111 protein-coding genes, 5 tRNA genes and 3 pseudogenes (2 of these 119 cut by a window edge) are annotated in these 112322 nt (G+C 59.7%); 58 read left to right on the top strand and 61 right to left on the bottom strand.

Annotation, left to right across the window (positions count from 1 at the left end; translation table 11 throughout):
• Positions 1–212: the end of an aspartate/glutamate racemase family protein gene (locus WHX55_RS08700; protein WP_353742409.1), read on the top strand. It extends 517 nt beyond the left edge of the window; only the last 212 of its 729 coding nucleotides appear in the window; its start codon lies off the left edge, out of view; it ends in the stop codon at positions 210–212.
• Positions 213–345: 133 nt separating this feature from the next.
• Here WHX55_RS08700 and WHX55_RS08695 read toward each other — a convergent pair whose 3' ends face one another.
• Positions 346–1269 (bottom strand): LysR family transcriptional regulator, encoded by a 924-nt coding sequence (locus WHX55_RS08695; protein ID WP_353743028.1) that lies wholly within the window; start codon positions 1267–1269, stop codon positions 346–348.
• A 124-nt stretch (positions 1270–1393) separates the two neighbouring features.
• Between WHX55_RS08695 and WHX55_RS08690 the strand changes: the two genes are divergently transcribed.
• Positions 1394–2140, top strand: coding sequence for a 3-oxoacyl-ACP reductase family protein (locus tag WHX55_RS08690; protein ID WP_151213299.1), 747 nt, complete (start codon positions 1394–1396; stop codon positions 2138–2140).
• Positions 2141–2280: 140 nt separating this feature from the next.
• Here WHX55_RS08690 and WHX55_RS08685 read toward each other — a convergent pair whose 3' ends face one another.
• Positions 2281–2976, bottom strand: coding sequence for an HAD-IA family hydrolase (locus WHX55_RS08685; protein WP_150724636.1), 696 nt, complete (start codon positions 2974–2976; stop codon positions 2281–2283).
• Between the two features lie 311 nt (positions 2977–3287).
• Here WHX55_RS08685 and WHX55_RS08680 point away from each other — a divergent pair.
• Positions 3288–6500 (top strand): annotated as a pseudogene (locus WHX55_RS08680) (RHS repeat-associated core domain-containing protein); the annotation flags it as partial.
• Positions 6501–6615: 115 nt separating this feature from the next.
• Here WHX55_RS08680 and WHX55_RS08675 read toward each other — a convergent pair.
• The 9 genes from WHX55_RS08675 to WHX55_RS08635 form a co-directional block, all read right to left on the bottom strand.
• Positions 6616–6822: a hypothetical protein gene (locus WHX55_RS08675; protein ID WP_353742408.1), complete on the bottom strand. Its 207-nt coding sequence runs from the start codon at positions 6820–6822 to the stop codon at positions 6616–6618.
• A gap of 82 nt (positions 6823–6904) precedes the next feature.
• Complete coding sequence (locus WHX55_RS08670; protein WP_150724634.1) at positions 6905–7087, bottom strand: hypothetical protein; 183 nt, start codon at positions 7085–7087, stop codon at positions 6905–6907.
• 16 nt (positions 7088–7103) lie between these two features.
• The gene (locus tag WHX55_RS08665) at positions 7104–7517 is read right to left on the bottom strand and encodes a YMGG-like glycine zipper-containing protein (RefSeq protein WP_150724800.1); all 414 of its coding nucleotides are present in this window, start codon (positions 7515–7517) and stop codon (positions 7104–7106) included.
• 167 nt (positions 7518–7684) lie between these two features.
• Positions 7685–8053, bottom strand: a complete 369-nt coding sequence (locus WHX55_RS08660; RefSeq protein ID WP_007988063.1) for a hypothetical protein — start codon at positions 8051–8053, stop codon at positions 7685–7687.
• A 312-nt stretch (positions 8054–8365) separates the two neighbouring features.
• The gene (locus tag WHX55_RS08655) at positions 8366–8554 is read right to left on the bottom strand and encodes a hypothetical protein (protein ID WP_032829518.1); all 189 of its coding nucleotides are present in this window, start codon (positions 8552–8554) and stop codon (positions 8366–8368) included.
• A 146-nt stretch (positions 8555–8700) separates the two neighbouring features.
• The gene (locus WHX55_RS08650) at positions 8701–9021 is read right to left on the bottom strand and encodes a YbjQ family protein (protein WP_151213304.1); all 321 of its coding nucleotides are present in this window, start codon (positions 9019–9021) and stop codon (positions 8701–8703) included.
• Entirely contained in the window at positions 9018–10361 is a 1344-nt protein-coding gene (locus tag WHX55_RS08645; protein ID WP_353742407.1) for a serine hydrolase, read from the bottom strand. Before WHX55_RS08645 ends, WHX55_RS08650 begins: the two co-directional genes overlap by 4 nt.
• 59 nt (positions 10362–10420) lie before the next feature.
• Complete coding sequence (locus tag WHX55_RS08640) at positions 10421–10753, bottom strand: type II toxin-antitoxin system HicB family antitoxin (protein ID WP_150724629.1); 333 nt, start codon at positions 10751–10753, stop codon at positions 10421–10423.
• A complete protein-coding gene (locus WHX55_RS08635; protein ID WP_150753318.1) occupies positions 10750–11004 on the bottom strand; it encodes a type II toxin-antitoxin system HicA family toxin in 255 nt (84 codons plus the stop codon). The genes WHX55_RS08640 and WHX55_RS08635 overlap by 4 nt, the downstream gene beginning before the upstream one ends.
• Positions 11005–11335: 331 nt before the next feature.
• On the opposite strand from WHX55_RS08635, the pseudogene WHX55_RS08630 reads away from it, so the two are divergent.
• Positions 11336–11545: pseudogene (locus WHX55_RS08630) on the top strand (helix-turn-helix domain-containing protein); the annotation flags it as partial.
• Between the two features lie 59 nt (positions 11546–11604).
• On the top strand, positions 11605–12138 hold the full coding sequence (gene phaR, locus WHX55_RS08625; RefSeq protein WP_116265289.1) for a polyhydroxyalkanoate synthesis repressor PhaR: 534 nt from the start codon (positions 11605–11607) through the stop codon (positions 12136–12138).
• A gap of 35 nt (positions 12139–12173) precedes the next feature.
• Here phaR and phaP read toward each other — a convergent pair whose 3' ends face one another.
• On the bottom strand, positions 12174–12737 hold the full coding sequence (gene phaP, locus WHX55_RS08620; protein ID WP_353742406.1) for a TIGR01841 family phasin: 564 nt from the start codon (positions 12735–12737) through the stop codon (positions 12174–12176).
• Positions 12738–12987: 250 nt separating this feature from the next.
• Here phaP and WHX55_RS08615 point away from each other — a divergent pair, with 250 nt between their 5' ends.
• Positions 12988–15411 carry a DUF3141 domain-containing protein gene (locus WHX55_RS08615; RefSeq protein WP_353742405.1) on the top strand — a complete coding sequence of 808 codons (2424 nt, stop codon included), beginning with the start codon at positions 12988–12990 and terminating at the stop codon, positions 15409–15411.
• Positions 15412–15425: 14 nt separating this feature from the next.
• On the opposite strand, the gene WHX55_RS08610 is transcribed toward WHX55_RS08615, so the two are convergent.
• A complete protein-coding gene (locus WHX55_RS08610) occupies positions 15426–16541 on the bottom strand; it encodes an AraC family transcriptional regulator (protein WP_353742404.1) in 1116 nt (371 codons plus the stop codon).
• Positions 16542–16813: 272 nt separating this feature from the next.
• On the opposite strand from WHX55_RS08610, the gene phbB reads away from it, so the two are divergent.
• The 4 genes from phbB to WHX55_RS08590 all read left to right on the top strand — a co-directional run bounded on the left by phbB (position 16814) and on the right by WHX55_RS08590 (position 21016).
• On the top strand, positions 16814–17560 hold the full coding sequence (gene phbB / locus WHX55_RS08605; protein WP_007988010.1) for an acetoacetyl-CoA reductase: 747 nt from the start codon (positions 16814–16816) through the stop codon (positions 17558–17560).
• Between the two features lie 64 nt (positions 17561–17624).
• Positions 17625–18803, top strand: coding sequence for an acetyl-CoA C-acetyltransferase (locus tag WHX55_RS08600; RefSeq protein ID WP_150724624.1), 1179 nt, complete (start codon positions 17625–17627; stop codon positions 18801–18803).
• 161 nt (positions 18804–18964) lie between these two features.
• A complete protein-coding gene (phaC, locus tag WHX55_RS08595) occupies positions 18965–20668 on the top strand; it encodes a class I poly(R)-hydroxyalkanoic acid synthase (RefSeq protein ID WP_353742403.1) in 1704 nt (567 codons plus the stop codon).
• A gap of 81 nt (positions 20669–20749) precedes the next feature.
• Positions 20750–21016, top strand: coding sequence for a hypothetical protein (locus WHX55_RS08590; protein WP_150724623.1), 267 nt, complete (start codon positions 20750–20752; stop codon positions 21014–21016).
• A gap of 155 nt (positions 21017–21171) precedes the next feature.
• Here the strand turns inward: WHX55_RS08590 and WHX55_RS08585 are convergent.
• A tRNA-Ser gene (locus WHX55_RS08585) sits at positions 21172–21261 on the bottom strand.
• A 308-nt stretch (positions 21262–21569) separates the two neighbouring features.
• Here WHX55_RS08585 and WHX55_RS08580 point away from each other — a divergent pair.
• From WHX55_RS08580 to WHX55_RS08570, 3 genes are all read left to right on the top strand, one after another.
• Entirely contained in the window at positions 21570–22259 is a 690-nt protein-coding gene (locus WHX55_RS08580; RefSeq protein WP_150724622.1) for a crotonase/enoyl-CoA hydratase family protein, read from the top strand.
• Between the two features lie 214 nt (positions 22260–22473).
• Positions 22474–23196, top strand: a complete 723-nt coding sequence (locus tag WHX55_RS08575) for a 1-acylglycerol-3-phosphate O-acyltransferase (RefSeq protein WP_353742402.1) — start codon at positions 22474–22476, stop codon at positions 23194–23196.
• Between the two features lie 160 nt (positions 23197–23356).
• Positions 23357–24328 (top strand): magnesium and cobalt transport protein CorA, encoded by a 972-nt coding sequence (locus tag WHX55_RS08570; protein ID WP_151213311.1) that lies wholly within the window; start codon positions 23357–23359, stop codon positions 24326–24328.
• 156 nt (positions 24329–24484) lie between these two features.
• On the opposite strand, the gene WHX55_RS08565 is transcribed toward WHX55_RS08570, so the two are convergent.
• The 3 genes from WHX55_RS08565 to WHX55_RS08555 form a co-directional block, all read right to left on the bottom strand.
• The gene (locus WHX55_RS08565) at positions 24485–25207 is read right to left on the bottom strand and encodes an amidotransferase (protein ID WP_150753325.1); all 723 of its coding nucleotides are present in this window, start codon (positions 25205–25207) and stop codon (positions 24485–24487) included.
• 95 nt (positions 25208–25302) lie between these two features.
• A complete protein-coding gene (locus tag WHX55_RS08560) occupies positions 25303–27447 on the bottom strand; it encodes a 3-hydroxyacyl-CoA dehydrogenase NAD-binding domain-containing protein (RefSeq protein ID WP_353742401.1) in 2145 nt (714 codons plus the stop codon).
• Between the two features lie 24 nt (positions 27448–27471).
• On the bottom strand, positions 27472–28677 hold the full coding sequence (locus WHX55_RS08555) for an acetyl-CoA C-acetyltransferase (RefSeq protein WP_353742400.1): 1206 nt from the start codon (positions 28675–28677) through the stop codon (positions 27472–27474).
• 593 nt (positions 28678–29270) lie between these two features.
• Between WHX55_RS08555 and WHX55_RS08550 the strand changes: the two genes are divergently transcribed.
• A complete protein-coding gene (locus tag WHX55_RS08550) occupies positions 29271–30092 on the top strand; it encodes a cytochrome c (protein WP_150724616.1) in 822 nt (273 codons plus the stop codon).
• A gap of 134 nt (positions 30093–30226) precedes the next feature.
• On the opposite strand, the gene WHX55_RS08545 is transcribed toward WHX55_RS08550, so the two are convergent.
• From WHX55_RS08545 to WHX55_RS08500, 10 genes are all read right to left on the bottom strand, one after another.
• Positions 30227–31036, bottom strand: coding sequence for a transglutaminase family protein (locus tag WHX55_RS08545; protein ID WP_150758897.1), 810 nt, complete (start codon positions 31034–31036; stop codon positions 30227–30229).
• Positions 31033–31983, bottom strand: a complete 951-nt coding sequence (locus WHX55_RS08540) for an alpha-E domain-containing protein (protein WP_150724614.1) — start codon at positions 31981–31983, stop codon at positions 31033–31035. Before WHX55_RS08540 ends, WHX55_RS08545 begins: the two co-directional genes overlap by 4 nt.
• 12 nt (positions 31984–31995) lie before the next feature.
• On the bottom strand, positions 31996–33405 hold the full coding sequence (locus tag WHX55_RS08535; RefSeq protein ID WP_007988088.1) for a circularly permuted type 2 ATP-grasp protein: 1410 nt from the start codon (positions 33403–33405) through the stop codon (positions 31996–31998).
• A 368-nt stretch (positions 33406–33773) separates the two neighbouring features.
• On the bottom strand, positions 33774–34118 hold the full coding sequence (locus WHX55_RS08530) for a ribonuclease E inhibitor RraB (protein ID WP_150724613.1): 345 nt from the start codon (positions 34116–34118) through the stop codon (positions 33774–33776).
• A 210-nt stretch (positions 34119–34328) separates the two neighbouring features.
• The gene (locus WHX55_RS08525; RefSeq protein WP_150724612.1) at positions 34329–34562 is read right to left on the bottom strand and encodes a hypothetical protein; all 234 of its coding nucleotides are present in this window, start codon (positions 34560–34562) and stop codon (positions 34329–34331) included.
• A gap of 232 nt (positions 34563–34794) precedes the next feature.
• Positions 34795–35670, bottom strand: a complete 876-nt coding sequence (gene speE, locus WHX55_RS08520) for a polyamine aminopropyltransferase (RefSeq protein WP_046042939.1) — start codon at positions 35668–35670, stop codon at positions 34795–34797.
• A gap of 261 nt (positions 35671–35931) precedes the next feature.
• Positions 35932–36123, bottom strand: coding sequence for a PLD nuclease N-terminal domain-containing protein (locus tag WHX55_RS08515; RefSeq protein ID WP_085716868.1), 192 nt, complete (start codon positions 36121–36123; stop codon positions 35932–35934).
• An 82-nt stretch (positions 36124–36205) separates the two neighbouring features.
• Positions 36206–36736: a hypothetical protein gene (locus WHX55_RS08510; protein WP_353742399.1), complete on the bottom strand. Its 531-nt coding sequence runs from the start codon at positions 36734–36736 to the stop codon at positions 36206–36208.
• Positions 36737–36890: 154 nt separating this feature from the next.
• A complete protein-coding gene (locus WHX55_RS08505) occupies positions 36891–37409 on the bottom strand; it encodes an ankyrin repeat domain-containing protein (protein WP_150753330.1) in 519 nt (172 codons plus the stop codon).
• A gap of 97 nt (positions 37410–37506) precedes the next feature.
• Positions 37507–39345, bottom strand: coding sequence for a long-chain-acyl-CoA synthetase (locus WHX55_RS08500; protein WP_353742398.1), 1839 nt, complete (start codon positions 39343–39345; stop codon positions 37507–37509).
• A 357-nt stretch (positions 39346–39702) separates the two neighbouring features.
• Here WHX55_RS08500 and WHX55_RS08495 point away from each other — a divergent pair, with 357 nt between their 5' ends.
• On the top strand, positions 39703–39981 hold the full coding sequence (locus WHX55_RS08495; RefSeq protein WP_150724607.1) for a DUF3509 domain-containing protein: 279 nt from the start codon (positions 39703–39705) through the stop codon (positions 39979–39981).
• A 20-nt stretch (positions 39982–40001) separates the two neighbouring features.
• Positions 40002–40094, top strand: a pseudogene (locus tag WHX55_RS08490) (metal ABC transporter ATP-binding protein); the annotation flags it as partial.
• Positions 40095–40103: 9 nt separating this feature from the next.
• On the opposite strand, the gene mtnC reads toward WHX55_RS08490, so the two are convergent.
• From mtnC to aroC, 5 genes are read right to left on the bottom strand one after another with little or no spacing between them, the layout of a single operon-like run.
• On the bottom strand, positions 40104–40787 hold the full coding sequence (gene mtnC / locus WHX55_RS08485; RefSeq protein WP_353742397.1) for an acireductone synthase: 684 nt from the start codon (positions 40785–40787) through the stop codon (positions 40104–40106).
• Between the two features lie 4 nt (positions 40788–40791).
• Entirely contained in the window at positions 40792–41337 is a 546-nt protein-coding gene (locus tag WHX55_RS08480; RefSeq protein WP_150753333.1) for an acireductone dioxygenase, read from the bottom strand.
• Between the two features lie 20 nt (positions 41338–41357).
• Positions 41358–41978: a methylthioribulose 1-phosphate dehydratase gene (locus WHX55_RS08475; RefSeq protein WP_150724604.1), complete on the bottom strand. Its 621-nt coding sequence runs from the start codon at positions 41976–41978 to the stop codon at positions 41358–41360.
• Positions 41975–43126, bottom strand: a complete 1152-nt coding sequence (locus WHX55_RS08470) for an MFS transporter (RefSeq protein ID WP_150724603.1) — start codon at positions 43124–43126, stop codon at positions 41975–41977. Before WHX55_RS08470 ends, WHX55_RS08475 begins: the two co-directional genes overlap by 4 nt.
• Positions 43127–43155: 29 nt before the next feature.
• A complete protein-coding gene (gene aroC, locus WHX55_RS08465; protein ID WP_057715749.1) occupies positions 43156–44247 on the bottom strand; it encodes a chorismate synthase in 1092 nt (363 codons plus the stop codon).
• An 83-nt stretch (positions 44248–44330) separates the two neighbouring features.
• Here aroC and WHX55_RS08460 point away from each other — a divergent pair, with 83 nt between their 5' ends.
• Together WHX55_RS08460 and WHX55_RS08455 are read left to right on the top strand one after the other, a co-directional pair.
• Positions 44331–45329: an alpha/beta fold hydrolase gene (locus WHX55_RS08460; RefSeq protein ID WP_150724602.1), complete on the top strand. Its 999-nt coding sequence runs from the start codon at positions 44331–44333 to the stop codon at positions 45327–45329.
• Between the two features lie 90 nt (positions 45330–45419).
• Positions 45420–46211, top strand: coding sequence for a hypothetical protein (locus WHX55_RS08455; RefSeq protein ID WP_150724601.1), 792 nt, complete (start codon positions 45420–45422; stop codon positions 46209–46211).
• 124 nt (positions 46212–46335) lie between these two features.
• Here the strand turns inward: WHX55_RS08455 and prmB are convergent, their stop codons facing one another.
• The gene (gene prmB, locus WHX55_RS08450; RefSeq protein WP_150724600.1) at positions 46336–47244 is read right to left on the bottom strand and encodes a 50S ribosomal protein L3 N(5)-glutamine methyltransferase; all 909 of its coding nucleotides are present in this window, start codon (positions 47242–47244) and stop codon (positions 46336–46338) included.
• Positions 47245–47482: 238 nt separating this feature from the next.
• Here prmB and WHX55_RS08445 point away from each other — a divergent pair, with 238 nt between their 5' ends.
• The 5 genes from WHX55_RS08445 (at position 47483) to WHX55_RS08425 (ending at position 50260) form a co-directional block, all read left to right on the top strand.
• Positions 47483–48073, top strand: a complete 591-nt coding sequence (locus WHX55_RS08445; RefSeq protein ID WP_150724599.1) for a cysteine hydrolase family protein — start codon at positions 47483–47485, stop codon at positions 48071–48073.
• Between the two features lie 131 nt (positions 48074–48204).
• On the top strand, positions 48205–48525 hold the full coding sequence (locus WHX55_RS08440; RefSeq protein ID WP_150759267.1) for a hypothetical protein: 321 nt from the start codon (positions 48205–48207) through the stop codon (positions 48523–48525).
• Between the two features lie 78 nt (positions 48526–48603).
• On the top strand, positions 48604–49161 hold the full coding sequence (locus WHX55_RS08435) for a Smr/MutS family protein (protein WP_110659502.1): 558 nt from the start codon (positions 48604–48606) through the stop codon (positions 49159–49161).
• A gap of 77 nt (positions 49162–49238) precedes the next feature.
• Positions 49239–49784, top strand: coding sequence for a GTP cyclohydrolase I FolE (folE, locus tag WHX55_RS08430; protein ID WP_007988130.1), 546 nt, complete (start codon positions 49239–49241; stop codon positions 49782–49784).
• Between the two features lie 104 nt (positions 49785–49888).
• Positions 49889–50260 (top strand): glutathione S-transferase N-terminal domain-containing protein, encoded by a 372-nt coding sequence (locus tag WHX55_RS08425; protein WP_150759268.1) that lies wholly within the window; start codon positions 49889–49891, stop codon positions 50258–50260.
• 188 nt (positions 50261–50448) lie between these two features.
• Here the strand turns inward: WHX55_RS08425 and WHX55_RS08420 are convergent, their stop codons facing one another.
• Positions 50449–51615, bottom strand: a complete 1167-nt coding sequence (locus WHX55_RS08420) for a PLP-dependent aminotransferase family protein (RefSeq protein ID WP_150759269.1) — start codon at positions 51613–51615, stop codon at positions 50449–50451.
• An 82-nt stretch (positions 51616–51697) separates the two neighbouring features.
• On the opposite strand from WHX55_RS08420, the gene WHX55_RS08415 reads away from it, so the two are divergent.
• The 3 genes from WHX55_RS08415 to WHX55_RS08405 all read left to right on the top strand — a co-directional run bounded on the left by WHX55_RS08415 (position 51698) and on the right by WHX55_RS08405 (position 54580).
• Positions 51698–52144 carry a MarR family transcriptional regulator gene (locus WHX55_RS08415; RefSeq protein WP_353742396.1) on the top strand — a complete coding sequence of 149 codons (447 nt, stop codon included), beginning with the start codon at positions 51698–51700 and terminating at the stop codon, positions 52142–52144.
• A 315-nt stretch (positions 52145–52459) separates the two neighbouring features.
• Positions 52460–53809, top strand: coding sequence for an NCS2 family permease (locus tag WHX55_RS08410; RefSeq protein ID WP_150753341.1), 1350 nt, complete (start codon positions 52460–52462; stop codon positions 53807–53809).
• Positions 53810–53953: 144 nt separating this feature from the next.
• Positions 53954–54580, top strand: coding sequence for a LysE family translocator (locus tag WHX55_RS08405; RefSeq protein ID WP_223444898.1), 627 nt, complete (start codon positions 53954–53956; stop codon positions 54578–54580).
• A gap of 202 nt (positions 54581–54782) precedes the next feature.
• Here WHX55_RS08405 and uraH read toward each other — a convergent pair whose 3' ends face one another.
• Positions 54783–55136, bottom strand: a complete 354-nt coding sequence (uraH, locus tag WHX55_RS08400; protein WP_008017679.1) for a hydroxyisourate hydrolase — start codon at positions 55134–55136, stop codon at positions 54783–54785.
• A gap of 434 nt (positions 55137–55570) precedes the next feature.
• Between uraH and puuE the strand changes: the two genes are divergently transcribed.
• The 8 genes from puuE (at position 55571) to WHX55_RS08360 (ending at position 63655) form a co-directional block, all read left to right on the top strand.
• Entirely contained in the window at positions 55571–56497 is a 927-nt protein-coding gene (gene puuE / locus WHX55_RS08395) for an allantoinase PuuE (protein WP_150724592.1), read from the top strand.
• Positions 56494–57009 (top strand): 2-oxo-4-hydroxy-4-carboxy-5-ureidoimidazoline decarboxylase, encoded by a 516-nt coding sequence (gene uraD / locus WHX55_RS08390; protein WP_353742395.1) that lies wholly within the window; start codon positions 56494–56496, stop codon positions 57007–57009. The genes puuE and uraD overlap by 4 nt, the downstream gene beginning before the upstream one ends.
• A 90-nt stretch (positions 57010–57099) precedes the next feature.
• Positions 57100–58095 (top strand): allantoicase, encoded by a 996-nt coding sequence (gene alc / locus WHX55_RS08385; protein WP_046037564.1) that lies wholly within the window; start codon positions 57100–57102, stop codon positions 58093–58095.
• 142 nt (positions 58096–58237) lie between these two features.
• The gene (locus WHX55_RS08380) at positions 58238–58741 is read left to right on the top strand and encodes an ureidoglycolate lyase (RefSeq protein ID WP_150702853.1); all 504 of its coding nucleotides are present in this window, start codon (positions 58238–58240) and stop codon (positions 58739–58741) included.
• Positions 58742–58791: 50 nt separating this feature from the next.
• Positions 58792–60096, top strand: a complete 1305-nt coding sequence (locus WHX55_RS08375) for a urate hydroxylase PuuD (RefSeq protein WP_150724589.1) — start codon at positions 58792–58794, stop codon at positions 60094–60096.
• Between the two features lie 164 nt (positions 60097–60260).
• Positions 60261–61619 (top strand): nucleobase:cation symporter-2 family protein, encoded by a 1359-nt coding sequence (locus tag WHX55_RS08370; RefSeq protein WP_353742394.1) that lies wholly within the window; start codon positions 60261–60263, stop codon positions 61617–61619.
• A gap of 87 nt (positions 61620–61706) precedes the next feature.
• Entirely contained in the window at positions 61707–62492 is a 786-nt protein-coding gene (locus WHX55_RS08365) for an outer membrane protein OmpK (protein ID WP_150759274.1), read from the top strand.
• 377 nt (positions 62493–62869) lie between these two features.
• A complete protein-coding gene (locus WHX55_RS08360) occupies positions 62870–63655 on the top strand; it encodes an outer membrane protein OmpK (RefSeq protein WP_150724586.1) in 786 nt (261 codons plus the stop codon).
• 118 nt (positions 63656–63773) lie between these two features.
• Here WHX55_RS08360 and WHX55_RS08355 read toward each other — a convergent pair whose 3' ends face one another.
• Positions 63774–64946: a patatin-like phospholipase family protein gene (locus WHX55_RS08355; protein WP_353742393.1), complete on the bottom strand. Its 1173-nt coding sequence runs from the start codon at positions 64944–64946 to the stop codon at positions 63774–63776.
• Between the two features lie 163 nt (positions 64947–65109).
• Positions 65110–66042, bottom strand: a complete 933-nt coding sequence (locus WHX55_RS08350) for a lipid A biosynthesis lauroyl acyltransferase (RefSeq protein WP_353742392.1) — start codon at positions 66040–66042, stop codon at positions 65110–65112.
• 118 nt (positions 66043–66160) lie between these two features.
• Here WHX55_RS08350 and minC point away from each other — a divergent pair, with 118 nt between their 5' ends.
• From minC to WHX55_RS08315, 7 genes are all read left to right on the top strand, one after another.
• On the top strand, positions 66161–66898 hold the full coding sequence (gene minC, locus WHX55_RS08345) for a septum site-determining protein MinC (RefSeq protein ID WP_150724583.1): 738 nt from the start codon (positions 66161–66163) through the stop codon (positions 66896–66898).
• Between the two features lie 201 nt (positions 66899–67099).
• Positions 67100–67912: a septum site-determining protein MinD gene (minD, locus tag WHX55_RS08340; protein ID WP_007974946.1), complete on the top strand. Its 813-nt coding sequence runs from the start codon at positions 67100–67102 to the stop codon at positions 67910–67912.
• Between the two features lie 3 nt (positions 67913–67915).
• Positions 67916–68170, top strand: coding sequence for a cell division topological specificity factor MinE (gene minE / locus WHX55_RS08335; protein WP_007974947.1), 255 nt, complete (start codon positions 67916–67918; stop codon positions 68168–68170).
• Positions 68171–68261: 91 nt separating this feature from the next.
• Positions 68262–68897: an RluA family pseudouridine synthase gene (locus WHX55_RS08330; protein ID WP_090324073.1), complete on the top strand. Its 636-nt coding sequence runs from the start codon at positions 68262–68264 to the stop codon at positions 68895–68897.
• A gap of 197 nt (positions 68898–69094) precedes the next feature.
• On the top strand, positions 69095–70384 hold the full coding sequence (locus tag WHX55_RS08325) for a M18 family aminopeptidase (protein WP_353742391.1): 1290 nt from the start codon (positions 69095–69097) through the stop codon (positions 70382–70384).
• Between the two features lie 209 nt (positions 70385–70593).
• Positions 70594–70770, top strand: coding sequence for a hypothetical protein (locus WHX55_RS08320; RefSeq protein WP_015096128.1), 177 nt, complete (start codon positions 70594–70596; stop codon positions 70768–70770).
• Between the two features lie 78 nt (positions 70771–70848).
• Positions 70849–73002, top strand: coding sequence for a mechanosensitive ion channel family protein (locus WHX55_RS08315; protein ID WP_150753349.1), 2154 nt, complete (start codon positions 70849–70851; stop codon positions 73000–73002).
• A 77-nt stretch (positions 73003–73079) separates the two neighbouring features.
• Here WHX55_RS08315 and WHX55_RS08310 read toward each other — a convergent pair whose 3' ends face one another.
• On the bottom strand, positions 73080–73793 hold the full coding sequence (locus WHX55_RS08310) for a UTRA domain-containing protein (protein ID WP_150724580.1): 714 nt from the start codon (positions 73791–73793) through the stop codon (positions 73080–73082).
• Between the two features lie 363 nt (positions 73794–74156).
• On the opposite strand from WHX55_RS08310, the gene WHX55_RS08305 reads away from it, so the two are divergent.
• The 6 genes from WHX55_RS08305 to WHX55_RS08280 all read left to right on the top strand — a co-directional run bounded on the left by WHX55_RS08305 (position 74157) and on the right by WHX55_RS08280 (position 79510).
• Positions 74157–75221 carry an ABC transporter substrate-binding protein gene (locus WHX55_RS08305; RefSeq protein WP_150724579.1) on the top strand — a complete coding sequence of 355 codons (1065 nt, stop codon included), beginning with the start codon at positions 74157–74159 and terminating at the stop codon, positions 75219–75221.
• Positions 75222–75400: 179 nt separating this feature from the next.
• On the top strand, positions 75401–76207 hold the full coding sequence (locus WHX55_RS08300) for an alkaline phosphatase family protein (RefSeq protein ID WP_150753352.1): 807 nt from the start codon (positions 75401–75403) through the stop codon (positions 76205–76207).
• 5 nt (positions 76208–76212) lie between these two features.
• On the top strand, positions 76213–77049 hold the full coding sequence (locus WHX55_RS08295; protein WP_191624998.1) for an ABC transporter permease subunit: 837 nt from the start codon (positions 76213–76215) through the stop codon (positions 77047–77049).
• A complete protein-coding gene (locus tag WHX55_RS08290) occupies positions 77036–77836 on the top strand; it encodes an ABC transporter permease (protein ID WP_150724576.1) in 801 nt (266 codons plus the stop codon). The genes WHX55_RS08295 and WHX55_RS08290 overlap by 14 nt, the downstream gene beginning before the upstream one ends.
• Positions 77833–78822 carry an ABC transporter ATP-binding protein gene (locus tag WHX55_RS08285; RefSeq protein WP_150724575.1) on the top strand — a complete coding sequence of 330 codons (990 nt, stop codon included), beginning with the start codon at positions 77833–77835 and terminating at the stop codon, positions 78820–78822. Before WHX55_RS08290 ends, WHX55_RS08285 begins: the two co-directional genes overlap by 4 nt.
• 34 nt (positions 78823–78856) lie before the next feature.
• Positions 78857–79510, top strand: coding sequence for an HAD family hydrolase (locus tag WHX55_RS08280; protein WP_353742390.1), 654 nt, complete (start codon positions 78857–78859; stop codon positions 79508–79510).
• A gap of 113 nt (positions 79511–79623) precedes the next feature.
• On the opposite strand, the gene WHX55_RS08275 is transcribed toward WHX55_RS08280, so the two are convergent.
• A complete protein-coding gene (locus tag WHX55_RS08275; protein ID WP_353742389.1) occupies positions 79624–80586 on the bottom strand; it encodes a zinc-binding dehydrogenase in 963 nt (320 codons plus the stop codon).
• A gap of 138 nt (positions 80587–80724) precedes the next feature.
• On the opposite strand from WHX55_RS08275, the gene WHX55_RS08270 reads away from it, so the two are divergent.
• Together WHX55_RS08270 and WHX55_RS08265 are read left to right on the top strand one after the other, a co-directional pair.
• Positions 80725–82806 (top strand): carboxy terminal-processing peptidase, encoded by a 2082-nt coding sequence (locus WHX55_RS08270; RefSeq protein ID WP_191624999.1) that lies wholly within the window; start codon positions 80725–80727, stop codon positions 82804–82806.
• Positions 82807–82951: 145 nt separating this feature from the next.
• Positions 82952–84742, top strand: a complete 1791-nt coding sequence (locus WHX55_RS08265) for a bifunctional diguanylate cyclase/phosphodiesterase (RefSeq protein ID WP_150753356.1) — start codon at positions 82952–82954, stop codon at positions 84740–84742.
• A gap of 24 nt (positions 84743–84766) precedes the next feature.
• Here the strand turns inward: WHX55_RS08265 and WHX55_RS08260 are convergent, their stop codons facing one another.
• The 5 genes from WHX55_RS08260 to WHX55_RS08240 form a co-directional block, all read right to left on the bottom strand.
• The gene (locus WHX55_RS08260) at positions 84767–85174 is read right to left on the bottom strand and encodes a sel1 repeat family protein (RefSeq protein ID WP_150753357.1); all 408 of its coding nucleotides are present in this window, start codon (positions 85172–85174) and stop codon (positions 84767–84769) included.
• Positions 85175–85546, bottom strand: coding sequence for a hypothetical protein (locus tag WHX55_RS08255; RefSeq protein WP_007898892.1), 372 nt, complete (start codon positions 85544–85546; stop codon positions 85175–85177). It abuts the gene before it with no gap.
• Complete coding sequence (locus WHX55_RS08250) at positions 85543–85884, bottom strand: helix-turn-helix transcriptional regulator (RefSeq protein WP_150724569.1); 342 nt, start codon at positions 85882–85884, stop codon at positions 85543–85545. The genes WHX55_RS08255 and WHX55_RS08250 overlap by 4 nt, the downstream gene beginning before the upstream one ends.
• Before the next feature lie 114 nt (positions 85885–85998).
• Positions 85999–86454: a YkvA family protein gene (locus tag WHX55_RS08245; RefSeq protein WP_150724568.1), complete on the bottom strand. Its 456-nt coding sequence runs from the start codon at positions 86452–86454 to the stop codon at positions 85999–86001.
• Positions 86455–86746: 292 nt separating this feature from the next.
• The gene (locus tag WHX55_RS08240) at positions 86747–87463 is read right to left on the bottom strand and encodes an FKBP-type peptidyl-prolyl cis-trans isomerase (RefSeq protein ID WP_150753358.1); all 717 of its coding nucleotides are present in this window, start codon (positions 87461–87463) and stop codon (positions 86747–86749) included.
• Between the two features lie 269 nt (positions 87464–87732).
• Between WHX55_RS08240 and WHX55_RS08235 the strand changes: the two genes are divergently transcribed.
• Together WHX55_RS08235 and WHX55_RS08230 are read left to right on the top strand one after the other, a co-directional pair.
• A complete protein-coding gene (locus WHX55_RS08235; RefSeq protein ID WP_353742388.1) occupies positions 87733–89535 on the top strand; it encodes a di-heme-cytochrome C peroxidase in 1803 nt (600 codons plus the stop codon).
• A gap of 28 nt (positions 89536–89563) precedes the next feature.
• Positions 89564–90700 (top strand): catalase family protein, encoded by a 1137-nt coding sequence (locus WHX55_RS08230; protein ID WP_353742387.1) that lies wholly within the window; start codon positions 89564–89566, stop codon positions 90698–90700.
• Between the two features lie 190 nt (positions 90701–90890).
• Here WHX55_RS08230 and WHX55_RS08225 read toward each other — a convergent pair.
• The 4 genes from WHX55_RS08225 to WHX55_RS08210 all read right to left on the bottom strand — a co-directional run bounded on the left by WHX55_RS08225 (position 90891) and on the right by WHX55_RS08210 (position 91433).
• A tRNA-Asp gene (locus WHX55_RS08225) sits at positions 90891–90967 on the bottom strand.
• 19 nt (positions 90968–90986) lie between these two features.
• Positions 90987–91062, bottom strand: a tRNA-Val gene (locus WHX55_RS08220).
• Between the two features lie 199 nt (positions 91063–91261).
• Positions 91262–91338 (bottom strand) — tRNA-Asp (locus WHX55_RS08215).
• Between the two features lie 19 nt (positions 91339–91357).
• Positions 91358–91433 (bottom strand) — tRNA-Val (locus WHX55_RS08210).
• A 159-nt stretch (positions 91434–91592) separates the two neighbouring features.
• On the opposite strand from WHX55_RS08210, the gene rdgC reads away from it, so the two are divergent.
• The 3 genes from rdgC to sugE all read left to right on the top strand — a co-directional run bounded on the left by rdgC (position 91593) and on the right by sugE (position 94060).
• A complete protein-coding gene (gene rdgC / locus WHX55_RS08205) occupies positions 91593–92513 on the top strand; it encodes a recombination-associated protein RdgC (protein WP_007969735.1) in 921 nt (306 codons plus the stop codon).
• 148 nt (positions 92514–92661) lie between these two features.
• A complete protein-coding gene (locus WHX55_RS08200; protein ID WP_150759283.1) occupies positions 92662–93627 on the top strand; it encodes a bile acid:sodium symporter family protein in 966 nt (321 codons plus the stop codon).
• Between the two features lie 118 nt (positions 93628–93745).
• Positions 93746–94060, top strand: coding sequence for a quaternary ammonium compound efflux SMR transporter SugE (sugE, locus tag WHX55_RS08195; RefSeq protein WP_353742386.1), 315 nt, complete (start codon positions 93746–93748; stop codon positions 94058–94060).
• A gap of 124 nt (positions 94061–94184) precedes the next feature.
• Here the strand turns inward: sugE and WHX55_RS08190 are convergent, their stop codons facing one another.
• From WHX55_RS08190 to WHX55_RS08180, 3 genes are all read right to left on the bottom strand, one after another.
• Positions 94185–96059: an MFS transporter gene (locus WHX55_RS08190; RefSeq protein WP_353742385.1), complete on the bottom strand. Its 1875-nt coding sequence runs from the start codon at positions 96057–96059 to the stop codon at positions 94185–94187.
• Positions 96060–96156: 97 nt separating this feature from the next.
• Positions 96157–97308: a TDT family transporter gene (locus WHX55_RS08185; RefSeq protein ID WP_353742384.1), complete on the bottom strand. Its 1152-nt coding sequence runs from the start codon at positions 97306–97308 to the stop codon at positions 96157–96159.
• A 105-nt stretch (positions 97309–97413) separates the two neighbouring features.
• Positions 97414–97725: a cupin domain-containing protein gene (locus tag WHX55_RS08180; RefSeq protein ID WP_095945939.1), complete on the bottom strand. Its 312-nt coding sequence runs from the start codon at positions 97723–97725 to the stop codon at positions 97414–97416.
• Between the two features lie 373 nt (positions 97726–98098).
• On the opposite strand from WHX55_RS08180, the gene WHX55_RS08175 reads away from it, so the two are divergent.
• On the top strand, positions 98099–101569 hold the full coding sequence (locus WHX55_RS08175; RefSeq protein WP_150724561.1) for a PAS domain-containing hybrid sensor histidine kinase/response regulator: 3471 nt from the start codon (positions 98099–98101) through the stop codon (positions 101567–101569).
• Between the two features lie 34 nt (positions 101570–101603).
• Here the strand turns inward: WHX55_RS08175 and rmuC are convergent, their stop codons facing one another.
• Both rmuC and WHX55_RS08165 read right to left on the bottom strand, forming a co-directional pair.
• The gene (gene rmuC, locus WHX55_RS08170; RefSeq protein ID WP_353743027.1) at positions 101604–102968 is read right to left on the bottom strand and encodes a DNA recombination protein RmuC; all 1365 of its coding nucleotides are present in this window, start codon (positions 102966–102968) and stop codon (positions 101604–101606) included.
• Between the two features lie 175 nt (positions 102969–103143).
• Complete coding sequence (locus WHX55_RS08165; protein WP_353742383.1) at positions 103144–103467, bottom strand: sel1 repeat family protein; 324 nt, start codon at positions 103465–103467, stop codon at positions 103144–103146.
• Positions 103468–104474: 1007 nt separating this feature from the next.
• Between WHX55_RS08165 and WHX55_RS08160 the strand changes: the two genes are divergently transcribed.
• The 3 genes from WHX55_RS08160 to WHX55_RS08150 all read left to right on the top strand — a co-directional run bounded on the left by WHX55_RS08160 (position 104475) and on the right by WHX55_RS08150 (position 106876).
• Positions 104475–104699: a hypothetical protein gene (locus WHX55_RS08160; protein ID WP_007898912.1), complete on the top strand. Its 225-nt coding sequence runs from the start codon at positions 104475–104477 to the stop codon at positions 104697–104699.
• A gap of 276 nt (positions 104700–104975) precedes the next feature.
• Positions 104976–105458 carry a hypothetical protein gene (locus tag WHX55_RS08155; protein WP_008051047.1) on the top strand — a complete coding sequence of 161 codons (483 nt, stop codon included), beginning with the start codon at positions 104976–104978 and terminating at the stop codon, positions 105456–105458.
• 146 nt (positions 105459–105604) lie between these two features.
• Positions 105605–106876 (top strand): outer membrane protein transport protein, encoded by a 1272-nt coding sequence (locus WHX55_RS08150; RefSeq protein WP_150724559.1) that lies wholly within the window; start codon positions 105605–105607, stop codon positions 106874–106876.
• 90 nt (positions 106877–106966) lie between these two features.
• Here the strand turns inward: WHX55_RS08150 and WHX55_RS08145 are convergent, their stop codons facing one another.
• The 8 genes from WHX55_RS08145 to cobU form a co-directional block, all read right to left on the bottom strand.
• Complete coding sequence (locus WHX55_RS08145) at positions 106967–107518, bottom strand: glutathione peroxidase (protein ID WP_353742382.1); 552 nt, start codon at positions 107516–107518, stop codon at positions 106967–106969.
• A 55-nt stretch (positions 107519–107573) separates the two neighbouring features.
• Positions 107574–107696, bottom strand: a complete 123-nt coding sequence (locus tag WHX55_RS08140; protein ID WP_353742381.1) for a hypothetical protein — start codon at positions 107694–107696, stop codon at positions 107574–107576.
• Complete coding sequence (locus WHX55_RS08135; RefSeq protein ID WP_353742380.1) at positions 107693–108901, bottom strand: MFS transporter; 1209 nt, start codon at positions 108899–108901, stop codon at positions 107693–107695. Before WHX55_RS08135 ends, WHX55_RS08140 begins: the two co-directional genes overlap by 4 nt.
• A gap of 52 nt (positions 108902–108953) precedes the next feature.
• Entirely contained in the window at positions 108954–109358 is a 405-nt protein-coding gene (locus WHX55_RS08130; protein WP_046037619.1) for a MarR family transcriptional regulator, read from the bottom strand.
• 174 nt (positions 109359–109532) lie between these two features.
• A complete protein-coding gene (locus WHX55_RS08125; RefSeq protein ID WP_353742379.1) occupies positions 109533–110264 on the bottom strand; it encodes an adenosylcobinamide-GDP ribazoletransferase in 732 nt (243 codons plus the stop codon).
• 2 nt (positions 110265–110266) lie between these two features.
• Complete coding sequence (gene cobC / locus WHX55_RS08120) at positions 110267–110842, bottom strand: alpha-ribazole phosphatase family protein (RefSeq protein ID WP_353742378.1); 576 nt, start codon at positions 110840–110842, stop codon at positions 110267–110269.
• Positions 110839–111894, bottom strand: coding sequence for a nicotinate-nucleotide--dimethylbenzimidazole phosphoribosyltransferase (gene cobT / locus WHX55_RS08115; RefSeq protein ID WP_353742377.1), 1056 nt, complete (start codon positions 111892–111894; stop codon positions 110839–110841). The genes cobC and cobT overlap by 4 nt, the downstream gene beginning before the upstream one ends.
• Positions 111891–112322, bottom strand: partial view of a bifunctional adenosylcobinamide kinase/adenosylcobinamide-phosphate guanylyltransferase gene (gene cobU, locus WHX55_RS08110; protein WP_353742376.1) — the 3' portion only. It continues 90 nt past the right edge of the window; only the last 432 of its 522 coding nucleotides appear in the window; its start codon lies beyond the right edge, outside the window; its stop codon occupies positions 111891–111893. The genes cobT and cobU overlap by 4 nt, the downstream gene beginning before the upstream one ends.

Here is a 112322-nt window from a genome sequence, read left to right as displayed (position 1 = left end):
CCGAAGTAATTTGCCTGGGCTGCGGCGGCATGGCCGGGCTGGACGAGCAGATTCGCCGACGTACCGGAGTACCGGTGGTGGATGGGGTGACGGCGGCGGTGACCATTGCCGAATCATTGGTGCGGTTGAGACTGTCGACATCAAAGGTGCGGACGTATGCGACGCCGCGGCCGAAAAACATCATTGGCTGGCCGGCGCGGTTTGCCCGGTAGACCGCGGCGCCCCCTTCGCGAGCAAGCCCGCTCCCACATTTGATCTGTTATGAACCCAATATCTGTATTCAACGCAGATCCAGTGTGGGAGCGGGCTTGCTCGCGAAGGAGGCAACTCGGTCTTGAGCCAGACTCAAACAGCACTGAACCTCTGTCCCAACCCCCGCTCGGCAAACTGCTCAATGATGAAATCGACAAACGCCCGGGTCTTGCCCGGCAGCAGTTTGTGTTCGGCGTAATAGATGGAGGTGTAGCCGTCGTCGATGTACCAGTCCGGCAACACCCGTTGCAGCCTGCCCGACTCCAGATAGCCCGCAGCAAACGGCATGCTCACCAGCGCAATGCCCAGCCCCTGCGCGGCCGTGGCGCAGGCGGCCTCGGAATCGCTCATGGTCATCCGCGCCTTGAGCGTCAACGGGCTGTGTTGCTGATTGCGATGGGTCAACTGCCAGGAGCGCACCCGACCAGTCTGCGGCGAGCGGATCAGAATCCCGTCATGGTGCTTGAGGTCATCCGGCTCGCTGATCGCCGCATGTGTCTCCAGGTAGTCCTGCGTAGCCACCAACACCCGATGCGCCGGACTCAGCCGGCGCGCCACCACGCCCTGGGGTAATTCGAAGCCGCCACCGATTGCCGCGTCGAAACCCTGCCCGATCAGATCGACCTGGCGGTTGTCGAAGTGCCAGTCCGGGTTGATCGCCGGGAATCGCCGCAGAAACTCGCCGAGCATCGGCACAATGTACAGGCAGCCGAATACCGTCCCCATGCTGACCTTCAAAGTGCCCGCCGGCTGCCCTCCGGCGTTGGCGAGATTGGCCACGGCATTCTGGATCGTGTGCAGGCTGCTGCTGACTTCGCCGAGAAACAACTGACCGGCCTCCGTCAGCGTCAGGCTGCGAGTACTGCGCTGGAACAATCTGACGCCCAGGCGCGCCTCGAGCTTGGCAACGCTCTTGCCCACCGCCGCCGGTGTCAGGCTCAAGCGCCGCGCCGCTTCGGCAAAGCTGCCGACCTCGGCACTGCGCACGAAGCATTCGATACTGCTGAAGGTTTCCATAGGCGCCATTATAAACTTTTGGTTTACACAGACTATCGCAATTATGGTCTACACAGCAGGTAATCCTGAATCGATACTAGGCTCCATCAACCGGGACATCTCGCCTCGGGACTTGGAGATCGACATGACTACTCAGAACCTCAGCGGCAAAGTGGCATTGATTCAAGGTGGTTCCCGCGGCATCGGTGCAGCCATCGTCAAGCGCCTGGCTGCTGAAGGCGCGACCGTTGCCTTCACTTACGTCAGCTCGACGGCGAAAGCTGAAGAACTGCAAGACAGCATCACCGCCAAGGGCGGCAAGGCCTTGGCCATCAAGGCCGACAGCGCCGACGCCGACGCCATCCGCGGTGCCGTGTCCGCCACGGTGGAAGCCTTCGGTCGCCTGGACATCCTGGTCAACAACGCTGGCGTACTGGCCGTCGCACCGCTGGCCGAGTTCAAACTCGAAGACTTCGACCAGACCCTGGCCATCAACGTGCGTAGCGTGTTCATCGCCACCCAGGCCGCCGCCAGGCACATGACAGAAGGCGGTCGCATCATCAACATCGGCAGCACCAACGCCGATCGCATGCCCTTCGCCGGTGGCGGCCCCTACGCCATGAGCAAGTCGGCGCTGGTCGGCCTGACCAAAGGCCTGGCCCGCGATCTCGGCCCGCAAGGCATCACCATCAATAACGTGCAACCAGGCCCGGTCGACACCGACATGAACCCGGCCGAGGGTGACTTTGCGGAAAGCCTGATCCCGTTGATGGCCGTGGGCCGTTACGGCAAGGCCGAAGAGATCGCCAGCTTCGTCGCCTACCTCGTCAGCCCTGAAGCGGGCTACATCACTGGAGCCAGCCTGACCATCGACGGTGGTTTTGGCGCCTGATGCTTGTCAGCCAACTGCAATAACTGTGGGAGCGAGCCTGCTCGCGAAGAGGGAGTATCAGACACGTTGATGTTGTCTGAAACACCGCTTTCGCGAGCAGGCTCGCTCCCACATTTGCCAGAGTCACCCCGTCTTTTTAACTAGGTCCACTCAAGCGCCGGCAAACCACAGGCACTCGGCACAAACGCCTTCAACGTACGAAGAATGCCATCGGCATGTGCGTACTTTGCGTCGGCCATTGCCGCATCCGGAATCGCAATCGCCGTCATCCCCGCCGCTTTCGCCGCGGTCACACCGAAGGGCGAATCCTCGAACACCAGGCAATCTTCCGGTGCAACACCCAGACGTCGCGCCGCCGTCAGGAAAATATCCGGTGCCGGCTTGGCCGCGCCCACCTCGGGGTCATCGGCGGTAACGATGAAGTCGAACAAGGCGAACCAGTCGCGGTGCAAGGTGGTTTTCTGGCCGAACGACTGGCTCGAGGAACTGGTGCCCACGGCAATGGGAATATTGTTGGCCTTCAGATGCCGCACCAGCTCCTGTGCGCCAGGCATTGCTTGCGCGGCAGGAAAACGCTCGCGCATCAGCGGCTCGCGGATCACCAGAAATTCTTGCGCCGTGATCGGCAAATCCAGCGCTTCAACCACATAGCGCGCCAGATCGCCCGCACCCCGGCCAATGATGTTCTGTTTGATGCTCCAGTCGAACGTCCGGCCGTAACGCGCGGCAATGATGGACGTGACTTCGGTGTAGATGCCCTCTGTATCCAGCAACAAGCCGTCCATATCGAAAATCACGGCCTTGATCGGGCCGAATGCTTTCAGGGGTGCATTCATCGCATCTGATCCGTTTTCCAAGGTATCCCGGGCAGCTCAGGTACGGCCGATGCCCGAATGGATTAAAGGGTTCAGCAGCATAGCGAGCGCCGCCGGCTTAGAGCAACGAGGAAATCCCGATCGACGCCGAATGACCCTCCGTGATTTAGCGAATCGCCCTACAGCAAGCGCCACCTTTCCCGACTTCTTTCCTTGCCGATCCCCCGCAGAGTTTCGCGCTCCACATTCCGCCAAGCGAAAGACTGCAGATGTTCGATCCCCAAAAGGTATTGGCATGCCCCGCGAGCGGCCCTCTGACACTTCGCTCCGGCAAGCATGAACACCACGACGACGCCTCCAGACAGGCGAAAAACCCCAACGGCGACAGTGCTGACACCGTCGAGCGCACTGCCACCCACAACTGCTCGGTGTCGATGGTAACCGGAGAAGAACTGCTGACTCTCACCGACGGCACCCTCGACGGGATCCTGCCCTTCGACTTCACCCGCGTCTATCGCACCAGTGCCGTCGAGCTCGACAGCGGACTCGGTTTTGGCTGGAGCCATTCGCTGTCCCAGCACCTGGAACTCCACGGCGAGCAGGTGTTGTGGATCGACCCCGAAAACCGCCGCACGCCCTTTACCCGGCCGACGGCGGCGCGCCCGATGATCCACAACAACCTGTCGCGGGCGGCGATTTGCCTCGGCGAGGAGCCGGACGAACTGATCCTCGCCCTGGCCGGCGACCGCGCGCGGTTCTACCACTTTCATGACGGCCGGCTCAGCGCGATCAGCGACGCCTACGGCAACCGCCTGACGGTACAGCGGGACCGCTTTGACCGGATCCAGCGCCTGGACAATGGCGCCGACCGCGCCTTGTTGCTGCGTTACGACCTCAAGCACCTGGTGGCCATCGACTATCAGGTGTTTCAGCGCAGCGACCCCGAGGCGTCCACCTGGCGCACCGAGCAGACACTGGCCAGCTACCGTTACGACGCCCGCCAGCGTTTGATCGAGGCAACCAATGCGGCGGGTGAAAGCGAGCGCTACGACTACGACGAGCAACACGTCATCCTGCAACGGCAACTGGCGGGCGGCGCGAGTTTTTTCTGGGCGTGGGAACGCTCCGGCAAAGCCGCCCGCTGCATTCGTCACTGGGCTTCGTTTGCGCAGATGGAGGCGCATTACGTCTGGGACGAGCAAGGCTGCGTGACGGTGAACAACGCCGACGGTAGCGAAGAGGTTTACGTTCATGACGACCGCGCGCGACTGGTGCGCCAGGTTGGACTGGACGGTGCTGAGCAGCACAAGGCCTATGACGACAAGGGCCATCTGATCGCCGAGCAGGACGTCCTCGGTGCCGTCACCGAATACCATTATGACGAAGTCGGTCGGCTGATCGCGCTGCTTGCAACGGATGCGGCACCCACGTCCTGCGAGTATCGCCACGGCTTGCTGCACACCCGCACCCAGGGTCAGGCGACGTGGACCTGTCAGCGCAATGCCCAGGGAGACATCACTGCCATCACCGATCCAGACGGGCAAATCACCCGCTACATCTACGACCCACAGGGGCGCTTGCTGGCGATCCGCTTCCCCGACCGGAGCGGTCACCGGTTTGTCTGGAGTGCCTTGGGGTTATTGCTGGAGGAGATCCTGCCGGACGGTGCTCAGCGCACTTTTTCCTACGATGCCTTGGGTCGGCGGATTACCCGGCAAGACGAACACGGTGCCATCACCGGCTATGAGTGGGACGCGGTGGGCCGACTGACCCGGACCACGCTGCCCACCGGCGCCCGCCGCGCCTATCGCTACAACGCCTACGGCCAGGTCACCGCCGAAACCGACGAACTGGGACGGGTGACCCGTTACGAATACGCCGACGACCTGCACTTGCTCAGCCGCCGGATCAACCCCGAAGGCAGCGCGCTGAAGTACCGCTACGACCATGCGCAATTGTTGCTCACCGAGATCGAAAACGAGGTCGGCGACACCTATCGGCTGGACTACACGCCGGGCGGGTTGATCCGACAGGAAATCGGCTTCGATGGCCGTCGTACCGCGTATGCCTATGACGGCAATGGCCAGTTGCTGGAGAAAACCGAGTTCGGCGACGACGGTTCGCAACTCGTCACGCAGTACCAACGCGACAGCGCTGGACGCTTATTGCTCAAGACTCTGCCCGACGGGATCAAGGTCGAGTACCACTACGACAACCTCGGGCGGCTGGTCAGCGTCGACGACGGCTAGGACCATCCGCTGGAGTTCGAATACGACCGCCTGGACCGGCTGATCACCGCGCATCAGGGCTGGAGCACCCTGCGTTACGGCTACGACACTTGCGGTCGGCTCAAGCGCCTGCGCCTGCCGGACGGCTGTGTGCTCGATTACCACCATGCCCGGGGCGGCGCCCTGACTGCCATCGACCTCAACGGTACGCGTCTGACCAGCCATCGTTTTGTCGGCGGGCGCGAACAGCAACGCCAACAGGGCCTGCTGCTCAGCGATTATGCCTACGACGAGCTGGGCCGTTTGCAGGCCCATGCCGTCAGCCAAAAGCAACGACCGCTGTACCGCCGCGAGTATGCCTACAGTGCCAAGGGCAATCTCCTGCAGATTGCCGACAGCCGTCACGGCCAACGCCACTATCAATACGATGCGCTCGACCGCCTGACCGGCGTACGCCACCCCCGCGACCAGTTCGCTGAGAACTTCACCCACGACCCGACCGGCAACCTGCTGATCCACGACCGCCCGGGCCCGTGCGTGCTCCAGGGCAACCGCCTGCGCCGCCGTTACAACAGCCACTACGACTACGACGCCTTCGGCAACCTGATTCGCGAACGCCGCGGTATGCCGAGCAAAATCACCGAATACACCTACGACAGCCAGCGCCGCCTGATCGGCATCAGCACCCCGGACGGTAAAAGTGTCAGCTACCGCTACGACGCCTTCGGCCGGCGCATCCGCAAAACCGTCGATGGCCAGACCACGCAATTCTTCTGGCAAGGCGACCAGCTCATCGCCGAAAGCGGCCCCCGGCACTACCGCAGCTACGTCTACGAACCCGGCAGCTTTCGCCCGCTGGCGCTGGTCGACGGCAAAGGCCGGGCAGACGCCTGCCCGTTCTACTACCAACTCGACCACCTCGGCACCCCGCAGGAACTGACCAGCTACGGCGGCGCCATCGTCTGGTCGGCCAAGTACACCGCCCACGGCAAACTCCGCGAAGTGAGCCACGGCGAAGGCGAACGACTCGAACAGCCGCTACGGTTTCAGGGGCAATACTTCGACGCGGAGAGCGGCCTGCACTACAACCGGCATCGCTACTACCATCCGGACATCGGTCGTTATCTGACGCCGGATCCGGTCAAGTTGGCCGGAGGGTTGAACCCGTATCGGTACACCCGAAACCCGACGGGGTGGGTGGATCCGTTGGGGTCGAGCGGGAATTGCCCGCACGCGAACCAGCCGGGATGGTCGGCACCGTATGGGGAGGGAGGGGCAAAGGTTGATGAGAGGGAGCCTGATGTGGCCTCCCCAAAACCTTCAAATAAATACGTGTATCGCGGAAACTCGCGGGAGCCCCGGGAAATTTTTGGAACCGGTTTTGAATCCCTCGGATCGACGCCTTAAAGAAGCAATCGGGACCCGGGCCTCCTCACTGTCGCTTCGTAATGGCTGACTCACCCGCGCCATCGTCCTGTTCTTCTGGATCGGCCTCAATATCGTCGTCGCTCGGAACCAGCTCCACACCTGCATCATCATCGTCCGGCGGTCGTTGGTCGCGGCTCAAGGAGTCGGTAGGCGACGGCAGCGGATACTCCGGCGTGTCATCAACGTCGGGGACGTTCCGATCAGTCTTCATATCGCACCTCTCGTGTGACCTGAATTGCAGGCCACGACCTGGCGAGGACTGGACAACCGGTCAATCCGCCAGCACGGCTCGATCAATCTTCGTCCTCTTCCTCATCGTCAAACTCGATATTCCCCACATCGCCCAAATCATCAGCATCGTTAAGCGGCACCGTCGCATCATCCATCAGCGATCCCGGATCTTCATTGCCTGGATCGTTGATAGATGACAGTCCGCCCGGGCCCTTTTCTTCCTTGCCTTCGCTTTTCGCAGTCATGGGATGCCTCGCTCAACTAGTGATGCTTCTTGTGGTGCTTGTTCGAGTGTTTATAACCTTTACCGGGATGGGAATGACCACTGTCACTCCCCAGATCATTGCCGACCGCACCGCCGGCTGCACCGCCAATACCGGCACCGATGGCCGATCCGGTCGAGCCTCCAATACTGTTGCCGACCACCGATCCACCCGCCGCGCCCAAACCACCGCCTACCGCCGCCTCGGTGCGACTGCGCTTGGGCGCGGCAATGGCACTGCCGGCCGCTCCGCCGACACCTGCACCAATCGCAGCGCCCGTGCTGCCACCCACCTGGCCACCGACGACGTTGCCCAACACACCACCAAGACCACCGCCTACCGCGGCATCTCCATTACCTCCCGCCAGCGCCACCTGAGAGACCAGCAATCCAAAAACAATCGCAGGCACCATCAATAGTCGAGCATTCAGGCTTCCGTTTTTTTTGCCGTTGGCTTTCGGGTTCATGGCACGCCTCGCATTCTTCCAGGGTATGGAAGATTTGAGCTGCTGCGGCGTGAAACGTTCATAAATGAAAAAGCCCGGCATCAGGCCGGGCTCTTTTCAAATCTGAATCAGGATCAGTGACGCTTGTGACCATTGGCCAGGTTGCTGCCTACGCCGCCGCCCAATGCGCCGCCCAGGCCTGCACCGATGGTGGCACCGGACTTGCCGCCCAGGCTATTGCCGATCACCGAACCACCGGCCGCGCCAACACCGCCACCGATAGCAGCGCTGGTGCGATGACCTTTTTTGGCGGCAACTGCACTGCCCGCCGCGCCAGCCACGCCCGCACCAATCGCTGCGCCAGTGCTGCCACCCATTTTCTGGCCGACCACGTTACCCAACGCGCCGCCCAAGCCACCGCCCAGCGCGGCAGTGCCGTCACCAGCCATTGCACCTTGAGCAACCAGAAGCCCCAGAACCAGAGCAGGCAGTGTTAAACGCATGACAAAAACCTCAAAAAATAGGGGTACACAAAAAGGGGGCGAGATTGAATGCTTTTGCGCGGATAAAGTCCAGCACGCCGGTCCAACTTCGCGATTGGCGACGGTTGGACAGCGTTTACCGAAAAGGTTTTATCGAGGACAAAAAAAAGCCCGCTGGGGAAACGGGCCAGGTGTTGCTTTCTAACGGATGAGTAGAGATTAAGGAGGGTGCTGTGAAAAGTTTGTGAAAAATTACCCTTTTCAAAAAAATTGTCATAAAACTTTTCAGGCATGAAAAACCCCGCTCTATGACGGGGTCTGCCTGACGTTCGGTTACTTCCTGACCGGTGCTGTCACCTTGGGTAAAAATTTGCCCTTCAGTACCCGGCACGCTCTGGTCTTGATCTTGTCGACCTCAGTCTGGTCCTCGCCGAAACTGGCCACATATTGGGTCTGACCACACCGCACGGAGTTGTTGATCGGAAATTCTGCGCCATCGTCCTCGATATACGGATCAGCCATCTCTTCACCCCTTTCAAAAAGCGCGATCGACATCGGCAAGCCCTTTGCCTGAAGAAATATCGATCGCCAAGGTTTTTGAGACTAGACGGTCACTAACGGACCCGCCGTTCGGATTTCTCCGTGACCGACGAATGGCTTCTCGGCTTTCACCTCAACTTGACCGCAGTCCCGGTCACAAACACCACAACCATCCCGCCCCTGCCGGCCGGCATGCTGATCTCATAATCAAGCCCGACCACCGCGTCCGCCTGAAGCGCCTGCGCCCGCTCCTTGATCTCATCGGTGGCCTGAATGCGTGCTTCTTTCAACGCTCGTTCCAGTGTCTGGGAGCGCCCACCGAAAAAGTCGCGCATGCCGGCAAATACGTCTCGAACAACGTTGATCCCTTGCACCGACTCGGCGCTGACGATGTCCAGATAGGCGGTAATTTGCCGGCCTTCGATAGAGTGGGTCGTGGTGATGATCATGGGTGTTCCTTCCTGTTCAGATATTCAGCCAACGCATTGAACGCCGGCAAAGTGACGGGATCATTGGCCGAGTTGCTGGCCACCGGATGGGATGCGTAGCGGACGATGACCATCTCGGCCTTCGGGTCGACATGGATTCGCTGCCCATGGACCCCACGCGCCATGAATGCCCCGCCCTCCTTGTCCGTCACCCACCACATCGACCGGTAACTCCAGTCTTTGAGCAATGTGTACCCCGCCTTGGCGAAAGCCTGCCTATCACCGCCGCCACGGATATCGTCGATCACTGCCTCTGGCACGATCTGCTGACCGTTGAACCGACCGCCGTTACGCAGCATCTCGCCAAAACGCGCCAGATCCCGCAACCCCGTATTCAGGCCACCACCGGCGAACGGCGTACCGATGGAGTCCACGGTGAAATAGCCGTCCTGTTCGGCACCCAACCGGCTCCAGATGTTCTCCGACAGCAGTTGTGCAACATTGCGACCGGTGGCGCGGGCAATGACCCAGCCCAACACGTCGGTGTTGACGGTTTTGTAAGCGAACGCTTTGCCGTGCTCACCTTGCGGTTGCACCGTCTGCAGAAACTCGTAGTAACTGCGAGGGCCCCCATAACCCTTGGGTTTGGGCAACGGGTTGCCTGCCCTGGCATGGGCCCAGACCTCGGCGTTCGGGTCCGCGTAGTCCTCGCTGTATTTGAGGCCCGTGGTCATGTCGAGCACCTGCCGTACCGTGGCGCTGCCAAACGCAGAATCCGTCAATTCCGGTACATATTCGGCAACCCGCTTGCCAGCATCGATGCGCCCCTGCGCCACCAACATGGCGCCCAGCGTGCCGATCACAGACTTGGTCACGGACATCGCCGCGTGCTGGCCGTCCGGCTTCAACACGCCGAAGTAACGTTCATAGACAACTTTCCCGCGGTGCATCACCACAATGCCATCGGTGTAAGTGGCCGCGAGGGATTGCTCCCAGGTCATCGGCGCCCTGGCGCCAAGCGGGACAAAACTGATCTCGTCGATATCTTTGCGCAGCACTGTCTCCAGTGGAACCGGAGCACCCAGGCCGCGTGAAACGTTGATCGTCGGCATCAGTTGCCGGAAATTCGAAACACTCCAGCGCATTGCCGGGAACTGGAAATAGCTGCCGTCTTCAAAACGCACGGTGCGATCAGCGGGGGGTGGCGAACCGACCATCCAGCCGAGTTTGGCGGGGTCACTGTCTTGAGCGTCGGGAAAAGTTGCAGGGGCGGATGCGAGGGCCAGTGATGACACGGCAACTATCGACACAGCCGCGATGAGCTTGGCTGCGCCGCGAAAACTGGCGCGAGGATGGAGCATGATGTCGATTCCGTTCGAAGAGTTTGAGCAGTCTACAGCCGGATCGGCTTATTCACCGCTCAAGCATGCGCCTCGCGATCAAGAACATCAGCAACCCACTGATTGATACTTTTGTGGGCTAACTGAGCTTTCACAGCAACCGTCGCGTGAAGGGCTGGGGCCAGGCGCAGACTGAGATGGCCTGAATAAGGTTTCTGTGGTGTGCGGCCGAGTTTGGCGCAAGTCTCCAGATAATCGGTGACGGCCTCTTCGAATGCGCTGCGAAGTTCTTTGACTGACTCGCCGTGAAACCCGACAACATCCTTGATGCCCGCAATGTGGCCGACGAACAGGCCGTCTTCGTCGCTGTACTCGATCCGGGCTGAGTAGCCGTTGTAGTTCATTACGTTCACGGGGTAACTCCTGCTTGTTCAAGGAAAGCCCGGGCGTCACGCACCTGATAGGGCTTGGCTTCTTTGTCGGGGTGGGGCCGGTGAAAAGTGGCCACCACGCCATTCAGTTCAAAACGTACTCGCGATCCATTGCCTTCGATAGTTCTGGCCCCTGCAGCGCCGAACAAGGATTCGATGCGGGACCACTCCATGGTTGCTGGGGCGGGTCTTGAAAATACGGCTTTGAGGGAGCTGAGCTGTTTATTATTCATGGTATTATATCATGATACCGTTCAGGGTTTAGCAACCGCGAATGACATCGCTGATGCATGGGAGAAACCTCTAACGCGCGCTTAAAAAAACGCCGCTTATCCAGAACAGGAAAGCGGCGTTTTCGCGTGGAAGAGTTTGTTTTGCACGACAAGCAGGATATCGGGGTGACTCTCGCCGGGGTTGTAGGCAATTTCCGAGAGTTGCGTAAAGCGTTACGCTTGCTGCGTTTTTAGCTGGTCCCTCCCCTCACGCTCACCTATGTGGCGATCACAGAAGCGCGCCCTGTTTGCTCAGTTTTGCTTCGCCAACGTAGGAACAGGTGCACAGGGTGCTGGATTAACACCCAGAGACGTCAGCAATCAGCCCAGATCTCAGAACCTGTGGTGTTCAAATGGCGAAAGCGCTATCCGGAGGCGGGTCTTGAGGGATTGAACGACTCTGCCTCGAAGTGGCCAGCCTCGCAAGCTCAGCACTCAAAAGATGAAGAAAGCTCTTACGCTGACCACCCAGCGCGTGCCGCGTGAGGCGACGCATTGGAGTGGCAGTGGTCAGAGTAAGATAAGATGCCTGCAAATCAGATTTGCTGTGAGTAGCCCCGCATGACAGATAACAGTCGGAACACCACCCGTCTGATCAAGAAGTACCCGAATCGCCGTCTGTATGACACGCACACCAGCAGTCATTTGACCCTTGCGGATATACGCCAATTGGTCGTCGATAAAATTCCGTTCGAGGTGGTCGACGCCAAGACTGGCGAGGATCTGACCCGAAGTATTTTGCTGCAGGTCATTCTGGAAGCCGAAAGTGGCGGTGAGCCGATATTCTCCAGCGAGATGCTCATGGGGATTATCCAGTTCTACGGTCCCTACCAGAGCGTCCTCGGCAGCTACCTGGATAAAAGCATCCAGACGGTCATCGACATCCAGTCCCAGACCGGCGCTCAGTCCTCTGAGGCCTGGAGCAAGTTCATGCACCAGCAAGCACCGGTCATGCAGGATTTGATGCGCCAGTATGTCGACCAGTCAAAAAACCTCTACCTGAACACTCAGAACCTCTTCGGCCTGTTCGGCGGCATGCCACCAGGCAAGCCAGGTGCAGGTGGCGGGCCGAAAAAAAATGGCGATGGGGAGTAAACCCATCGCCATCAGCGTAACCGCTCTAATATGACTTACTTGTTACCGCTTGTAGCCTTGGCACCAGGAGCGGTTTTGCCGGCTGCGGCAGTCGCTGCGTCAAAACCGCTCTGGGCAACGTCAGCAGCCTGTTTTACGGCGTTCTGTGCGCTTTCAAAAACGGTACCGGCATTCGCCAGCGACGACTTGAACGCGGCCACAACAGGCTCGGAGCCAGCCGGTGCATTCTTGCTGATCACTTCAACGAACTCTTGCACCTGCTGGGTGCCCACCTCGACCTGACGCGAGGTCAGTTTAGCGATTTCCGAGTGAGTGCCGACAATCAACGCTTGCACTTGGCGATTGAACTCAGCCAGGCGTTCGGCTTGCACATTTGGCTGGGTGAAAGAAGCCTGGAGCTCAGCGAACCCTTGTGGATCACGGACTGCCAACAGCTTGCGAAAGCCGTCGAACTGCTCCTCGGTGGAGGCCTGCAGAGTCTTGAACTGCAATTGGGTGAGCTGTTCAACGCTGGCGAAGACTTTGCCACTGATTTGCTGCAGGAGGTCGAGGTTGGCTTTCTGAGCGTCTTGCAATTTTTCCGAGTTGAAAAAAGACATGCTTGAATCTCCTGATTCTGAAAAGCCGACATGGGCCTGAGGACGCGATAGCGATCCTGCCAGTCATCGCGTTAGCCTTAATATTGCAGCGCACAAAACCGTTTAGCAATGGTTTTTTGTGCGGCGCACAAAAATATTTCTTCTCCTGCCCCTATTCGCTATAGACTCCTAACGTCGAACAGCCAGCCAAGCCCTCTTTATTAAAGAGGCGCAGGCAGCTGCTTCTCATGCACAACGCCAGGAGATCACCATGGGCCAGGAAGATATTATTGCATCGCAATATGACAAAACCTCCTCTCAACGCGGCCTGTTCGAACACCTGAGTCATCTGCAGCACCTCAACACCCTGAACGTCCTTGATGCTTTGCGCCAGCGCCAGGAAAAAACCCTCGCGCCCCTGAAGCGGGGTCAACTCAGACAACCCACGCCCACTGACTGGCAGGAATACTTCACCGACCTCGGCCAGCGCAGCCTGCTGTTCTGGGACACCCTGCGCCAGCGCGGTGACAATACGCTGGCCCATGAACGCGCCGGGTATCCTCTGCTGCTCAAGTTCGATTATGAAACCCTGGTCGCAGGCTCCGATCTCCCACGCCCGGTCAACTATTCACTGTTGCGAATCCTCCCCGGACCAGAGCAAAGAATCGACAGCAATGGCCAGCCGGTGATCATCATTGACCCACGCGGCGGCCACGGCTCGGGAATCGGCGGCTTCAAACAGGATTCGGTATTAGGTGAAAGCCTCAGAGCCGGCCACCCCACCTATTTCATCTCTTTCAGTCACTCGCCACAGCCTGGGCAAACCCTGGCCGATATCGTCGAAGCCCAGGCCCGGTTCATCGAAGTCATCAGCGCCCTTCACCCGACCAACAGCGAGCCGATCATCATCGGTAACTGCCAGGCGGGCTGGGCGTTGATGGGACTGGCTGCAACACGACCGGAACTGCCGGGATTGATCATTATCAATGGTGCCCCCTTGTCGTACTGGGCCGGTGTCAATGGACGCAATCCGATGCGCTATACCGGAGGCCTGCTGGGTGGCGGCTGGATGGCTCGCCTGGGCAGCGACTTGGGCAATGGCCGCTTTGACGGTACCTGGCTGGTCAGCAATTTCGAAAACCTGGACCCGGCCAACACCTATTGGGCCAAGTACTACCAGTTGTTCAGCCAGGTCGACAGCGAGGCTACGCGCTTCCTCGACTTCGAACGCTGGTGGGGCAGCCCGACCCTGCTCAATGGCGAAGAGATTGAGAGGATTGTCGATGACCTTTTCATCGGCAACCAATTGTCCGGCGGTCTCGGCCGCAAGAACAGTGGCATTGACCTGAAACGGATCGAAGTACCGGTGGTGGTGTTCTGTTCCTACGGAGACAACATCACCCCTCCCCAGCAAGCATTGAACTGGATCGCCGATGTTTATCCCAGCGATCTCGCTTTGCATGACGCAGGACGTACCATCGTCTACCTGCGGCACGCCAGCATCGGCCATTTAGGTATTTTTGTTTCCGGCAAAGTGGCGCGGCGCGAACACCGTGGGATGCTCGGCGCGGTCGAAACCATCAAGGCACTGCCGGCGGGACTGTATGAAATGCTGATTGACGATCTGCCAACCTCCTCAGGCAGCGATGACATGCAATACCGAGTGCGTTTCGAATCAAGGCGAATCGCCGATATCCATGATGACGTCGAGCCGGCCCGTGATGACGATCGCGAATTCTCTCTGGTGGAGCGCGCCTCTGAAATCAACAGCGCGTTTTACGACGGGTTCATACGTCCGTGGCTGCGTCAGATCGTCAACGAGCCAATTGCCGAACTGTTGCGCAGGGCGCACCCCTTCCATCAGCAGCAAGTGCTATGGAGCAGCCTGAATCCGGCACTGTGGTGGTTAGCCGGGACCGCCTCCCAAGTGAGCAGTGATCGCCATCCTGCACGCAAAGACAACCCGTTGCTGGCCTGGCAAGCGTTGTTTTCCAACCAGATGCAAGACGCCCTGAATGCTTATCGCGATGTGCGTGACGCCACTCAGGAGCTGTGTTTTTACGGTATTTACGGCGCACTGAGTGCCCTCACCAGCAACAAGCCTGTACGAAATCTCCAGGCACATGCCGACCAGCTGGACCAGGCCCTGATCGAACGCCTGCAGGATGCGCTGCCTCATGGCGGCCCCCTGGAAGCATTAGTGCGGATTCTGTTTTTGCTGGGCCGCGACAGCGACAAGGCGGGCAAGGAAAGCATCGAGAAGCTGATCCAGCAGGTGCACCTGCTGGTCCAGGACTACAGCAATGAGCCCACTGCCCTGCGCGAAGCCATCCGATTGCAGAACCTGCTGGTTTTCGCCCACCCGCAAGAAAGCTTGCACAGCCTGCCCTTGTTGCTACCTGAGGCAAAGGAACGCCAACAGGTCCTGACAGCCGTTGGGCAATTGATGCCTGAACTGCTGGCGACCGTGGGAGCTGAAGGCGAATTCTGGCGTGAACTGCACGCGCTGCTCGAAGTCCCCCTGCCGGGCTTCAACCTGACCCAACCACCCAGTGAAACAGTTGTCATCCCGCAGGAGACCCCTTCGCAGCCATCTCCGTCGCCGCAGATCACACCACTGCCCGCTCCCGCCATCGTAGTTAAAGCCCCGAAGCGCAAAGCGAGTAAAGGTACAACAGGCCCCAAGCCTCAATGACACTTCACAAGGGATTAGCGGTGCATCCGCTCGGCGAAGCCTGCGACCTTATGATCTCTGGACAGACCGATGAGGTTCATGGATCGGACCCGCGCGACTTTTTCGACCACAGGCGACAACTCGTCGGTTCGATACTGACCGGGGGTCATACCGAACCAACGGGTGCATGCCTTATGGAAGCTGCTGTGGTCATGAAAGCCGAGCAGGTAAGTCACATGCTTCATGTTGAAATGAGAATGGCGCAAATAGAAGTCAGCCATCTGCCGACGCACATCGTTCAGGACGTCCTTGAATTGCGTGCCATCCTTCTCAAGGCCTCGTTGAAGCGTTCGCTTGCTGATATTCAGTGCCGCCGCAATCGATTCCATATCACATTGCCCTTGGCCTTGCCCCTGGCTCAAGCGCTCGGTAATCAGCGCGCGAATCCTGCCAACCATAGAGTAACCGGACAACAGGTCCAATTGAGCCTCGGCAAAACTGTCATGGAGTGTGGCCAACGCCTCGTTGGCCATGCTCAACGGACTCAGAAGCTCCTGGCCATCGAACAAGATGCTGTCATATGCCGCCCCGAAACTCAGCGGACAGCCAAAAAGCCGCTGATGCTCCGACGTGTCTTCAGGTTCGGGATAAGTGAACTCCACACTCAATGGTTGCGGTGACTTGCCACCCGCCAGCCAATGGCAGAAACCTAGCAGCGAAGCCAAGGCTGCATCCGTGTATTGCCGGGGTTTGATCGAGCCAGGTTGCTGATGATCGAGACTGGCCAATCGGTAATGCTGCTGCTCCTTGACAAGGAAAAGGCTGAATCCGGTACCAATCAACGGGCTGAAACGAACCAGACGTTCAAGCGCTCTTTTCAGATTCGAACTGGACATCATCGTGTAGCCCACGATCTGAAAACTACTGGGATGGAATTCCCCGTAGGCTTTCAAACCGATATTCAGATCATCCGAAGCCTGAGCAGCCAAGTCCCAAAGACGATAGATAATGCTTCGCTCGCAGAATGCTCCTGGTTTACTCACGAACCCGACATCCAGTCCCGCCTCGCGGCACAGAACAGCAAGATCCAGTCCTTGGGCCAAAAACGTATTCGCCAGCATGCTGGCATAACCCGAACTCATTCTATACATGGCGTCCTCAATGACCGATGGAACCGAACGTCCTGTCCGGAGCCGATACTGACATGCACTGAACATATTTCAACAGTGTTTCAGGAATATTAACTATCCATTGAGTTTTAAGAGTTGATCCAAGTATGGGTACTTCTCATTTTTTTGCCAGCAGGCCAAAACACCCGCGTGGCACCGATGGACAGGAGAACGTCACCTTCAAACACTTCCGCACGGCCCGTCGATATCGAACAATCTTCTCTCCTGCAGCGCAAAAAAAATGGAGTAGATGTATGGAATCGCGTAGTCGCATTGCTTTGGTAACGGGTGGTATGGGCGGTATCGGTACGGCAATCAGCCAACGTCTATACAAGGAAGGATTCAAGGTAATCGTAGGCTGCAGCTCCGATTCCAGCCGCAAGAACGACTGGCGCGCCAGCCAACTGGAGGCGGGTTATGAGTTCGAATTCATCTATGGCGACGTCACCGATTGGGAGTCAACCCGCAAGGCTTTCGAGATGGCTCGTGAACAATTCGGCCCGATCGATGTGCTGGTCAACAACGCCGGCATCACCCGCGACGCGTCTTTTCGCAAGCTCACCCCGGAAGACTGGAACAGCGTGATCGGGACCAACCTGACGGGCTTGTTCAACACCACCAAGCAGGTCATTGAAGGCATGTTGTCCAAAGGCTGGGGGCGGATCATCAATATCTCCTCGATCAACGGTCAGCGTGGCCAGTTCGGCCAGACCAACTACTCCGCCGCCAAGGCTGGCATCCATGGTTTCACCATGGCACTGGCCCGGGAAGTCTCCGGCAAGGGCGTGACCGTCAATACCGTATCCCCAGGCTACATCCAGACCTCCATGACCGCGGCAATACGCCCGGACATTCTCGAAGGCATGATCGCGGCAACTCCGGTTGGTCGCCTTGGCCAACCCGAAGAGATCGCCTCAATCGTGGCCTGGCTGGCTTCCGATGAGTCTGCCTACAGCACCGGAGCGGACTTCTCGGTAAACGGCGGCATGAACATGCAGTAACCCTGACCAGGGCATGAATGCCCTGGTTTGCTCGACGAATTTTGTCTTTTCCATGAGGTCACGCATGAACGAAGTCGTAATCGTTGCCGCTACTCGTACCGCCATTGGCAGTTTCCAGGGTGCTTTGTCTGCAATTCCCGCGACCGAACTGGGTGCCGCAGTGATTCGCCGCTTGCTGGAGCAGACGGGTATCGATGCTGCTCAAATTGATGAAGTGATCCTCGGCCAGGTGCTCACTGCCGGCGCTGGGCAGAACCCGGCACGCCAGACAGCGATCAAGGCTGGCTTGCCACACACCACCCCTGCCCTGACCTTGAACAAGGTCTGCGGCTCTGGTCTCAAGGCGGTCCATCTTGCCGTCCAGGCAATCCGTTGCGGCGACGCGGAACTGGTAATCGCTGGCGGTCAGGAAAATATGAGTCTGGCCCCCTATGTTCTGCCCAAGGCACGCACCGGCTTGCGTATGGGCCATGCGCAACTGCAAGACAGCATGATCCAGGATGGCCTGTGGGACGCCTTCAACGACTATCACATGGGTATCACAGCTGAGAATCTGGCGCAGAAGTACGAGATCTCTCGTGAAGCACAGGATACCTTCGCTGCCGCCTCGCAACAGAAGGCCGCCGCAGCCATTGAGGGCGGGCGTTTCCAGAGCGAAATCACCCCGATCCTGATTCCTCAGCGCAAGGGCGAACCGCTGGTCTTCGACACCGACGAACAGCCGCGTGTCGACAGTACTGCCCAAGCCTTGGCGAAACTCAAACCGGCATTCCAGAAAGACGGCAGCGTGACCGCCGGTAACGCTTCGACCCTCAACGATGGTGCTGCCGTACTGTTGCTGGCCAGCGCTGCAAAAGCACAAGCGCTTGGCCTCCCGGTTCTGGCACGGATCAAAGCCTATGCCAGCGCCGGTGTAGACCCGTCGATCATGGGCATCGGCCCTGTCCCGGCTACACGCCTGACCCTGCAAAAGGCCGGCTGGAGCGTCGAGGACCTGGACCTGATCGAAGCCAACGAAGCCTTCGCCGCCCAGGCGCTGGCGGTTGGCAAAGAGTTGGGTTGGGACACCAGCAAAGTCAACGTCAACGGCGGCGCGATCGCCCTTGGCCATCCGATCGGCGCGTCAGGGGCACGGATTTTGGTGTCGCTGGTGCACGAACTGATCCGTCGCGACGGCAAGAAGGGGCTGGCCACTTTGTGCATCGGTGGCGGACAAGGCGTCGGCCTGGCTATCGAGCGCTAACCAACAGCATCTGAGTATCTCATGCGCGGACTTGGGACCCTTGTTCCGCGCATCAGATTGGCGTCAGACAACGCTGCCCGCATTCCTGCCGTCGCTACGCCGGAGTCCGGCAAAGCGCGGCTTTTTTTCTGCCCGGCTCATCTGTATGGGCAAGGAACTTTATGGACAACAACGCACATACATTCAAAACCTATTGGTCAGGCCAGGTTCCGTTCATCGCTTCCTTTGCAGTGCAACAATTACGTCTATGGGTCAGCACTAATCCGTGGTTTTCCGGGCATGAGCACGGCGCCTGGTTCGAGTTGCCTCGCGAAACCCTGGACAGTCTACAAGCGGACTACCAGGTTCAATGGGGCCAACTCGGCCAAAAACTGCTGACCGGCCAACCCTTCAGCTTCGATGATCGACGCTTCTCCAGCGGCAACTGGAGCGAGCCACTGTTCGGCTCCCTCGCTGCGTTTTACCTGCTCAACGCAAGCTTTCTCCTGAAACTGCTCGACAAGCTGCTGATCGACGAAAAAAAACCGCGCCAACGCCTGCGCTATCTGGTGGAGCAAGCCATTGCCGCCAGTGCGCCAAGCAATTTCCTGGTCAGCAACCCTGATGCGCTCCAGCGTGCGGTTGAGACTCAAGGTGCCAGCCTGATGACAGGTTTGGCGCATATGGCCAGCGACATGAACGAAGGCAAAATGCGCCAGTGCGATAGCGGTGCCTTCAAGGTTGGCGTCGACCTGGCCAACACCCCCGGCGAAGTGGTCTTTGAGAATCACCTCTTCCAGCTAATTCAGTACTACCCGCAAAGCGAAACCCAGTACCGACACCCGGTATTCGTCGTACCTCCGTCGATCAACAAGTACTACATCCTTGATCTGCGCCCGGACAACTCGATGGTCCGCCACCTGCTGGAACAGGGACATCCCGTATTCCTAATGTCCTGGCGCAACTTTGATCAGGAACACGCTGGCACCACCTGGGATGACCTGATTGAGCACGGGGTAATCGACGCCCTGCAGGTGACCCGCAATATCAGTGGCGAGCAACGACTCAATTGCGTGGGCTTCTGCATCGGCGGCACCCTGCTGAGCACGGCGCTGGCAGTACTTGCTGCACGCGGCGACAGGGAGATCGCCAGCGTGAGCCTGTTCACCACGTTCCTTGACTACCTGGATACCGGTCCCATCGACATATTCGTCGACGAAGAACTGGTGGCCTATCGAGAACGCACCATCGGCGGCATGAATGGTCCCATCGGTCTGTTTCGTGGTGAGGACATGGGCAATACCTTTTCCCTACTGCGCCCCAACGAGCTGTGGTGGAACTACAACGTCGACAAATACCTCAAGGGGCAGAAGCCGATCCCGCTTGATCTGCTGTTCTGGAACAACGACAGCACCAACCTTCCGGGGCCGATGTACTGCTGGTATCTGCGCCACACCTATCTGCAGAACGATTTGAAATCAGGCGAACTGGAGTGCTGCGGGGTCAAGCTTGATTTGCGTGCAATTGACGCTCCCGCTTACATCCTCGCCACCCATGACGATCACATCGTGCCCTGGAAAAGCGCCTACGCCAGCACCAACCTGCTCTCCGGGGCCAAGCGTTTTGTATTAGGAGCTTCAGGGCATATCGCCGGCGTCATCAATCCACCGGCCAAGCAGAAGCGCCATTACTGGACCAATAATCGGGTTACGAAAAACCCGGAGACCTGGTTCAAGAATGCTGAGCAGCAACCCGGTAGCTGGTGGAGTGATTGGTTCAACTGGCTGGCGGGACACTCCGGCGAGCGCCAACCAGCGGTTGCGCACATAGGGAATGACAAATTCCCGCCTCTGGAGCCGGCGCCAGGCAGTTATGTAAAGCAATGAAAGACTGAAATGCCCTGCTGCATGACTTCATGCAGCAGGTCAACTGCGGATCATTTGTTTCGGTACAAGGAAAGAGGCCCCATGAGCACCGCGTTGCGCATCAACGAAGCACTTTTGATTGCCGGGCACGCATTCGAACCTTTTCAATGCGTCGCCTGGGCCGCGCAAGACGGTAATGGCGAACTGAGCCTGACCGTCATCGACCGGGCAGCCACTCGTATTTGTCGCAAACAGATTCCAAGCAGTACCTATTCCGACCCGGCGCAGCTGGAAAACCTGCTGGAAGAGGTACGCGCCGAGTTGAGCCAGGGGGGCTACGCGCTGCAATCCTGGGCAATGCCAGGGTAAACATTCTCGCGGATCGCTACCAGGATGTGAGGCAAATATTGGGCACGGGGCGACAATCCATTTCATCCCTGATGGAATGATTTGCCGGGCTGGAGTTTTTTCAGAACCGCAGAAACGAAAAAGCCCCGAATAATCGGGGCTCTAACGTTTAAATGTGGCGGTGAAGGAGAGATTCGAACTCTCGATACAGTTTCCTGTATACACACTTTCCAGGCGTGCTCCTTAAGCCACTCGGACACTTCACCGTATCTCTTCAAACAAGTTCTGTCTGTCGAGGCGCGCTAATGTAGTCGAAAGCATTTCCGATGGCAAACATTTTTTTCAGAATTTTCATGCGGTTAACGCGATTCAGCGTTTCCGGTCGCTCCGGGCCATGGCAAACCGGCCAATCTCCGGCTTCGTGCCCTCTTCTATATAGAGGGGAATGCGCGGCAGGCACGGCGGGCTACGCTTGGCGGGCGGGTAAAGGGTGACTGGCGGGTCAGTCACGGCGCTTTACCTGGCCAGCGGCGGTGGGTAACGTCTGCCCAACTTTATTGAAAGGAATAGCGTCATGAGTGAGTTGATTTCCTACCATCTCGAAGACGGTATCGCGACCCTGACCTTGAGCAATGGCAAGGTCAATGCCATCTCCCCGGATGTAATTGCCGCGTTCAACGCTGCGCTGGATCAGGCCGTGACTGATCGTGCGGTGGTGATCATTACCGGCCAGCCGGGCATTCTCTCTGGTGGTTATGACCTGAAGGTGATGACGGCCGGCCCTAGAGAAGCCGTGGCACTGGTGACCTCCGGCTCGACCCTGGCCCGCCGCCTGCTGTCGCACCCCTTCCCGGTAATCGTCGCGTGCCCGGGGCATGCAGTGGCCAAGGGCGCGTTCCTGCTGTTGTCGGCCGACTATCGCATCGGCGTAGAAGGCGCGTTCAGCATTGGCCTGAACGAAGTGCAGATCGGCATGACCATGCACCACGCGGGCATCGAGATTGCCCGTGACCGCCTGAACAAAGTGGCGCTGCAGCGTTCGGTGGTCAACGGTGAGATGTTCAATCCACAAGGCGCCGTGGCGGCCGGCTTCCTTGATGTCGTGGTCTCGCCTGAAGAACTGCAAGGCGCGGCACTGGCGGCGGCTCGTCAGTTGAAGAAGATCAACATGACCGCGCACAAGAACACCAAGCTGAAAGTACGCAAAGCGCTGCTGGAGGCCCTGGACAACGCGATTATCCAGGACCAGGAACATCTGGGTTAAGCCCGGATCCGCTGCAAAGAAAAGCCCGACCGTCGTGTCGGGCTTTTTCATACATGTCTGTGTTAAACGTCTGTAATCGCTCTAGACCGCATCTGACCCATTAGTCGGAAACATCAGCTCAAACATCAGCTATCTCCCACCTCCCTGGCAGCAATTGCCGAAAACAGTGTACATCCGTACACTGCGCCACCTTTTGTCCCGGTGGGGCCTGTAAATGCTGTTTGTGTTGCGTATGTCATTGATGGGCCTGCACTTTATCGTGGCGGGTGTGCTGGGGGTGATTCTCGGCCTGTGCCGGCCATTCAATCCGGACAACAGCCGCCTGTGCGCACGCCTGTACGCATGGCCGGCCATGTGCATTTTGCGTTTGCGGGTGAAGGCCGAAGTCGGGCCGTTGATGGATAAACCCGACAGCTGCGTGATCATCGCCAATCACCAGTCCAACTATGACCTGTTTGTGTTTGGCAACGTGGTGCCCCGTCGTACCGTGTGCATCGGCAAAAAGAGCCTGAAATGGGTGCCGCTGTTCGGGCAGTTGTTCTGGCTGGCCGGCAATGTGCTGATCGACCGTGGCAATGCGCAAAAGGCGCGAAAGTCGATGTTGACCACCACCCACACCCTGCAAAACAAAGACACCTCGATCTGGGTTTTCCCGGAAGGCACGCGCAATCTGGGTGAGGACTTGCTGCCCTTCAAGAAAGGCGCGTTTCAGATGGCCATTGCCGCCGGGGTGCCGATCGTCCCGGTGTGTGTCAGCAGTTACGTCAAACACATGCGATTGAACCGCTGGCGCAGTGGGAAAATTCTGATTCGTTCGTTGCCGGCGATTCCCACCGCCGGATTGAGCCTGGACGACTTGCCCATGTTGATCGCCCAGTGCCGCGAGCAGATGCGTGAATGCATCGAATCGATGGACCGGCAACTGCAAGCCGCCTGAAAAAGAAAACCCGCCTGGTGCGGGTTTTCTTTTGCCTGCGCGTTTTTGCCCAGAACTCGGCAGATTTAACTGACTCTCAAACACTGCGAGGCTAAGCTGATCCACACTGCCATTGCATTTGTTGCCAATTGAAAGCTGCCGAAAGAAGTGAACCACCATCATGGGTAGAGTTGTTGCTGCTGCGGTTTATAGCGCCGGTAAGAGAGTCACCAATATCACCCTCGACGAAGGCGCTGCCTGGGCTGCCAAGCCCGGGCACTTTGTCTGGATCGGCCTTGAGGAGCCGAACGCCGAGGAACTCTACAACCTGCAACGCCAGTTCAACCTGCACGAACTGGCCATCGAAGACGCCCTGGAAAAACACAGTCGCCCGAAGCTGGAAACCTTCGGCGATGCGCTGTTCATCGTGACGTATTCGCCCATCCGCCACGAAGGCAAACTCGAGTTCATCGAGACGCATATCTTTGCCGGCAATGGCTACATCATTACTGCGCGCAACGGTCACTCGGCGTCCTACGCCCATGTCCGACAGCGCTGTGAGGCGCGTCCGCTATTGCTTGAGCACGGGGAAGATTTCGTACTCTATGCCATCCTCGATTTCGTGATCGAAAACTACCAGCCGATGGGCGAAGCCATTCACGGGGAAATCGATGAGCTGGAGCACAACGTGTTGTGCGGCTCGCTGAATGACTACGACATCCAGAAGCTGCATGGCCTGCGTCGTGATGTTTTGCGCTTGCGTCGTTATGTGGCCCCGATGATCGAGATAGGAGAGGAGTTGCAGAGGCTGAGCTTCCCGTTCATCGACAAGAACATGCGGCCGTACTTTCGCGATGTGCAGATTCATGTAACGCGGCAGATGGAAGACCTGACGACGCTGGCGGATATTGCCAGCCAGACGATTGAAGTCGGGGTGCTGTTGGAGGCCTCACGCCAGAGCGTGGTGCAACGCAAGTTTGCGGCCTGGGCGGCGATCCTGGCCTTCCCGACGGCAGTGGCGGGGATCTACGGGATGAACTTCCAGAACATGCCGGAGTTGAGCTGGCACTACGGGTATTTCGGGGTGCTGGGGTTTATTACGGTGGGTTGTCTGGGGTTGTGGGCGAGTTTCAAGAAGTCGGGGTGGTTGTAGGAGCGAGCTCGCTCGCGAAAAACCCAAGGGCGCCGCTGTGTACCTGGTTCAACGCGCTATCGTTCACGACCTTCGCGAGCAGGCTCGCTCCCACAGTGGATCTTCGGTGTTGCAGAGATCAATGTGGGAGCGAGCCTGCTCGCGATGCTTTTAGTTTCAATCAGCTGTTGGCTTGTGCGCGACAAACCGCATCATCCACTCGGCCACGGTGGTGCCGTGGTGTTCCTGTTCCAGGCTCGCGATACCCTTGGAGTAGACCTGCTCACCCAGTGCCTGCTGGCGAATCTCCAACAGGGCGCGGGAGTAGTCGTGGATGAATTCCGGATGCCCCTGGAAGCACAGCACCTGATCGTTGATGTGGTAGGCCGCATACGGGCAGAAATCGCTGGACGCGATGACTGTGGCGTTCTCCGGCAGCGACGTGACCTGGTCCTGGTGACTGATCAGCAGCGTCAGTTCTTCGCGCACCGGGCTCATCCATGGCGCCTTGGCGGCCAATTTGTAGTTGTGGGTGCCGACGCCCCAGCCTTGGGTCGCACGCTCGCTCTTGCCACCGAGCAGCAACGCCAGCAACTGATGACCGAAGCAGACGCCCAGCAATTTGTCGCCGCGCTCGTAGCGGGTCAGCAGATAGGTCTTGAGGGTTTCGATCCACGGGTCGGTGCCGAAGGAGTCGGCCTTGCTGCCCGTCACCAGGTAGGCGTCGAACGTCAGGTCGTCGCTTGGGTATTCACCCTGCACCACGTTGTAGACGGTGAACTCGGCGGCGATCGGCTGCTGCGAAAACAGGTGTTTGAACATCTGCCCGTAGCCCTGATATTGGTCAACCAATTCCGGACGCAGGTGGTCGGTTTCCAGAATGCAGATGCGTAACGACATAAAAAATACCTGACACGTGATGGGAATAATGCACACCCCAGAGCCTGCCTTGAAACGCTGTGTCAAGGCAAGCCCCGAAATGCATCATCTCTCCCTTAGAACGCCTCCCCTTTGGCGGCCTTCTCCAGCAGCAACGCGGGAGGCGCGAACCGCTCGCCATACTGCGTGGCCAGATACTGGGCGCGGGCAACGAAGTCCTGCACGCCGTACTGGTTGATGAACTGCAGCGCACCGCCGGTCCAGGCGGCGAAACCGATGCCGAAGATCGAGCCAACGTTGGCATCGGCCGTCGAGGTCAACACGCCCTCCTCCACACAGCGCACTGTTTCGATGGCTTGCACGAACAGCAGGCGATCACGCACGTCCTTGGGCGAGATCTGCCCGTCGGCTTTCTCGAAGCGGGTTTTCAACTCAGGCCACAGGTGTTTCTGGCCGCCCGCCGGATACTCGTAGAAACCTCCACCGCCAGCCTTGCCCGGACGCTTGAACTCATTGAGCAGCAAGTCAATCACGGCAAATGCCGGATGTTCTGTCAGCGGCTTGCCTTCTGCTTGCAGGTCTTTGGCGGTTTGCAGACGGATATGGTTCATCAGGCTGAGGGACACTTCGTCAGAGATCGCCAGCGGCCCTACCGGCATGCCGGCCTTGCGCGCTTCAGTCTCGATCATCGCCGCGCTTACGCCCTCGCCCAGCATAGCAATGCCTTCATTGGTGAAGGTGCCGAACACCCTTGAGGTAAAGAAGCCGCGGCTGTCGTTGACCACAATCGGGGTTTTCTTGATTTGCAGGACGTAATCGAAGCCGCGGGCCAGGGTTTCGTCGCTGGTGTTGGCGCCCTTGATGATTTCCACCAGCGGCATTTTTTCCACGGGGCTGAAAAAATGCAGGCCGATGAACTTGCTCTGGTCGGGCACGGCACAGGCCAGGCCGCTGATCGGCAGGGTCGATGTGTTGGAGGCGATCACGGCGTCCGCGCCGACGACCTTCTGCGCCGCCAACGAGACCTTGGCCTTCAAGGCTCGATCCTCGAACACGGCCTCGATGATCAAGTCGCAACCGGCCAGGTCGGCATCGCTTTCGCTGGTTTGAATGCGTGACAGAACGATGTCGCGTTGCTCGATGCTCATTTGTCCGCGAGCGACTTTCTTGTCCAGCAACGCCGCCGAATGCGCCTTGCCCTTCTCCGCCGCCGCAAGGCTGATGTCCTTGAGCACCACCTCGATCCCGGCCGACGCGCTGACAAACGCGATACCGGCGCCCATCATCCCGGCACCGAGCACGCCAACCTTGCGGGTGATATAAGGCGCAAAACCTTGAGGCCGCGAGCCGCCGGCATTGATTTCGTTGAGCTGGAACCAGAAGGTACCGATCAGGTTTTTCGAGACCTGGCCAGTGGTCAGTTCGGTGAAGTAGCGGGTTTCGATCAGGTGCGCTGTATCGAAATCCACCTGGGCGCCCTCGACCGCCGCACAGAGGATTTTCTCCGGTGCGGGCATCGTGCCCTGGGTTTTACTGCGCAGGATCGACGGCGCAATCGCCAGCATCTGCGCGACTTTCGGGTTAGACGGTGTGCCGCCCGGTATCTGGTAGCCCTTCACGTCCCAGCGCTGCACCGCCACCGGATTGGCCAGAACCCACGCCCGCGCCTTGGCCAACAGGTCTTCATGATCGCTCGCCAGCGCATCGATCAATCCTGCCTGCAGCGCTTGTTGTGGCCGTACCTTCTTGCCTTCAAGCAGATAAGGCAGGGCTTTTTCTAGGCCGAGCATGCGCACCATGCGCACCACGCCTCCGCCGCCCGGCAGCAGGCCGAGGGTGACTTCCGGCAGGCCGAGTTGCACCGACGGGTTGTCCAGCGCCACGCGATGATGGCAGGCCAGGCAGATTTCCCAGCCGCCGCCCAATGCAGCGCCATTGATCGCCGCGACCACTGGCTTACCGAGGGTTTCCAGGGTGCGCAACTGGCCCTTGAGGCTCAGCACCATGTCGTAGAAGGCCTTGGCCTGGGGTTTGCCGACCTTGATCAGTTCATTGAGGTCGCCGCCTGCGAAGAAAGTCTTCTTGGCCGAGGTGATGATCACACCGGCGATGCTGTCCTTGTCGGCCACCAGGCGCGCAACGCAGTCAGCCATGGCTTCGCGGTACACCGCGTTCATGGTGTTGGCGCTCTGGCCGGGCATGTCGATGGTCAGGACGACGATCTGGTCCTGGCCTTTTTCGTAACGAATGGCTTCGTTCATAACTGGGTTCCTTGAAGTCCGGGCTCAGAGGCGTTCGATGATGGTGGCAATGCCCATGCCGCCACCGACACACAGGGTCGCGAGGCCGTAACGCAGGCGTCGGGCCTCCAGTTCATCGAGCAGCGTGCCGAGAATGGCGCAACCGGTGGCGCCCAGCGGGTGGCCCATGGCGATTGAGCCGCCGTTGACATTGACCTTGTCCGGATCGACGGCCATGTCCTTGATGAATTTCAACACCACCGACGCGAACGCCTCGTTGACCTCGAACAGATCGATGTCTTCGACCCGCAGCCCGGCCTTGGCCAGCGCCTTGCGGGTCGCCGGCGCGGGGCCGGTGAGCATGATGGTCGGATCGGTGCTGGTGACTGCCGTGGCGACAATCCGCGCCCGTGGTTGCAAGCCCAGTGCCCGGCCCTTGGCTTCGGAGCCGATGAGCATCAGCGCCGCGCCATCGACTATCCCGGAACTGTTGCCGGGGGTGTGCACATGGTTGATCCGCTCGACATGGCTGTAGACCCGCAGCGCGGTGGCATCGAAGCCCATCTGCCCGATCATCTCGAAACTCGGCTTGAGCTTGCCCAGGCCTTCCAGGGTCGATTCGGCGCGGATGAATTCATCGTGATCGAGCAGGATGATGCCGTTCTGGTCCTGCACCGGCACCAGCGACTTGTTGAACGAACCGTCGGCCCGCGCCCGCGCAGCCTTTTGCTGTGAATGCAGGGCATAGGCATCGACATCCTGACGACTGAAGCCTTCAAGGGTGGCGATCAGGTCGGCACCCACGCCCTGTGGCGTGAATTGACTGTGCAGGTTGGTCGCCGGGTCCAGCGCCCAGGCCCCGCCATCGCTGCCCATCGGCACCCGGGACATCGACTCGACACCACCGACCACCACCAGGTCTTCGAAGCCTGAACGCACTTTCATCGCGCCGAGGTTCACGGCCTCCAGCCCCGAAGCGCAGAACCGATTGATCTGGACTCCCGCCACACTGACATCCCAATCGGCCACTTGAGCGGCGGTCTTGGCGATGTCGGAACCTTGATCGCCAATCGGTGTCACGCAGCCGAGCACCACATCATCGACCTGGCTGGTGTCCAGCGCTGTGCGCTGTTGCAGCGCCGTAAGCAAACCGGCAACAAGGTTCACCGGTTTGACGCTATGCAAGGCGCCATCGGCCTTGCCTTTGCCACGGGGCGTGCGTAACGCGTCGAAAATCAATGCTTGGGTCATGACGTCCTCGAACCACAGTGCAGGTGGGTAAATACTGAGTGCCCACTCTTGGCCCGAGCCGCGTTTGATTCAATGACCGCAGCGCTCACAGACGTTGACGCTCACGCTCAGACGGACGGTAGTCAGCTACCGCTCAGGACACCAAGCTGTCTAGCCAACGGGCGCCAAAGAAGCTGGCAATAGGCCTCATGCCTTTTTTAAAGCAAATCGCAAGATTCCCATACGAAATGGATCTAAGCCAAGCTTAACGCGGGCTCTAAGGTGAACTTGTACGAAGTTGTCGTCGGGTTTTGCCGAGGCACTCGTCACTACAGGAAGTGCAACGCGCTGCCATCATGGAGCTATGCGGGCAGGCATCAGGAAATAACAAAAAAGGCGGTCAAGCCATGTTCAAACAATCGAAAGTACGTCAAGCCGGGCTCATCCTTTTCGCCACCACGCTGTTGTTGATATTGCCGAACCTGACCAAGGTCATCGGCTAGTCGCGTCTAAAAGATACGGCGTCACAGTTTTTGAATTGCCACTCTCAAAATGTGACTGGCCCGCTACCCGGGCCAGCGTGGCTGTGCCAATCTTTGCGGCACTTGCACGACATGGACGGCGATCACTTGAAAATGCTCATTCTGCTCGGGGCCATGCTGTTCGGCTCGCCCCTGTATGCCGCACAGCTGAACCTGGAGCTGGGCGCGAACAGTCGCACCTGGCAGACCGAGCAATTGCTCAAGCATCCTCAGGTTCAAACCATCGACATCAGCAACGACGTTTCCTACAAGCGGGACATGAGTTACCGCGCCGTGCCGCTGTCCGCGCTGCTGACCGGCATCAAGCCTGAGGACCACCTGCAAGCCGTGGCCCTGGATGGTTTTGCCGCCGAAATGACCGCGGCGCCGTTGCTCAATACCCAAGGGGCACAGGCGTGGCTGGCGATTGAAGATCCGGCCAAACCCTGGCCACCGCTATCGGAAGGCAAGCCAGGCGCCGGGCCGTTCTATCTGGTCTGGAGCAATCCGCAGGCCGGCAATATCAGCCCCGAACAATGGCCGTTCCAGGTGGCGAGCATCAAACGCCTGGCGCCCGTAGCCGAGCGCTTCCCTGCCCTGCTGCCCGATCCGGCGTTGAAGGCTGATGATCCGGTGAACAAGGGATTTGCGATGTTCCAGAAGAACTGCCTGGCCTGCCATCGACTCAATGGCGCCGGGGACGCGCAATTCGGGCCGGACCTGAATATTCCGTACAACCCGACCGAGTACTTCGGTGCGGACTTCCTCAAGCGTTACATTCGCGATCCACAGAGTTTGCGTCAGTGGCCGCAGGCGAAAATGCCCGGGTTCTCGGCCGAGGTGTTGCCGGATGGGGATCTGCAGATGCTGGTGGGGTATTTGAAGCATATGGTTGGGCGCAAGGTGAAGCCCTAAGTCTTGTGCTGCATGGGCCGGCCTCTTCGCGAGCAAGCCCGCTCCCACATTGGAATTGCTGTGCACCGCGAATTGTGCGCATGCCGCAGATCAAATGTGGGAGCGGGCTTGCTCGCGAAGCGGTATCCCCGATTTTACTGCTGTTGCACCGAAATCACCGGCGCGGGCGTCGGTGACACCAGCACCTTGGCGTGCATCTGCTCACACCCGCCACCCCGGCGCATCCCGCGCACCGGGCAGGCATCCAGGTAATCCAGGCCCACCGCCAGCTTCAGGTGGCGTTCCGGCCGGGCCAGTTCATTGGTCACGTCGAAGCTGTACCAGGCGTCATCCAGCCAGGCTTCGGCCCAGGCGTGGCTGGCCAGGTGTTCGCTGTTTTCGCTGTACAGATAGCCCGACACATAACGCGCGGGAATGCCCAGGCTGCGGGTGCAGGCGAGAAACGCGTGGGTGTGGTCCTGACACACGCCGGAGCGTCCGGCAAAGGCCTGGGCCGCGCTGGTGTCCACTTCCGTGGAACCCGGCGTGTAGGTCATATGCTGGTTGAGGCCATGCATCAGATCGATCAACGCCGTGCGATCGCGGCGTTGCTTGCACTCCTTCTCGGCGAACGCACGCAGGGCGGCGTCGGCTTCGGTCAAACGGGTGAAGCGCAGAAACGGCAGTGCCGACTGGCTCTCGTGTTCGGCCTCACGCCATTCGTCGATATCGACCTGGCCACGGGCGCCGATAATGATCGCTTCATGGGGCTCGTCCATGGTCAGCACATGCAGGATGTTGCCGAACGGATCGAGCTGCGCCCGCACCGGACGCGGCAAGTCGAGCTGCCAGCTAAGCACGTGCTGGCGCTCGCTGTCGTGGGGAGTCAGGCGCAGATACTGGATGCTCGCCCGCACCTTGTCTTCGTAGTGATAGGTGGTCTCGTGGCTAATGGAAAGTCTCATGCGGCCTCCAGATAAGAACTGTGAATCGCGTTACCCAACTGGCGCACCAGCGGGATGAACTCGGTCAGCCAGGCGTGCAGGCCTTCTTCGAGAATTTCATGGATGCCGGTGTAGCGCAGGCGTGCGTCCATTTCTGCCGCCAGGCGTTGTGCGGGACGACCATTGGCCCCCGGCAATTGCGCGAGGATCAGGTCGATTTCTTCGGTGCAGGCGCGCAGGGATCGCGGTACATCGGCCCGCAGCAACAGCAATTCGGCGACATGCCGGGCGCCGGGGGCGTCGCGGTAGATTTCCGTGTAGGCCTCGAACGACGACAACGCCCGCAACAATGCGCTCCATTGGTAATACGCATGGGCGGTGCCATCGCTGACCGCTTCGGCCTGATCGCCGGCCATTTCGTAGCGGGCATCGAGCAGGCGCAAGGTGTTGTCCGCCCGTTCGATAAAGGTCCCCAGACGAATGAAACGAAACGCATCGTTACGCATGATGGTGCCGTAGGACGCGCCCCGGAACAGGTGGGAACGTTCCTTGATCCACTCGCAGAAACGGCTCATGCCGTAGCGACTGAGGCCCTGTTCGGCGATGCCGCGAATTTCCAGCCAGGTGGCGTTGATGTTTTCCCACATGTCCGCGGTGATGCGCCCACGCACCGCATGGGCGCTGGCCCGAGCGGCACCGAGGCAGCTGTAGATGCTCGCCGGGTTGGCCGCATCCAGGGCGAAAAAATGCAACAGCCGCTCGGCATGCAGTTCGCCATGGCGCTCCAGATAATCGTCCAGGGTGCCGGTGATCAGCAGCGGCATGGCCAGTTCGTGCAAACCGTCGCCACGACCGTCCTGCGGCATCAGCGACAGCGAATAGCTGATGTCGAGCATCCGTGCGAGGTTTTCCGCCCGCTCCAGGTAACGCGACATCCAATACAAATCCGAGGCAGTTCTACTTAACATGACAGGCTTCCTTTAATCCTCGACCACCCAGGTGTCCTTGGTTCCGCCGCCCTGGGAGGAATTGACCACCAGGGAGCCTTCGCGCAGGGCGACGCGGGTCAAGCCGCCGGGCACGACCCGGGTTTCACGGCCCGACAGGACAAACGGCCGCAAGTCGATGTGGCGTGGTGCAATACCGTTTTCGACAAAGGTCGGACAGGTCGACAGCGACAACGTCGGTTGCGCGATATACGCATGGGGCTTGGCGATGATCCGCGCGCGGAAGGCTTCGATTTCCGCCGCCGTCGCTGCCGGCCCCACCAGCATTCCGTACCCGCCGGAGCCTTGGGTTTCCTTGACCACCAGTTCTGGAAGATTGGCCAACACGTGGGAAAGCTCAGAGGGATTACGACATTGCCACGTAGGAACGTTCTTCAGGATCGGTTCTTCATCGAGGTAGAAACGGATCATGTCGGTAACGAACGGGTACACCGACTTGTCGTCCGCCACCCCCGTGCCGATGGCATTGGCCAGCACCACGTTGCCGGAACGGTAGGACGACAGCAGCCCCGGCACGCCGAGCATCGACTCCGGGTTGAAGGCCAGCGGATCGAGGAACGCATCGTCGAGGCGACGATAAATCACGTCCACCGCTTTCGGCCCGTCGGTGGTGCGCATGTAGACCTTGTCGTCACGCACAAACAGGTCCGCGCCCTCCACCAGCTCCACACCCATTTCCCGCGCAAGAAACGCATGCTCGAAGAACGCGCTATTGAAGCGCCCCGGCGTCAGCACCACCACGCTCGGGTTGTCGATGGGGCTGGAGCTTTTCAGGGTATCGAGCAACAGGTTCGGGTAGTGGTCGATGGGGGCGATGCGTTGCGCCGCGAACAGCTCGGGGAACAGGCGCATCATCATCTTGCGGTCTTCGAGCATGTAGCTGACACCGCTCGGTGTACGCAGATTATCTTCGAGCACGTAGTAGGTGCCGTCGCCGTCGCGCACCAGGTCGACGCCGGAGATGTGCGAATAGATATCGCGGTGCAGATCCAGGCCCTGCATTGCCAACTGGTACTGCTCGTTGGCCAGCACCTGCTCGGCCGGAATGATGCCGGCCTTGATGATGCGCTGCTCGTGGTAAAGGTCGGCGAGGAACATGTTCAACGCCTTGACCCGCTGGATGCAGCCGCGCTCGACTATCCGCCATTCGCTGGCGGGGATACTACGGGGGATGGTGTCGAAGGGAATCAGGCGCTCTGTCCCTTGCTCATCACCGTAGAGCGTGAAAGTAATCCCGGCGCGATGAAACAGCAGATCGGCCTCGCGTCGCCGTTGTGCCAAAAGCTCGTCAGGCGTCTCGGCCAGCCAACGGGCAAACTCCCGATAATGCGGGCGGACCTGGCCACCGGCATCGTACATCTCATCAAAATAGGTGCGGATCATGCCGTACTCCTTGTCACTCGGACGTCCAGACCTTCGCAAGGCCCGTGCCATCGGCATAAACGCTTAGATTTCAATCAGTTGGATAATCAAGACGCACGCAACGCACCAATCCTGTGCGACAAATGCCCCAACCTGATTGCCCCCGCTTCATTGCAAGGCGCTGTGATCGCCTATCACCAGCATAGTCAGAGTTGATTTCACTGCCTGGCAATGGCTGCGGATAATCCATGCATTCGCTGAAATGCTCACCAAACTTCCCTTTTAGCCGTCTGCCCAGGCGGCTTTTTTTTGCCGAAGTTCAATGACCGAAAATGAAAACGGCCAACCCGAAGGTCAGCCGTCATTGCTGGTTGTCACTGTTCATAAGGTTATGCGAGTCGCCCTCGTACCTCCTGCTTCACTCCCCAGCCTTCGATGATGCCGCCCAACGGCTCAACCACTGCTTCGAAACCTTGTTCGAAGTCGCCGATGTCGTCGTAGGTGGCATACATGACCTTGCACAGCTCCAGCGCCCAGGCGCCGTCGTCGCGCACACTGATTTGCGCATTCAGGGATTCACCACGGTGGAAATGACCTGCCGCCCTGCGTGCCCGCTCCTCGTCCGGGAAAATGGCGTAGAACTCGATGGGATGAAACCGCGAAAAGTCAAAACCGCCTTCTTTCATGCGGCGCAGAACGCTGCTGCTGATGTCTTCTTGATAGGCTGTGCTCATGAAACGTCCTCCTCAAAACGATGGATAGACTTTCCGTACTCCCTCACCCGCAACCGAACAGCGCGAGCGACGGCAACCGATGTGCCGGCGGGAAACAAGCATGGAGCTGACAAGACCAGACCTTAGCGATTCATTCGCTGATCTCGCCTGCAGAGTAGCCTCAAGATAGAGCCTCTGCCAAGGCCTGGATGTGAATGCGAGAGGTGTTGCTCAGATTGGAGTAATGCCGAGGATTTGAATGCTGTTCTGAGACTTGAGCTCTTTGACGCACGCATCAGTGGTCCGCCCTTCCAGATCGTTCAGATCCAGTTCGGCAGCGACAGGAAGAAGCCGGGCCTTGATGAGCTTGGCGGCACGCTCGTAGTCCGGGCGCTCGGTGCACTCAAAGACTTCGTCGATGGTTTCGCCATGATCATCCACGAAAGTGACTTTCCACTTTTGCATTGGTGCCTCCTCGATAAAACCCATGGATGGGCTTACCTCTATCTCGACCTTGTTAGCTGGCTAATTGTTCCGCCTTGTTGCGCCGCAATTCACTGTGGGAGCGGCGGTGCGGCGATCCGACTTGCTCGCGAAGAGGGTGTGTCAGTTGACAGAATTGCTGACTGATACACCGCTTTCGCGAGCAAGTCGGATCGCCGCACCGCCGCTCCCACAGGTTTTGTGATTCAACCCATCAGTCGTTACTTGGTTTGTTCACCGCCTGCAACACATACTGAGGCAAGGCGAAGGCGCCGATGTGGATTTCAGGATTGTAGTAGCGGGTGATGATGCCGCTGCCCGTGAAGCGCTGTTGCAGGGTTTCGCGGGACAACTTGCGATAAGCGGTATTGGTGGCGCCCCAGGCGAAGGTCATCGAGCCACCGATGTAGGTCGGCACGGCGGCCTGGTAGAAGTGCCAGTCCGGGAACAGGCTGCGCAGGCGACCGGCGGTGGTCTTCACTTCTTCGATCTGCATGAACGGCGTGCCGTTCTGCGTCACCAGGATGCCGCCTTCGTTCAGGCAGCGGTGGCAGGCCTGGTAGAAGTTTTCCGAGAACAGCACTTCGCCCGGCCCGATCGGGTCGGTGGAATCGGAAATGATCACGTCGAACTTTTCAGTGGTGGTGGCGACGAAACGCATGCCGTCGTCGATCACCAGGTTCAGGCGTGGATCATCGAATGCACCCTTGGAGTGGTTCGGCAGGAATTCCTTGCACATGTCGACCACGGTGCCGTCGATCTCGACCATGGTGATGTGCTCGACACTGCGGTGCTTGGCCACTTCACGCAACATGCCGCCATCACCGCCGCCGATGATCAGCACGCGCTTGGCAGCACCGTGCGCCAGGATCGGCACGTGGGTGAGCATTTCGTGGTAGATGAACTCGTCGGCTTCGGTGGTCTGGATCACGCCGTCCAGCGCCATCACCCGGCCCATGCGCGGGTTTTCGAAGATCACCAGGTGCTGGTGCTCGGTGCGCACTTCGTGCAGCAGTTTTTCCATGCGAAAACGCTGGCCGTAGCCTTCGTAGAGGGTTTCCAGGTAGTCGCTGGTCGGGGTATTGCTCATGGGAAGTGCTCCGATGAATGCGGGTGGCAACGGACGGTTACCCGCCCATGATGGCCAATCGAGCGTCTCGATTGACCGGGAAAGGCGCGCATTCTACGTCGCGGAACATGACAGGTCGAACCTCACTTGTTCGACTTGCCCCAATCCTGTGGGAGCGGGCTTGCTCGCGAAGCAGGCAACTCGGTCTGTCGGCGAACCGCGTAATCGTTCTTCGCGAGCAAGCCCGCTCCCACAGGGTCGGTGTAGTCTGGGGGAATTCCGTCAGAACTTGACGTTGCCCCGCGGCCCGGCGATGGCCCAGATGATCAGTCCCAGCACCGGCAACAGCGCGATCAACAACACCCAGAGGATTTTCATCCCGGTCTCGGCGCTACTTTTGAACACGTTGATGATGGCCCAGATGTCCAGGACAAAAATGATCAAGGCAACCAGGCTGTTGAACGTGGAACCCATGGTGACGCTCCCAAAAAGTGATATGCCCCCTCAGGATAGACGGTCGTCGCAAGGGTTCCCTTTTATTGACAGTATTTTGCTATCAGACGTGGATCGCCACTTTCAGGGCTTCCAGGGATGGCGCGGCTGCGATGCCGACTTCGGCGCACAATTCCAGCACCCGTGGCACGTCATTGCCGTAGACCAGGACCACCTGCAGCTCGTCATCGAGCAACTGGCTGAAATTCATCAGCGTGTAGCCACCGTTTTCCTTGTTCATGCTGCTCATCTGCACCTGGATGCGGTTGAGCGCGGTCAGGGCTTCGGTCTTGGCCAGTTGCTTGGGCTTGAGATTGAACTCCACCCCCGGGCCGAACGACGCGACGATCTGCGCGAACAGGTCCATGTAGGTGTCAGCCTGGAACAGCACCGTTTCCGGCAAACTGCCGACCACCACCCACTCACCCAGCGGGATCGGGAAGGTTTCGTCGTAGTTGATGTCCGGATTGGCGGTCAGGAAAGCCTCGGGATCGGCGTAGGCCTGGGCCGCTTCGTGCGCGACCTTGAGGATTTCGTCTTCGCCCATGCACCCGGAGCTGATTTTGCTGATGAGTTCGACGAGTGCGGCTTTCATGGGGAGGATCCTGTAGCGAGGTGAATTTTGAGGCCGCGAAGGATACCGCAAGGATAGATTCGAATGCCCAAAAAAGATCGCAGCCTTCGGCAGCTCCTACATTGAGTGGTGTACACCTGTAGGAGCTGCCGAAGGCTGCGATCTTTTAAAGCAATCAGCCAACCAGTTTCTGCAACTGAGCAACGGTATCGGAAGCCCCCATGGTCCTGGCAGCCTCCAGCGCAGTGATGCCATTGGCGTCCTTGGCTTTCGGGTCGGCGCCCTTGCTGACCAGGTAGTCGACCACTTCGACGCGGTTGAACATCGCTGCCATCATCAGCGCCGTGCGGCCATCGAAGGACGAGCCTTCAACCTGGGCGCCGCCGTCGACCAAGGCCTTGATCACCGCCAGGTCGCCCTTGAAGGCGGCGCCGGCAATCGGGCTCTGGCCGTTGTCGTTGCGGATCTCCGGATCGGCTTTGTGCTCCAGCAGGACTTTTACCGTGTCCACATGACCGTGATACGCGGCCAGCATCAGCAAGGTATCGCCCTTGTGGTTACGCAGGTTCGGCGGCAAACCCTTGGTCAGCAGCGCGGCCATCATCGCCGCATCGCCCTCCCGTGCCTTGTTGAATACCTGTTCGGTGAATTCGGCGGCTTCTTCGGGGGTCATCTGGCGGCTTTTGTCTGACATTGGGCACTCCCTTTTCTGTCATTCGTAAAAGCCGACAGTTTCCCGAGCGCCCCCGGCACTGTCACTTGTTTTTTCTCATGGGCCGCCATAGCCAGATTCAATAGCGGTACTTGCCGCCGTGAATGTCGGACAACAACTGCTCCGTGACCTGCACGTAAGTCTGCGTCCCTGGCAGCCAGGCGTAGATCGGGTCATCTCCGGTTTTACCCGGGTCGAAGGCCTCGTCCTTGAGTCGGGTCTTCTGATATTTGAACGTCCCGGTGGTTTCCATTTTCACTTTCACCCGCAGGAACAATGGCACCGCATAGGCCGGCATTTGCTCGCGGGCGAAGGCCAGCAGCTCACTGAAGTCAAGGGTTGCCAGGGATTCGGCAGGTGTGATCGCCGCCATCCCGGCCCGGCCATTGGTGTTGCGGATTTCCACGCCATAGGCCACGGCTTCGGAAATAAGCGGGTGTTGCAGGAGGATGTTTTCGACCTCCGTGGTCGAGACGTTTTCGCCCTTCCAGCGATAGGTGTCGCCCAGGCGGTCGACAAACTGCGCATGCCCAAAGCCGATGTTGCGCAACAGGTCGCCGGTGTTGAAGTAGCGGTCACCCTTTTCGAACACATCCTCAAGCACGACCTTGGCGGTTTTCTGCGGATCGGTGTAGCCGTCCAGGGGGGCCTTGTCATCGATTTTTGCCAGCAACAACCCCTGCTCGCCCTTGGCGACCTTGCGCATCAGGCCATTGGTCTGACGAATCGGCGCGCCGCTGTCATGGTCGTACGCGACCAGCTCCCAGGACATCAGGGAAAAACCGATGGTGTTGTCGAAATTGAGAATGTTGGTGAAACCGATATTGCCGTCGCTGGCGGCGTACAGCTCGCAGATGTGATTCACCACAAAGCGCGTCTTGAACTCGTTCCAGGCGCCGGGACGCAAGCCGTTGCCGATCATTTTCTTCACATCGTGCCGGCTGTCGTCGGCGCTGGGCGGTTGATCGACCAGGTAGCGGCACAGTTCGCCGACATAACCGATGGTGGTCGCCCGGTACTTGCGCGCGTCGTTCCAGAACTGACTGGCGCTGAATTTGCGGCGGATGGCGAACCCGCTGGCACCACTGACGGCCGACCCCCAGCACACGCAAAGGCCCGTGGCGTGGTACAGCGGCAAGGTGCAATAGACGACATCGTCGGGGCGCATGTCCAGGGCGATCATGCCGAAACTTGCCGAGCTGCGCATCCAGCGTCCGTGCTTGAACACGCCAGCCTTGGGCAGCCCCGTGGTGCCCGAGGTGTAGATATAAAAGCAGGGATCGTCGAAGAAAACCTGCCGGCTGCTGGCCGGGTTGTCGCTGGCGTCGTCGAGACTGACGGTCATCAGGTTGATGAAACCTTCAGGCGCGATACCCGGTTGGCGAGAGGTGTCCTGATCGGCGACGAACCAGGTTCGGTCAGCCTTGATCGACACCCGATCACGCACCGCCAGGTACGCCGGGACCAACTCCTCGCCGATAATGATCGCCACCGGCGCCACCAGATTCACACTGTGCACCAGGGTATCGCGGGTCTGCGAGGTATTGAGCAGCGCACTGATCGCGCCGACCTTGGCCACCGCCAGAATCGTCACCAGCAGTTCCGGACGGTTCTCGATGAAGACCGCCACCACATCACCCTTGCCGATGCCTTGGCCGATCAGGTGATGGGCGATGCGATTGGCCCATTGGTTGACCTCGGAGTAACTGAGCGTCACGTCGCCTTGCAACAGCGCCGGGCCATCCGGGTTACGCAACGTGGCTTGCTCGAAACTCCAGCCCAAACCACACGTTTGGGTCGGGTCCTTGACGTTGGCGGCCTTCATGCCTTTCACCACCCGGGGGATGGCCTTGGCGATGGAAGGCAGCTTGCGGAGCATCATGCTCCAGGTAATCGTGTCGTTCGACGTGCGGCTCATGATGCTCCCGTTCGATCTTTTTATTGTCGGGCTGCGATGACTGAGCCCGAAAATACGTCAACGGTTCTTGAGCTGTACACGCGGTTTTTGAAATGTTTTGTATCTACGATCTTGATCTGCGATTGATACAGGGCCAATCGTGAACCCCCGCACACGCAATGGTTCCATCGAAGCGCCGAGCGACCGCGCAAAATGCAGGATGCACGATGGCCGTTCATGCAGAATGCACGAAAGAAAGAATCACTACAGATGCTAACAAGTTGTTTTATAAGGTTATTTAAAAACAACCAAGGCTGGCACAATCACTGCAACCCTCTCCGTATGCTTGCCATTCAAGAGCCAACGGAGCTGAAAGACATGAACCTGATTCAGGAAAAATTTTCGTCCCTGTTCTCCAACTTCGAAGTCACCACCCAGGCCCGTCCCGACGGTGGGATCCTGCTGACCCTGAACGGCGGCGAAGGCAAAGTGTTCAAGCGCTCGATTTCCTACCAGCAATTGCACAATGGCGACCAACTGACGTGGGTGATCAGTGCGATTCGCCGCGACCTCGCCGAACAAGCCAGTGAACTGCCGCAGATTTCCATGCTGCAGAGCCAGCAACGGTTTGCGCTGCCGACCTATCACTCGCTGTAAACAGTTGTGGGAAAAACACTGTGGGAGCGGGCTTGCTCGCGAAAGCGTCGTATCAGTCAACATCAACGTTGAATGACACACCGCTTTCGCGAGCAAGCCCGCTCCCACAGGTTTTGTGGCGTTTAGAAATTAGCAGGATCGATCCGCGCAAAGCTGTCGACCGTGACATGCCCTGCCAGTTCGCCGCCCTCACGGGCCAGCCCGCACGTGGCCATCCCCGCCGTGCGCGCCGCGTCGAGTTCTTCGACGATGTCCGACAGAAACAGAATCTGCCCCGCCTCAAGGTTGATCGCCTGGGTGATGTTGGCGTAGGACTGCGCCTCGCGCTTGGGTCCTGAAGTGGTGTCGAAGTAACCACTGAACAACGGTGTCAAATCCCCCGCCTCCGAGCAGCCGAAGATCAACCGCTGGGCCTGGATCGAACCGGACGAGTAAACAAACAGTTGAAAGCCGTCCTGATGCCAGCGCTTGAGCGCTTCAACGGCGTCCGGGTACACGTGCCCCTTCAACTGCCCGGCCAGATACCCCTGCTCCCAGACCATTCCCTGCAGCGCTTTCAACGGCGTGGCCTTGCGGTCTTCGGCGATCCAGCCCAACAGGATCTCGATGACCCGCTCGACGTCGGCATTCGGTTCGTTGCTGTCGCGGCGCACGGCAGCCAGTTGCTCCGCCACATCGGCGCGTTCGGCGTGCTGACGGACAAACGCCGGCAAGTGTTTGGCGGCATAGGGGAACAGCACGTCGAACACAAAACTCACCGCGCTGGTGGTGCCTTCGATGTCGGTGAGAATCGCTTTGATCGGCATCGACTCAGTCCTCCAGGCGCGGGAATTGGTTGGCGATGTCTTCGCCGGTGAAGTTGGCGACCCAGCCTTCCGGGTTGTTGAACAGACGGATCGCGACGAAATGCGGATGTTCGCCCATGTCGAACCAGTGCTTGGTGCCGGCCGGCACCGAGATCAGGTCGTTTTTCTCGCAGAGCACCGCGTAGACGTAATCGTCGATGTGCAGGGTAAACAGGCCACGGCCGGCGACGAAAAATCGTACTTCATCTTCGCCGTGGCGATGTTCGTCGAGGAACTTGGCTCGCAGTTCGGCTTTTTGCGGGTGATCGCTGTTGAGGCTGATCACGTCGACAGTGACGTAACCGCGCTCGGTCATCAGCTGGTCGATCTGCTCTTGGTAGGCGGCGATCACTTCTTCCTGAGTGGCGCCCGGCTGGATCTTCGCCGCCGCTTGCCAGCGGTCGAAACGCACGCCCTGCTCGGCCAGGGTCGAGGCGATGTCTTCGAAATGGGTCAGCACCTTGTTGGGGATTTCAGGGCTGGAGACGTGATAGACGGACAGGCTGCTCATCTGGGCAACTCCTTAACGGTTCATGCTTTAAAGAGCGAGCGCATCTTCAACTCGCACTCGAACAAAAATTCAAAGGCCTCGATCTGCCGCAGGGCATCGCTCATGCGCGCGCCCCAGGTGTACAGGCCATGGCCACGGATCAGGTAGCCGACGCAATCGGGATGGGCGTCCAGCCAAGGCTGCACCTTGGCGGCCAGGCGCGCAATGTCCTGGTCGTTGTCGAAAATCGGCACGCGCACCCGGGATTCGTGGGTTGTCACACCGCTGAAGGCCTTTTGCAGCTCGTAGTCTTCGAACTCGATGAAGTCTTGCGGCGTCAGGCGCGACAGCACGGTAGCGTTCACCGAGTGGGTGTGCAGCACCGCACCGATCTCCGGGCGCCAGCTGTAGAGCTGGGTGTGCAGCAGGGTTTCGGCGGACGGTTTCTTGCCCGGTTCCAGGCTGTTGCCCGACAGGTCAGTGGCCAACACGTCGTCCATGCCCAGTTGCCCCTTGTGCTTGCCGGAGACAGTCAGCAAGGCTTCGGTCGGCGACAGGCGGGTCGAGTAATTGCTGCTGGTGGCCGGCGACCAGCCGCGGCCGTACAGAAAACGCCCGGCGTCGATGATTTCCTGGGCGAGTTGTTCACGGGTAAGGCTCATGGCCTGTCCTCTTGCATACGTGTGGCAATGATAACGGCAGCCGCGACGGCTGCGAGACTGGCAATACTAAATGTCCATGCCGCGCCTAGGGCATTCCAGCTGTAGCCGGAATACAACGCGCCCAACGCACCGCCGGTGCCGGCCAACGCGGCATACAGCGCCTGGCCCTGGCCTTGCTGGCGCGCACCGAAGCTACGTTGCACGAATGAAATGGCAGCGGCGTGAAAGCTGCCGAACGTCGCCGCGTGCAATATCTGGGCGAACAACAGCACCCACAAAAATTCGGCCAACGATCCGAGCAGTAACCAGCGCAGCGCCGCCAGCAGAAAACTCGCCATCAGCACCCGGCGCAGGGAAAACCGCGCGAGGATCTTGCTCATGGCCAAGAACATCAAAACTTCAGCGACCACGCCGACCGCCCAGAGCATGCCGATCACGCCCCGGCTGTATCCCAGGTGCTCAAGGTGCAAGGTCAGGAAGGTGTAATACGGCCCGTGGCTCATCTGCATCAGCGCCACGCAGCCGTAAAACGCCAACACACCGGGGTTGCGCAGTTGCTGGAGAAATCCCTCCCCGGTCAACCGTTCACCCTGAATCGGTTGCGCGTTAGGCACCCACAAACTGCTGACCACGATGCCGGCCAGGATCAGCACCAGCGCCGCCGGGTAGATGTCCAGGCTCAGCCATTCGAACAAACGGCCCAGCGCGACCACGGTGATGATGAAACCGATCGAGCCCCACAGGCGAATCTGGCTGTAGCGCGAGGTCTGGCCCTGCAAATGCGCCAGGGTGATGACTTCGAACTGCGGCAACACCGCATGCCAGAAGAACGCATGCAAGGCCATGACCATCGCCAGCCAGGCGTAGGTCTTGCTGACGAAAATCAGCGAAAAGGTCAGCAGTGTGCATACCGCACCAAAGCGCACGATGGCCAGTCGCCGACCGGTGTAGTCGCCCAGCCAGCCCCAGATGTTCGGCGCCACGCAGCGCATCAGCATCGGGATCGCCACCAGCTCGCCGATGCGCGCGGCGCTGAACCCCAGGTGATCGAAGTACAGCGCCAGAAACGGCGCTGTCGAACCGAGCAAGGCGAAATAGAACAGATAGAAACTGGAGAGCCGCCAGTACGGGAGCGCCGCAGTCGCCATCAGACGGCTGCGACCATGAAGTCAACCATTTACAGCTGACCCAGCACCGGCGTGCTCACACGCACATCGGCGTTCTGCCCGCGGTGACGCAGCAGGTGATCCATCAGCACGATGGCCATCATCGCCTCGGCAATCGGCGTGGCGCGGATGCCGACGCACGGGTCGTGACGGCCCTTGGTGATCACTTCCACCGGGTTGCCATGGATGTCGATGGAACGCCCCGGCGTGGTGATGCTCGACGTCGGCTTCAGCGCCAGGTGCGCAACAATGGGCTGACCGGAGGAAATACCGCCGAGAATGCCGCCTGCGTTGTTGCTGAGGAAACCTTCCGGAGTCATTTCATCGCGGTGCTCGGTGCCACGCTGGGCGACGCTGGCGAAACCGGCGCCGATTTCCACGCCCTTGACCGCGTTGATGCTCATCAGCGCATGGGCCAGTTCTGCGTCGAGACGGTCGAAGATCGGCTCGCCCAGGCCCGGCATCACGCCTTCGGCGACCACAGTAATCTTCGCGCCGACCGAATCCTGGTCGCGACGCAACTGGTCCATGTAGGCTTCCAGTTCCGGCACCTTGTCCGGGTCCGGGCTGAAGAAGGCGTTCTGCTCGACCGAATCCCAGGTCTTGAACGGGATTTCAATCGGCCCGAGCTGGCTCATGTAGCCGCGAATGACGATGCCCTGGCTGGCCAGGTATTTTTTCGCAATCGCACCGGCCGCGACGCGCATCGCGGTTTCGCGGGCCGAGCTGCGACCGCCGCCGCGGTAGTCGCGCTCGCCGTACTTGTGGTGGTAGGTGTAGTCGGCGTGGGCCGGGCGGAACAGGTCCTTGATCGCCGAGTAGTCCTTGGACTTCTGGTCGGTGTTGCGGATCAACAGGCCGATGGCGCAACCGGTGGTGCGACCTTCGAACACGCCGGAGAGGATTTCGACTTCGTCGGCTTCCTGGCGCTGGGTGGTGTGGCGGCTGGTGCCAGGCTTGCGGCGGTCCAGGTCACGCTGCAGATCCTCCAGGGATATCTCCAGCCCCGGCGGGCAGCCATCGACAATGGCGACCAACGCCGGGCCATGGCTTTCGCCCGCGGTGGTGACAGTGAACAGCTTGCCGTAGGTATTGCCGGACATGCAGGACGCTCCGTGAAATGAACCTGAATACGTAATGCGCGCCAGTATACGCAGGCTACCCAAGTAGTTCATCCTCGAACCTTATGGGTGCCCGTGAGTCCAACCGGCATCTTCTTGATGATGGCGCGATGATGCTGCGAGTTCTAGCCTTGAGCCTTACCCTGATTTCCGGCTTCGCCCAGGCGACTGTCCTGCAACGACCGATCACATTGGATACCGGCACCGGCGAGCTTTTCGGCTCGCTGTTGCTGCCAAAATCCGACAATCGAGTGCCGGTTGTGCTGATCATTTCCGGGTCCGGCCCTACGGATCGTGACGGAAACAACACCGATGGCGGGCGCAATGACAGCCTCAAGCGCCTGGCCTGGGTGCTGGCCAAACACAACATCGCCAGCGTGCGTTACGACAAGCGCGGCGTGGCCGCGAGCCTGGCGGCGACCCCGGATGAACGCAACCTGACGGTGGAAGCCTACGTGGCCGACGCCCAAGCCTGGGGCCGCAAGCTCAAGACCGATCCGCGTTTCGGCCAACTGATCGTGCTGGGGCACAGCGAAGGCGCCTTGATCGCCAGCCTCGCTGCGCCGGACATCGATGCCGACGCGGTGATTTCTGTCTCCGGCAGCGCAAGGCCGGTAGATCAGGTCATTCGCGAGCAACTGGGCAATCGCCTGCCGCCACCGCTGATGCTGCGCAGCAATGAACTGCTCGACAGCCTCAAGGCCGGGAAACCCGACGACAATGTGCCGCCCCCCTTGCAGGTGATTTTCCGCCCGAGCGTGCAGCCTTACCTGATTTCCCTGTTCCGCCAGGACCCGGCCGCGGCATTTGCGAAGCTGAAAATGCCGGCGCTGATCATCCAGGGCAGCAACGACATCCAGGTCGGCGTCAATGACGCAAGGCTGCTCAAGGCGGCCAAACCGGACGCCGAACTGGCCTTGATCGAGGGCATGAACCACGTCATGCGCATCGTGCCCAACGACGTCAAACGCCAACTGGCCTCCTATAAAGACCCGCAGTTGCCCCTGGCGGCGGAACTGGGCACGCGAATCCTCGGTTTTATTGACAGACTTCGCACCAGTTAACCCCTCCAGTCCTGGGAAAAACGGCCGATAAGCCTTTGTCGCCAGCACATTGGCTGGCGACAAGCTGAGCTTGGACAGGATCTCGCCGTTATGACTGACACCCAGACTTCACCCGACACCAGCGCTGAAAAAGACGCACCGCCAGCGGTCGAGCTGCCCTGGGCGGACGTCCACGTCGAGCACCACAAGATGCTCCGTCTGGCGCCGTTGCAGACTGACCGCAACACCGGCGGGCGCCCGTTGCGCTTTGTCGAATCAGGCTATGCCGAACGCAACGACAAGGAACGCAGCCTGATGCGCATGAGCATCACCCTGCCCGGCCAGCGCGTACGCAAGGAACAGAATCATCTGGACGTGTGGGTCGATCACGCCGAAAAACGCGTGCATTTCGGACCGCAAAGCGGACTGCAGATTGAACCGCTGAACCGTGGCATTGGCCGCTACATGGCGGCCCAGGGCATCAACTGGGCGAAGAAGCGCTGGCCAACCTACACCGTCGACGGCTTTGACCTGAACAACAAGGATGCACTGAACGAAGACACCCGCCTGCGCCGCGATCACTTTTTGCGTGTGCACGGTTTCGACGTGGTGTATGCCGATGCCCAGCATTTGAAAGGCAGCGTCAAGGCCGTCAAGGTCGGCGACCTGTCTGGCGACTGGAACAGCGAAAAACTGCAGGTCGTGGAAATTCTCGAGGCGGCGCAGATGCTCCAGCAAGCCGAACAGAACCTGGCCGAGCAGGAAGTCAAACTCAAGAAACACGAAGAGAAAGTCAGCAAATACAAACGCGAAGACGCCGGGCTGCGATTCACCATCACCTGCCTGGTGGCATTCGCGGTGTTTCAGGCGGGGTTATTGATCTGGATTGCCACGCACCGTTGATCGGCGGTGCGGTCATTTCTTGTAGGAGCGAGCTTGCTCGCGATGGACGTTAACGATAACGCGTGCTTTCTGGATAAACACATCGCCCTCAGGTCCATCGCGAGCAAGCTCGCTCCTACAAAGGTCAGACGCGAGAAGCAAACAACGCCTGATGCTCACGGCACTGCTGCGCGCTCAACATGAACACACCATGGCCGCCACGCTCGAACTCCAGCCAGGCGAAGTCGACTTCCGGGTACAACGCCTCGACGTGCACCTGGCTGTTGCCCACTTCGACAATCAGCAAGCCCTTCTCGGTCAGATGATCCGCCGCCTCGGCGAGCATGCGCCGCACCAGGTTCAAACCGTCATCACCGCAGGCCAGGCCCAGTTCCGGTTCGTGCTGGTATTCGTCCGGCATGTCGGCGAAATCTTCCGCATCGACGTAGGGCGGGTTCGACACGATCAGGTCGAAACGCTGACCCGGCAAGCCTTCGAAACCGTCGCCCTGCACCGTGTACACACGCTCATCGACACCATGGCGCTCGATGTTCTGATTGGCCACTTCCAGTGCTTCGAACGACAGGTCCGCCAACACCACCTCGGCATGCTGGAACTCGTAGGCGCAGGCGATGCCGATGCAACCGGAACCGGTGCACAGGTCGAGAATCCGCGCAGGCTCGGTAGCCAGCCACGGGGTAAAGCGGTTTTCGATCAACTCGCCTATCGGTGAGCGCGGGATCAGAACGCGCTCATCGACGATGAACGACATGCCACAGAACCAGGCCTCGCCCAGCAGATACGCGGTAGGCACCCGATCTTCGATGCGGCGCTTGAGCAAAAGCTGCAGGTGAACCACTTCGTCTTCTTCCAGATTGCAGTCGAGGTAGCTGTCGGCGATTTCCCACGGCAGGTGCAGCGCGCCCAACACCAATTGCCGGGCTTCGTCCCAGGCGTTGTCAGTGCCATGGCCGAAAAACAGATCCTCCCCATGGAAGCGGCTGACGGCCCAACGGATATGGTCACGCAGGGTGCGAAGGCGGGAAGTGATCACGGCGGCAAACTCCAGAAAAATCGACGGGCGATTCTACCAGTCAAACGACGTCACGACGACGCGGGAAACTACCGATTCAAATGTAGGAGTTATCCATTTTTTCGTCAGGCTATTGAACAAAACGTGACTATTGACAAGGCTACAGGCCAGCAACGACGGCACCTACGATCGTAGCGATTCACAGAACCGCTCAGCCAGAGGACAATGGCGCAAAAGCCCCACTCCAAGGAGCCCCAGAATGTCTGTTCCAAAAACGATGTTTCAACTCAGCGGCCGCGGTTATGCAGCGGCCAATCTGAGCCATGCCACGCTGGTCATCATCGATGCCCAGAAAGAATACCTCAGCGGTCCCCTGGCCCTGAGCGGCATGGAAGAAGCTGTCGCGAACATCAAGCAATTGCTCGCCGCTGCCCGCGCCGCCGGCCGGCCGATCGTGCATGTCCGCCACCTCGGTACGCTCGGCGGGTTGTTCAACCCCCAGGGCGTAGGTGGTGAGTTCATTCCGGGCCTGGAGCCACAGAGTGATGAAACCGTCATCGGCAAATTGTTGCCAAGCGCCTTTCACGGCACCGAACTGGCAAAACGCCTGGAAGACCTCGGCGCCCTTGACCTGATCGTCTGCGGCTTCATGAGCCACTCCAGCGTCAGCACCACGGTGCGCGCCGCCAAGAACCTGGGCTTCCGCTGCACCCTGGTGGAAGACGCCTGCGCCACCCGCGACCTGCCTTACAAGGGTGGCGTGCTCAGTGCCGCACACGTTCATCAGACGGAAATGGCGATCATGGGCGACAACTTCGCCACCCTCGCGCTGACCCGTGAACTGATCTGATCGACGCTCAATGAGCGGCCTGGAACGCCGCTCATCCGTAAAAACCTCCCATTTGCCATAATTGTCTTAGCCTCAGGAACATCCCGGTCAACTCCCGGTCGAAGGGCCGATACCCATTGAGGAAGGTCGGAATGAAGTTATCCGATGGTTTTGACGCTCGCCGCTTGCGGTCCAAAGGCCAAAGCAACTGGCGTTTTCGAATCGGCGCGACGTTCGCGGCATTGCTGGCGATGTGCGGCGTGTTGCTCGCCATGGCCGGTGTCGCCAGCCTGCTCGGCCACGCACCCGCCCTGGGTGAATTGAACACCAGCCGCACCGGTGCTGCCGTGATCCTGGCCATCGGCCTGTTCGTGCTGTACCTCGGTGTCTGGCTGTGGCGCCGTTGCCGTCGTCGCTCGCGGCAGTCGCGGGAACTGGCCATGTCCCCGCACCTGATGAAAAAACACGACTGAGCCAAGCGCCGCGCGAGTTTTTGTCGCGCCCGATTCGCTTCGAGTTGGGTAAACTGGCCGCCCTTCGCGGAGGCTGACATGCAAGACGACGATTTTTCCCTGTTCAAAAGCGCGATCCAAGGCGTCAAACCGATCAAGCACGATCGCGCCGAAACCGGCAAACCCAAGGCTGACCGCGCGCAGATTGCCAAGCTGCGTCAAGCGGCGACCGTACGCACCGAATCCACCACCGTCGACGGGCTGTCCGATCAGTTCGTCATCGACGTCGGCCCTGAAGACGAGTTGATGTGGGCGCGTGACGGCGTGCAGGAAAGCCAGATGCGCAAGCTCAAGATCGGACAGATTCCGTTCGAAGGCAGCCTCGACCTGCACGGCATGAGCGTGGAAAAGGCCCGGGAAACCCTCTGGGCGTTCCTGGCCGAAGCCACAAAATTCGAAATCCGCTGCGTGCGCGTCACCCATGGCAAGGCTGTTCGCCTGGACGGCAAGCGGCCGATGATCAAAAGCCACGTCAACACCTGGCTACGCCAGCATCCACAGGTACTCGGCTTCACCTCGTGCCAGGCGAAACATGGTGGTGCGGGAGCCGTTTATGTGATGCTCAAACGCACCATGATGGAAGGTCGCGACGAGTAAAGCTGACGCGCCACGCTTGCAGCGCCGTGTCCGCCACCGTACCCTTGCCCTTTGCGTAAAATCCCACAGGTAGTTTCATGTCCCTGGAACAGAATTACACGGCGATCCTCGGCCAGCTCGGCGAGGACGTTTCCCGCGAAGGCCTGCTCGACACGCCAAAACGTGCCGCCAAAGCCATGCAGTACCTCTGCCGCGGCTATGAACAGACACTCGAAGAGGTCACCAACGGTGCCCTGTTCAGCTCCGACAACAGCGAAATGGTGCTGGTCAAGGACATCGAGTTGTACTCGTTGTGCGAACACCACCTGTTGCCGTTCATCGGCAAGGCTCACGTCGCCTACATCCCGAGCGGCAAGGTCCTGGGCCTGTCGAAGGTCGCGCGCATCGTCGACATGTACGCCCGCCGCCTGCAGATCCAGGAAAACCTCAGCCGCCAGATCGCCGATGCGGTCCAGCAGGTCACCGGCGCCCTGGGCGTTGCGGTGGTGATCGAGGCCAAGCACATGTGCATGATGATGCGCGGCGTGGAAAAGCAGAATTCGACGATGATCACCTCGGTGATGCTCGGCGAGTTCCGTGAAAACGCCGCCACCCGCAGCGAATTCCTCAGCCTCATCAAGTAATTCGCGGCACGAAGAAAACCGGCATTCATCGCCGGTTTTTTTTCGCCTGCAAAAAATCAGGTAAGCTGCGCGCCCTTCTTCATTCGCACCGTGAGGCTTTCAACGTGTTCGTAAAAGCGCTTCGTGTCGGCCTTGGCCAACTGATCATCTTCATCGACTTCATTACTCGCCCAAGCAAGAAGAAGCGCCCCGCCGCTGCTCAGGCTCAGGTCGAATCCGCCGCCAAGGGTCTGACCCTGTATCAATTCCACGCCTGTCCGTTCTGCGTGAAGACCCGCCGCACCCTGCGCCGCCTGAATGTGCCGGTGGCATTGCGTGATGCGAAAAACAACGAACAGGATCGCCAGACCTTGCTGGAGCAAGGCGGCAAGATCAAGGTGCCGTGCCTGCGCATTGAAGAGAATGGTGAGACCACCTGGATGTATGAGTCCAAGGTGATCATTGATTATCTGGACAAGCGTTTTGCGGCGGCCTGATTTGTCTGTGGTGTTTTGACTGACGCCATCGCGAGCAGGCTCGCTCCCACAGTAGAACTTTGTTGTGAACAGGATTTGTGTTCAAAACAGATCCAATGTGGGAGCGAGCCTGCTCGCGAAGAGGCCTGCACCGGCACCGCAAAATTTCAGACAAAAGTAAACCGGCCCTTGCGCCGGTTTATTTGTTTTCAGGCTGCTTGCGCTGCCTGCGCCTGTCGCACCACCGCCGCCAACCGCTCGAGCCCTTCATCCAGCCGCACCGGATCAATGTGGCTGAAGTTCAACCGCAGATACCCCGGATGATTATCCGGCTCAGGGAAGAACGGTTCCCCCGGCATGAACGCCACGTCGTTGGCCAGCGCAGCGTTGAGCAAACTGCGGGTATCTTGCGGCTGCTTGAGTTTCAACCAGAAAAACAGCCCGCCCTGCGGCACGTTCCAGTCCGCCAGATCGGAGAAGTGAATTTCCAGCGCAGCCTGAAACGCATCCCGACGCCCCCGATAAAAGTCGCGCAACTCACTACGGTGTTGCTGATATTTCTCGCTGCCGATCCATTGCAGTGCCTGCCACTGGCCGACCCGGTTGGTGTGCAGATCCGCCGACTGCTTGAGTTTCAATAGATGGGGAAACAGGTCCGGGCTGGCGATCAGGTAGCCGACACGCAAGCCCGGCAACAGGGTTTTCGACACGGTCCCGGTATAGATCCAGCTGGCCGTCTTCAAGCGGCTGACAATCGGCGTGGCGCTGCCACCGTCGAAGGTCAGCTCGCGGTAAGGCTCGTCTTCAATCAGCGTCACGCCAAATTCATCGAGCAACGCCGCCACCGCGTCGCGTTTGGCTTCGCTGTAACGCACCGCCGATGGATTCTGGAAGGTCGGGATCAAGTAGATGAAGGCCGGGCGGTGGTGTTCCAGGCGAGTGCGTAGCTCAGTCAAATTCGGCCCGTCAGACTCCAGCGGCACGGTCAGGCAATCGGCGCCGAACAGTTGGAAAATCTGCAATGCCGCCAGATAAGTCGGCGCTTCGAGCAGGATTTCGGTGCCCTTGTCGATGTACAGCTTGGCCGCCAGGTCGAGGGTCTGCTGTGAGCCGCTGACCACCAGCACCTGGCTTGCCTCGCATGCCACTCCCAACGCTCGCGCTTCGGCGGCCAGCGCTTCACGCAGTGCCGGCTCGCCTTCGCTCATGCCGTATTGACCGATGGAAACCGGCATCTGGGCCCAATCGACTTTTGGCAGCATTGCTTCGGCCGGCAAGCCGCCGGCAAAAGACATCACCTGCGGACGCTGGGCCGCGGCGAGGATTTCACGGATCAAAGAACTTTTAAGGCGTGAGACACGTTCGGAAAAAGCCATGGGGATCACCGGTAGCGAGGCATGTGAAAAATGAGTCAAACTTGTTGACCGAAATTACGCTTCCCCGAACGGATACGTCAATATGCTTGACCTTAAAAACCCGCTTTCCCAGCAGCAGGCCATGGAAGCGTTTTTCTTCGGCTACCAGGCCTTCACCGCCAAGGCCGATGAAATGCTCGAACGTCGCGGTCTGAGTCGGGTGCATCAGCGCATCGTGTTTTTCATCGCCCGTTATCCGAACCTGAGCGTGAAGGAATTGTTGGCGTTGCTCGGCGTGAGCAAGCAGGCGTTGAACATGCCGTTGCGGCAATTGTTGGAAATGCATCTGGTCGACAGCGTCGCGTCCGAAACCGACAAGCGCAAGCGCCTGATGGAGTTGACCGCCGAAGGCGCGCGGTTTGAACAGGCGCTGCGGCGCGAGCAGGTGAAATTGCTGGAGCGGGTGTTTGCCGAGGCCGGGGAGACGGCGGTGAATGGGTGGCTGGCGGTGAATCTGGCGTTGGGTAAGAGTCATTCGCCGGATGAATGAGTGTTTGCCTGCTGGATAAGTATTGGCCGGATCGGCCTCTTCGCGAGCAAGCCCGCTCCCACAGTTGACCGCATTCCTCTGTGGGAGCGGGCTTGCTCGCGAAGGCGTCGGAACAGGCGATATATTCCTATCGCCAAAAAAATCGTAAACAAAACCAAAAACATTATTTGCATTCTTTGTATACAAAAGCATAATCCACTTCGTGCGAGTTCCTGACCAAGCGGTCAACAAATTCGCAAGTACCTCAAAGGGCCGCTGCCACCCTCATGGGTCCGGCCCTGGAAATAACAATAAAACTCTTGAGGAGTATTCGCTGTGGAAAGCCGCAAATCCGAAGCACCGACGCTGGAAATCTCGCCGCCATTACGCAATGGCTTGCTAGAACGTCTGTTCAAACTCAGCTTGCACGGCACCACGGTGAAGACCGAGCTGATTGCCGGTCTGACAACCTTCATCACCATGGCTTACATCATTTTCGTCAACCCCAACATCATGGCCGACGCCGGGATCGATCACGGTGCGGCGTTCGTCGCCACCTGCATCGCCGCGGCACTCGGTTGCCTGTTGATGGGCCTGTACGCCAACTGGCCGGTCGGCCTGGCACCGGGCATGGGGCTGAACGCCTTCTTCACCTACACCGTGGTCGGCACCATGGGCTACAACTGGGAAACCGCCCTCGGCGCGGTGTTTGTGTCCGGTGTGTTGTTCATGATCCTGACCTTCTCGCGGATCCGCGAATGGCTGCTCAACAGCATTCCGGTCAGCCTGCGCTTCGCCATGGGCGCCGGCGTGGGTCTGTTCCTGGGGCTGATCGGCCTGAAAACCGCGGGTATCGTCGTCGATAGCCCGGCCACGCTGATCAAGCTCGGCTCCCTGCGCGAACCTGGCCCGCTGCTCGCCGCCGTGTGCTTCCTGATGATCGCCATCCTCAGCTATCACAAGGTGTTCGGCGCGATCCTCATCAGCATCATCACCGTGACTCTCGCCGGTTGGGGCCTTGGGCTGGTGCACTACGAGGGCATCATGTCCGCCCCGCCGAGCCTGGCTCCGACCTGGATGGCCATGAACGTTGTGGGTGTATTCAACATCAGCATGGTCAGCGTGGTCCTGGCATTCCTTTTCGTGCACATGTTCGACACCGCAGGCACCCTGATGGGCGTTGCCCAGCGTGCCAACCTGGTGGGCGCTGACGGCAAGATCGAAAACCTTTCCCGCGCCATGAAAGCCGACAGTGCTTCCAGTGTGTTTGGTGCGGTGGTCGGTGTTCCGCCGGTCACCAGCTACGTGGAAAGTGCTGCCGGTGTTGCAGCGGGTGGTCGGACTGGTCTTACCGCAGTGACCGTAGGTGTGCTATTTATTGCAGCCATGTTCTTCGCACCGCTGGCCGGAATGATTCCTGCCTATGCAACCGCGGGTGCGCTGATTTATGTAGCGATGCTGATGATGGGCGGCATGGCCCACATCGAATGGGACGAAGCCACCGACAGCATTCCGGCGATCGTTACCGCAATCATGATGCCGCTGACCTTCTCGGTCGCCGACGGTATCGCGCTGGGCTTCATCACCTACGTGGCGATGAAGGCCGGTACAGGCAAGTACAAGGAAATTTCGGTGAGCCTGTGGGTGCTCTGCGCGATCTTCATCGCCAAGTTCATCTTCTTGTAGGAGCGAGCTCGCTCGCGAAGGTCGTTAACGATAACGCGTGCTTACCGGGTTGAATCCATAGTCGGAACGCTGCCCGGACCAAGCGCGCCACAGCAAACAGCCTCACCCCGTCGGGTGGGGCTTTTGTGCAAATGGAGGAAAGTGATGAGTCTGGAAACCTGGCTGCTGTTCAGCGGCGCTGCGCTGATAGTGATCCTGATCCCGGGGCCGCTGTCGTTGCTGATGATCAGCAACAGTCTGAATTACGGCCTGCGCCGCTCTTACCCGGCCTTTCTCGGCGGCGTGTCCGCATCGATCTGCCTGCTAAGTGCTTCGGCGCTGGGCCTGGGTGCGTTGTTGCTGGCATCGGAACAGCTGTTCAGTGCCCTGAAGATGCTTGGCGCCCTTTACCTGTTCTACCTCGCCTGGCAGAGCTGGCAGCAATCGCGCCTGCCTTCCCATGGCGCTGAAGTGCCACAAGCCGCGCCGGTGCCACGCTTTCGTGCACTGTTCGGGCGTGCGTTCATGCTGGGCGCGAGCAACCCGAAGGACATCCTGTTCTTCGCCGCTTTCCTGCCTCAGTTCTTGAGTGCCGAGCAGCCGTTCCTGCCGCAGTTGCTGGTGATGATTGTCACGTGGACACTGCTGGATCTGGCCTGCAAGTTGGCTTATGGCCTCGGCGCCCATGGTGCCGCGCGGTATCTGCGCAGCGGCAAGGGGCAGAGCTGGTTTAACCGGGTGAGTGCGGGGTTGTTCAGTGGGGCGGGTGCAGCGTCCCTGCTGAGCCGCTAACAGCAAAAGCTTCGCGAGCAGGCTCGCTCCCACATTGGATTTGCGGCTCTCCCACCCCCATGTGGGAGCGAGCCTGCTCGCGAAAGCGGCCACACAGGCACCACTTTTCTCAAGACGAAAAAAAGCCCGCAGTGTGAGCGGGCGAAAGACCAAAGAAGCTATATGCGCAGTCGCTTCCAGGGTGCAGCTGCTGCCTGGGGGATCAGCTGCCGCGGTAGGTGGAGTAGCTGTAAGGCGAAATCAACAACGGCACATGGTAGTGATCCTGCTCGGCGGAGATGCCAAAACGCAGCACCACGACATCCAGGAAGGCAGGTTCCGGCAACTTGACGCCACGGGCGCGGTAGTAGTCGCCGGCATGAAACTGAACCTGATAGACCCCGGTGCGGTAGTCATCACCTTGCAGCAGCGGTGCATCGACACGGCCATCGCTGTTGGTAACTGCAGTGGCGACCAATTCCAGCTGCGAACCTTCAACGCGGTACAACTCGACCTTGATCGAGCTGCCCGGGCAACCGTGTGCTGCGTCCAAAACGTGTGTAGTCAAACGTCCCATTGATTCTGCGCGCCTGCCTGCGTGGAGCAGTCAGACTTCGCGCCTCCCGAAGTCAGTTGAAAAGGAGACCGCACCGATTCGGAGCACGAAAAGCTGCGGCGAGCGACTGATTAAGACACTTTTCAAAAAAATTGTACACAATAAAAACGACATTTTTCCCATGATCCCCGCCATCTGCATATTTACCGTCGATTTACCGCTAAACCGCACAGTCTATGAACCTTTCAAACAATAACTGACCAGTCAGGCAGATTTCTTGCAGGCTCACGCCAATAGCAGTAAAAGATGACAGTCGGTGAAAAATGCGAAAATTCAGGCTTACAAAGTGAATATAAAGTTGTATACAATCAGTCCATCGCTGTGACGCCAGCCTGCCATTCTATTTTCAGCTGTGTCACACCAACCGTCATCATCGAATAAGAAGGAAGCCTGCAGTGAGCGCTGACTACCCACGCGACCTGGTCGGTTACGGCAGTAACCCTCCTCACCCACACTGGCCGGGCAATGCCCGCATTGCCCTGTCGTTCGTACTCAATTACGAAGAAGGCGGCGAGCGCAACATCCTGCACGGCGACAAAGAGTCCGAAGCGTTCCTCTCGGAAATGGTTTCTGCCCAGCCGCTGCAAGGCGCGCGCAACATGAGCATGGAATCCCTCTACGAGTATGGCAGCCGTGCCGGCGTGTGGCGGATCCTGAAGCTGTTCAAGGAATTCGACATTCCGCTGACCATCTTCGCCGTGGCCATGGCCGCCCAGCGTCACCCGGACGTGATCCGCGCCATGGTCGATGCCGGCCACGAGATCTGCAGCCATGGCTATCGCTGGATCGACTACCAATACATGGACGAAGCCCAGGAACGCGAGCACATGCTCGAAGCGATCCGCATCCTCACCGAAATCACCGGCGAGCGCCCGCTGGGCTGGTACACCGGCCGCACCGGCCCGAACACCCGTCGCCTGGTGATGGAAGAAGGTGGTTTCCTCTACGACTGCGACACCTATGACGACGACCTGCCCTACTGGGAACCGAACAACCCGACCGGCAAGCCGCACCTGGTGATCCCGTACACCCTGGACACCAACGACATGCGCTTCACCCAGGTCCAGGGCTTCAACAAGGGCGACGACTTCTTCGAATACCTGAAAGACGCGTTCGATGTGCTCTACGCCGAAGGCGCCGAGGCACCGAAAATGCTGTCGATCGGCCTGCACTGCCGCCTGATCGGCCGTCCGGCGCGTCTGGCTTCGCTCAAGCGCTTTATCGAATACGCTAAAAGTCATGAACAGGTGTGGTTCAGCCGTCGCGTCGACATCGCGCGTCACTGGCAAGAAACCCACCCGTACACAGGGGCTGGCAAATGAGCACCTTTCAAACCGTCAAACCTTCGAGCCTGAGCCGCGACGCCTTCGTCGCCGCTTTCGCCGACATCTACGAACATTCGCCATGGGTGGCCGAGAAGGCCTACGACCTGGGCCAGGATGCCTCGATCGACCAGATCGAAACCCTGCACCAGCGCATGAGCGACATCCTGTTGAGCGCCGATCACGCCAGCCAGCTTGAACTGATCAACGCTCACCCGGACCTGGCAGGCCGTGCGGCCGTCCAGGGCCAACTAACCGAAGCCAGCACCCATGAACAGGCTGGCGCCGGTATTCACCAATGCACGGCCGAAGAGTTCCAGCACTTCACCGAGCTGAACGACGCCTACAAGGCCAAGTTCAAGTTTCCCTTCATCATGGCGGTAAAAGGCAGCAACCGGCATCAGATCCTCGCAGCGTTCGAAACGCGCATCCACAACCCGGTCGACACCGAGTTCAAGTGCGCGCTGGCGGAGATCAACAAGATCGCCCTGTTCCGATTACTGACCCTATAGCAAGCCAGGCCTGAGCGGATTCAAGAACGCCGAAACCGCCAAGGGCCTTGCAAGCATCCCAAGCCACTTATTTAAAGGCAGACAAGAAGAATGAAAGCTTACGCCGTACCTTTCGAGAAGTTCGTCAACCTGGCCGATGCCCGCCTGGGCACCAAAATCATCTCGGTCACCGATGACTGGTTCGCAGACGCCAATCGTCTGTTCCAACCGACCCCGGCCGTATGGAAGGAGGGCGTGTTCGATGACAACGGCAAGTGGATGGACGGCTGGGAGTCGCGCCGCAAGCGCTTCGAAGGCTTCGACAGCGCAGTGATCCGCCTGGGCGTACCGGGTTCGATCAAGGGCGTCGACATCGACACTTCATTCTTCACCGGCAACTTCCCGCCGTCGGCGTCCCTGGAAGCCTGCTTCCTGGCCGAAGGCGAGCCGAACGAAAACACCCAGTGGGTTGAAGTGCTGTCCGCCGTCGAGCTGCAAGGCAACAGCCACCACTATCACGAAATCAGCAACGACCAGGCCTTCAGCCACCTGCGCTTCAACATCTACCCGGATGGCGGCGTGGCCCGTCTGCGCGTGTACGGCGTGCCGTTCCGTGACTGGTCGGCTACCGGCGACAACGAGCAAGTCGACCTGGCCGCAGCCCTCAACGGTGGCCGCGCCCTCGCCTGCTCCGATGAACACTTCGGTCGCATGAGCAACATCCTCAACCCGGGCCGCGGCATCAACATGGGCGACGGCTGGGAAACCGCGCGTCGTCGTACCCCGGGCAATGACTGGGTCATCGTCGCGCTGGGCCATGCCGGCGAAGTCGAGAAAGTCATCGTCGACACCCTGCACTTCAAGGGCAACTACCCGGACAGCTGCTCGATCCAGGGCGCCTTCGTGAAGGGCGGTACCGACAGCCAGATCGAAACCCAGTCGCTGTTCTGGCGCGAACTGCTGCCAAGCCAGAAGCTGGAAATGCACGCCGAGCACACCTTCGCCGAGCAGATCAAGGCACTGGGCCCGATCACCCACATCCGCCTGAACGTGTTCCCGGATGGTGGTGTGAGCCGCCTGCGTGTATTGGGCAAAGTAGCGAAGTAATGCTGAGCCTGTAGGAGCGAGCCTGCTCGCGATGGTCGTTAACGAAAACGCGCTCAACCTGAATGAATGCGGTGTCTTGACGTTTTTCGCGAGCAGGCTCGCTCCTACAAAGAACCACAAACACTAAACAAAGAAGAACAGCATGCGCACACTGACGATTGAACCGCTGACCAAAGAAGCCTTCGCCCCTTTCGGTGACGTGATCGAAACCGACGGCAGCGATCACTTCATGATCAACAACGGTTCGACCATGCGCTTCCATAAACTGGCCACGGTGGAAACCGCAAAGCCAGAGGACAACGCGATCATCAGCATCTTCCGCGCCGACGCGCAGGACATGCCGCTGACCGTTTGCATGCTGGAACGCCACCCGCTGGGCAGCCAGGCTTTCATTCCGCTGCTCGGCAACCCTTTTCTGATCGTGGTCGCGCCACTTGGCGATGAACCTGTATCAGGCTTGGTCCGCGCCTTCGTCACCAACGGCAGGCAGGGCATTAATTACCATCGCGGCGTCTGGCACCACCCGGTGCTGACGATCGAAAAGCGGGATGACTTCCTGGTGGTTGATCGCAGTGGCACAGGCAATAACTGCGATGAGCATTTTTTCAAAGAGGATGAGCGTTTGATCCTCGCCCCCCACCAATAAGAGAAGGTCTGATCACTCGACAACAGAGTGACAGGCGAGAGGTAAAGACTGTGGAAGCACATCTGTTGGAATGGCTGAACCTGAGCGTGCGCTGGGTTCACATGATTACTGGCGTGGCCTGGATCGGTGCGTCGTTCTATTTCGTATGGCTGGAAAACAACCTCAACCGGGTCAACCCGAAGAGCGGCCTGGCCGGCGATCTATGGGCGATTCACGGTGGCGGGATCTACCACCTGGAAAAATACAAGCTGGCTCCACCGACCATGCCGGACAACCTGCACTGGTTCAAATGGGAAGCCTACTTCACCTGGTTATCGGGGGTCGCACTGCTGTGCGTGGTGTTCTACTCCAACCCGACCCTTTACCTGTTGGCCCCTGGCAGCAGCCTGAGCGGTCCCGAAGGCGTATTGCTGGGCCTCGGCTCGCTGTTCGTCGGTTGGTTCATCTACTCCTTCCTGTGCGACTCGGCCCTCGGCAAACGCCCTGCCCTGCTTGGCGCAATCCTGTTCGTCCTGATCATCGCCGCGGCCTACGGCTTCAGCAAAGTGTTCAGCGGTCGGGGTGCGTACCTGCACGTCGGCGCGATCATCGGCACCATCATGGTCGGCAACGTGTTCCGCATCATCATGCCGGCGCAACGCGCACTGGTAGCGGCTATCGCCGAGAACCGCACGCCCGATCCGGCGCTGCCGGCCAAAGGCCTGTTGCGTTCACGTCACAACAACTACTTCACCTTGCCGGTGCTGTTCATCATGATCAGCAACCACTTCCCGAGCACCTACGGTAGCCAGTACAACTGGTTGATCCTGGCCGGGATCGCGGTACTGGCGGTGTTGGTACGTCACTACTTCAACACCCGTCACGATAGCCACAAGTTTGCCTGGACCCTGCCGGTGGCAGCGGTGGGCATGATCTGCCTGGCCTACGTGTCCGGTCCGAAGCCGATGTCCAGCGCCCCTGAAGTGGCCAACGCTCCAGCGAAAATCCAATACCAGCCGCTGCCGGAAACCGCAGTGGGCGGTGGATTGAAACCCGTTGAAGCCAAACCTGCAGAAGCACCTGCTGCCGCTCCGGCTCAGGCATCCAATGCCGGCCCGGGTTTCGACAAAGTGCACAGTGTGATTCAGGAACGTTGCACGGTCTGCCACTCGGCCAAGCCAACCAGCCCGTTGTTCAGCGCGGCCCCGGCCGGTGTGATGCTGGACACTCCCGAGCAAATCCGCCAGAACGCACCGCGGATTCAGGCGCAAGCCGTCGCCAGCCAGATCATGCCACTGGGCAACATCACCCAGATGACCCAGCAGGAACGTGACCTGATCGGTGCCTGGATTGTGCAGGGAGCCCAGACCAATTAATCGTTAAAAGCTTCGCGAGCAGGCTCGCTCCCACAGGTTTTGCACTGCCTGTGTGGGAGCTGGCTTGCCTGCGAATGGCCGCAAAGCGGCCCACCTGATTCGAATACAGCTGCCAGCAGCACTGCAGCTGTAAATCACAAGAATAAAAAGATCCGAGGTGTTGCATGTCCGAGCTATCCACAGCGCGCATCCCCGACGCACCCGCCTTTCAGCGTTTGCCCCTCTTGCAACTGATCCTGGTCGGTTTGCAACATGTTCTGCTGATGTACGGTGGTGCCATCGCGGTACCGCTGATCATCGGACAGGCCGCTGGCCTGAGTCGTGAAGAAATCGCCTTCCTGATCAACGCCGACCTGCTGGTGGCGGGTATCGCCACCATCGTCCAGTCCCTCGGCATCGGTCCCATGGGCATTCGCATGCCGGTGATGATGGGCGCCAGTTTCGCCGCCGTCGGCAGCATGGTCGCCATGGCCGGCATGCCCGGTATCGGCCTGCAGGGGATCTTCGGCGCGACCATCGCCGCCGGGTTCTTCGGCATGATCATCGCCCCGTTCATGTCCAAGGTCGTGCGCTTCTTCCCGCCGCTGGTGACCGGTACGGTCATCACCTCGATCGGTTTGTCGCTGTTCCCCGTGGCCGTGAACTGGGCCGGCGGCGGTGCCAGCGCCGCTGAGTTCGGATCCCCCATTTATCTGGCCATCGCCGCACTGGTGCTGGGCACCATTCTGTTGGTGCATCGCTTCATGCGGGGTTTCTGGGTCAACATCTCTGTCCTGATCGGTATGTGCCTGGGCTACGTGCTCTGCGGCCTGATCGGCATGGTTGACCTGAGCGGCATGAGTCAAGCGCCATGGCTGCAATTCGTCACCCCGCTGCATTTCGGCATGCCGAAATTCGAGCTGGCACCGATCCTGTCCATGTGCCTGGTGGTGGTGATCATTTTCGTTGAGTCCACCGGGATGTTTCTTGCGCTGGGCAAGATCACCGGCCAGGAAGTCTGCCCACGGATGCTGCGTCGCGGCTTGCTGTGCGATGCCGGCGCCTCGTTTTTCGCCGGCTTCTTCAACACCTTCACCCACTCCTCCTTCGCTCAGAACATCGGCCTGGTGCAAATGACCGGCGTGCGTTGCCGCTCGGTGACCATCGTTGCCGGCGGGTTGCTGATCGTCCTGAGCCTGCTGCCCAAAGCCGCGTTTTTGGTGGCGTCGATTCCTCCGGCAGTACTGGGCGGCGCAGCGATTGCGATGTTCGGCATGGTCGCCGCCACCGGGATCAAAATCCTCCAGGAAGCCGACATCGGTGACCGTCGCAACCAGTTGCTGGTGGCGGTGAGCATCGGCATGGGCCTGATCCCGGTTGTACGCCCGGAGTTTTTCGCCCACCTGCCCGTGTGGATGAGCCCGATCACCCACAGCGGCATCGCCATGGCCACCCTCAGCGCGCTGACGCTGAACCTGTTGTTCAACATCTTTGGTGGCGCCGAACGCGCGGCCATCAACGACTGCCAGGCTCACACCCATTGATCTGACGGATAACCAAGGGGGCCTGCCTGTGGCCAGCCCCCTGGCCACAACCTGCGCCTCAAAAATAAAAACAAGAGGGAGCAACAGATGATTCGGACACAAACCAACCTGCTGTTGGGTGCTGGCCTGCTGGCCGCGAGTCAGGCCATGGCCGGCGATCTACTGCTGTGGCAGACCAACAGCCTGAGCTACCTGTATGGCAAGAACTTCGCGATCAACCCGGCGATCCAGCAGACGATCACCTTCGAACACGCTGACCGCTGGAAGTACGGCGACAACTTCATGTTCATCGACAGCACCTACTACAACGGCGAGCAAGACCGAAACAAAGGCGTTCACGCCTATTACGGCGAGTTCAGTCCGCGCCTCTCCTTCGGCAAGATCCTCGACCGCCGTTTCGAATTCGGCCCGATCAAGGACGTGCTGCTGGCCATGACCTACGAGAACGGCGAAGACGACACCGAGGCCTACCTGATCGGTCCCGGTTTCGATCTCGCGGTACCGGGCTTCAACTTTTTCACCCTGAACTTCTATTACCGCCAGACCGAAGGCTCGCGCCCTGGCGATGATGTCTGGCAAATCAGCCCGGCCTGGTCCTACACCCTGCCACTGGGCAACTCAAACCTGTTGATCGACGGCTACATCGACTGGGTGGTGGATAACGACCAGAACGCCCGCGGCACCTATCACGCCAACCTGCACTTCAACCCGCAGATCAAATACGACCTGGGCAAAGCCCTGGGTTGGCGCGAGAAACAGGTGTATGTCGGCACCGAATACAGCTACTGGAAAGACAAATACGGCGTCCAGGACAGCTCCCGTTTCAACACCAATGAAAACACCGCCAGCCTGCTGGTAAAGGTGCACTTCTGATGCTGCTCTGCAACCGTGCCCCACACCTGTCGTCGGTGCGCCGTTGCGGAGCACTTGAGACCTGGCCGAGGAGTCAGTATTCTCCGCGGCCGCCCAAATCCGGTTTAAAAAAAAGCCCGGATGTAAAACCTGACCAGAAAGCCAACTTATCCCGGCTCTGGCAGGCACCAAGGCACTCCAAAACCCCTCTCAATCGACCGCTCTTGAGCCGCCGAACGGGAGTTTTTTTGCTTTTTGAAAGCCTTGGCCCAGCTCTTGCTAACAGCACTAAAGCTGACCGAATGGATGATTTTTTACCGCTAAAGAAACAGGCGCCACACCAGAGCGCCGACCTTAAAAAAATAACGTGGAACCACCTACTTTTTGGGAGCAACCGAATGAAACGTACGTGCACTAGCCTGATGCTGGCGGGATCATTGCTGGCGGGGGGTCAGGCCATGGCCGGCGACTTGCTGCAATGGCAAAACAACAGCCTGTCCTACCTTTACGGCAAGGACTTCCAGGTCAACCCGCGCATCCAGCAGACGGTGACCTTTGAACACGCCGACGGTTGGAAATACGGCGACAACTTCTTCTTCATCGACAAGATCTTCTACAACGGCAAGGAAGACCATTTCGCGGGCGAGAACAGCCATTACGGCGAGCTCAGTCCGCGCCTGTCGTTCAACAAGATCTTCGACCAGAAGTTCGAGTTCGGCCCGATCAAGGACGTGCTGCTGGCCATGACCTACGAGTTTGGTGAAGACGATACCGAGTCGTACCTGATCGGTCCTGGTTTCGACCTGGCCATCCCGGGCTTCGATTACTTCCAGTTGAACTTCTACAACCGGCACACCGAAGGCGACCGCCCGGGCGACGACATCTGGCAGGTCTCGCCGGTCTGGTCCTACACCATTCCGGTGGGTGGCTCGGACGTGCTGATCGACGGTTTCATGGACTGGGTGGTCGACAACGATGTCAACAGCAAAGGCGAATACCACGCCAACCTGCACTTCAATCCGCAGGTCAAATATGACCTGGGCAAGGCGTTGAATCTGGGTGCCAAGCAGCTGTACGTCGGTGTCGAGTATGACTACTGGAAAAACAAGTACGGGATTGAAGACAGCCAGGGCTTCAAGACTGATCAGAGTGTGACCAGTTTCCTGGTCAAGGTTCACTTCTGATTTAAGAAGCTTCGCGAGCAGCCTCGCTCCCACAGGGATTTTCGTCGTATATAAGTTTTGTGTCCGACAAGGTTCCACTGTGGGAGCGAGCCTGCTCGCGAAAGCCTCACCACAAATCTCAAACCGAAAGCACAGGCTCTGCCAACCCCAGAAACCGGCACAACTCCCCCCGCTTGGCCAACGCATCACGCCGCCCCAGCTCGATCAACTCGCTGCAATACCCCGCCTCGAACAATAGATAGCTCAGCACCCCCGCCCCGCTGGTCTTGGTCGCACCCGGCCCGCGCAGAAACAGGCGCAGTGCCGCCGGCAATTCCTGACGATGGCGCGCAGCAATCTCATCGATCGGCTGGCTCGGCGAAATCACCAGTACGTCCACTGGCGCCACGCCCAAAGCGCGGGTCGGCGTGCCGTCGGGCATCAGGTGACTGAACTGGTTCAGGCGCTGCAACAGCTCGATGTCGCTTTCCAGGCTGTCAATGAACGTACTGTTGAGCATGTGCCCGCCGATCTGCGCCAGGGTCGGCTGCTGACCGGTGTAGCTGCGCAACAAGGGTTGTTGCGGGTCGACCCCGCGGGGGTTGCCGCTGACGCCCACCACCAGCACCCGACTGGCGCCCAGATGCAGCGCCGGACTGATCGGCGCCGACTGCCTCACCGCGCCATCACCGAAATACTCTTCGTCGATTTTCACCGGAGCGAACAGCAGCGGAATGGCCGAACTGGCGAGCAGGTGTTCAACGGACAAGCGGGTGGGAACGCCGATGCGTCGATGGCGCAACCAGGCATCGATCTTGCCGCCGCCCTCATAGAAGGTGACTGCCTGGCCGGACTCATAGCCGAACGCGGTGACCGCCACCGCGTGCAATTGCTTCTGTGCGATCGCTTCGGCGATGCCGCCCATATGCAGTTTGTCGTTGAGCAAATCCCGTAGCGGCGAGCTGTTGAGCAGCGCCACCGGCACCTGGGCACCGATGCCGAGCAAACTGTGGCTGACAAAGCGGCTGGCCTGGCGAATCACCCCGGGCCAGTCGCTACGCAACACCAGATGACTGCGAAAGCCCTGCCAGAAGGCCGTCAGGCGTTCGATGGCGTTACGAAAGTCCATTGCACCGCTGGCGAGGCTGACGGCGTTGATCGCGCCCGCCGAGGTGCCGACGATCACCGGAAACGGATTGCGTGCCCCCGGCGGCAGCAATTCGGCAATCGCCGCCAGCACCCCGACCTGATAGGCCGCCCGAGCCCCGCCACCGGAAAGAATCAACCCTGTTACCGGTTCAACTGGACTCATGCACAACTCTCCATGGTGCTTGATGGGATTTCGTTGTTTCGACCTATTCCCTTGTAGGAGCGAGCTTGCTCGCGATGGTAGCCAAGATAACGCTGGGCGGCTGACACCCCGCGGCGTTTTCACGACCATCGCGAGCAAGCTCGCTCCTACAGGGGATCGGGATTCAACCGCGCTTGGCGTACAGCTTGGGCTCGCCCGGTGGACGACTCTTGAAGCGGCGGTGGGCCCACAGGTATTGCTCGGGATGCTCGCGCAGAACGCTTTCGATCCATTGGTTGATGCGCAGGCAGTCCTCTTCTTCGGTTTCGCCGGGGAAGCCTTCGAGCGGCGCATGGATCACCAGGCGATAACCGCTGCCGTCCGCCAGACGCTCCTGGGTGAACGGCACCACCAGCGCCTTGCCCAGCCGCGCAAACTTGCTCGTGGCGGTAACGGTCGCGGCCTGAATGCCGAACAGCGGCACGAAAATGCTTTGCTTGGCGCCGTAGTCCTGATCCGGTGCGTACCAGATCGCCCGGCCCGAGCGCAGCAATTTGAGCATGCCGCGCACGTCTTCGCGTTCTATCGCCAGCGAGTCGAGGTTGTGCCGCTCGCGGCCCTGGCGCTGGATGTAGTCGAACAGCGGATTCTTGTGCTCGCGGTACATGCCGTCGATGGTGTGCTGCTGACCGAGCAACGCCGCGCCGATTTCCAGCGTCGTGAAGTGCAGGGCCATCAGGATCACGCCCTTGCCTTCGCGCTGGGCCTGCTGCAAATGCTCCAGCCCTTCGATATGAGCGAGATTGGCCAGGCGCTTGCGCGACCACCACCAGCTCATCGCCATCTCAAAGAAAGCGATACCGGTGGAGGCGAAGTTTTCCTTGAGCAGGTGTTTGCGTTCGGCGGTGGTTTTTTCAGGAAAACACAGCTCCAGATTGCGCTTGGCAATGCGCCGTCTGTCGCCGGCCACTCGATACATCAAAGCGCCCAGTACACGACCGATCCACAGCAGTGCCGGGTACGGCAACTGGACGATCAGCCACAACAGCCCCAGGCCACACCACAGCGGCCAGAAACGTGGAGATAGAAATACTTTTCGAAAACGCGGGCGATCCATTAATGCTTCCGGAATGACAATGGCCGCGCATTCTACATCGTTCGACCCGGCTTGCGGCCTGCGGGCGTTCTCGTTATAAGTCTCGGCACTTTTAGTGACAAGTCGTTGTATGCCGACCATGAGCCAAACCGAACCGCTAGACCAAGATCCCGTGTTCCAGTTGAAGGGCAGCATGCTGGCCATTACGGTGCTGGAACTGGCCCGTAACGACCTCGAAAGCCTCGATCGACAACTGGCCGCCAAGGTCGCCCTGGCGCCCAACTTCTTCAGCAACGCGCCGCTGGTACTGGCCCTGGACAAACTCCCGGCCAACGAAGGCGCGGTCGATCTGCCAGGGCTGATGCGCGTTTGCCGCCAGCATGGCCTGCGTACCCTGGCGATCCGCGCCAGCCGCATCGAAGACATTGCCGCCGCCATTGCGGTGGATTTGCCAGTACTGCCACCGTCCGGCGCCCGGGAGCGTCCACTGGACCTGACCGAAGGCGAACCGAAGAAAAAACCGGAAAAACAGCCTGAACCGACCATCAAGCCGACGAAAATCATCACCTCGCCAGTACGCGGTGGCCAGCAGATTTATGCCCAGGGCAGCGATCTGGTGGTGATCTCCTCGGTCAGCCCGGGGGCGGAACTTCTCGCCGATGGCAACATCCATGTATACGGCCCGATGCGTGGTCGCGTGTTGGCCGGCGTCAAGGGCGACACCAAGGCGCGGATTTTCTGTCAGCAAATGAGTGCTGAACTGATTTCCATCGCCGGGCATTACAAGGTTTCCGAAGATCTGCGCCGCGACCCTCTATGGGGTTCGGGTGTGCAGGTCAGCCTGTCCGGCGACGTGTTGAACATCATTCGGCTTTAACGGATACTGCCGCATTTTCCAAGCATCTCTAAAACGTAGCGAAAACGGCTCAAACGAAGTAGGAAAAAGGCCGAAAGCAGTGTTTACCGGGGGTAAACGCCGCTCAAACCGGATTCCAGCCAAGGCTGTCCGACTGCAGTAGTTTTTCAGGAGATGTTTTTCAGGGACTGAAAAGTCCTTCTTCCTTAGGGGTGAAACACCTTGGCCAAGATTCTCGTGGTTACATCCGGCAAGGGTGGTGTGGGTAAGACCACCACCAGCGCCGCTATCGGTACCGGCCTCGCTCTGCGCGGCCACAAAACAGTGATCGTCGACTTCGACGTGGGCTTGCGTAACCTCGACCTGATCATGGGTTGCGAGCGCCGCGTGGTGTATGACTTCGTCAACGTGGTCAACGGCGAAGCCAACCTGCAACAGGCCCTGATCAAAGACAAGCGCCTGGAAAACCTCTACGTGCTGGCCGCCAGCCAGACCCGCGACAAAGACGCGCTGACCGTCGAAGGCGTGGAAAAAGTCCTGATGCAACTCAAGGAAGACTTTGAGTTCGTGGTCTGCGACTCCCCGGCAGGCATCGAGAAAGGCGCCCACTTGGCCATGTACTTCGCCGATGAAGCGATCGTCGTGACCAACCCGGAAGTCTCCTCGGTACGCGACTCCGACCGCATGCTCGGCCTGCTGGCCAGCAAGTCCCGTCGCGCCGAACGCGGCGAAGACCCGATCAAGGAACACCTGCTGATTACCCGCTATCACCCGGAACGTGTGAGCAAAGGCGAAATGCTCGGCGTAGAAGACGTCAAGGAAATCCTTTCGGTGACCCTGCTCGGCGTGATCCCTGAATCCCAGGCGGTGCTCAAGGCATCCAACCAGGGTGTTCCGGTGATTCTCGACGACCAGAGCGATGCCGGCCAGGCCTACAGCGATACCGTTGACCGCCTGCTGGGCAAGACCGTGGATCATCGATTCCTTGATGTACAGAAGAAGGGATTCTTCGAGCGCCTGTTTGGAGGCAACTAAGCAATGAACCTTTTTGACTTCTTTCGTGCCAACAAAAAGCAAAGCACCGCGTCGGTAGCGAAAGAGCGTCTACAGATCATCGTGGCGCACGAACGCGGCCAACGCAGTACCCCGGACTACCTGCCGGCCTTGCAGAAGGAACTGGTCGAGGTGATCCGCAAGTACGTCAATATCGGGTCCGATGACGTGCATGTCGCACTGGAAAGCCAGGGCAGCTGCTCGATTCTGGAACTCAATATCACCCTGCCAGATCGCTGAGTCGATCCGGCTGGAGCCACGGCGGCTCAGGTCCCTTCTGCAACCGGAAGGGACCTGAGCCGCCGTTGGCGTTTGTTACGAGGCTGTTTTAATGCCGTTGTCCAACATCCACATCATCCATCAGGATGCCGCCGTACTGGTGGTGAACAAACCGACCCTGTTGCTCTCTGTCCCTGGCCGGGCCGATGACAACAAGGACTGCCTGATTACCCGCCTGCAGGAAAACGGCTACCCGGAAGCGCGAATCGTCCACCGGCTGGACTGGGAGACTTCCGGCATCATCCTGCTGGCCCGCGATCCGGATACCCATCGCGAGCTGTCCCGGCAATTTCACGACCGCGAAACCGAAAAGGCCTACACCGCCCTGTGCTGGGGTCAGCCGGAACTGGACAGCGGCAGCATCGACCTGCCGTTGCGCTACGACCCGCCGACCAAGCCACGGCATGTGGTCGATCATGAATTCGGCAAACATGCGCTGACCTTCTGGCGCGTGCTCGAACGTTGTGGCGACTGGTGCCGCGTTGAGCTGACACCGATCACCGGCCGTTCCCACCAGTTGCGCGTGCACATGCTCTCGATTGGCCATCCGCTGCTGGGTGACGGGCTTTATGCCCATGAACAGGCTTTGGCGGCCTGGCCGCGTCTGTGCCTGCACGCCAGCATGCTCAGCTTCACCCACCCGCAGACCGGCGAGCGCCTGCGCTTCGAGTGCCCGGCACCATTCTGAAAATGTTGGAGCGGGCTTGCTCGCGAAAGCGGTGTATCAGACATGCAAATGTCGACTGACACTCCGTCTTCGCGAGCAAGCCCGCTCCCACAGGGTGCTCCTTCACATTCATCTTCGCTGTCCACTCCAACATCAGGCTGCCGCCAATTCCCTGACCAATACGTTAAACTGGCGCCACTGCTGTCTGGAGCTACTTTATGCGCGAAGAGTTGAACCAAGGCCTGATCGATTTTCTCAAGGCCTCCCCTACCCCGTTCCATGCCACCGCCAGCCTTGTTCAGCGTCTGGAAGCGGCGGGCTATCAACGCCTCGACGAGCGCGAGCCGTGGAATACCGAAGCCAACGGTCGCTACTACGTCACCCGCAACGACTCTTCGATTGTCGCGATCAAGATGGGCCGCCATTCACCGTTGCACGGCGGCATTCGCCTGGTCGGCGCCCACACCGACAGCCCGTGCCTGCGCGTCAAGCCGCAACCGGAGCTGCAACGCCAGGGCTTCTGGCAACTGGGCGTCGAAGTCTATGGCGGCGCGCTGCTGGCGCCATGGTTCGACCGTGACCTGTCCCTGGCGGGCCGCGTAACCTTCCGGCGTGATGGCAAGGTCGAGAGCCAGTTGATCGACTTCAAGGCACCGGTCGCGATCATTCCGAACCTGGCGATCCACCTCAATCGTGAAGCCAACATGGGCTGGGCCATCAACGCCCAGACCGAACTGCCGCCGATCCTCGCGCAATTTGCCGGTGACGAGCGCGTGGACTTCCGCGCAGTGCTCACCGACCAGCTCGCCCGCGAACACGGCCTGAATGCCGACGTGGTGCTCGATTACGAGCTGAGTTTCTACGATACCCAAAGCGCTGCGGTCATTGGCCTGCATGGCGATTTCATCGCCGGCGCGCGCCTGGACAACCTGCTGTCGTGCTATGCCGGTCTGCAAGCGCTGCTCACGGCCGACACCGGCGAAACCTGCGTGCTGGTCTGCAACGACCACGAAGAAGTCGGTTCCTGCTCGGCCTGCGGTGCCGACGGCCCGATGCTTGAGCAAACCTTGCGTCGCTTGATGCCTGAAGGTGATGAATTCGTACGCACCATTCAGAAATCCCTGCTGGTTTCGGCTGACAACGCCCACGGCGTGCACCCGAACTACGCCGACAAACACGACGCCAACCACGGCCCGAAACTCAACGCCGGCCCGGTGATCAAGGTCAACAGCAACCAGCGCTACGCCACCAACAGCGAAACCGCCGGGTTCTTCCGACACCTGTGCATGGCTGAAGAAGTGCCGGTGCAAAGCTTCGTGGTGCGCAGTGACATGGGCTGTGGTTCGACCATCGGCCCGATCACCGCCAGCCACCTGGGCGTGCGCACCGTGGACATCGGTTTGCCGACGTTCGCCATGCACTCGATCCGCGAACTGTGCGGCAGCCATGACCTGGCGCATCTGGTCAAGGTACTGAGCGCGTTCTACGCCTGCCGCGAGTTGCCGTAAACCTTAAAAAGCATCGCGAGCAGGCTCGCTCCCACATTGGATTTCATTTCAAATGTGGGAGCGACGGTGCGGCGATCCGACTTGCTCGCGATGACGGCAGCACAGACACCCCAACACCATGATCAAATCGACTCACCTCTGATACACATCACACCGGCCGCGTCAAAAGCGGCCTAGACTTCAAGTATCCCTTCGACAAGGCTGTCTCCATGATTTCGATGTCTTCCTTCCACGCCATGCTGATTCCGATTCTTGCCGGGATGCTCCTGCTGGCCGTCGGTTTCAACTTTCGCGATAAAAATGCCGGTGTGTTTGCCATGTGGATCGGCATGCTGACCATTCTCGCCACCGTGGTGATCAAGATCCTCGCCAAACTCAACGAATAATTCATCGCCCTTGGCTCGCATTGATTTTGACGGGCTCGTACACTCGGTCGATCCGCTCCCTGCGAGGTTGACCGCCTAGTGTTCGCTCGTCTTTTTGCCCTGCCGTGTATTGTCCTTGTCTGCCTGATGACGCTGCTGTCAGTGACGCCTGCCCAGGCGGCCGGCCTGCCAGGCCTGCTCAACAGCCAGGCCAAGGCGCAGCCCGAAGCACAGGAACCGCTGGGACAATCCCTGGACGAAGTGATCAAGTCACTGGAAAACGACCAGCAACGCAGCAAGCTGCTGGCCGACCTGAAAAAGCTCCGCGACACCACCAAACAAGCCCAGCCGATGACCGAAGAAGGCGTGCTGGGCCTGATTGGCGGAACCCTGACCACTATCGAGAAGAAATTTACCGGCGACGACAGCCCGCTCACGCGCTGGTCCAGTGAGTTCGATCAGGCCAGGGAAGAACTGGTGGCGCTGGCGCTGCCGGCCAATGAATGGCTGCCCATGCTGTTCGCCTTTGCCATGATCCTGATGATCTGGAGCCTGCTGGCCGCCGCCCTGATCTGGATCAGCCACCGAGTGCGGATGCGTTTCGGCCTGACCGAAGAACTGCCGCAGCACCCCCGGGCCCTGGACATGTTGCGTTTTGCGCTGCGAAAACTCGGACCGTGGCTGATCGCCCTGGTGATCACGGTCTACATGAGCTACGCCCTGCCCTCGTCCCTGGGCAAGAGCCTGGCGATGGTGCTGGCCTATGCACTGGTGGTCGGCACCTGCTTCTCGGCCATCTGCGTGATTGCCTTTTCCCTGCTCGACGGCCCACACCGCCACCGCGCCCTGTACATCCTGCGGCACCAGGCGTTTCGGCCGCTGTGGCTGATCGGCAGCTTCGCCGCGTTTGGCGAAGCGCTGAGCGATCCGCAATTGGTCAACAGCCTCGGCAGCCATCTGGCCCACACCGCCGCGACTGTCGCCAATGTCCTGGCAGCGCTCTCCACGGGGCGCTTCATCCTGCGCTTCCGCCGGCCGATCGCCCACCTGATCCGCAATCAGCCGCTGTCCCGACGCCTGACCCGCCGCGCCCTTAACGACACCCTGTCGATTCTCGGCACCTTCTGGTACGTACCGGCGCTGGTGCTGGTGGCCGTTTCCCTGTTCGCGACGTTCATTTCCGCCGGCGACACCAGCACCGCCCTGCGCCAGTCGCTGATCTGTACCGTCTTGCTGGTGCTGTGCATGGTCATCAACGGCCTGGTACGCCGCCACGCCCTCAAACCCCAGCGAGGCATACGACGTTACGCCGTGTATTCGGAACGGCTGAAAAACTTCTTCTACACCATCGTCCACCTGTTGGTGTGGCTGGCCTTCATCGAACTCGGCCTGCGGGTCTGGGGCATGTCGTTGATCCGCTTTACCGAAGGCGATGGCCACGAAGTCAGTGTCAAACTGTTCAGCCTCGCCGGCACGCTGCTGTTCGCCTGGTTGATCTGGATTCTCAGCGATACCGCCGTGCATCACGCTTTGACCCGCTCGCGCAAAGGCCTGGCCAACGCCCGCGCGCAGACGATGATGCCGCTGATCCGCAACGTGCTGTTCGTGGCCATTTTTATCGTCGCGATGATTGTCGCCCTGGCGAACATGGGCATGAACGTCACGCCACTGCTGGCCGGTGCCGGTGTGATCGGCCTGGCCATCGGTTTTGGCGCGCAATCGCTGGTAGCCGACCTGATTACCGGGTTGTTCATCATCATCGAAGACTCCCTGGCCATCGACGACTACGTGGATGTCGGCGGCCACCTCGGCACGGTCGAAGGCCTGACCATCCGCACCGTGCGCCTGCGGGACATCGATGGCATCGTCCACACCATTCCGTTCAGTGAAATCAAAAGCATCAAGAACTACTCCCGGGAATTCGGCTACGCGATCTTCCGGGTAGCAGTGCCCGCCAGCATGGACATCGACAACGCAATCAAACTGATGCGCGAAGTCGCCCAGAAAATGCGCACCGATCCGTTGCAGCGACGCAATATCTGGTCGCCGCTGGAGTTTCAGGGGGTGGAAAGTTTCGAGTCGGGCAACGCGATCCTTCGCGCCCGCTTCAAGACCGCGCCAATCAAGCAGTGGGAAGTATCGCGAGCGTTCAACCTGTCGCTCAAGCGACACATGGATGAAGCCGGACTGGATCTGGCGACACCGCGGATGAGTATTCAGGTGATCACTGCAGGTGGCGGCCAGCAGGAGTAGGAGCTGCCGCAGGCTGCGATCTTGTGATTTTGGCCTTTAAAGGATCGCAGCCTGCGGCAGCTCCTACAAAAGCAGCGTCAGACCACATCCACCCCGACATGAATCGCATCATGCCGCCAGAACTCCAGGTCGCAGTCGATCAGGCGTTCATGCTGGTCATAGTTGACCCGGGCAATCCGCAAGCCCGGGCTGCCCACCGACACCTTCAACGCCGCCGCCGCATCCACTGACAACGCCGTGGGCACAATCTCGAAGCGCACCCGCCCGTAGTGCAAGTCGTAATGCCGCGCGTACAACTCGGTGATCGACTGATTCAAATCGAAATCGAGGATCCCTGGAAAGTACTGCGGGTTCAGATAGTGCTCCACATACAACACCAGTCGCCCATCGATCCGCCGTGAACGGCAGATCTGAATCACGCTCGACAGCGCTGGCAATTGCAGCCAGGCACACACCGCCGCCGATGCCGGTTGCAATCGCGCCGAAATCACTTCGGTGGACGGCACCCGCCCCTGAGCGCTGACCATCGCGTGAAAGTGGCTGCGCTGCATGAGGTTGTAGGCCAGGCGTGGGGGCGAGACGAACCAGCCGCGACGCTCCTCGCGATAAATCTGCCCCTGTGACTCCAACTGCAACAACGCTTCACGCAAAGTGATCCGCGTGGTGCCGAACAATTCACTGAGCTTGCGCTCGGCCGGCAATTTGCTGCCGGGGGTCAACAGTCCGTGGTCGATCTGCTCCTGAAGCACTTGGCCGATGGCTGTTACCGCTTTTGTTGCCTCTTCACGCATCAACGTTTCCTTTCTGGACTAGACCAGCACCATTTCAGGGCAGAACCACAGCGTAAACCGGCTCATTCAATAGTCTGCAAGCGTAGGCAGTGCAGATGACCGAAATGTGACAAAGCTGCCCAACGGTCGCCATTCTCTGGCCTCAACAACCTGCAATTCATCGGCCAAGTCCCTTGCCTTCCGGGGCCTTGACCATGGTCTACGCTTAGCAGGCCAGTCGCGATACCGCTGAACAAAAAGTCATTCCGGGCGACGAACGACATCAAAGTGTCATCCAGCCCCCTTAAATTGGCTCAGGTATTGCTGACCTAGACCAACACAAACCGCAATCGCAGCGTTGAACACGACCCAAGGAGCTTCGGAATGAAAAAGTTTTTCCTGGCATCACTGTTAGGCTCGACCATCGCAATGTGCACCGCCGCCATGGCGGCCGATGATCTGAAAACCCTGGAAGCCGCTGCAAAAGCGGAAGGCGCCGTCAACAGCGTCGGCATGCCCAATGACTGGGCCAACTGGGCCGGCACCTGGAAAGACCTGAGCGACAAGTACGGCCTCAAGCACATCGATACCGACATGAGTTCGGCCCAGGAAATCGCCAAGTTCGCCGCGGAAAAAGACAACGCCAGCGCCGACATCGGCGACGTCGGTGCAGCGTTCGGCCCGATCGCAGTCAAGCAAGGCGTGGTCCAGCCTTACAAGCCTTCGACCTGGGATCAGATTCCGGCCTGGGCCAAGGACAAGGACGGCAACTGGGCACTGGCTTACACCGGCACCATCGCTTTCGTCGTCAACAAGAAGTTGCTGCACGGTTCCGAAGTGCCGACCAAGTGGGCTGACCTCAAGACCGGCAAGTACAAGGTTTCCATCGGTGACGTGAGCACTGCTGCCCAGGCTGCGAACGGCGTACTGGCCGCGGCGCTGGCCAATGGTGGCGACGAGAAAAACCTCAAGCCTGCCCTGGATCTGTTCGCCGACATCGCCAAGCAGGGTCGCCTGTCGATGTCCAACCCGGTCATTGGTGCCATGGAAAAAGGCGAAATCGAAGTCGGCGTGGTCTGGGACTTCAACGGCCTGAGCTACAAGGCCAAGATGGCCAATCCGGATGATTACGTGGTGCTGATCCCGTCCGACGGCTCGGTGATTTCCGGCTACACCACCATCATCAACAAGTACGCGAAAAACCCGAACGCCGCCAAGCTGACCCGCGAATACATCTTCAGCGACGCCGGCCAGATCAACCTGGCCAAGGGCAACGCCCGTCCGATCCGTGCCGAATACCTGACCCTGCCAGCCGAGGTGCAGGCCAAGCTGCTGCCTAACGAGCAGTACAAGAAGGTCACGCCGATCAAGGACGCGGACGCTTGGGAAAAGACCTCCAAGGCCCTTCCTCAGAAGTGGCAGGAAGAAGTCATTATCAATATGCAGTAACCGGGTAGGTCCCCATTTCGGGACCTGATGGAGATCCAAATGTGGGAGCGGGCTTGCTCGCGAAGGCGGTGTGTCAGTCAGCTTCAATGTTGAATGAACGACCGCATTCGCGAGCAAGCCCGCTCCCACAAGGGATTGGTTGTGTACTTGAATCATCTGTTTCACGGAGTTTTGCCCCTATGAAGCACAACGTCATCCTTGTCGTGCTCGACGGCCTCAACTACGAGGTCGCCCGCCACGCCATGGGGCACCTGCAGGCTTACGTCGGCACCGGACGTGCCGCACTCTACAAACTGGAGTGCGAGTTGCCAGCCCTGTCCCGCCCGCTGTACGAATGCATCCTGACCGGCGTCGCGCCCATCGACAGCGGTATCGTCCACAACAACGTCTCGCGCCTGTCCAATCAGCGCAGCATCTATCACTACGCCACCGACGCAGGTCTTGTCACCGCGGCGGCGGCCTATCACTGGGTCAGTGAGCTGTACAACCGTTCGCCCTTCGTCGCGGCCCGGGATCGTCACACCGATGACCCGCAACTGCCGATCCAGCACGGGCATTTCTACTGGAACGATCACTACCCGGATTCTCACCTGTTCGCCGACGCTGAAAACCTGCGCCTGCGCCACACGCCGAATTTCCTGTTGATCCACCCGATGAACATCGACGACGCCGGGCACAAGCACGGCCTCGACACCCCGCAGTACCGCAACAGTGCTCGCTCGGCCGACATCATCCTGGCCGACTACCTGCAAGGCTGGCTCGATGCCGGCTATCAGGTGCTGGTCACCGCCGACCACGGCATGAACAACGACCGCTCCCACAACGGCCTGCTGCCGGAAGAACGTGAGGTGCCGCTGTTCGTTCTCGGTGACGCGTTCAGCTTCGACGCCGGTGCCGCGCCGAAACAGACCGAGATCTGCGGCACCGTCTGCCAGTTGCTCGGCGTGCCCCACGACAAACCGGTCTGCCGGGAGCTGTTGAAGTGAATGCCATGACCCGCAGTAAATGGCTGGCAGCCTTATGCCTGGTCCCGTTCGCGCTGTTCTTCATCGTGTTCGAAATCGCACCGCTGACCTGGGTGATGATCAACAGCCTGCAATCGGAAGAATTCGGCTGGGGCCTGGCCAACTTCAGCAAGATCTTCAGCTCGAAGTTTTACCTGCAGGCCATCCAGTACAGCCTTGAGATCAGCTTCTGGTCCAGCGTGCTGGGGATCGTCATCGCGATTCTGGGCGCCTATTCCCTGCGCCGGGTCGATTCGAAACTGCGCAACTTCGTCAACGCCTTCGCCAACATGACCAGCAACTTCTCCGGTGTGCCCCTGGCCTTCGCGTTCATCATTCTGCTCGGCTTCAACGGCAGCTTCACCATCATGCTCAAGCAGGCCGGGATCATTGAAGACTTCAATCTGTACTCGAAAACCGGGTTGATCATTCTCTACACCTACTTCCAGATTCCCCTCGGTGTGCTGCTGCTCTACCCAGCCTTCGACGCCCTGCGCGAAGACTGGCGCGAGTCCGCCGCGCTGCTCGGCGCCAATGGCTGGCAGTTCTGGCGCCACATCGGTCTACCGGTGCTGACCCCAGCGCTGCTCGGCACGTTCGTGATCCTGCTGGCCAACGCCCTCGGCGCCTATGCCACGGTGTACGCACTGACCACCGGCAACTTCAACGTTTTGCCGATCCGTATTGCAGCGATGGTCTCGGGTGACATCTCCCTCGACCCGAACCTGGCCAGTGCCCTGGCCGTGGTGCTGGTAGCGTTGATGACCCTGGTGACCATCGTCCATCAACTGCTGTTGAAGAGGAGCTACCATGTCTCGCGTTGAATTGGGGCCTGTCGGCATCTACCATCGCGTGGTGGTTTACCTGCTGTTTGCCATTATGTTGCTGCCGCTGGTCGGCACCTTTATCTATTCGATTTCCAGCAGTTGGTCGGCCACCATTCTGCCCAGCGGCTTCAGTATCAAATGGTATGCGCAGCTGTGGAGCGATCCGCGTTTTCTGAGCGCTTTCGGCCAGTCGCTGCTTGTCTGCGTCGGCGCCCTTGTTCTGGCGGTGGTATTGATTCTACCGCTGCTGTTCGTGGTGCATTACCACTTCCCGAAACTCGACGCGCTGATGAACATCCTGATCCTGCTGCCCTTCGCCGTGCCGCCGGTGGTGTCGTCGGTGGGGCTGTTGCAGCTCTATGGTTCCGGACCGTTCGCCATGGTCGGGACGCCGTGGATCCTGATCGGTTGCTACTTCACCGTGGCGCTGCCGTTCATGTACCGGGCGATCACCAACAACCTGCAGGCGATCAACCTGCGCGACCTGATGGACGCCGCCCAGTTGCTCGGCGCCAGCACCTGGCAAGCCGCCTTCCTGGTGGTGCTGCCGAACCTGCGCAAGGGCTTGATGGTGGCACTGCTGCTGTCGTTCTCGTTCCTGTTCGGTGAGTTCGTGTTCGCCAACATCCTCGTCGGCACCCGTTACGAAACCCTGCAGGTCTACCTCAACAACATGCGCAACAGCAGCGGTCATTTCACCAGTGCGCTGGTGATTTCCTACTTCTTCTTTGTGCTGGTTCTGACCTGGATTGCCAATATCTTGAACAGGGACAAAAGCGAATGAGCTATGTCAGCGTCCAACATCTTCAGAAAAGCTTCGCGGGCACCACGGTGTTCAGCGATATCAATTGCGAAATCCAGAAAGGTGAGTTCGTCACCCTGCTCGGCCCGTCCGGTTGCGGCAAATCCACCCTCCTGCGCTGCATTGCCGGCCTGACTTCGGTGGATGGCGGCAAGATCCTGCTCGATGGCGCTGATATCGTGCCGGTGAGCCCGCAGAAACGCGGGATCGGCATGGTGTTCCAGAGCTATGCACTGTTCCCCAATATGACCGTGGAACAGAACGTCGCCTTCGGCCTGCGCATGCAAAAGGTCAATGCCGATGACAGCCGTAAACGCGTCGCCGAAGTGCTCAAACTGGTGGAGCTCAATGACTTTGCCGCGCGTTACCCGCATCAGCTCTCGGGGGGCCAGTGCCAACGCGTCGCCCTCGCCCGCTCCCTGGTGACCCGCCCGCGCTTGTTGCTGCTCGACGAACCGTTGTCAGCCCTGGACGCACGGATTCGCAAGCACCTGCGCGAACAGATTCGTCAGATCCAGCGCGAACTCGGCCTGACCACGATTTTCGTCACACACGATCAGGAAGAAGCCCTGACCATGTCCGACCGGATTTTCCTGATGAATCAGGGAAAAATCGTACAAAGCGGCGACGCCGAAACCCTCTATACCGCGCCGGTGGACGTGTTCGCCGCTGGTTTCATCGGCAACTACAACCTGCTGGATGCCGACAGCGCTTCGAAGCTGTTGCAGCGACCGATCAGCAAGCGCATCGCCATTCGCCCGGAAGCCATCGAACTGAGCCTTAACGGCGAACTGGACGCACAGATACGCAGCCACAGCCTGCTGGGCAACGTGATTCGCTACCGGGTCGAAGCCCGGGGCGTGGAATTGGTGGTGGATGTGCTGAACCGCTCGGCGGCCGACCTGCATCCCGATGGTCAGCGGCTGGCGCTTTCCATCGATCCGACGGCCCTGTGTGAGGTAGCCTGATGCCTTTGCTTATGCTCAAGAGAGAACTGCACTGATGGCCCTGGCAATTTTTGATCTGGACGAAACCCTGATCCACGGCGACTGCGCCTCACTGTGGAGCGAGCAAATGGTCCGCCTCGGCTGGGTCGATGGCGAATCGTTCCTGCGTCGCGACAAGGATTTGATGGATGCCTACGGCCGGGGCCATCTGGCCATGGAGGACTACATGGCCTTCAGCCTGGAACCGTTGATTGGTCGTACGCCTGAAGAAGTCGCGCACCTGGTTGGTCCGTGGGTGGAGGACTACATCGAGCCGATCATTTTCAGTGACGCCACCAAAGCCATCGCCGCGCATCGCAAGGCCGGCGACCGGATCCTGGTGATCTCGGCCTCGGGCACGCATCTGGTCGGCCCCATCGCTGAGCGCCTTGGCATCGACGAGATTCTCGGTATCGAACTGGAAGTGACTCATGGCGTTTACAGCGGCCATACCGTCGGCACCCTGACCTACCGCGAAGGCAAGATCACTCGCTTGCTGGAGTGGCTGGATGCAGAAGAGGAAAACCTTGAAGGCGCGAGTTTCTATTCCGACTCACGCAATGACCTGCCGCTATTGCTGAAGGTGGATTACCCCCACGTGGTCAACCCGGATCCGGTGTTGCGCGAGCAGGCTGAAAAGGCTGGCTGGCCGATTCATACCTGGAAATAACGCAAGCCCCCCTGTGGGAGCGGGCTTGCTCGCGAAGGCGTCGAATCAGTCAATACATCGTTGAATGACACACCGCTTTCGCGAGCAAGCCCGCTCCCACAGGTTCAGTGTTGTCAGCTCAGACTTTCATCAATCACCAACACCACCTTCCCCGCCACGGTATTACTCGCCAGCTCGGCAAACGCCGTCTCGGCATCCTTGATCGGGAATGTCCTGGCCAGTTGCGGGCTCAAGCGTCCCTCGGCAAACAGCGGCCACACGTGCTGGCTCAGATCACTGAACAGATCCGCCTTGAATTGATCGTCACGGCTGCGCAGGGTCGAACCCAGCAACTGCACACGCTTGGCCAGCACCTGGGCCAGATCCAGCTTGGCCTCGCGGCCGCCCATCAGACCGATCAACACCCAACGGCCATCCTGGGCCAGCAGCTTGAGGTTCAAAGCCGCGTAATTGCCGCCCACCGGGTCGAGAATCACGTCGAACGGCCCCAGATCCCGCAGGCTCTCCAGATCGTCATTACGCACCACGCCGCCCTGGGCCCCCAGCGCTTCGCAGTACGCCAGTCGCTCGGCGGAGCCAACACTGACCCAACACGGGTTGCCGAAGGCCTTGCACAGCTGAATGGCCGCTGAACCAATTCCACTTGCCCCGGCATGCAGAAGAACTTTCTGACCCGGTTTGAGCGCAGCCAGTTGAAACAGATTCAGCCAGACAGTTGCATAAACCTCGGGCAATGCTGCCGCTTCAACCAGTGACATTCCGTCGGGAACCGGCAGCACGTGCCGCCCGTCGACAACCACCTCTTCGGCCATCCCGCCCCCGGCCAGCAAGGCGCAAACCCGATCGCCAATCTGCCAGGAGGACCCGGCGCCAACCTCGCTGATCACGCCCGAGCACTCTAGACCAAGCACTTGGCTAGCCCCCGGCGGCGGCGGATAAAGGCCTGCCTTCTGCAATAAATCGGCGCGATTGAGACCCGCTGCCGACACTCGGATACGAACTTGCCCTACATCGCATGTAGGACTCGGCTCATCAACCCACACCACTCGACCGTCAACGCCTTGCAATGCTTTCACAGTGCCTCCATAGTGAGTCTGGACTGAGCCCGAAGCTATAGCGCCGGGCTTTTTGCATTATGCGACCGGCTCCCAAAGAACCGGCGACTTCAAAGACGGCCTAATATGCGTTATCAATTGTCCCCGCGTCGAATCAGCATGAAGCATCTGTTCCCCAGCACTGCCCTCGCCTTATTCATCGGTATCGGCTTGCTGCCGATGTCGAGCAATACTTTCGCAGCCAATAGCTGGGACAAGCTTCAACCCGATCGTGACGAAGTGATCGCCAGCCTGAACGTCGTGGAGTTGCTCAAGCGCCACCACTACAGCAAGCCGCCACTCGATGACGCACGCTCGGTGATCATCTACGACAGCTACCTCAAGCTGCTGGATCCGTCGCGCAGCTACTTCATGGCCAGCGACATTGCCGAATTCGACAAGTGGAAGACGCAGTTCGACGATTTCCTCAAGAGCGGCGACCTGAACGCCGGGTTCACCATCTACAAGCGCTACCTGGACCGCGTAAAGGCGCGTCTGGACTTCGCCCTTGCCGAGCTGAACAAGGGCGTCGACAAGATCGACTTCACCACCAAGGAAACCTTGCTGATCGACCGCAAGGACGCCCCTTGGCTCAAATCCACCGCAGAACTCGACGACCTGTGGCGCAAACGCGTCAAGGACGAAGTCCTGCGTCAGAAGATCGCCGGCAAGGATTCCAAGCAGATCCAGGAAACCCTGACCAAGCGCTACAAGAACCAGTTGGCGCGCCTGGACCAGACCCGCGCGGAAGACATCTTCCAGGCGTACATCAACACCTTCGCCATGTCCTACGACCCGCACACCAACTATCTGTCGCCGGATAACGCGGAGAACTTCGACATCAACATGAGCCTGTCCCTCGAGGGCATCGGCGCCGTGTTGCAGAGCGATAACGACCAGGTGAAAGTCGTGCGCCTGGTGCCGGCAGGTCCGGCGGACAAGACCAAGCAGGTTGCACCGGCCGACAAGATCATCGGCGTTGCCCAGGGCAACAAGGAAATGGTCGACGTCGTGGGCTGGCGCCTGGACGAAGTGGTCAAGCTGATCCGTGGTCCGAAGGGCACCGTGGTGCGCCTGGAAGTCATCCCGGCCAGCAATGCGCCGAACGACCAGACCACCAAGATCGTGCCGATCACCCGTGAAGCGGTGAAGCTTGAAGATCAGGCCGTGAAAAAATCGGTCTTGAACCTGAAGCAGGACGGCAAGGACTACAAGCTCGGCATTATCGAAATCCCGGCGTTCTATCTGGACTTCAAGGCCTTCCGTGCCGGCGACCCGGATTACAAGAGCACCACCCGCGACGTCAAGAAACTGCTGACCGAGTTGCAGAAAGAGAAAGTCGACGGCGTGGTCATCGACCTGCGCAACAACGGCGGCGGTTCCCTGCAAGAGGCCACCGAGCTGACCAGCCTGTTCATCGACAAAGGCCCGACCGTGCTCGTGCGTAACGCCGATGGCCGTGTCGATGTCCTGGAAGATGAAAACCCGGGCGCGTTCTACAAAGGCCCGATGGCGTTGCTGGTCAACCGCTTGTCCGCCTCGGCTTCGGAGATTTTTGCCGGCGCCATGCAGGACTACCACCGCGCACTGATCATCGGCGGCCAGACCTTTGGCAAAGGCACCGTGCAGACCATTCAGCCGCTCAACCATGGCGAGCTGAAACTGACCCTGGCCAAGTTCTACCGGGTTTCCGGGCAGAGCACCCAGCATCAGGGCGTCTTGCCGGACATCGATTACCCGTCGCTCATCGACACCAAGGAAATCGGTGAAAGCGCCCTGCCGGAAGCCATGCCGTGGGACACCATCAAGGCGGCGATCAAGCCTGCGCTCGACCCCTTCAAGCCGTACATTTCGCAGCTCCAGTCCGAGCATGACGTGCGTACAGCCAAGGATGCGGAGTTCGTGTTCATCCGCGACAAGCTGGCCCTGGCGCAGAAGCTGATGACCGAGAAAACCGTCAGCCTCAATGAAGTCGAGCGTCGTGCCCAGCACGCCGACATCGAAGCCAAACAGCTGACCATGGAAAACATCCGTCGCAAGGCCAAGGGCGAAGAACCGCTCAAAGAGCTGAAGAAAGAAGACGAGGACGCCATTGCGGCCGAGGATGACAAGACCAAACCGGAAGACGACGCATACCTCAGCGAAACCGGGCGGATTCTGCTGGACTACCTGAAACTCAACACGGCAGTGGCCAAGCACTGAGTTTTCACAAGCAACTGATGGCAATTTAATGTTTACGCTCCCCGGAGCGTCATCAAACAGTCATCACTCTGTCGTGAAATAAAGGACCGGGCGTGCTCTTTTTACCAAGGGCACGCTCGGTCCTTTTTTATCGCCAGAGATCGCCATGACCACAACCGAACAGCTGAGTGCCTTGAGCTCGATCCTGAGTCAAAGCGGTTTGCACAGCCTGTTCCAACCGATCATCAGCCTCTCTGAACGGCGCATTCTCGGCTACGAAGCCCTCAGTCGCGGCCCCTCCAACAGCCCGCTGCACTCCCCTGTCGCCCTGTTCGCCGTCGCCCGCCAGGCCGGACGCCTGAGCGAGCTGGAAATTGCCTGCCGCGAAAGCGCTTGCCGACGCTTCAATGAGCAACAACTGCCTGGCATGTTGTTCCTTAACGTGTCCCCGGAGTCCCTGCTCGAAGCGGCCCATCAACCGGGGCGCACCCTGCAATTGCTGCAGGATTTCGGCATTGCGCCGAGCCAGGTGGTCATCGAGCTCACGGAACAGACGCCGACGGATGATTTCCAGCTGTTGCAAACCGCCCTGCATCACTATCGGGCGATGGGGTTTTCGATTGCACTGGATGATCTGGGGGCGGGCTATTCGAGTTTGCGCTTGTGGTCCGAACTGCGGCCCGATTACGTGAAAATCGACCGGCATTTCATTGATGGCATTCATCAGGACGCGCTCAAGCGCGAGTTCGTCGGCTCGATCCTGCAAATCGCCAAGGCCTCGCGGGCGCAAGTCATCGCCGAAGGTATCGAGCTCCAGGAAGAACTCACGGTGCTGACCGAAATGGGCGTGGACCTGGTGCAGGGCTATCTGCTCTGCCGCCCCCAGGAACACCCGCCACGGGAGGCCCGGGCATTGATGCCCCGACAGGACAGCATCGCCGTTGTCCTGAGCGAAGACGGCAGCGACCTCAGCGCCCTGCTCAACGAGCTGCCCGCGGTGAACCGGGACACCCCGACCGCCACGGTGCTCGAAGCCTTTCGCCGCCAGGCCAACCTGAACTCGCTGGCAGTCCTGGATGAACAGGGTCAGCCCTGCGGCATTGTCCATCGTCATTCGCTCTCCGACGCCCTGCTCAAGCCCTTTGCCACCGACCTGTTCGCCCGCAAGCCCATCAGCCGCCTGATGAACGATGACTTCCTCGCCGTCGAACTGAGCCAGTCCCTGCAACAGGTCAGCCGCCTGATCACCAGCCGTGCCCGCCAGCGCATCGAAGAAGATTTCATCATCACCCTCAACGGCGGTTATCTGGGGTTGGGCCGGGTGATTGACGTGCTCAAGCTGATCACGGAACTGAAGATCCAGCAGGCCCGCTATGCCAACCCGCTGACCTTGCTTCCGGGCAACGTGCCGATCCAGCAATGCCTGACGCGGCTTCTGCAACAGCGACGGGAATCGGTGATCTGCTACGTGGACATTGATAGCTTCAAACCCTTCAACGACATCTACGGCTATGGTCGCGGCGACGAAGTCCTGCTGTGCCTGGCGCAATGCCTGAACGACCGCGTCGACCCGTCCCGCGACTTCGTCGGCCATATTGGCGGTGATGATTTCCTGCTGGTACTCAGCCCGGAAGACTGGCGCAAACGCTTGAACCAGTTGCTCGACGACTTCCAGAGCCAGTGCCGACGCTTCTACCGCAGCGAACACCTGGAAGCCGGCTGCTTCATCGCACCCAATCGCCAGGGTCAGCGCCAGGAGTTTGCGTTGTTGTCGCTGTCGATCGGCGTGGTGCATTTGCATCCACAGGCCTGTGAACAACTCGATGCGAGCCAGTTAGCCGAGATGGCATCGCAGGCCAAGCACCATGCGAAGAATGTGCAGGGCTATAGCGTGTATGTGATTGATAGCCTGGTGGTTTCGACTGAAGATGAGGTGCTCGTTTCCGGGCATCGATAAGGGTGCTGTTCGGCATCACTGCAATCAACGAGGCGCAGAGGAAGACTTCAGCTCTTCGAGCTTGATCGCCGCCAACGGATGCCCGGCCTTCGCCGCGATCTCCCAGAATCGCGCCGCTTCGACCGGGTCCGGTGCCTTGCCCGCCGTCCCGGCCAGACTGATCACGCCCACTTGATACGCCGCCTTGCCATCGCCCGCCAAGGCCGCCAGGCGCAACAAACGCACGCCCTCCTCACGAGCACCGAGGCCGACGCCGCGAAACGTCAGGATGTGCCCATAGAAGCTCTGGGCGCCGACATCGCCCAGGTTGGCCATGCGTGCGAACTGGCCTTCGAGCCAGCGCCAGCCGCGTGGCTGACGGACAAACCATGGCCAGTGAAACAATCGGCGCGCGAGCCAGTAACCGGCCCGCGCCTTGAGTTGTAAAAACACTCAGGCCTCAGCCGATTCCGGGTATTCGTACTCGAACACCCGCACCACTTCCGAAGCATGCCAGGACGCGGCGGCAACGCCGTCCGAGGGCCCGGAAAAACGCCCGAGACGCTCGACACATTCAAAGAATCCGGTGCGCGGCAAGCGGCTGGCGCCCTGGCTGATCACCAGTGAACTGCGCAATGGTTGCTCCGCCCTGGCGTCCAGGGCCGCCAGATGCTCAAGGGCCGCCGTCAGGGTTTGCATGGCCGGAGTCGGCAACTGCAAACGTTCCAGTAATGCCCGATACGTCAACAGATGGCGCTGGCGACGCGCCTGATCCAGTTCGCCTAGCAATCCGTCCCAATGTTGACGACTGATGCGTACGCTCACGATTCATCCCTCCACCCCGGCACCGTCAATTCCCAGGCCAGGCTGCGACGAATCGCGGCGTCGGGCAGACGCTCGCCACTTTCGATCATGGCCAGGTAAGACGGGCTGATGCCTACCGTGCGGGCCAGCGCCTCTATGGCGATGCCCTTCCCTTCGCGCAAACTGCGTAGTTGATCCAGACCCGGAAGAATCGCGTCTGGTGTTGCCGCCTGAAGCTTCGTGGCTTGAGGTGACGCTTGCTCCTTGACCCCCGCTGCTTTCAGTAACGCCTGATACTGAGCCCATGGCAGAACCGCATATTCGGGTTCGCCTTCGCGTGTAATTATCTGAATATCCATGACTACCCCGTAGGACAACAACACTTAGCGAGTCGGCACTTTTCCCTAGAAGTGTAATCCTAACAGCGGCCAAGGTCGCGGGGGGCATCAATCTGTGAACAGGTCGAAATCGACTCAGTGTTTTTTCGGGCCTTGAAGTTGCAGTTGCTCGGGGGTATCAGGCAGACGCTCGACCACCGCGAGCTTCTCCGGCACCTGCCGTTTGCGCCAGGCGCGGAAGGCATTGAGCTCGTCATCGAGCACTTTCATCAGCCATGCCAGTACCGCGATGTCATCGAGCATGCCGAACACTGGAATGAAATCCGGGATCGCATCCAACGGACTGAGGAAATACATCAGGCCCGCGACAACCGAAACCAGCGCCTTGGGGCTGATGGCTCGATACTCACCACGCCAGTAGGCCAGGCAGAGTGCCTGCAACAGCTTCAAGTCGTCCTTGAGCTTGCCCAGTCGATAGCCCTGGCTCGCGCCTTTGCTGGCAACCGCGAACAACAGCGTCGGCAATCGGCCGCGTGCCAGCAGGCGTCCGGCCAGTGGCAGGAAACGAGCGAAATTCCAGGGTATTTTCATCTTTCCTCCCATTGAAATGTTATCCACACAAATTGTGGATAACCTTGTGAACAGAGCTGCTTTTCACCGCTGTAAGGCCCGTTTTACAAGGCCTGCGTTCAGATCGGGCATTTTTTACTCATCAAAAAAAACCTATAATTTCATTGACTTGGCGGTCTTGTGCGTCTACCGCCGACGCTACTATGCCTAAGACTCCGGCCTAGAGCGTCTGTTCGTTTTGTTTACTCGTGCCGAACGCCAGATGCAACAACGCCCCGCATAAGCGAGGCGTTGTTATCGAAGCAGACGCTGGTTACTGGGCAGCGGCGTCTTCTTTTGCCGGATCCTTGATGGCCAGCAGTTCCAGGTCGAATACCAGCACCGAGTTGGCCGGAATCGCCGGGCTTGGGCTTTGAGCGCCGTAAGCCAGGTCAGCAGGGATGTACAGTTTGTACTTCTCGCCAACGTGCATCAGTTGCAGGCCTTCGACCCAACCCGGGATCACACCGCTGACCGGCAGATCGATCGGGCTGCCGCGCTCGACGGAACTGTCGAATACGGTGCCGTTGGTCAGCTTGCCGGTGTAGTGCACGGTCACTACATCAGTCGCCTTTGGCTGAGGGCCATCGGCTTTCTGCACGACTTCGTACTGCAAGCCCGAAGCGGTGGTGGTCACGCCGGCTTTCTTGGCGTTATCTTCGAGGAATTTCTTGCCGGCAGCGGCCGACTCTTCGCTCATCTTGGCCATGCGCTCTTCGGCACGCTTTTGCAGTGCGGCAAACGCCTCGACCAATTCTTCGTCTTTGAGCTTCTGCTCTTTCTTGCCGACGGCGTCTTCGATGCCCTGGGCTACAGCTTTGGAGTCCAAGTCATCCATGCCTTCCTGAGCCAGGCTCTTGCCCATGTTCAGGCCAATGCCGTAGGAAGCTTTTTGCGCCGGAGTTTTCAGCTCTACGCTGGTCTGCGAATCACAACCCGCGAGTACCAGGCCAACCAGGGCTACCGCCGCCGCCAACCGATGCTGTTTCATGCTATTTCCTTGTTCATGCGCCTAAAGGGCAATCGAGTAAAGCCGCGAGCTTATCAGGCCGCCACGACCAATGGCTACCGGCATGAGAGCCGGAAACAATTGATAAGTTCAGGTGTTTAAACGCATTTCACAATTCGGCTGATGAAGCTTCTTTCATCTTGTTCCGACGCAGGCTCATTCCTGAACCTACAATATCTGGCGTAATGGCCTCTTGCCGCACCCTGGGGACTAGGGCATAACGGCATGAAAATTCGACAAGGATGTTTATCTTGCGCCTCTTCTTTCGCTTGCTGGTTCTCATCGCAGTACTGCTCGGGCTGGTCATGGCCGTGGTTCTTTACTACGTCGCCAACCCGAAATTGCCGGCCTGGTCGCCTGCGCAACAGGTGCATTACCTGGAGCAATGGAGCGCCGCCGATCGCGAGACCTATTACTTCACACCCCAGGGCACTCAGGTCAAAGGCTTGCGCTACGACTGGTTCACCGCCCTCGAACTGCCCTTCTCGCAGCAACGCTTCGCCGCCCCCGAATACCTCGCCCGCTTCGGTTTCCTGGTGGACCCTGGCCAGAAACCGACACCGAACAACCCCGGCAACCTCCCGGCAGGCTTTACCCGGCACCAGAATACGGGGAGCCCGGAGGTGTTTCTGGATATCACCTGCGCGGCTTGCCACACCGGTGAACTGCGTTTCAAGGGCCAGGCCGTGCGTATCGACGGCGGCTCGGCGCAGCATGTCCTGCCGTCCAGTGTTCCTACGCTCAAAGGGGGAAGTTTCGGACAGGCTCTGGTGGCCAGCCTCGCCTCCACTTACTACAACCCGTGGAAATTCGAGCGCTTCGCACGCAACGTGCTCGGCCAGGACTACGAGACGCGCCACCAACAGTTGCGCAAAGAATTCAGATCCTCACTGGATACGTTCCTCAAGGTGGCCTGGAACGACACCCATCGCGGGCTCTATCCGACCGAGGAAGGCCCGGGACGCACAGACGCCTTCGGGCGCATCGCCAACGCCAGCTTCGGTGATGCGATTTCCCCCGACAACTACCGTGTGGCCAATGCCCCGGTCGATTATCCGCAGTTGTGGGACATGTGGACGTTCGAATGGGTGCAGTGGAACGGCTCGGCGAAACAACCGATGGCCCGCAACATCGGCGAAGCGCTGGGCGTCGGCGCCACGCTGAACTTCTTCGACAAGAACGGCCAACCGCTGATGGGCGACGCCCGCTATCCCTCCAGTGTCCGCGTGCGCGACCTGCACCTGATCGAAGAAACCCTGCAACGACTCGCGCCTCCGACCTGGCCGGAAGATCTGTTGGGCGCGGTCGACAAACCCCTGGCAGCCAAGGGCCGCGCCCTGTTCGCCGAAAACTGCGCAGGTTGTCATGTACCGCGCACCAGCCAGGGCGAGGGACGATACGTCCAGCACCTGAAAATGCTTCCAGTGGATTACATCGGCACAGACCCCGGCGCGGCCAACAACATCGCCGACCACCGCTTCGACCTGACTGCGCTGCAATGGAAGCAGGCGGAACTGGAAAAACTCGATGTCGAGCCAAAACCCGACGAACCGCTGGACCTGAGCAAGATGTCTGTGGCCAAGGGGCTGGCCTATGTCACGGCATTTGTCCGGGACCGCGCGTATCAAGACGCCAATGTCACCCCTGCCGAGCGTCCTGCAATGGACGGTTTCGGCCTGCCGATCGGCGTGCGCGAATTGCGTTCGTACAAGGCCAGGCCATTGGCGGGTGTATGGGCGACAGCGCCGTTCCTGCACAACGGCTCGGTACCGAGCCTTTATCAATTGCTGTCGCCTCAGGATGAGCGTGCGACCACCTTCTATAAAGGCACGTTCGAGTACGACCCGGGACACCTGGGTTACCGCACCGAAGCCTTTACCAACGGTTTCCTGTTCGACACGCGAATCACCGGCAACCACAACAGCGGCCATGAATTCCGTGCCGGCAAACTCGGCAATGGCGTGATCGGCCGCGGGTTGCAGCCGCAAGAACGCTGGGCACTGCTGGAATATATGAAGGTGCTGGGCGGCCCGCTGGAAGCGCAATTGCCATGACCACAGCCGCAGTTAAAAGGACGTTCCCATGCTGATAACTCTCTGGCTGCGCCTGGGCGCCTTCCTCGCCAGGCTGTTGCTGTGGTTGCTGGGTCTCGGCGTGCTGGGTTGGGCCCTGGCCAGCGCCTGGTTTGCCTGGCAGCATCGCGGGCCGGTCTCGGCGCAGGAGTTGGTTGCGGACAACGAAGCCGCGATGACCCGGGACATCATCCAGACCGCCGTGCGCATCGTCGATCAGCACCGTGAAAGCACCCGCTACCTGCGCGACGCCCATGCCAAGGCCCACGGCTGTGTGAAGGCCGAGGTTCAGGTGCTGCCGGAACTGCCAGGCGAGCTGCGCCAGGGCGTGTTCAGCGAGCCGGGGAAAATCTGGCAAGCGACGATTCGCCTGTCCAACGGCAATGCCTACCCGCAGTTCGACAGCATCCGCGACGCACGGGGCATGGCGATCAAACTGTTCGATGTGCCGGGCAAGCAACTGTTGAGCGACCGGCAGGGGCGAGGTGAACAGGACTTTGTGATGTTCAGCCACCCGAACTTCTTTGTCAGTAATGTCGCCGAATACCGTCAGAACGTCGCCGCCCAGGCCGACGGTAAAAAGATGATGGCCTTCTTCCCCGGCCGGGATCCACGGACCTGGCAGGTTCGCCACCTGTTCATTGCCCTGGCGACACTGGCCCCTGCCCCGTCGAGCCCGACCCAGACCACGTATTTTTCGGTTTCGCCCTACAAGTTCGGTGAAGCCAATGCGAAGTTCCGGGTCATGCCCGATCCGGACAACTGCCCGGCCTACAACCTGCCGGAACAGAATCGCAAGTTGCCGAACTTCCTGCGCAATGCGCTGAACCAACAGCTGTCGACCGACCGGGTGCCTGCGTGCTTCGCCTTGCAGATCCAGCGACAGGACGCCAACAAGTACATGCCGATTGAAGACACCAGTATTGAGTGGAGCGAGGGCGATGCGCCATTCGAGACGGTGGCGCGGATCAAGGTGCCGGCGCAGGACTTCGATACACCGGCGCTGAATCTGCAATGCGACAACCAGTCGTTCAATCCCTGGTTCGGCGTCGAGGCGCACCGTCCGATTGGCGGGATCAATCGCCTGCGCAAAGCCGTGTATGAAGCCGTCAGCGACTACCGACACAGGCGCAATGCCGGACTGTAGGAGCGAGCTTGCTCGCGAAGAAGCCATGGGCGCCGCTGGGTATCTGAATTTACGCGTTATCGTTCACGACCTTCGCGAGCTGGCTCGCTCCTACAGAGAGCGAGGAAAGCCAAATCCAGGACAGCAAAAAGCCCGCACAAGGCGGGCTTTCTGTGGTGACCTGGCGTTCAGTGTTCCAGGTTACCGAATATGGCGCAGCGGACGGGACTCGAACCCGCGACCCCCGGCGTGACAGGCCGGTATTCTAACCGACTGAACTACCGCTGCGCGTAGCGTTGAAAGTAAGTGGTGGGTGATGACGGGATCGAACCGCCGACATTCTGCTTGTAAGGCAGACGCTCTCCCAGCTGAGCTAATCACCCTTTACCTTCGTTGCGGGGCACATTATGCCACAGGTTTTTATAAAGTGTTGATTTATTTGAAGTTTTTTTCAAAAAAATCTAAAAACCGGTGAAACGATGCAACCCACAGGAACAACAGTGAAACTTGAGGCAGAAAAAAACCCGCCTAAGCGGGCTTTTCCGTGGTGACCTGGCGTTCAGTGTTCCAGGTTACCGAATATGGCGCAGCGGACGGGACTCGAACCCGCGACCCCCGGCGTGACAGGCCGGTATTCTAACCGACTGAACTACCGCTGCGCGTAACACTGAAAACGAATGGTGGGTGATGACGGGATCGAACCGCCGACATTCTGCTTGTAAGGCAGACGCTCTCCCAGCTGAGCTAATCACCCTTCGCTTCGGTGTGGCGCGCATTCTACGGAGCGACCCAACCTCTGGCAAGCACTTTTTAAAATAATTTTCCGAGCCCTTCCAAAGGCTTAGAGAAAGGTTGGCCTATGGCACGGCGAAGACAATAATGCCCCCCTTTGTATAAAGGAGAGACTCACCCCATGTGGTTCAAAAACCTGCTTATCTATCGCCTGACCCAAGATCTGCCTGTTGATGCCGAGGCGTTGGAAACTGCACTGGCCACCAAACTGGCGCGCCCATGTGCAAGCCAGGAGTTGACCACCTACGGTTTCGTCGCGCCGTTCGGCAAAGGCGAAGATGCGCCACTGGTACACGTCAGCGGTGACTTCCTGCTGGTGTCCGCGCGCAAGGAAGAACGTATTTTGCCGGGCAGCGTCGTGCGTGACGCGGTCAAGGAAAAGGTCGAAGAGATCGAAGCCGAGCAAATGCGCAAGGTCTATAAGAAGGAACGCGATCAGATCAAGGATGAAATCATCCAGGCCTTCCTGCCTCGCGCCTTTATCCGCCGCTCGTCGACCTTCGCCGCCATCGCGCCGAAACAGGGCCTGATCCTGGTCAACTCGGCCAGCCCGAAACGCGCCGAAGACTTGCTGTCCACCCTGCGCGAAGTGATCGGCACCCTGCCGGTGCGCCCACTGACCGTGAAGATGTCCCCGACCGCGACCATGACCGAGTGGGTCACCACCCAGAAAGCCGCGGACGATTTCTTTGTGCTGGACGAGTGCGAACTGCGCGACACCCACGAAGACGGCGGCATCGTGCGTTGCAAGCGCCAGGACCTGACCAGCGAAGAAATCCAGTTGCACCTGAGCACCGGCAAAGTGGTCACTCAGCTGTCCCTGGCCTGGCAGGATAAACTGTCGTTCGTCCTCGACGACAAAATGGTGGTCAAGCGCCTGAAGTTCGAAGACCTGCTGCAAGACCAGGCGGAACAGGACGGCGGCGACGAAGCCCTGGGCCAACTGGACGCCAGCTTCACCCTGATGATGCTGACCTTCGGCGACTTCCTGCCGGCACTGGTTGAAGCGCTGGGTGGTGAAGAGACTCCGCAGGGAATCTAAAAGCTTGTGATCTCAAACTGTGGGAGCGGGCTTGCTCGCGAAAGCGGAATGTCAGTCGACATAGGTACTGACTGGTACTCCGCTTTCGCGAGCAAGCCCGCTCCCACATTTGGTTTTGTGGTGCTACTTAATAAAAAAGGATCAGGCCATGCGTGCACTGGCTGCATTGAGTCGTTTTGTCGGCAACACCTTCGCTTACTGGGTGCTGATTTTCGCTGTCGTGGCGTTTCTGCAGCCGGCGTGGTTCCTCGGCCTCAAGGGCGCCATCGTGCCCTTGCTGGGGCTGGTGATGTTCGGCATGGGCCTGACCCTCAAACTCGAAGACTTCGCCGAAGTCGCTCGCCATCCATGGCGCGTGGCCCTGGGCGTGGTTGCACATTTCGTGATCATGCCCGGCGTGGCGTGGTTGCTCTGCCAGGTGTTCCACTTGCCGCCGGAAATCGCCGTCGGCGTGATTCTGGTCGGCTGCTGCCCAAGCGGCACCTCGTCGAACGTGATGACCTGGCTGGCCCGTGGCGACCTGGCGCTGTCGGTGGCCATCGCCGCCGTCACCACCCTCCTCGCCCCGCTGCTGACGCCGGCGCTGATCTGGCTGCTGGCCTCGGCCTGGTTGCCGGTGTCATTCATGGAGTTGTTCTGGTCGATCCTGCAAGTGGTGCTGTTGCCGATCGTGCTGGGCGTGGTTGCCCAACGGGTGCTCGGCGACAAGGTTCGCCACGCCGTGGACGTGTTGCCGCTGGTGTCGGTGGTCAGCATCGTGATCATCGTCACGGCCGTGGTGGCCGCCAGCCAGGCGAAGATTGCCGAGTCCGGCCTGTTGATCATGGCCGTGGTCATGCTGCACAACAGCTTTGGCTACCTGCTGGGATACTTCACCGGGCGCCTGTTCAAGCTGCCTCTGGCCCAGCGCAAGTCCCTGGCCCTGGAAGTCGGCATGCAGAACTCCGGATTGGGTGCCGCGTTGGCGAGCGCACACTTCTCGCCGCTGGCGGCGGTGCCCAGTGCATTGTTCAGTGTCTGGCACAACATTTCCGGGGCATTGCTCTCGACGTATTTCCGCCGCATGAGCGAGAAACATGATCGGGAAATGGCGGCGCAACAGGTCAGTGACTGACTCGAAAACTTGATCCCCGGGTTAATGCTGGGCACTATATTGCGCATCGCGAGGACGACCTCGCGGCTCGATCGAGTCATTAATCAGGGGACGACCCCGTCAGACGATGGAGGTCTTCATGTCCTGGATCATTCTGTTTTTCGCCGGCCTGTTCGAAGTCGGCTGGGCCGTCGGCCTCAAGTACACCGACGGTTTCACCCGCCCGCTCCCCTCTGTGTTGACCGTTGCGGCCATGGCTATCAGCCTTGGCTTGCTCGGCCTTGCAATGAAGGAATTGCCGCTGGGTACGGCCTATGCGATCTGGACCGGTGTCGGCGCAGTTGGCACGGTGATCGCCGGGATCATTCTGTTTGGCGAATCCATGGCGCTGGTGCGCTTGGCGAGTGTGGCGTTGATCATTTCCGGGTTGGTTGGCCTGAAGGTCAGCGCTTAACTTTCAGACCGCCATCGCGAGCAGGCTCGCTCCCACAGGGATTGAAGGCGTGCCTACTGTGTGTGGCACAACACAAAACCTGTAGGAGCGAGCCTGCTCGCGAAGAGGCCCGCACAAACAACCGCTATCTGACAGCCCCGCGCAACTCCCCCACCATCGCCTGCAACTTCGCCGGCTCCGCCACTTCAACCGCCACCGCCGGCCCCGCCACCAACGTCACCCGCGACCACAGGCGATGAAACAGTCCCTTGCCCGGATCGCGGCTGAAGAAACTCCCCCACAACCCCTGCAAGGCCAGCGGAATCACCGGCACCGGCGTCTCTTCGAGAATCCGCGTCAACCCGCCCTTGAACTCATTGATCTCGCCATCGGCGGTCAATTTACCTTCGGGGAAGATGCACACCAGCTCACCGTCCTTCAGATACCGGGCAATGCGCGTGAAGGCCTTTTCGTAGATCCGGATGTCTTCCTGACGCCCCGCAATCGGAATCGTCCCCGCGGTACGAAAGATGAAGTTCAGCACCGGCAGGTTGTAGATCTTGTAATACATCACAAAGCGAATCGGCCGACGCACCGCGCCGCCAATCAGCAAGGCGTCGACGAACGACACGTGGTTGCACACCAGCAATGCCGCGCCCTCATCGGGGATCAGATCCAGATTGCGATGTTCGACGCGGTACATGGAATGGCTGAGCAGCCAGATCATGAAACGCATGGTGAACTCGGGGACGATCTTGAAGATGTAGGCGTTGACGCCGATGTTCAGCAACGACACCACCAGGAACAGCTGCGGGATCGACAGCTTGGCCACACTCAGCAAGACGATCGAGACAATCGCCGACACCACCATGAACAATGCGTTGAGGATGTTGTTGGCGGCAATCACCCGCGCCCGCTCGTTCTCGGCGGTACGCGACTGGATCAGCGCGTAAAGCGGCACGATGTAGAAACCGCCGAAGACGCCCAGGCCGAGGATATCGAGCAATACCAGCCAGGCGTGACCAAAACCGAGGATCTCGATCCAGCCATGGCCAGCGGCGCTGTCCGGTATTGAGCCGGAATGCCACCACAGCAGCAGACCGAAAACGGTCAGGCCGAACGATCCGAACGGCACCAGACCAATCTCGACTTTGCGCCCGGAGAGCTTCTCGCACAGCAGCGAACCCAATGCGATGCCCACCGAGAACACTGTCAGAATCAGCGTCACCACGGTTTCGTCGCCGTGCATCCACTCCTTGGCATAGGCCGGGATCTGCGTCAGGTAAATCGCCCCGACAAACCAGAACCACGAGTTGCCGACAATCGAGCGTGACACCGCCGGCGTTTGCCCCAGGCCCAGTTTCAACGTGGCCCATGACTGGCTGAAAATGTTCCAGTTCAGGCGCATTTGCGGCGTGGCGGCCGCCGCCCGGGGAATGCTGCGACTGGCCAGGTAACCGAGCACGGCAGTGCCGATGATCGCCATGGACACCACCGGCGCGTAATGCGCCGAAGACATCATGACCCCGGCGCCAATGGTGCCGGCAAGGATCGCCAGGAAGGTGCCCATTTCCACCAGGCCGTTACCGCCTACCAGCTCATCTTCGCGCAGGGCTTGCGGCAGGATCGAATACTTCACCGGCCCGAACAGCGCCGAGTGGGTGCCCATGGCGAACAGCGCCACCAGCATCAACGACAGGTGATCGAACATGAAGCCGACCGCGCCGACCGCCATGATGGCGATTTCCCCAAGCTTGATCAGGCGGATCAACGCGTCCTTGGCGAACTTTTCCCCGAATTGCCCGGCCAGGGCCGAGAACAGGAAAAACGGCAGGATAAACAGCAGCGCACACAGGTTGACCCAGATCGAGCGGTCACCTTCGATGGTCAGCTTGTACAAAATGGCGAGGATCAACGACTGCTTGAACACGTTGTCGTTGAACGCCCCGAGGGACTGGGTGATGAAGAACGGCAGGAAGCGCCGGGTGCGCAGCAAGGTGAACTGTGAGGGGTGACTCATCTTCCATGTGTCCCTGATGTTAGGTAGCGAGTGGCCTGGATTCTTATTGGATTATCAAAAGTCGATCCAGGCCACACCTTACCTAATTCTTTGCCGGTTATTTCTTCAATCCGGCAATGCACGGCGAGACAAACAGCTCGCCACGCCAGGCGCCCAGCACCGTGCGCTTGCCGACGATCAGCCACATCACCGCCAGCAACGCCACCAGCACACAACCAAACACACTGAAGAACATCAGGTTCAAGGTACTGGCCAGCTTCAACGTTGCCAGAGAATAGACGCCCAACGGGAAAGTGAAGCCCCACCAGCCGAGATTGAAGGGAATGCCGGCACGCAGGTAGCGCACAGTGATCAGCAACGCCATCAGCATCCACCACAGGCCGAAGCCCCACAGGGTGATGCCGGCCACCAGACCCAATCCAGCGGCAACCTCACCGACTCCCGGCATACCGTTGGCCGCGAAAATCAGCGGTGCATCGCCGCCAAGTACCAGCATGCCCAGCGCACCGGTGCCGATCGGGCCAAGGGCCAGCCAGCTCGAGGCGGACATGTTTTCGTGGGGCAGTTTATGCAGGGCCATGCGCAGCAGCAGAATGGTCAGGATGCTGAAGGCCACCGGCAGGGAAAAGGCCCAGAGCACGTAGCTGGTCACCAGCACCACCAGTTGCGAATGAGCGTCGGCCAAATGCGGCGCCAACAGGCCACCGCTGGCGGCCGCCACTTCTGCCGCGACCACCGGCAACAGCCAGACCGCTGTCATCTGGTCGATGCTGTGCTCCTGACGGGTGAACATCATATAGGGAATCAGCACGCCGCAGGCCAGCGACATAGCCACATCCAGCCACCACAGCACCTCGGCGACGTGAATCACCCCTTCGCCCCAGCGCGGCAGGCCGAATACCAGGAAGCCATTGATGATGGTCGCCAGGCCCATCGGGATGGTGCCGAAAAACATCGAAACCGTGGAGTGGCCGAAAATCCGCCGCGCCTCGTCGAAAAACAGCACCCAACGCGCCGTGTATAACGCGGTAAACAGCAGGAACAGAGCGATATTGAACAGCCAGAGGGCTTCGGCAAAGGCGTGCAAGGCAGGCATGGCAACCGGCAATTGCGCCAGTGCCAACGCCAGCACGCCGGTGCCCATGGTGGCCGCGAACCAGTTGGGGGTGAACTGGCGGATCACCTCGCGGGGATGCTGCAAGTGGCTGAAAGGTTTGATTCCGGGCTTGATGCTATTGGCGCATGTCATGGCGAACTCCTGTCCTCTCGTGAGGTAGAGCCCATGTTAGATCCGAATCGAATATCTATATAACGGGTAATATCTCTATATCTTATCTATATCACTTATATAGTGTCAGACACTCCCTTCCGACTCGATCACCAGTATCCGAGCCGGTCCTAGCGGATGCGCCACATGCTCAGTGCCAACCGAGGCATGAAAAATGTCACCGACCTCCAGCAAGGCTTCCCGCTCCACCCCCTCTTCGCGATAACGCATCTGCACCTGGCCATCGAGCACCACGAACACTTCCTCGCCATCGTTGACGTGCCACTTGTAGGGCTGATCGGTCCAGTGCAGCCGCGTGGTGATGCCGTTCATGCTGGCGATGTCCAGCGCGGCCCAGGCACGCTCGCCAGTGAACGATTTGCTGCGGATGATCTTCATGGTCCGATCCTTCGAGTGAGCTGAGAGGGGCCAAGGCTAACTCAATTTTACCGGTTGGCCTCGCAGACCCTGGCCGAACGTGATCGCAATAGACTCACCATTGCGCTAAGAGCCAGCACAATCAGAGCTGCGCCATGAGGTTGCATTGAATCAGTGAAGCCCCCATCGCGAGCAAGCTCGCTCCCAAAATTTGCCTGCCACCCACAATCCCTGTGGGAGCGAGCCTGCTCGCGATGGGGCCAGTCCAGACACTGCAAATTCCCCTGCGACACCCCGCCACGCCACGACCTTGGTCGACACTGACTAACGCTGGCGGTCGTGCGAGACTGTCAGTCCGGGCGCAAGCACCGAAAGTCTTTTGTCTGGAGTCCCCATGTCGCTGTCCACCGGGCTGATTGCCGTCGTCGCCCTGGCCTATATGGCCATTCTGTTCGCCATCGCCTTCTATGGCGACCGTCGCAGCGCGCCCTTGCCGCCGCGTGTGCGCGCCTGGGTGTACAGCCTGTCGCTGGCAGTCTATTGCACCAGCTGGACGTTCTTCGGTGCCGTGGGCCAGGCCGCCGAACAGCTCTGGTCGTTCCTGCCGATCTACCTCGGGCCGATCCTGTTGCTGGTCGGCGCTCCGTGGGTCCTGCAAAAAATGGTGATGATCAGCAAACAGGAAAACATCACCTCGATCGCCGACTTCATCGCCGCACGCTATGGCAAATCCCAGTCGCTGGCGGTGGTGGTGGCGCTGATTTGCCTGGTCGGCGTATTGCCCTACATCGCGCTGCAACTCAAAGGCATTGTGCTCGGCGTGAACCTGCTGATCGGCGCCGGTGCCGATGCCATGGGCACCCGTGCCCAGGACACCGCGCTGATTGTGTCGCTGGTATTGGCGCTGTTCACCATTGTCTTCGGTACCCGCAACCTCGACGCCACGGAGCACCACCGCGGCATGGTGCTGGCCATCGCCTTCGAATCGCTGGTCAAACTGTTCGCGTTTCTCGCCGTCGGCGCCTTCGTGACCTACGGCCTGTACGACGGTTTCGACGACCTGTTCGACCAGGCCATGTTGGCGCCGCGACTCGAACAGTACTGGAAGGAAACCATCAACTGGCCGTCGATGGTGGTGCAGACTGGTGTGGCGATGATGGCGATCATTTGCTTGCCGCGGCAGTTCCACGTGACCGTTGTCGAGAACATCGACCCCCAGGATCTGCGCTTGGCCAAGTGGGTATTCCCGGCCTACCTCGCCCTCGCCGCATTGTTTGTCGTGCCGATCGCCCTGGCTGGCCAGATGATGCTGCCCAGTTCGGTGTTGCCGGACTCGTTCGTCATCAGCCTGCCCCTGGCCCAGTCGCATCCGGCGTTGGCCCTGTTGGCGTTTATCGGTGGCGCATCGGCGGCCACCGGCATGGTGATCGTGGCCAGCGTGGCGCTGTCGACCATGGTGTCCAACGACATGCTGCTGCCGTGGCTGCTGCGTCGCAACAATGCCGAGCGCCCGTTCGAAGTGTTCCGCCAGTGGATGCTGTCGGTGCGCCGCGTCAGCATCGTGGTCATTCTGCTGCTGGCCTACGTCAGTTATCGCCTGCTGGGCTCGACCGCCAGCCTGGCGACCATTGGCCAGATCGCCTTCGCCGCCGTGACCCAGCTGGCCCCCGCCATGCTCGGTGCGCTGTACTGGAAACAGGCCAACCGCCGCGGTGTTTTCGCTGGCCTCGCCGCAGGCACCTTCCTGTGGTTCTACACCTTGATCCTGCCGATTGCCGCCCTCAGCCTCGGCCTGTCCTTGAGCACCTTCCCGGGGCTGGCCTGGCTGCACAGCAATCCACTGAACCTGCCGATCACCCCGCTGACCCAGGGCGTGGTGCTGTCGCTGGCAGGCAACTTCACGCTGTTCGCCTGGGTCTCGGTGCTGTCGCGCACCCGGGTTTCCGAGCACTGGCAGGCGGGCCGCTTCATCGGCCAGGAAATCAGTGCCCGCCCCAGCGCACGCTCGATGCTTTCAGTGCAGATCGACGACCTGCTGCAACTGGCGGCGCGCTTCGTCGGCGAAGAACGCGCCCGTCAAAGCTTCATCCGCTTTGCCTATCGCCAGGGCAAAGGCTTCAATCCGAACCAGAACGCCGACAGTGAATGGATCGCCCATACCGAACGCTTGCTGGCCGGTGTGCTCGGTGCCTCTTCGACCCGCGCGGTGGTAAAAGCCGCCATTGAAGGCCGGGAGATGCAACTGGAAGACGTCGTGCGTATCGCCGATGAAGCCTCGGAGGTACTGCAATTCAACCGTGCATTGTTGCAAGGCGCCATCGAGAACATCACCCAGGGCATCAGCGTGGTCGACCAGTCACTGAAGCTGGTGGCCTGGAACCGTCGCTATCTGGATTTGTTCAACTACCCGGATGGCCTGATCAGAGTCGGCCGGCCCATCGCCGATATCATTCGCCATAATGCCGAGCGCGGCCTGTGCGGCCCCGGCGAAGCCGAAGTTCACGTCGCGCGTCGCCTGCACTGGATGCGCCAGGGCCGCGCGCACACTTCCGAACGACTGTTCCCCAATGGCCGGGTGATCGAGCTGATTGGCAACCCGATGCCGGGCGGTGGCTTCGTCATGAGTTTCACCGACATCACTGCGTTCCGCGAAGCCGAGCAGGCGCTGACCGAAGCCAACGAAGGCCTGGAGCAACGAGTTACCGAACGGACCCACGAATTGTCGCAGCTCAACGTTGCCCTGACCGAAGCCAAGGGCACCGCCGAAGCGGCCAACCAGTCCAAGACCCGTTTCCTCGCGGCCGTCAGCCATGACTTGATGCAACCGTTGAATGCGGCGCGGCTGTTCTCCGCCGCCCTCTCCCATCAGGACGATGGGTTGTCCGGCGAAGCGCAGAAACTGGTCGGGCACCTGGACAGCTCGCTGCGCTCGGCCGAGGACTTGATCAGCGACCTGCTGGACATTTCCCGCCTGGAGAACGGCAAGATCAACCCGAATCGCCAGCCATTCGCGATCAACGAACTGTTCGACACCCTCGGTACCGAGTTCAAGGTGCTGGCGCGAGAACAAAAACTGGAGTTCCGCGTTCGCGGCAGCGCGTTGCGTGTCGACAGCGACATCAAATTGCTGCGGCGGATTTTGCAGAACTTCCTGACCAACGCTTTCCGCTATGGCAAAGGGCCGGTGCTACTGGGGGTTCGCCGGCACAAGGAAGCATTGAGCCTGGAAGTCTGGGACCGTGGGCCGGGTATTCCGGAAGATAAACGACAAGTGATTTTCGAAGAGTTCAAGCGCCTCGACAGCCACCAGACACGGGCCGAAAAAGGCCTCGGCCTGGGGCTGGCGATTGCTGACGGGCTATGTCGCGTGCTCGGTCATACCTTGCGCGTACGCTCTTGGCCGGGACGCGGTAGCGTGTTCAGCGTCAGCGTGCCGCTGGCCCGGGCGCAAACCGCAGCGCCGGTCAAAGTCGCCGAACTCAATGGCAAATTGCTCAATGGCGCGCAGGTGCTGTGTATCGACAACGAGGACAGCATCCTGATCGGTATGAACAGCCTGCTCAGCCGCTGGGGTTGCCAGGTCTGGACCGCGCGCAATCGCGAGGAATGCGCCGCGTTGCTTGACGAAGGCATGCGCCCGCAATTGGCGCTGGTGGATTACCACCTCGATCATGGCGAGACCGGCACCGATTTGATGGCCTGGTTGCGCACGCAGATGGGCGAGCCGGTTCCCGGGGTGGTGATCAGCGCCGATGGCCGGCCGGAGACGGTCGACCTGGTGCACGCCGCGGGGCTGGATTACCTGGCCAAACCGGTGAAACCGGCGGCGTTGCGGGCGTTGTTGAGCCGGTATTTGCCGTTGTAACGAGGTTCAACACAGGGTCTACGTTCGCCCGGGGCTACTCCGGCAACTCGACCAACCCGTCCACATCGGTCATCGCCCGCTCCAACAAATCCGCCGGCAGGCTCTTGCTCGCCCGCGCGCCCAGCAGCTTGAGCTGTTCACTGCGACTGACCAGGTTGCCACGCCCCTCTGTCAGCTTGTTGCGTGCCGAACTGTAGGCCTTGTCCAGTTGCTGCAGGCGATTGCCGACTTCGTCCAGATCCTGGATGAACAGCACGAACTTGTCGTACAGCCACCCGGCCCGCTCGGCGATTTCCCGGGCATTCTGGCTCTGGCGCTCCTGCTTCCACAGACTGTCGATGACGCGCAGGGTCGCCAGCAACGTGGTCGGGCTGACGATTACGATGTTGCGGTCGAACGCTTCCTGAAACAGCGTCGGCTCAGCCTGCAACGCAGCAGAAAACGCCGCCTCGATCGGCACGAAGAGCAACACGAAATCCAGGCTGTGCAGGCCATCGAGGCGCTTGTAATCCTTGCCGGCCAAGCCTTTGACGTGATTACGCAACGACAGCACGTGCTGCTTGATGGCGATCTGGCCGATGGCCTCGTCCTCAGCCGCCACATACTGCTGATAGGCCGTCAGGCTGACCTTGGAGTCGACCACCACCTGCTTGTCGCCTGGCAGATAAATGATCACGTCCGGCTGGAAGCGCTCGCCGTCCGGTCCCTTGAGATTGACCTGCGTCTGGTACTCACGGCCCTTCTCCAGCCCCGCATGCTCAAGCACACGCTCGAGAATCAGCTCGCCCCAGTTGCCCTGGGTCTTCTGCCCTTTCAAGGCGCGGGTCAGGTTGGTGGCTTCATCGCTCAAGCGCAAATTCAGCTGTTGCAGACGCTCCAACTCCTTGGCCAGGGAGAAACGCTCACGGGCCTCGTTCTGATAGCTTTCCTCGACACGCTTTTCGAAGGACTGGATGCGTTCCTTCAGTGGATCGAGCAACTGCCCCAGGCGCTGCTGGCTGGTTTCGGCAAAACGCTGCTCGCGCTCATCGAAAATTTTCCCCGCCAGCTCGGCAAATTGCGCGCGCAACTCGTCCCGCGAACCTTGCAGGTCGTTGAGGCGTTGTTGATGACTGTCCTGTTGCTCGCGCAATTCGGCGTTGAGCGACGCGGCCTGGGCATCCAGACGGCGCAATTCGGCTTCTTTGCCGGCGCGTTCGATATTCCACGCATGGGCGGCGTCCCGGGCGTCGTCACGCTCGATCTGCAGCAGCTCGACTTCACGACGCAGCGCAGCCAGATCAGCCTGTTTGGCGGCGTTGGCATGGGTCAGGTCAGCCGTTTCATCGCGGCTGGATTCCAGCTGAGCATTCAATCCGTCCTGCGCCAGTTGCGCCATGGCCAGGCGTTCTTGCAGCAGCGCGACATCGGCTTGCGTGGCGCTGGTCCGACGCTGAAGTTGCCAGGCCAATACCAGCAACGGCAACGCTGCCCCTGCCAGCCCCAGCAATACGCTGGTCAAGTCCATTGCCATAGCCACTCCTGCCATTCGGATAAAGCCTGAAGGTTAACCAAGGCGTCCGGTCTTGGACAGCTCAGTCTTCGATCAGCCCCAGTTCCTGTTGAGCACGGTGATCGCCTGCCCGAGCGGCCTGACGCAACAGGTCCTGACCGATCCGGCGGTCCCGGGCATTCCCGCATTCGCGGCACATCAACTGGCCAAGGCGACTTTGCGCAGCCACCACGCCTTCACGGGCCGGTTGCTTGAGCAGACGTCCGGCGATGTGTTTGACGTTACTGTTTTCGCCCAGATGCGGACTGTCCAACAGCCACTCCGCCACGCGCATGGAAAAGCGCTTGGTAGGGGCAACAGAGGGTGGTGTGGAGGAAGAGGAAACGGAGGCTGAGCGAAACTTCATAAAGCACTGTGGGGCAGATCAGAAGGCGCGCAACTTTACTCTCTTTTTCTTACAGGTAAAGCTGAAAATATCCCGGGACGCCCGTCCTAGAGCAAGCGCTCGGGACAATCCACAGAAGCTGTGGATAACTCAGTGGACAACCGCTCTCCAACCCGCTCAAAGCCCTGTGGAATGGGGCTCGCAGTCAAACTGACGATTTTTTCACCAGTAAAAAAAAGCGATGTTTTTCATTGACTTAAATTTTGGTTACAGGCAGCCATTACGCTTGAACATGAGATGACAGCGGGGTGACAGACCGCGCAACTAATGTGCACAAGTGCCTTTGCGACGGTTATATCAACGCACTTTTTCGGCGCATTTTTTTGTCGTGCCTGGGGATAAGCCCTGGCAAACCCACTGTTCAGGCGGCTGCGTTGCTACAAACTTCGATGACCGGTAGTCGGATTCTGTTCGAATACAGGGCGTGTCAATCGCAGGCCGCGCAGCTTTATGCGCATCTCTACATGGTAAAACAGCCCGATCAGGCACCTGCCGGGAAATTCTTTTCGCTAACACACTTCCCTTGGCCAGTTCAATCCGTTAGTATCCGCGGCGTTAGTACCAAGCTGAAAGTCAATTCTGGTCGAACAAATCCCCCCGGTCAGCCTTCCCGACGGAAGCCTCCACCGAACAAGCGGGATCGACCACCTCGATGGTTTCCAGGTAAATCTTGCGCCAACACAACCTTTGAATCGAAAGCAAAGGGTGTTGCTCCGCCTGCCTACTCTGCTCGAACCAACCTGCAAATTGATCAGGATCTTCACCCTGGGCCCAGAACCTTTGCCCTCGATGTGTTGCCTGCCCTCCTAAGTACCTACCTGCCAGCCCAAGCGCGCCAACTTATTAGCGCTTCAAACTGGCTGCTTTGTTCCAGTCGGGTTCTTCGTTCGATCAATGGTGATCGACGTTACTGGAACGTTTTAACGTTGCACGGTTCTTATCCGTGTCATTTGTAGGAACACCCAATAATGTCTACTCAAATCCACACTCAGGATGCCATTCGCACCCTAACCAACGCTTTTGCACCAATGAACTGCCTGATCATGGCCGCTCGCAAAGGCTGCTTCAGCTTCACCCTGGTCAACGAACACGGTATCGCTCGTCACAGCGAACGCCTGTACCCCGATCAATACTCCAGCGCCGAGCCGCTGCAGGCCGTGATCGAGCGTACCCGTCAGGCACTGGTTGCCTGAAACGCCAGAAAGGCTGAAAAACCCAAAAGCCCTGCCCGAAAAGCGGGGCTTTTTATTGCCTGATATTTCCCTTTCCTCGAATCACGACTAAGCACGATCCGATATAACGGTTATAACTGGTCGCTGGAAATATTTTAAAAACAGGCCTTTACAGCGCGAATATGACACTACACTTCAACTCAAGCGGCTTGACCCGCTTGCGGCGAGCCTGAGTCGATTCACTGCTGCCAAGCCCCCCTTCAGGTGTCGCCGTCCAACTCAGGTTTCGAGGGTTTTATGGGTATCGCTGCCAGCGAACTGTGCCGTTATGTGATTCGTCCGACCTTGATCTACCTCGGACGTCATAGCGCTACTGCCGAATCCCTGCTGCTGGGCATTGCCGCCAGCCAGTCCGCCCTTGGTTCCGCCCTGCATGACCGCCGTGGGCACGGCCTGTACCGCATCGCCGAGCCCCGTCACCAGGCCCTTTGGGACCATTACCTGGCCCTTGATCCGGAGCGTGCAAGCCTGGTCCGCGGCCTGGCCAGCCAGCATGCGTTTCTGAGTGGCCCGCACCTCGAATTGACCGTCAACCTGCGTTACGCCACAGCCATCGCCTGGCTGCTGGTGGAAGAACAGAACACCCCCCTCCCCGCCCCGGATGATTTGTTGGGTATGGCCAGAATCTGGCGCCAGACATTTCAACCCCAGGGACGTCTGCGTGATTTCACCAGCGCCTGGCAAACCTGTGTTTCACCGCTGAACCAGGTAGCCTGCTGACTCCTCTGGATCCAAAGATCGCGCAACACGCCGCGATTCTGGTCGGATTGTCCTACAAAACCGCTCTAAATCAAGGCATACAGCCTATGGCGTCGGGACGAAAATGTTGGTAATTTTCGCCCCGGTGATCACCAGGAGTTCTAATAATGAAAAAAGTAATGCTCAAAACCACCATTAGTCTCGCCGTTGCCATGGCATCCACCCAGATCTTTGCAAGTGGCTTTGCCCTCAACGAACAAAGCATCAGCGGGATGGGGTCAGGTTTTGCCGGGCGATCTTCCTCTGCCGACGACGCATCCACCATTTTTGGCAACCCTGCCGGCATGTCTCGCCTCAAACGCGAACAAGTGACCGGCGGTGTTGCATTTATCGACGCGCACACCGACATAAGTGATGCCAGCTCCCGTCCGAACGGCGGCACCAACAAGGGTGACATGGTCCCCTTCATGGGCGTGCCGATGGGCTATTACGTCAAGCCAATCGATGACCAGTGGGCGGTCGGTTTCGGCGTCTACGCGCCGTTCGGTCTGGTGACCGATTACGAGAACGGCTTCGCCGGCCGTTACTTCGGCAGCAAGAGCGAAGTCAGAATCGTGACCCTGCAGCCAACCGTCAGCTATGCCTTCAACGACAAGGTATCGATTGGCTTCGGTCCGACCATCAACCGCATCGACGGCACCCTGGAATCGAACCTGTCGATCACCCAGGCCGCGCCGGACGGCGAGGTCAAGATCAAGGGTGACGACACCGCGCTGGGCTACAACATCGGCGTGCTGGTTCAAGCCACCGACAGCACTCGCGTCGGCCTGACCTACCACTCGAAAGTGAAGTACACGCTCGACGGCAACACCAAGGTCAACTACAACGTGCTGGGCCTGATCGGCCAGAACCCAAGCCAGAAATACGACGCTTCGCTGGACCTGACCACACCTGAATCGGTGGACTTCTCGGTCACTCACCAGCTCGACGACAAGTGGACTCTTTACGCAGGCAGCACCTGGACCCGCTGGAGCCGCCTGAAAGAAATCACCGTTGAAAACAAAGGCGTTCCGGCCGTTCTGAACGGCCAGTTCGGCACCATCACCGAAGAACAGAACTGGCACGACACCTGGGCTCACGCCATCGGCGCGTCCTACCAGTTGAACAAGCAATGGGTACTGCGTACCGGTCTGTCCGTAGACCAGGCACCGACCAACAACGTCGACCGCTCCCCACGCATCCCGACTGGCGATCGCAAGATTTTCAGCGTAGGCGCCGGCTGGAGCCCGACCGACGACCTGACCATCGACCTGGCGTATTCGTACCTGCGCGAAGAGTCGGTCAAGGTCAACAACAGCAACGACCGTGGCCAGACCTACAACGCCAAGTATGAAAACTACGCGAACGGTTTCGGTCTCGGCGCGACCTACCGCTTCTGATGATTTACGGCGAGCCTGAACCGCTCGCCCGCTGAATCAAAAAAAGCCCCGCTCTCTTGTACAGAGGCGGGGCTTTTTAGTGGGTGCGGATCAAGGTTGTGAAGCCAGGGCTTGCTCCACCGCTGCAATGAACTCGGGATCATCGGGCTTGGTCAGGCTGGAAAAGCTGGCGATCACCTTACCCTTGCGATCGACCACGTATTTGTAGAAATTCCATTTTGGCGCACTGCTCTGTTCGGCCAGCACCTTGAACAGATGGGTTGCGTCGGCGCCACGTACCGACTGCGGCTCGGTCATGGTGAAGGTCACGCCATAGTTGACGTAGCAGACCTTGGCGGTCTCGGCACCGTCCCTGGACTCCTGCTTGAAGTCATTGGACGGAACACCCAGCACTTCCAGCCCCAGCCCTTTGTAACGCTGATTCAGCGCCTCAAGGCTTTTGAACTGCGGGGCGAAACCGCAGAAGCTCGCAGTATTGACCACCACCAGCGGCTTACCTTCATACCGTTGACAGAGGTCGATGGATTCCTTGGCGCGCAGCTTTTGCAGTGATCCTTGCAACAGCTCCGGGCACTCGGCCGCGTAGGCCAGCCCGGTAAACGTCAGCAGCAACGCGGGGACTGCAATCCAGCGCTTCAACATGTCGGTGCATCCTTGATAATTCGTCAAAAGCGACGTTACTCGCCCTCGCCGCTCGCTAGCAAGTACCCATGCCCAACTGCATCAGCGCCAGACCGCCCTGATGCCAGCCCCACCACGCCAGGGTAAGCAGCAAGGCGCAGACAGCGAAAAACGTGATACGAGGCCAGAGACTGTTCATGTCGCACTCATTTGTGTTTGCAGGCGCGCCACCGGCCGCTCACGCACCGGCCAGTTGAGGGCAGCGGCCAACAGGCTCAAGAGAATTGCCACTTGCCAGATCAAGTCATAACTCCCGGTTCGGTCATACACCACCCCGCCCAACCAGCCGCCCAGGAACGAACCGAGCTGGTGAAACAGGAAAACAATCCCGCCGAGCATGGACAGGTTTCGCACACCAAACAAGGTCGCCACCGTGCCGTTGGTCAACGGCACCGTCGACAACCACAGGAAACCCATGGCCATGCCGAACAGGTAGGCCGTGGTGGTCGTCACCGGCGCCCACAGGAACAACGCAATGACCACCGCCCGCAGCAAGTACAGACCGGTGAGCAAACGAGGCTTGGACATGCGCCCGCCGAGCCATCCAGCGGTATAGGTGCCGAAGATGTTGAACAGGCCGATCAGTGCCAGCACCGTGGTGCCGACCGTCGCCGGAAGGTGTTGATCCACCAGATAGGCCGGCAAGTGCACGCCGATGAACACCACCTGGAATCCGCACACGAAAAAGCCGAACGCCAACAGCCAGAATCCGGAATGGGAGCAGGCTTCGCGCAGCGCTTCGCCAAGGGTTTGTTCGTGGCCCAGGACGGGCAGCGGCTTGTCCTTGAGCATACTCACCAGCGGCACGATCAACGCCACCAGCAAGCCCAGCGCCAGCAACGCCGCGGACCAGCCAAGCCAGCCAATCAAACCGAGTGTGCCGGGCAACATCGCGAACTGACCGAACGAACCGGCCGCACTGGCGATCCCCATGCCCATGCTGCGCTTTTCCGGCGGCACCGCGCGCCCGACCACCCCCAGGATCACCGAGAACGACGTACCGGACAGTCCGATGCCGATCAGCAGGCCGGCGCTCAGGGACAGGGTCATCGCCGAGTCGGAGAGCCCCATACAGATAAGCCCGGCCGCGTACAGGACGCCACCGACCAGCACCACTTTCGCCGCGCCGAAGCGGTCAGCCAGGGCGCCGGTGAACGGCTGTGCGAGGCCCCAGATCAGGTTCTGCAGGGCGATGGCGAAGGCAAAGACTTCACGGCCCCAGCCGAACTCGGCGCTCATCGGCGCCAGAAACAGCCCGAAGCCATGGCGAACGCCCAGCGACAACGCAAGGATCAGCGCACTCCCCAACAGAACCCAGCCGCATGTACGCCACATCGATGTCATTGTTGTTCTCCAGTAGCGGGTATATACCCGCTTATGATCGGAAAAACCGGCATCATGCCAGTTCATCCAGCAGCTTCAATAAGGTTTCGCGCTTTTCGGCGCCCAGGCGATCGATCAAGCGTTGCTGTGCGGCTTCCCAGGCCGGCAAGGCAGCCTTGAGGCGCTCTGCCCCGGCCTCGGTCAGCAGGACGATGCGGTTGCGCATGTCCTCGCCCTCGACCAGCGTCACCAGGCCATCACCCTCCAGCACCCGCAAATTGCGCCCCAGGGTGCTGCGATCCAGGCCCATGGCCTCGGCCAGGGTCGAGATGCTCGGCTGATCCAGACGCTGCAGGTTGCACAGCAAAGAATACTGCGCAACGTTGATCCCGAAGCCATCGAGAGCGCCGTCGTAATGCCTGCTGACGCCACGGGCGGCGCGACGCAGGTTGATGCATAAACATTGGGAATCGAGCATGGTGCGTGTATATACCCGCGAGTCGGTTAAATCAAGTTACATGAGGGTTAGCAGTGTTCTGAAGATCGCCTTCGCGAGCAAGTCGGATCGCCGCACCGCCGCTCCCACATTGGAATGCGATCAACTGTGTGGGAGCCTGCTCGCGATGAGGCCGGAACATTCAACACAACCCGATCAGGCCAACGCCAAGCCTACCAGCACTGCAACTTCCAGCAACTCCAACATCGCACCCGCCGTGTCCCCCGTCGTGCCGCCCAGGCGCCGCAGCATCACCTGTCGCAACCAGACAAACCCCAGCGCCGCCAACACCACCGCCAGCGCACCGCTGATGCCTGCGATCAACACACAAGCCAGTGCGCTGACCGCCAACACCTGCTTGCCCGCCGAACGCGGAAGATGATCGGCCAATGCCTGGCCCAGGCCACCAGCACGCACGTACGGCGTGGTCAGGAACAAGCCAAGCAACGCGCTGCGACCGATCAACGGCACGATGATCAATGCCAGCGAGTGCGGCTGTTCGATCAGCGCCAGCAGGGCGGTGAACTTGAGCAACAACACCAGCACCAGCGTCACCACGGCGATCGGCCCGCTGCGCGGGTCTTTCATGATGGTCAGCGTACGCTCGCGGTCACCAAAACCACCGAGCCAGGCATCGGCGCTGTCCGCCAGGCCATCGAGATGCAACCCGCCGCTGAGCAGCACCCAAAGGCTAAGCAACAGCGCCGTGTGCAACAACGTCGGCGTGCCGAGCAACAGCCAGTTGACTGCCCACAGAATCACGCCAAAGAGTAATCCCACCAGCGGATAAAACAGCAGCGACCGCCCCAGCTCCCGGGGCTCAGGCATACCGGGCAGGCGTATCGGCAGGCTGCTGAGAAATTGCAGGGCGATCCAGAATGGCAGCATGGTCAGAGCACTTCCTTCAACACGCCCGCAGGCTCCATCGTCAACGAAAACAGTGCGCCGTGCCCGACCTCAACGTTGAGCAGTTGCTGCCGTGGCAGCCCGCGCGCTTGTGCCAGCAACAGGCGCATCACACCGCCATGGCTGATCAACAGAATGCGCTCACCGGCACAGGTCGCATGCAAACGCTCCAGCGCGGCCAGCACCCGTGCCGAAAAGTCTGCAACCGGCTCACCCTGAGGCGGCGTGAACGAATAAGGATCGGCCCAGAACAAGCCCAGGGCCTGCTCATCGGTTTCCATCAACGCCGCCGCGCTCTGCCCTTCCCAGGCGCCGAAATGCAACTCTTGCAGGTCTTTATCCAGTTGCACCGGCACACCCAGTTGCGCACCGAGTTCCTCGGCAAAGCGTGCACAACGCTGCAAGGGTGAACTGACCAGCCGATCCCACGGCCCCTGCCCGACCACCGCAGCGCGCATCTGAGCCCAGCCCGTGTCGGTCAACGCGTCATCGATACTGCCGCGCAAGCCGCCGCCGAGTTCGGTTTCACCGTGACGCAACAGATCCACGCGCAAGGTCATGCCGGGCGATCTGCCACGGCGGCTTCGGCGAAGGTCGCCATCTGCCCGTGCAGGTCGCAAGCCAGGCGCAGCAGCGGCACAGCCAACGCCGCGCCACTGCCTTCGCCAAGCCGCAGGCCGAGATCGAGCAAGGGTTGCGCGTCCAGGGTTTCCAGCACATGACGATGCCCTGGCTCGGCGCCGCGATGACCGAACAGCAGCCACTGACGACACTCTGGATTCAAGCGCACCGCAACCAGCGCCGCGACACTGCAAATGAAGCCATCCACCAGCACCGCAACACCTTCCTGGGCACAGGCGAGATACGCACCGACCAGCGCGGCGATTTCAAAACCACCGAGGTTGAACAGGGTCTGCAAGGCATCGTCACGCTGCGCGCCATGCAGTGCCAGGGCGCGCTCGATTACCTGGGCCTTGTGGCTGACACCTTCGGCATTGAGCCCGGTGCCAGGCCCGGTCAAATGCACCACCGGGCAATCGAGCAGCGCGCACGCCAGGGCGCTGGCGGCGGTGGTGTTACCGATGCCCATTTCGCCACCGATAAACAACTGTGCACCGCTGGCGATTGCCCGCAGCACGCTGTCACGGCCGGCCTGCAAGGCGAGTTGCCCCTGGGCCTGGGTCATGGCCGGTCCCTGTACAAAATTTGCCGTGCCCGGGCCGACGTTCAGGTGGCGTACACCCGGCAGGCTCAGCGACGGCGTTACCGTGCCAAGGTCAACCACTTCTAGGGAAGCGCCCAGTTGCCGCGCCAATACGCTGATCGCCGCACCACCGCTGACGAAGTTGAGCAGCATCTGCCCGGTCACTTCCTGGGGAAACGCCGACACGCCCTCGGCGACGACGCCGTGGTCACCGGCAAAAATCGCGATCCACACCTGCTCCAGACTCGGCTTGACCCGCCCCTGCAAACCCGCCAGCTGCACCGCCAGCGCTTCCAGCTGCCCGAGGGAGCCGGCCGGCTTGGTCAGTTGCTGTTGCCGCGCCTGGGCCTGTTCGACCACTTGGGTATCGACCGGCTTGCACGGGTTCAGCCACCAGGATTGAGTCATAACGCAGTTCCTTTCAGAGTCAGGGGCAGGCCGGCGACGGTCAGGACGACACGCTGACAACGCTCAGCCAGAGCTTGATGCAGCCAACCGGCTTCATCGACATAGCGGCGAGTCAATTCGCCCAGCGGCACGACACCCATTCCGGTCTCGTTGCTGACAAAAATGATTTCACCCGGCAGCGACGCCAGGCAGTCCAGCAAGGCATCACGCTCGGCTTGCAAGCGCTCGGCATCGTCGAGCATCAGCAGATTGGTCAGCCACAGGGTCAGGCAATCCACCAGCAAGCAGCGCTCGGCACGGGCGGATTCGCGCAGCACCCGGGCCAGCTCCACCGGTTCTTCGATCAATGCCCATTCGGCAGGACGACGGGCGCGGTGATGGGCCACCCGCTCGCTCATTTCTCCGTCCAGTGGCTGGCTGGTGGCGAT

Source organism: Pseudomonas fluorescens, from assembly GCF_040448305.1.
GTDB classification, from domain to species: Bacteria; Pseudomonadota; Gammaproteobacteria; order Pseudomonadales; family Pseudomonadaceae; genus Aquipseudomonas; species Aquipseudomonas fluorescens_BH.
This window is presented reverse-complemented; position numbering and strand designations above follow the sequence as displayed.

Bases quoted from the DNA above. Each gene is read 5' to 3' on its own strand.
- WHX55_RS08695 (WP_353743028.1), bottom strand. From the start codon at position 1,269: ATGGAAACCTTCAGCAGTATCGAATGCTTCGTGCGCAGTGCCGAGGTC.
- WHX55_RS08690 (WP_151213299.1), top strand. From the start codon at position 1,394: ATGACTACTCAGAACCTCAGCGGCAAAGTGGCATTGATTCAAGGTGGT.
- WHX55_RS08685 (WP_150724636.1), bottom strand. From the start codon at position 2,976: ATGAATGCACCCCTGAAAGCATTCGGCCCGATCAAGGCCGTGATTTTC.
- WHX55_RS08675 (WP_353742408.1), bottom strand. From the start codon at position 6,822: ATGAAGACTGATCGGAACGTCCCCGACGTTGATGACACGCCGGAGTAT.
- WHX55_RS08670 (WP_150724634.1), bottom strand. From the start codon at position 7,087: ATGACTGCGAAAAGCGAAGGCAAGGAAGAAAAGGGCCCGGGCGGACTG.
- WHX55_RS08665 (WP_150724800.1), bottom strand. From the start codon at position 7,517: ATGGTGCCTGCGATTGTTTTTGGATTGCTGGTCTCTCAGGTGGCGCTG.
- WHX55_RS08660 (WP_007988063.1), bottom strand. From the start codon at position 8,053: ATGCGTTTAACACTGCCTGCTCTGGTTCTGGGGCTTCTGGTTGCTCAA.
- WHX55_RS08655 (WP_032829518.1), bottom strand. From the start codon at position 8,554: ATGGCTGATCCGTATATCGAGGACGATGGCGCAGAATTTCCGATCAAC.
- WHX55_RS08650 (WP_151213304.1), bottom strand. From the start codon at position 9,021: ATGATCATCACCACGACCCACTCTATCGAAGGCCGGCAAATTACCGCC.
- WHX55_RS08645 (WP_353742407.1), bottom strand. From the start codon at position 10,361: ATGCTCCATCCTCGCGCCAGTTTTCGCGGCGCAGCCAAGCTCATCGCG.
- WHX55_RS08635 (WP_150753318.1), bottom strand. From the start codon at position 11,004: ATGAATAATAAACAGCTCAGCTCCCTCAAAGCCGTATTTTCAAGACCC.
- phaR (WP_116265289.1), top strand. From the start codon at position 11,605: ATGACAGATAACAGTCGGAACACCACCCGTCTGATCAAGAAGTACCCG.
- phaP (WP_353742406.1), bottom strand. From the start codon at position 12,737: ATGTCTTTTTTCAACTCGGAAAAATTGCAAGACGCTCAGAAAGCCAAC.
- WHX55_RS08615 (WP_353742405.1), top strand. From the start codon at position 12,988: ATGGGCCAGGAAGATATTATTGCATCGCAATATGACAAAACCTCCTCT.
- WHX55_RS08610 (WP_353742404.1), bottom strand. From the start codon at position 16,541: ATGTATAGAATGAGTTCGGGTTATGCCAGCATGCTGGCGAATACGTTT.
- phbB (WP_007988010.1), top strand. From the start codon at position 16,814: ATGGAATCGCGTAGTCGCATTGCTTTGGTAACGGGTGGTATGGGCGGT.
- WHX55_RS08600 (WP_150724624.1), top strand. From the start codon at position 17,625: ATGAACGAAGTCGTAATCGTTGCCGCTACTCGTACCGCCATTGGCAGT.
- phaC (WP_353742403.1), top strand. From the start codon at position 18,965: ATGGACAACAACGCACATACATTCAAAACCTATTGGTCAGGCCAGGTT.
- WHX55_RS08590 (WP_150724623.1), top strand. From the start codon at position 20,750: ATGAGCACCGCGTTGCGCATCAACGAAGCACTTTTGATTGCCGGGCAC.
- WHX55_RS08580 (WP_150724622.1), top strand. From the start codon at position 21,570: ATGAGTGAGTTGATTTCCTACCATCTCGAAGACGGTATCGCGACCCTG.
- WHX55_RS08575 (WP_353742402.1), top strand. From the start codon at position 22,474: ATGCTGTTTGTGTTGCGTATGTCATTGATGGGCCTGCACTTTATCGTG.
- WHX55_RS08570 (WP_151213311.1), top strand. From the start codon at position 23,357: ATGGGTAGAGTTGTTGCTGCTGCGGTTTATAGCGCCGGTAAGAGAGTC.
- WHX55_RS08565 (WP_150753325.1), bottom strand. From the start codon at position 25,207: ATGTCGTTACGCATCTGCATTCTGGAAACCGACCACCTGCGTCCGGAA.
- WHX55_RS08560 (WP_353742401.1), bottom strand. From the start codon at position 27,447: ATGAACGAAGCCATTCGTTACGAAAAAGGCCAGGACCAGATCGTCGTC.
- WHX55_RS08555 (WP_353742400.1), bottom strand. From the start codon at position 28,677: ATGACCCAAGCATTGATTTTCGACGCGTTACGCACGCCCCGTGGCAAA.
- WHX55_RS08550 (WP_150724616.1), top strand. From the start codon at position 29,271: ATGGACGGCGATCACTTGAAAATGCTCATTCTGCTCGGGGCCATGCTG.
- WHX55_RS08545 (WP_150758897.1), bottom strand. From the start codon at position 31,036: ATGAGACTTTCCATTAGCCACGAGACCACCTATCACTACGAAGACAAG.
- WHX55_RS08540 (WP_150724614.1), bottom strand. From the start codon at position 31,983: ATGTTAAGTAGAACTGCCTCGGATTTGTATTGGATGTCGCGTTACCTG.
- WHX55_RS08535 (WP_007988088.1), bottom strand. From the start codon at position 33,405: ATGATCCGCACCTATTTTGATGAGATGTACGATGCCGGTGGCCAGGTC.
- WHX55_RS08530 (WP_150724613.1), bottom strand. From the start codon at position 34,118: ATGAGCACAGCCTATCAAGAAGACATCAGCAGCAGCGTTCTGCGCCGC.
- WHX55_RS08525 (WP_150724612.1), bottom strand. From the start codon at position 34,562: ATGCAAAAGTGGAAAGTCACTTTCGTGGATGATCATGGCGAAACCATC.
- speE (WP_046042939.1), bottom strand. From the start codon at position 35,670: ATGAGCAATACCCCGACCAGCGACTACCTGGAAACCCTCTACGAAGGC.
- WHX55_RS08515 (WP_085716868.1), bottom strand. From the start codon at position 36,123: ATGGGTTCCACGTTCAACAGCCTGGTTGCCTTGATCATTTTTGTCCTG.
- WHX55_RS08510 (WP_353742399.1), bottom strand. From the start codon at position 36,736: ATGAAAGCCGCACTCGTCGAACTCATCAGCAAAATCAGCTCCGGGTGC.
- WHX55_RS08505 (WP_150753330.1), bottom strand. From the start codon at position 37,409: ATGTCAGACAAAAGCCGCCAGATGACCCCCGAAGAAGCCGCCGAATTC.
- WHX55_RS08500 (WP_353742398.1), bottom strand. From the start codon at position 39,345: ATGAGCCGCACGTCGAACGACACGATTACCTGGAGCATGATGCTCCGC.
- WHX55_RS08495 (WP_150724607.1), top strand. From the start codon at position 39,703: ATGAACCTGATTCAGGAAAAATTTTCGTCCCTGTTCTCCAACTTCGAA.
- mtnC (WP_353742397.1), bottom strand. From the start codon at position 40,787: ATGCCGATCAAAGCGATTCTCACCGACATCGAAGGCACCACCAGCGCG.
- WHX55_RS08480 (WP_150753333.1), bottom strand. From the start codon at position 41,337: ATGAGCAGCCTGTCCGTCTATCACGTCTCCAGCCCTGAAATCCCCAAC.
- WHX55_RS08475 (WP_150724604.1), bottom strand. From the start codon at position 41,978: ATGAGCCTTACCCGTGAACAACTCGCCCAGGAAATCATCGACGCCGGG.
- WHX55_RS08470 (WP_150724603.1), bottom strand. From the start codon at position 43,126: ATGGCGACTGCGGCGCTCCCGTACTGGCGGCTCTCCAGTTTCTATCTG.
- aroC (WP_057715749.1), bottom strand. From the start codon at position 44,247: ATGTCCGGCAATACCTACGGCAAGCTGTTCACTGTCACCACCGCGGGC.
- WHX55_RS08460 (WP_150724602.1), top strand. From the start codon at position 44,331: ATGGGTGCCCGTGAGTCCAACCGGCATCTTCTTGATGATGGCGCGATG.
- WHX55_RS08455 (WP_150724601.1), top strand. From the start codon at position 45,420: ATGACTGACACCCAGACTTCACCCGACACCAGCGCTGAAAAAGACGCA.
- WHX55_RS08445 (WP_150724599.1), top strand. From the start codon at position 47,483: ATGTCTGTTCCAAAAACGATGTTTCAACTCAGCGGCCGCGGTTATGCA.
- WHX55_RS08440 (WP_150759267.1), top strand. From the start codon at position 48,205: ATGAAGTTATCCGATGGTTTTGACGCTCGCCGCTTGCGGTCCAAAGGC.
- WHX55_RS08435 (WP_110659502.1), top strand. From the start codon at position 48,604: ATGCAAGACGACGATTTTTCCCTGTTCAAAAGCGCGATCCAAGGCGTC.
- folE (WP_007988130.1), top strand. From the start codon at position 49,239: ATGTCCCTGGAACAGAATTACACGGCGATCCTCGGCCAGCTCGGCGAG.
- WHX55_RS08420 (WP_150759269.1), bottom strand. From the start codon at position 51,615: ATGGCTTTTTCCGAACGTGTCTCACGCCTTAAAAGTTCTTTGATCCGT.
- WHX55_RS08415 (WP_353742396.1), top strand. From the start codon at position 51,698: ATGCTTGACCTTAAAAACCCGCTTTCCCAGCAGCAGGCCATGGAAGCG.
- WHX55_RS08405 (WP_223444898.1), top strand. From the start codon at position 53,954: ATGAGTCTGGAAACCTGGCTGCTGTTCAGCGGCGCTGCGCTGATAGTG.
- uraH (WP_008017679.1), bottom strand. From the start codon at position 55,136: ATGGGACGTTTGACTACACACGTTTTGGACGCAGCACACGGTTGCCCG.
- uraD (WP_353742395.1), top strand. From the start codon at position 56,494: ATGAGCACCTTTCAAACCGTCAAACCTTCGAGCCTGAGCCGCGACGCC.
- alc (WP_046037564.1), top strand. From the start codon at position 57,100: ATGAAAGCTTACGCCGTACCTTTCGAGAAGTTCGTCAACCTGGCCGAT.
- WHX55_RS08380 (WP_150702853.1), top strand. From the start codon at position 58,238: ATGCGCACACTGACGATTGAACCGCTGACCAAAGAAGCCTTCGCCCCT.
- WHX55_RS08370 (WP_353742394.1), top strand. From the start codon at position 60,261: ATGTCCGAGCTATCCACAGCGCGCATCCCCGACGCACCCGCCTTTCAG.
- WHX55_RS08365 (WP_150759274.1), top strand. From the start codon at position 61,707: ATGATTCGGACACAAACCAACCTGCTGTTGGGTGCTGGCCTGCTGGCC.
- WHX55_RS08360 (WP_150724586.1), top strand. From the start codon at position 62,870: ATGAAACGTACGTGCACTAGCCTGATGCTGGCGGGATCATTGCTGGCG.
- WHX55_RS08355 (WP_353742393.1), bottom strand. From the start codon at position 64,946: ATGAGTCCAGTTGAACCGGTAACAGGGTTGATTCTTTCCGGTGGCGGG.
- WHX55_RS08350 (WP_353742392.1), bottom strand. From the start codon at position 66,042: ATGGATCGCCCGCGTTTTCGAAAAGTATTTCTATCTCCACGTTTCTGG.
- minC (WP_150724583.1), top strand. From the start codon at position 66,161: ATGAGCCAAACCGAACCGCTAGACCAAGATCCCGTGTTCCAGTTGAAG.
- minE (WP_007974947.1), top strand. From the start codon at position 67,916: ATGAACCTTTTTGACTTCTTTCGTGCCAACAAAAAGCAAAGCACCGCG.
- WHX55_RS08330 (WP_090324073.1), top strand. From the start codon at position 68,262: ATGCCGTTGTCCAACATCCACATCATCCATCAGGATGCCGCCGTACTG.
- WHX55_RS08325 (WP_353742391.1), top strand. From the start codon at position 69,095: ATGCGCGAAGAGTTGAACCAAGGCCTGATCGATTTTCTCAAGGCCTCC.
- WHX55_RS08320 (WP_015096128.1), top strand. From the start codon at position 70,594: ATGATTTCGATGTCTTCCTTCCACGCCATGCTGATTCCGATTCTTGCC.
- WHX55_RS08310 (WP_150724580.1), bottom strand. From the start codon at position 73,793: ATGCGTGAAGAGGCAACAAAAGCGGTAACAGCCATCGGCCAAGTGCTT.
- WHX55_RS08305 (WP_150724579.1), top strand. From the start codon at position 74,157: ATGAAAAAGTTTTTCCTGGCATCACTGTTAGGCTCGACCATCGCAATG.
- WHX55_RS08300 (WP_150753352.1), top strand. From the start codon at position 75,401: ATGAAGCACAACGTCATCCTTGTCGTGCTCGACGGCCTCAACTACGAG.
- WHX55_RS08295 (WP_191624998.1), top strand. From the start codon at position 76,213: ATGACCCGCAGTAAATGGCTGGCAGCCTTATGCCTGGTCCCGTTCGCG.
- WHX55_RS08290 (WP_150724576.1), top strand. From the start codon at position 77,036: ATGTCTCGCGTTGAATTGGGGCCTGTCGGCATCTACCATCGCGTGGTG.
- WHX55_RS08285 (WP_150724575.1), top strand. From the start codon at position 77,833: ATGAGCTATGTCAGCGTCCAACATCTTCAGAAAAGCTTCGCGGGCACC.
- WHX55_RS08280 (WP_353742390.1), top strand. From the start codon at position 78,857: ATGGCCCTGGCAATTTTTGATCTGGACGAAACCCTGATCCACGGCGAC.
- WHX55_RS08270 (WP_191624999.1), top strand. From the start codon at position 80,725: ATGAAGCATCTGTTCCCCAGCACTGCCCTCGCCTTATTCATCGGTATC.
- WHX55_RS08265 (WP_150753356.1), top strand. From the start codon at position 82,952: ATGACCACAACCGAACAGCTGAGTGCCTTGAGCTCGATCCTGAGTCAA.
- WHX55_RS08250 (WP_150724569.1), bottom strand. From the start codon at position 85,884: ATGGATATTCAGATAATTACACGCGAAGGCGAACCCGAATATGCGGTT.
- WHX55_RS08245 (WP_150724568.1), bottom strand. From the start codon at position 86,454: ATGAAAATACCCTGGAATTTCGCTCGTTTCCTGCCACTGGCCGGACGC.
- WHX55_RS08240 (WP_150753358.1), bottom strand. From the start codon at position 87,463: ATGAAACAGCATCGGTTGGCGGCGGCGGTAGCCCTGGTTGGCCTGGTA.
- WHX55_RS08230 (WP_353742387.1), top strand. From the start codon at position 89,564: ATGCTGATAACTCTCTGGCTGCGCCTGGGCGCCTTCCTCGCCAGGCTG.
- rdgC (WP_007969735.1), top strand. From the start codon at position 91,593: ATGTGGTTCAAAAACCTGCTTATCTATCGCCTGACCCAAGATCTGCCT.
- WHX55_RS08200 (WP_150759283.1), top strand. From the start codon at position 92,662: ATGCGTGCACTGGCTGCATTGAGTCGTTTTGTCGGCAACACCTTCGCT.
- sugE (WP_353742386.1), top strand. From the start codon at position 93,746: ATGTCCTGGATCATTCTGTTTTTCGCCGGCCTGTTCGAAGTCGGCTGG.
- WHX55_RS08190 (WP_353742385.1), bottom strand. From the start codon at position 96,059: ATGAGTCACCCCTCACAGTTCACCTTGCTGCGCACCCGGCGCTTCCTG.
- WHX55_RS08185 (WP_353742384.1), bottom strand. From the start codon at position 97,308: ATGACATGCGCCAATAGCATCAAGCCCGGAATCAAACCTTTCAGCCAC.
- WHX55_RS08180 (WP_095945939.1), bottom strand. From the start codon at position 97,725: ATGAAGATCATCCGCAGCAAATCGTTCACTGGCGAGCGTGCCTGGGCC.
- WHX55_RS08175 (WP_150724561.1), top strand. From the start codon at position 98,099: ATGTCGCTGTCCACCGGGCTGATTGCCGTCGTCGCCCTGGCCTATATG.
- WHX55_RS08165 (WP_353742383.1), bottom strand. From the start codon at position 103,467: ATGAAGTTTCGCTCAGCCTCCGTTTCCTCTTCCTCCACACCACCCTCT.
- WHX55_RS08160 (WP_007898912.1), top strand. From the start codon at position 104,475: ATGTCTACTCAAATCCACACTCAGGATGCCATTCGCACCCTAACCAAC.
- WHX55_RS08155 (WP_008051047.1), top strand. From the start codon at position 104,976: ATGGGTATCGCTGCCAGCGAACTGTGCCGTTATGTGATTCGTCCGACC.
- WHX55_RS08150 (WP_150724559.1), top strand. From the start codon at position 105,605: ATGAAAAAAGTAATGCTCAAAACCACCATTAGTCTCGCCGTTGCCATG.
- WHX55_RS08145 (WP_353742382.1), bottom strand. From the start codon at position 107,518: ATGTTGAAGCGCTGGATTGCAGTCCCCGCGTTGCTGCTGACGTTTACC.
- WHX55_RS08140 (WP_353742381.1), bottom strand. From the start codon at position 107,696: ATGAACAGTCTCTGGCCTCGTATCACGTTTTTCGCTGTCTGCGCCTTG.
- WHX55_RS08135 (WP_353742380.1), bottom strand. From the start codon at position 108,901: ATGACATCGATGTGGCGTACATGCGGCTGGGTTCTGTTGGGGAGTGCG.
- WHX55_RS08130 (WP_046037619.1), bottom strand. From the start codon at position 109,358: ATGCTCGATTCCCAATGTTTATGCATCAACCTGCGTCGCGCCGCCCGT.
- WHX55_RS08125 (WP_353742379.1), bottom strand. From the start codon at position 110,264: ATGCTGCCATTCTGGATCGCCCTGCAATTTCTCAGCAGCCTGCCGATA.
- cobC (WP_353742378.1), bottom strand. From the start codon at position 110,842: ATGACCTTGCGCGTGGATCTGTTGCGTCACGGTGAAACCGAACTCGGC.
- cobT (WP_353742377.1), bottom strand. From the start codon at position 111,894: ATGACTCAATCCTGGTGGCTGAACCCGTGCAAGCCGGTCGATACCCAA.